Source organism: Flavobacterium sp. PL02 (assembly GCF_035013205.1).
Classification (GTDB): domain Bacteria; phylum Bacteroidota; class Bacteroidia; order Flavobacteriales; family Flavobacteriaceae; genus Flavobacterium.
Genome location: NZ_JAYGJP010000007.1, coordinates 75,815 through 191,157 on the forward strand (window position 1 = coordinate 75,815; position 115,343 = coordinate 191,157).

Here is a 115,343-nt window from a genome sequence, read left to right on the forward strand (position 1 = left end):
GCAGCAGAAAAAGGACATCTAGATATGGTAAAACTTTTAGTAAATACACCAAACTTTCCTATAGACCATATTAATAATTTAAAATGGACAGCATTGTTAGAAGCAGTTTTGCTTAGCGATGGCGGGCCAGTGCATGTAAGTATCGTAAAAACTTTAATAGATGGTGGTTGTAATGTAAATATTGGCGATAAGTACGGCGTAACACCATTAGGACATGCTAAGAAATTAGGTTATACAGAAATGATTAAAATACTACAACAAGCCGGAGCAAAATAAAATATAATTTATGGAAGAGAATATAATAAGCCGAAAAAAATTCTTAGGACTTGGAGCCGCTGTAACAGGAGCTGCATTGTTTTCTGGAATTGGTGCTACAGCAATGACACAAACAGAAGCTGAGGATAAAAAAAATAAGGATTTAAAAGAATATATTTTAGTTAATGTAAGACTAGAAGAAGGTTTTGAATACAACGATAAAAATGAAGTTGTAGCCACCAAAACAAGTTTATATAATTTACATATTGCCGATGGTAAAATAAAAAACATTACCACAGGTAAACCAGATACAAAATTAAAAACGGTCGATGCCAAAGGATTTTTGATGCTTCCCGGATTACGAGATATGCACATTCATATCGATAAAACCTATTACGGAGGAAATTGGAATGCTGCACCAAGAAAAGGATATACCGTAAAAGATATGATAACGCTGGAGCAAAAGATAATACCACAATTGCTTACAGATTCTCAGCATAAAGCAGAAGAAGCAATAAAACTAATGCAAAGCCAAGGGAGTTATTTTGCGCGTTGTCAATGCAATATTGATCCTGTTAGCGGACTTAAAAGTTTAGAACATTTGCTTGCAGCATTAGATAATAACAAAGATAGTTTTGGGTGGGAAATTGTAGCTTTTCCGCAACACGGAATTTTATACTCACAATCAGAACCATTATTGCGAGAAGCTGCTGCAATGGGAGTAGACTTCATAGGCGGATTAGACCCAACAAGTGTAGATGGCAATATGGAAAAATCGCTGAATACCATGTTTCAAATTGCAATAGATACCAATAAAGGCATAGATATTCATTTGCACGAAGGACTTCCATCAGGGCAAGCCGCTATAGAGTATATTATTAAAAGAACCGAAGAAAACAAACAACTACAAGGAAAAACATATATAAGCCATGGTTTTGCTCTTGCAAAAATGGAACCCAAAGATCTGGAAAAAGTAGCTGAACAAATGGGAGCACTTGGTATAGGAGTTGTTTCTACAATTCCTATCGGAAGAACAATTATGCCAATTCCCACTTTAAAAAAGTATGATGTGAAATTAATGACTGGTACAGATAGTATCGTAGATCACTGGATGCCTTTTGGGACTTGCGATATGCTCGAAAAAGCAAAATTATGTGCACAACTCTATGGTTGGACAGACGAATATAGCCTAAGTCGTGCCTTACATATTGCCACAACAAACGAGATATTACCTCTTAACGACGCAGGAGCCAGAGTATGGCCAGCAGTAGGGAATGATGCTAATTTTATTCTGGTAAAAGCAAGCTGCTCAGCCGAAGCAGTTGCCCGTTTGCCAAAAAGAGAAGGCGTGTTTTTTAACGGAAAAATGATTGCTGGGGAGGTTTTTTAAGGTTCAGAGTAATAAAGGTTCAGAGGTTCAAAGGTTTTCTGTAGAGACGCACCGCAGTGCGTCTACGCAATATAGGTTTACACATAAACTAACCCCCAAACTTGTCTTCCTGACGAAGGAAGACACGAGCGATAGCGAACTGGCGAAGCAATCTCCACGAGTAGCTCGACAATCTTTGTTGAGTTTCTTGTGAGTTAAGAAGTAAAGATGTTACACCATAAACTAACCGCATGTCACCCTGAGCGTCCCGAAACTTCGGGAGAAGGGCTTGCGGGGCTTAGACTCCGCTTTCGAAGTAGGTTACTTTTACGTATTAACTCTTATTGCGTAGACGCACTGCGGTGCGTCTCTACAGAGAACCTTTGTGTTCAGTTTTATTAATCTAAACGTCCCAAAACGGTAGGGGGCTTCTCCCAAAGTTTCGGGACGCTCAGCCTGACAAAGATTGATAACAACCATCAACCAATAATTAACAATTAACAATTAACAATTGCTCCTTCTTCATAATAAAAATGTAGCTTTATAATTTTGTAATTAAAATGATTACGTTATGGCTAATAAAACCTCACAACACATATTAAATACATCGGCAAATCTTTTGGGTTTTTGTCTTATTGTTATAACGTCTTTGCATATCACAAATAAATCAGAAACGACTTATATAGATGAGTTCACATCGATCATAGCTATATTTCTTATTTTTTCCTGCTTCTTTTCCTTTTTATCTATTAAGACATTAAAAGAAAAATTAGAGAGAAAATTAGAAACAATAGCCGATTATTTATTCGGAATGGCATTAATGGGAATTCTGATTATTGTAGTTATTAAAACGCTAGACTTAACTAATTAAATAGATTCAATAATCTTTTCGCGATGGTTTAATCCCCATTGTACCAAGGTTTCGGTAACAGGCAAAACTGATTTTCCATATTCCGTAACTGAGTAAACAACAGTAATTGGTCTAGTATCCTGAACGACTCTTGTAATAAGCAAATTAACCTCTAAGTCTTTCAGTTCTTTACTCAACATTTTAGCAGAGATTCCTTCGATTTCGCGTTGCATTTTTTTAAAATGAATAACTTGATGCGTTCTGTTCGTTAAGAATCTTAAAATCATCAGTTTCCATTTTCCTCCCAAAACGTCCAGACTATCTCGCATTGCAAGTAGTTCCTCTGTACAATTTGCTTCACGCAAAACACCATCTCTTTTAATTTTTGCCATAATAGTTTCTTTAAGGTAACTAGTAACCATTAGTTAACGGATAGTAAATATAAATGATATTCAGAATATTTTTGTGTTTTAAATCGATAAATATGAAAGCAATTATAGCAGATAAAGAAGGCAAATTACATTTAGAAAATGTCAATACGCCAACAATAAAAGAAGGCGAATTATTGATAAAGATTATCGCTTCGGGATTTAATCCAATCGATTATCAGATGTTAGAAAATGAACTGGAAAGAAAACTAATGCATTCTCCAATTTTAGGACGAGAACTTTCGGGTATTGTAGTTGAGGTTGGAGAAAATGTCAAAGATTTTAAAGTCGGCGATGCCGTATTTTCAGGTTCAGGAAGTATGGGGTCAAATGGAACTTATGCTGAATATATCGCTATTAGAGAATCTGTTGTGGTACATAAACCAGATTTTTTATCTTTTGCCCAAGCAGCAGGGATTCCTTCGGCAGGATTAACAGCCTTACAATCTTTTAACCGAATGAAATTACAAAATACCGATTCGGTTTTAATAACGGGTGCAGCAGGAGGAGTTGGTGCAATGCTGGTGAAAATTCTCTTAGCAAATAAATTCACAAACTTTATTGTTACAGCCGGAAATGAAGAAAGCATTCAATCATTAAAAGAAATAGGAGTAAAGGAGAGTCAAATTATTAATTATAAAACAGATGATGTAGCAACTTTTGCTTTAGCAAAAAATAACCAGCAAAAGTTTGATTTTGTAGTGGATTTAGTCGGAAATAAAATAGGAGAAATTGCAGCCAAGCTTTTAAAATCAAATGGAACGTTTCTGGATGTCACTGCACTTTCTACCGAAGAATCCAGAGAAACGCTATTTAATAAAGGAGCTATAATCATGAATATTTCTAATTACACCTATTCTGTAGAAAAAGAGTATGGGTATTATAAAAATGGATTATCAGAGCTAGTTCGATTAATAAAAGAGAAATCGATAACTCCGCCAAATATTGAAATTATCGGGGAGTTAAATATTGAAACTGTAACCAAAGCACACGAAATACTTCGCCAGAACAAAACTAAAGGCAAGAAGCTAATCATGCAAGTAAATACGATATAAACCTTATGAAAACAATACCAAGAAGAATTGTAACAGGAACAAAAAACGGGAAATCTATTATTGAGAAAGATGAAGTAGTAAGCAATGTTTCAGAACATTTCCCGGGGCTTATTATATCTGATATTTGGAGTACAGATAGTATGCCAGCCAATCTTTCGGCAGAAAAAATTATTGAGAACACAGCATTTCCTAATACGCCTAAAAACGGAACTTATTTTAGATACGTTCAGATTCCGCCAGATAAGGATTTAGGGATTGTAGTACCAGTTGGACAACCACATCCTTTAATGCATCAAACAGCAACATTAGATTATATAATAATACTTTCGGGCGAAATATATCTTATTGTCGATGAAGAAGAAACACTCTTACAAGCCGGAGATATTGTTATACAAAGAGGAACAAACCACGCTTGGAGCAATCGCTCAGAGAAACCTTGCATACAGTTGGCAGTTTTAATAGATGCAGCGCGGTGAGAAGTTTTTTTTGAAGAAAGATGTTTTTTGGATAGAAGCAAGATGATAGTTGTTGCGTGATGTTTGTAGAGGCGCACCGCAGTGCGTCTCCATAATATAATTCTACAAACAGTAGGTATTATTTGCAAGGCAAAAAGGCAAAAAAAACAAAAGGCTACTGTTTTATCAACAGCAGCCTTTTATTCTATATACAGATTTTAAAGCAACATCTTTCATCTTGCTTCTAACATCTCACATTTCACATCCCAAAAAAAACCTACCAGCCCTTAACAGCACCACCTTTAAATTCTTTTTCAGCAGCTTTTTCTACTTCTTCTGATTGGAATGCTTTAAGGAATTTTTTAACTTTTTCTTCGTTTTTATTATCCTCTCTAGAAACGATTAAGTTTACGTAAGGAGAATCTTTATCTTCTACAAATAAAGCGTCTTTTGATGGTACAAGACCAGCTTGAGAAGAGAATGTATTGTTGATAATCGCAATAGTTACATTAGCATCATCTAGTGCTCTGGCTATTTGTGGTGCTTCTAGTTCCATTATTTTTAGGTTCTTAGGATTTTCTGCAATATCAGTCACCTTTGGCAAAAGCCCAACACCATCTTTAAGTTTTATAAGACCATTTTTTTGCAATAATAATAACGAACGACCACCATTAGTTGGATCATTAGGAATTATAATAGTGCTTTCTGGCTGTAATTCGGCTAGAGTTTTTATTTTTTTAGAATATCCAGCAATAGGATAAACAAAGGTCTTCCCGATAATAGCTAGTTTATAACCTCTTTGTTTAGATTGTTCGTCAAGATAAGGCTTGTGCTGAAAAGCGTTTACATCAATATCACCTTGATTTAATGCTTCGTTCGGAACCACATAATCGTTAAATGTAATAAGCTCTACATCCAGTCCGTATTTTTCTTTTGCCACTTTTTGAGCTGCTTGAGCAACTGCAAATTCTGGTCCTGCAGCAACTCCAACTATGATATGATTAGGATCGTTTTTTTTCTCTTTTCCACAGTTTGCAAATACTAATGTAAGTAATGCTATTCCGGCTAGTATTGAAAATTTATTTCTTGTATTCATGTTCTTATTTTAATATTAAAATTATTTTTTTATCTGTGATCAAAGCGTTTAGAAAGTGCGTCTCCTGCAAATTGTATAATAAATACAAGCGCAACAAGAAGAACTAATACAGTATTCATGATTGTAGCATCATAACCGATATAACCATATTGATACCCAATTTGTCCTAAACCACCAGCACCTACAGCACCGCCCATTGCAGAATAACCTACAAGTGTAATTAAGGTAATCGAAGCAGCATTGATAATAGACGGAAGTGCTTCTGGCAATAATACTTTATAAACAATCTGAAAGGGAGTTGCTCCTAATGCTCTTGCAGCTTCTATTAATCCCGAAGGTAAGCCTAAAAGACTGTTTTCTACTAATCTTGCGATAAAAGGTGCAGCTCCAATACTAAGCGGTACCAATGCAGCACTTACTCCAATAGAAGTTCCTACCAAAGCTCTGGTAAAAGGAATCATCCAAACAATTAAAATGATGAAAGGAATAGATCTGAATATGTTTACAACAACCGATAAAATTCGGTTAAATAAAACATGCTCCATAATTTGCCCTTTGCGTGTTAGGAATAAAAATATACCTGCCGGAAGACCTAAAAGAAAACCGAAGAAACCAGAAAGCAAAGTCATGGTAATGGTTTCTAATGTACCTTTTAATAATAATGTTATAATAGATTCAGACATAGCCTAATATTTCAGTTTTAATATGTTTCTCTTTAAAAAAATTAATTGCTTGGTTTTGCTCACTTTCATCACCTGAAAGTTCTACAATAAGAATTCCAAAATTTACATCGCCAGCAAATGCAGTTTGAGCCGTTATAATATTAGCATTAACATTAAATTTTCTTGCTGCTTGAGTAAGAATAGGTTCGTTTACCGATTTACCGTTTAACTCCAAACGTAATAAAGGATTTAGTCCTTTTTTATACACTGCCGAAAGACGTTCCTGATATAAATCTGGAATATCAATATGCAAGGAAGAGGCAATAAATTCGCTTGTTAGAGCATGCTTAGGATTTGCAAATATTTCGCCAATTGTTCCTTGCTCAATTAATTCACCATTACTAATTACAGCAACTTCATCGCAAATTGCTTTTACAACTTCCATTTGGTGTGTAATAAGTAATATGGTAATATTTAAGCGTTTGTTAATGTCTTTTAATAAGTTTAAAATAGATCTTGTAGTTCCAGGATCCAGTGCACTTGTAGCTTCATCACATAGTAATACTTTAGGATTGTTTGCTAAAGTTCTTGCAATGGCAACACGTTGTTTTTGACCACCAGAAAGACTTGCAGGATAATCATTTATTTTTTCCTCAAGACCTACAAGTTCTAATAACTCCTTTACTCGGTTTTTAATTTCATTTTTAGAAATCCCGGCTAATTCCAGTGGAAAAGCAACATTATCAAAAACAGTTCTGGATGATAGTAAATTAAAATGCTGAAAAATCATTCCGATTTGTCTTCTTTCCTGAGCCAATTCGGCATTAGATAGTTGTAATAACGATTTCCCTCCAACGATTACATCTCCTGAAGTTGGTTTTTCTAATAAGTTAATACAACGTATAAGTGTACTTTTTCCTGCTCCCGAAGTACCAATTACACCAAAAATTTTACCTTCGGGTACATGCAGAGATACACCTTTTAGTGCAGTAATCTCCCTCCCGGTTTTGTAAAATTTCTTGGTTATATTTTTTAATTCTATCATATTCTAGCTATTTGTAATCATTAAATAATGTAAAGGAAGCACTTAATTATTAGAGAATTAAAAATGATTTAGCTCTTCTTATTTATTTGTGACCTTTAAATTATGGTGCAAATGTAAGTCAGATTTAGTTTATATTAAAATCTATGGGTTAAGTAGAATAACAATAAAATGTTAATTTTTAGGGCTAATTGCACTTTATAGCTTGATTTACAGCATGCATTTTTTTTACTATAATAGTTAAATTAGTATTATACATAAAATAAGACTTGTTAAATATATTATTTAAGATTTTTATTTTTGTTAGAATTGTATAATAAATGCTTAATTTTAGATTGATTTAAAATTGCTTGGTATTAAATGTCGCCTCTAAATGATTTATTTAAAATATGCCGAATAACAAAATTATAGAAAACCTAAAACTTCCTAATGTCTACATTCTTTTACTTATAGTATTTTTATCATGTACATTATTAATTTTTATTAACTTTTTTACCATCAAGATTTTATCTGCTAACAGAGCTTATGTTAATGGGGAATCACATTATTCAAAAGGACAGAAAGACGCAGTAAGACATCTTATTACGTACTTGTACACAGGAGATAAAGAGCAATGGAAGCTTTACGAAGAAGAATTAAAGGTTCCGCAAGGTGATGGGATTGCCAGAATCTTACTTTTAGTTAATGGAGATATTAAAATCATTAAAAAAGGATTAAGAGACGGACGCAATCACGAAAAGGATTTAGATGATATGATATGGCTGTTTAGAAACTTTAGATCAGTTTCTTTTTTAGCCAAAGCAATCAAAGAATGGGAGCAAGCAGATCAATTAATTAATCAGTTAGCTGAGATAGGAAAAGAGATTGATAAAAAAATAAAGAGCTCTAGTTTAAAGCCCGAGGATCAAAAAGCTTTTCTAAGCTTAATTAGTATAATAAGTGATAGGTTGACCATAAATGAGCGTAATTTTTCGAATACGTTAGGTGAGGGAACCCGAACAATTAAGGATCGATTAATTTTTACGAATATATTTTTTATTCTAATCATTATAAGTAGTGTTTGCATTTACTATTCGATAATGGTAAAAAGGATAATAGCATCAAAAAGAGAAATTGAAGTTAAGAATGAAAATTTAACGCTTGCAAATAAAGAACTAGATAGGTTTGTTTATAGCGCTTCACATGATTTAAGATCTCCGATTACTTCGCTTAAAGGATTAATCGAGATTACACAAATGGAAGACGACTTAGAGCAGATAAGAGAATATCTGAACCTGATGAGTCAAAGCTTAATTAAGCAAGATCAGTTTATAAATGATATTATTGATTACTCTAAAAATAAAAGAAAAGATGTTGTTTTTGAAACCGTAAGCCTGGTAAGTTTATTTGAAGGAGCAATAATACAGCATACCCATATAAAAAATGCAGATCGTATTATGCTTGATATAGATATTATGGCAGACAAAGTTCAGAGTGATAGTCTTAGGCTAAAAATCATTGTAAATAATTTGCTGTCGAATGCCATAAAGTATGCTGATGAAAGTAAAGATGTAATGCGTATCTCGATTAAGACTTATCTTGAAGGGAATTTTTATAAAATTGAAGTAACTGATAACGGAATTGGGATTAAACCAGAATCAAAGGGGCATATATTCGAAATGTTTTATGTTGTAGATAGTAATAAAGGGTCTGGGTTAGGTCTTTATATAGTACAAGAAGCTATAAAAAGTCTTAATGGAACAATTGAGTTAGAGTCTGAATTTACAATTGGAAGTAAATTTACTGTAACGATTCCTAAATTATAGGAGCTGCGTATGATTTAAAATTATAAACTTGATAACATATTTCTAAAAAAAAAATAGGACCTATATATGGAATTTAAATATGTTTTTTTGCTAATAGAAGATAGTGATATCGATAAACTTGTTATAAAACAATTACTAAAAAAAGTGCTTGACGTAACAAATGTAAATACTGTTAATAATGGTAAAGAGGGAATAGAATGGATTATAAATCATAGGAAGAATTTTAACCAATCTCTAGTTATTCTTTTAGACATACAGATGCCAATCATGAACGGCTTTGAATTTTTGCTGGCTTACGATAAGCTTTCGGATGATCTAAAATATGAAACCCAAATCTTCGTACTTTCATCTTCGTTAGTAAGAGAAGAGATAAAACGTATTAAAAGCAATCAGTATGTAACTGAATTTTTAAGCAAGCCAATCGCGATAAAAGAGTTTGGAGATATATTATATCCAACTTTAAAAAGAAAAATGGGATAGCATAAAAATCATCTATTCTTTAATGCTTGAATTTCGTTTTTTAATTCCAAAAACATCGTTTTGACATCGTCGATTTCTGAAGATTTTTGCTCTTTATCATTTCGACCAATGTTGCATACATATTCCCAAATTTCTAGAATATTTGATGCCTTTACTAAATATGGAGGATAAAAAGTATTATCAGAATGTGCCATTAAATCATTTTTTCCATTTTTGTTAAGACGTTTGTAAACAATACCATCAGTTTTTGTAATAAGTATATAGGTTCTGCCATCCAGGACTTCGCCTAAATTCTCTATATAACGCCCAACTATAAAAGAACCATTTTCGTGAGGAGGCATAGAATCGCCCTCTACAGGAAAAGCCCTGTGTTTTCCGTGTCCTAAAAAAGGAAGCGATATATGTTGTAGATTTTCTATAAACTCAGGGTCGGCATAACCAGTAAGATACCCAGCTTTTGCTTTATGCGGAATAATTTCTATTAAATTATCGCCATTTCGGTCTACCGTAATAGGCAATAGTATTCGATTATCTCCCAGTTTTAGCAATTCTCCCATAGGAATCTTTTTCATTTCTACCGAAAGTAAAATATCAATACTAATATGAAAAAAACGCGATATGGCTACTAATATTTCTGGAGGAGGAGAGTTTTTTCCATCTTCATATTTGGCATAACGATCACGGGATATGAGCAAGCCTTCAGCAACTTCACGTTGTGAAATTTCTTTTCGCGCTCTTAAGTATTTAATATTATCAGAAAATAAAGACATATGTTAATGGGATAATTCGTCACAGTAAATATATGAAATTTGTGACGATATATACTAATTTTGTTTTATATAAAACAAAGAGACTAATTATTAGTTCATTTCACTTAATTCAAGAAGCATGTTACTTTTTAATGATACCGAGATATTTACAAGTGGTAATAGGGAGAAAAAGGTTTTTGATCTTCCAGATACAGAATTGATATTGTGTGATACTCTTTTTACAAAAGAAGAGGCAGATTTATATTATAATGTTTTGCTAAACACAACAGCATGGCGTGAATATGAAATGGAGATTTATGATAAAACGCTTAAAGTGCCTAGAATGATTTCTTGGTATGAAGATAAAAATAATATTGGTGCAGAACCAGATCGCCCAGATTGGACACCCGAATTATTGCTGATTAAGGAACGAGTAGAAGCAGAGACAGGAGTTAAATTTAATAGTGTTCTGCTCAATTTATATCGAAACGGAAAAGATGGAGTAAGTTGGCATAGCGACAGGGAGCAAAATTTTGGAAAAGATGCTATTATTGCCTCAGTAAGTTTTGGTGAAACAAGAATTTTTAAGTTGCGACATAAATTTAAAAAAGAAATTCCACAATTAGAAATTCCGTTACATCATGGTTCATATTTATTGATGGGCGGAACAACACAAAGTTTTTGGCAACATCAGGTTCCTAAAACTACAAAAGATATTCTGCCAAGAATTAATCTTACTTTTAGGATTGTAGACAGAAAGTTATGATTTTTTAGTCTGTGAAGTAAAAAGTTAACCGTAAAGAGCGCAAAGTTTTAAAGCTGTTGCAAAATAAAAATTGAACCATTAAGAAATAAAGTTTCATTAAGAACAAAGCTCAATCTTTCTTAATCTCTTAATGGTAAAATCATTGTTCCTGTAGCAAAGCATTTGTTCTGCGAATAGATTCTTCGTCTTTATAATCCAGCCAGGCTTGTCCTTTGCGTTTTCGCATCCAGTTATCATAATAGCGAATAATGGCTACATTTGTCAATGCCTTTAGTACATTGGTAGGTCTTCCGGATAAAGAACGCAGACTTAAGGAGAATCCCGGAGTGGTATATTTCATGTAATGCCACCAACCTTCGGGCATATAAAGCATTTCGCCATGTTGCAAATTAGTAATATATGGTTTTACTAATTTAAGTGCTGGAAATTTTTCATAATCAGGATTATCAAAATCGATATCTTCATTACAAATCCAGGAATAGGGAAGACGATACATGTATTTTGTTTCTTTAGGATCTACTAAAACACATTGTTTTTTTCCTTGAAAATGAATATGAAATATATTAGGGAAATCAATATCATAATGCATAAATACTTTTGCATTCTGACCGCCAAAAAAAACTAGCGGTAAACTCTTTATTAACCGAAGACCTAACTTAGGCCATCGTATATCGGTTTTCATAGAAGGCACATCTTTCATTAAATTATATAAAAATATGCGTAAATGCGTAGGTCCTTTTTCGAGTATATCAATATACTCGGACATAGTCATTGTAAAATCAGGTTCATTAACTTTTTTAGTATGGTCGGTTTTACGATTGTCGTATAAAGGAACAGTCTTATCGCCTGCAACTTCTCTTAAAAAATCAAAATTCCATTTTGTAAATGCGGGCCAATCTTCTATTTGATTGGTTATAACTACTGGCTTTTGAGGCTTATAATAGTTTTCGATAAATTCTTTTTTTGTAAGTTTTTCTACTCTTTCAATTTCTATATATTCAAATGCCATAATTAAAATTTTAAAATTGTTCGAAAATTATAAAGTCACATATTCTTGGTTTTTATTATATAAGTTAGAGATATTCAGTATTATTTACAACAAGATAAACGTATAAACTGTAAGAAGATTATAGTATTTAACGTGTTTTGAGAGATGAAATTGCATTATTATAGGATTTGTTTATCTACTAACAAGGCATATTCCTTAAGGTTTTTCAGTTTTTTAGGTGGATTATTTGTTAACCTAAAGTTATTGAATTTTTAATTTACATGCTCAAAAAAAGTAAATTTCTATAAAAAAATGCAATTTCATTTTGATTGTTACATTTCTTTAAAAATTTGTGATTATAAATTATTTTTCTATTCATAATTGTTTATGTTTGTTAATAAAACATTAAATATAAGGTTAAAATTAACTTTTATGTTTTAGGATGTTTTGTTTAATAAAAAAGAGCCTATTACTAAAATGTCCCCTGATAGTAAGGGTTATAAAGTGTTGTAAATAAGAGTATTTGCTTGAATTAACGCAATGCTAGTAAGATTGAAATTCATTGAAATGTTAATAAAAATAAAATCATTTGTTAAATTGACTTCTACTTATAAATTAAAAAATACAGTAGAACATCAATTCATCAAAAAAATAAATTGTAGGTTTTTATTTGTTAGCATTAAAATTCTTAAACCAAAAAACTTTAATGAGAATTTCGACTGGCTTGTACGTCAGCATATTCGCATTGAAAATTACCAATTAACCAAAACCAAATTATGAAAAGCCAAACAATAACACAAGTAGATGTTCTTGATGATTCCATACTATGGAATAATCTGAAAGCGGGAGATGAAAAGGCTTTTTCATTACTTTTTGAAAAGCATTATGCTCATTTAGTTCGTTACGGGAATTCACTGTCTCCCTTTGCCGAAAAAGTACAAGACTGCGTGCAGGATGTATTTACGGATGTTTGGATTTACAGAGAATCACTAAATGACTCGGTTGTTGTAAAAGCGTATTTGCTATCAAGCGTACGTAAGCGAATTGCCAGACTTCATGAACGTGATCATATTTTTCGTAAAACAACATCTACAGACTCCATTGAATTTTTATTTGATTTTTCGGTAGAGCATCAACTTATTGCCGATGAAGAAACGTTGGGCAAAGTATCACATCTTAATAAATTATTAAATGCTTTACCAGGAAGGCAAAAAGAAGCTTTGTATCTAAGATATAATGAGGGACTTAGTGTGGAGCAAATTGCCGACATGCTGGATGTTAATTACCAATCGGCAAATAACTTGTTGCATCGCGCTTTATTAAATCTTCGCAAAGAATGGAAAGGCAATCTTTCCCTTTTATTGCTGTTATCATCAAGCCTTTTTTAGTTTTTTTTAATTAAATGTAAAAAAAATCATAATTTGGTGAGTATATAAATAAAAAAGTGTCCTCTATGTTTTTGTAACCTTATTTTTAGATGCAAGAACGTAACAATTATACAGAAGTAGAAGATTTTTTGGCTGACGAATCATTTCGATTGTGGGTACAATCAGAAGATGATTCTGATCGCTGGGAAGAATGGACTCTAGAAAATCATAAACGTGCCAAATTGGTAGAGGAAGCACGATTATGGTTGCTAGCCATGAATGTTCCAGAAACTACTTTATCTCCGGCAGATATTCAATCTGCATTAGAATCTACTTGGAATAAAATCGAAAGAAAAGAAATTGCTGAAAAAGCTACAAATTCTCCAGTACTTAAACTTTGGAAGAATTATTGGTTTAGTGGAGCTGCAGCAGTTTTATTTTTTGGATTAGTTGCTAGTTGGTTTTATACCAGCAACACAAATAGTACTATTAATACTGAAGTTGTTACTTATAAAGAATTGGTAAGTGAGAATAATGAAGGATTAGTAGAACAAACCAATAATACAAACAAATCACAAATTATAACTTTATCTGATGGCAGTTCTGTTTTGTTAAAACCAAACAGTAAGCTTAGTTATCCTAAAATATTTATAGGAAACGAAAGAAAAGTTTATCTATCTGGCGAAGGCTTTTTTGAAATTAGTAAGAATCCCAAAAAACCATTTTTCGTCTTCGCCAATGAGATAGTTACCCGAGTTGTAGGAACAAGTTTCAGGATTAAAGCATATTCTGATCAGCCTAATGTTGAGGTACTTGTACGTACAGGAAAAGTAACGGTAAAATCTAACGAATTAATTACAAATTCAAAATCAAGCTCTAAAGGAGAAGAAGTTGTTTTATTACCTAACCAAGCGCTACGTTTTGTACGTGAGGAATTTACTTTTAATAAAATCACCGATATCACACTAGATGAATCTTTGGCGCACTCGGTAGGTAATATCGAACAATTAAGTTTTGAGTTTAATGATATTCCAGTTACCCAAATATTTAGGACAATAGAACAAGCGTATTTGGTGAAAATTGATTTTCCTTATTCGAAATTAAAAGATTGCCATCTTACTACTTCGTTGAGTGATCAACCATTACCAGAGAAACTAAAAATTATTTGTAAAAGCCTCGGTAATAATACAAGTTATGAAATGAATGGAAATCAGATCATTATTACATCTAATGGATGTGAATAAACCCTAGTGCTTATGTAATAAATATATAAAGAAAAGCGCCGAAGATGCTGTAACATTTTCGACGCTTAGATAATATCAAGTTGCTCTCTGTAAAGGGCAATTTGTAATGTTCCTCAATACCCAGTAAATAGTATTAATTAAACAAACCAAAATTATGAAAAAACATGTTGTTAAACAACGATTACTCTTTCGAATCATGAAAATAACATTATTTCAGTTTGTCTTGGCATTTGTCTTTTCAACTGTCACTATGGCAAATAGTGTGAAAGGACAAAGGAAATTGGATACGAAGGTGACTATTGACGTTGTTAATTTGAGTTTGGATAACGCGTTATCTAAACTTGAAAAATCAGCTAAAGTTAAGTTTTCGTACAACTCAAGAATGACTCAATTGAATCAGAAAGTGAGTATCGAAGCCAATGATGAAACTTTATCTAGTATTCTTAATAGAGTACTAAAACCATTTAATATTACTTACTCTGAGGTAAGTAATCAAATTATCTTGCAAAAAGATAGCTCACAAGCAGCTAATTTTGAAGATATAGACCTCCCAAGCTCATTGTTTGAGAGTTTATTTATTCCAGTTGTAAAAGGAAAAGTTGTAGACCAAAGTGGTGATCCGTTACCAGGAGCGACTGTACTTGCAAAAGGAAGCAAGGTTGCAGTACTTACAGATTTCGATGGTAATTTTACTATCGATATGCCAGCTAACACTACAAAATTGGTTGTTTCTTACGTAGGTATGGAAACAAAAGAAGTAAATATAACAAACTCACCGCTTACAATTACTTTAAGTGAACAAGGACAAAACTTAAAAGAGGTTGTGGTTACTACAGGTTACGAAAAAACATCTAAAAGAACTTTTACAGGAGCGATTAGTAAAATTTCGGGAACTGAATTAAAAGTTGATGGAGTTGTAGATATCAGCAGAATGATTGAAGGAAAAGCTGCGGGTGTTACAGTACAAAACGTTACTGGAACATTTGGTACTGCTCCTAAAATTACTGTGCGTGGATCATCTTCAATTTTTGGAGATACAAAACCTTTATGGGTTATTGATGGTGTTGTACAAGAAGATATTATCAATATTTCATTTGCAGATTTAGCTTCTGGAAACTCAGAAACATTATTAAGTTCATCTGTTGCAGGATTAAACTCTAACGATATTCAGAGTATAGAAATTCTTAAAGATGCTTCGGCTACGTCTATTTATGGATCAAGATCTTTAAATGGAGTTGTAGTTGTAACAACTAAACAAGGACGTAGAGATTCTCCTTTAAAAGTAAGCTACTCTTTAGAGCAAACTGTTAGATCAGTACCAAATTATACTCAATATGATATCTTGAACTCACAAGAATCTATGAGTATTTTTAAAGAAATGGAATCTAAAGGGTATTTAGATTTGCCATCAACTGTACAAGGAAGATACGGTGGTGTATATAATATTTTAGGAAAAGCTATTAATACTTACGTACCAGAAACTGGTGGTTATTTAGTAAACAATGACCCTGTAAGTCGTAATAACTTTTTGAAAAAATATGAATCAGCTAATACAGATTGGTTTAAAGTTTTATTTAGACCATCTATCACACAAAGCCACTCTTTGAGTTTTTCTGGAGGAGGAAAAAACAATACATTTTATGCGTCTTTAGGATATTATACAGATCCGGGATGGACTATTGCTGATCAAGTGAAACAATTATCTACAAATATTAAAGGAACATTTTATATAAATGACAACTTAAATATTACTTTATCTACAATGGCATCTGTTAGAGATCAACAAGCTCCGGGTACATACGAAAGCCAAAAGGATGAGGTTTTTGGAAAAGTTACCAGAGATTTTGATATTAACCCATTTAGCTATGTTTTAAATACAAGCAGAACGTTAAGACCTTATGATGAAAAAGGAAACCTGGAATACTATCGTAATAACTGGGCTCCTATGAACATTATTAATGAGTTAGAAAATAACTATTTGGATATTAATGTAAAAGATATCCGTTTTCAGGTGGATTTAGATTATAAAATAAACAAACATTTAACTTATAACCTTACTGGATCTGCTCGTTATGCAAATACAACTAGAGAGCATAAAATTTTAGAAGATTCAAATGTTGTTGGAGCTTATAACGCAATGGAAACTACAATTGTAAGAGATGCAAATATCTTCTTATACAAAAATCCAAATGATATATCTATACCACCAGTATCAGTTTTACCAAATGGAGGATTCTTGAGAAAGTTTACAAATGATATGACTTCTTATAACATTAGAAATAGTGTGAACTATAGAAATACATTTAATGACAAACATGAAGTAGAAGGATTTTTTGGTACAGAGTTAAGATCATTAGATAGAAACAGCGATAATTTTACAGCTGCAGGTATTCAATATGACAGAGGGCTTACTGCTTTTACAGACCCTAGAATGATCGAAAAAGTAATTAATGAAGGGAACTCTTATTTTGCATTTAATGCAGAAAAAGAAAGAACTGTAGGTTTCTTCGGGAAAGTAGGTTATACTTTTGATCGTCGTTATACTGCTTCTGTTACAGGACGTTATGATGGTTCTAACAGACAAGGAAATAGTGGTTCTTCTAGATGGTTACCAACATACACTTTTAGTGGTAAATGGAATGTTACTGAAGAAAAATTCATGCAAAACTTAAAAGCTATAAATAATTTAGCATTAAGAGGTTCGTATGGTTTAACAGCAACTGCTGGACCAGCAACAAACTCTTTGGCTATTTATAAAAGTATGGTAGCTAATCGTTTAAATTTAAATGATAGAGAAACAGGTATTGAAATCGATCAACTTCAAAATGGTGATTTAACTTGGGAGAAACAATTTGAAACTAACATTGGTTTAGATTTAGGATTGTTTAATAACAGAGTACAATTAGTAACTGATGTTTACAGACGTAAAGCTTTTGACTTAGTTGATTATGTTGTAACATCAGGTATTGGTGGACAAAAAATTAAACAAGGTAATAATGCAAACATGGAAACCAAAGGTTTAGAGATTGGTTTAACAACGCAAAATATTGTAAGTAAAGATTTTAAATGGTCTACAACATTCAATTTTTCAGTATTTAATCAGGAAATAACGAAGTTAGAAAACCAACCAACTGCTTTTGATTTAATTGATGGAAACGGAGGAAACGCTATAGGACGTCCTAGAAACTCTATTTATTCTTACCAATTTACAGGTTTAAATAATCAAGGTCTTCCAACATTTAAAATGCAGGATGGAGCGGCAAATAACATTACAGGAGCTAATTTTCAGGATAATAATAACGTAACAGATTATTTAAAATACGAAGGATCAATAGAGCCAAATAAATCATTTGGACTTGCTAATACTTTTACTTATAAAAACTGGTCATTATATGTATTCTTTGTAGGATCAGCAGGAAATAAAGTTCGTTTAAACCCTATTTATGATAGTGAATATGATGATTTAACAGTATTTACAAAAGATTTTACTAACAGATGGATCAATCCAGGTGATGAAAACATTACAAATGTTCCAGTTATTGCAGATAAGAGATTAAATGCTAATTATGATGGTGCACGTACGCTTGCAAGAGCATATAACACTTACAATTACTCTGATGTTAGAATAGCTGATGGTGATTTTGTACGATTGAAAAATATTTCATTAAGTTGGGAATTTCCTAAAGACTTTAAAAGAAAGATTGGTGTAAACACTTTTACTCTTAAAGGATCTGCAGTTAACCCTTGGTTAATTTATTCTGATAAGAGATTAAACGGTCAGGATCCAGAATTCCGTAATACAGGAGGGGTAGCATTTCCTATAACTTCTCAGTATACATTTACTTTAAATATTTCATTATAATATCATTAATTTATGAAAAATATAAAAATAGCGTTATCACTAGTATTACTATTTAGTATTAGTAGTTGTGATGAGTTTCTTTCAGAAACACCAGATAACAGAACACAAATAGATACTCCGGAAAAAATATCAGAATTATTGGTAAATGCATATCCAGTAGGTGGAACTTATATGGATTTTGCCGAAACAATGTCTGATAATGTTACTGATGGAAGATTAACAGAGACATTACCTAAAAACCTGCAGAATTATAATTGGGAAATGCAGGATGAAACCAATGTAGATACTCAGGCTAACTATTGGGACGCATGTTACAGAGCTATTGCGCATGCCAACAAGGCATTACAAGCTATTGCAGAGCAAGGATATCCTGCTAGTATGAATGCTCAAAGAGGTGAAGCATTATTAGCTAGAGCGTATTCACATTTTATGCTAGTATCATTCTGGTCTAACAGATATAATCCAGCAACAGCTGGGACAGATTTAGGTATTCCGTATGTAACAGAGCCAGAAGAAGTATTAATTAAAAAGTATACTAGAAATACTGTTGCAGAAGTTTATGATCTTCTTCAGAAAGATATAGAAGAAGGTTTGAAATATGTAACAAACGAGTATAAAGAACCAAAATTCCATTTTAATAGAGAAGCAGGAAAAGCATTTGCAAGCCGTTTTTATCTTATAAAAGGGGACTGGGCTAAAGTATTAGAGGTTACAGAAGGATTAGGGTCAAAACCGGCTGGAAAAATCAGAGATTATTTGGCTTATACAAGTTTAGATCCAAACGTACAGTTTATTGATTATGCAAAAGCAGAACATCCTACAAACTTATTAATAGTTTCATCTTATTCTATATATTCTAGAGCGACTCAACAAAATAGATTTTATTTAGGGGCAAATCAATCGATTGAACTTCTTGGGAACGCAACAAATATTTATAATAAAGCTTGGTACTATACAACATACTCTTATAATAGCAAGACAAATTTCCGTCCTAAATATAAAGAATATTTCAAGTATACTAACCTAACGGCTAATATTGGAGAACCATATTTAGGAACAGTACTTTTATCTAATGATGAATTTTATTTAAACAGAATTGAAGCACTTGTAATGTCTAACAGAATTGCTGAAGCAAATACAGAGTTAGAGTTCTTTTTAGGAATGAGAACAAAGGCTTATAATGCAGCAACTGATAAGTTAACAGAGGCAAAAATTGTTGCTAAATATCCAGTTATTACAGATGAGTATACACCATTTTATACTATGACTCCAGTACAGACATCGTATGTAAAAGCTATTGCTGAGGCTAAAAGAAGAGAATTTATTCATGAAGGTATGAGATGGTTTGATGTGAAGCGTTTTAATCTTGTAGTGAAGCATGATATTTTCAATAGTCCGTCAAATACATTAGTTAAAGATGATAAACGCAGAGCGTTACAAATACCGCTAAGTGCATCAAGCAACGGAGTTGAAATAAATCCTAGATAAAAATTTAATATAAAGTATTATGAAAATATTAAACCAATATAAAAAATTAGCATTAATTGCTGGAGTAGTTATGATTTTTTCTGGTTGTGCTCATGAGGATCAACCGGGAGAAAGCCAGTTAGATTTTACTCAACCAGTTCAAACAGATTTAGATAAATGGATTACTACAAATTACCTTATTCCGTACAATATTAATGCACGATATAAATGGAATCAGAACACGGTTGATAATAGTAGGTTTTTATTTCCTCCAACGATCGATAAAGTGCAGCCTGCCTTAGAAATTGTTCAAAAAATATGGTTGTCTAGTTACGCAACCATCGGTGGAGCTGATTTTGTTAAGAAAATTGCACCAAGAGAAGTTGTTTTAGTTGGTGGAGTAAATATGAATGACAATGGTACCAGAACATTAGGTATTGCAGAAGGAGGACAAAGAATAACGCTTTTTGAAGTAGATTATATCAATAAACAAAATCGTGCAATTGTTTCAGAGTTTATTCATACAATTCAGCATGAATATGTTCATATTTTAAATCAGAACAAACCTTTTGATGAGCAAGCTTGGGGCAAAATAACTCCTTCAGGATATACAGCAACCTGGCATTTAGAAACTACTTCGGCATCAAGAGAATTAGGATTTATAACGAGTTATGCAAGAAACAATATTGTTGAAGATTTTGCTGAAACGGCTTCAATAATCTTAATTAGTACTAAAGCAGAATATGCCGCTATTTTGGCAGCTATAAAAAGTCCGAAAGCAAGAGAAGATATCAAAAAGAAAGAAGCTATTGTAGTTAAGTATTTTAAAGATGCTTTTGATATGGATTTCTATGCCTTAAGAGACGAGGCAGAAAAAAATACTACAATTGTAATTAATGGCAATTAGTAATTATACTATTAAGTTCTAAAACATTAACTTAAAATAACATTATGAAAATAAAATATTTATATAAGTTGCTAATTGTTGCTTTTGTAGCAATTCAATTAGTTGCTTGCAGTAACGGTGATACTGAGGAAAAGTTTGATCAAACACCTACTGCAAGAACAAATGCTCAGTCTAAAAAATTAGATGAATTATTGCTCTCCTCAGAGTATGGATGGAAAGCAGTTTATTTTACTGATAATACACAATTAGGAGGTTATACGCATTTGTTTAAATTTTCTCCTGGAGGGAAAGTAACAATGGCATCAGATTTTGACAGTGATACTAAAAAGTATGATAGTCAATATGAGATCCAATTAGGGAGTACTGTAAGTGTAGTTTTTACTACTGCTAACAGAATACACCTTTTATCTGACTCAAACTCATATCCAATTGAAGATTTGAAAGGACAAGGATATCTGGGTGATTTTCAGTTTTTATTTTATGGAGAAGATAATGGAGATATTATCTTTAGAACCAACAGAAAGTCTATAGAATTACGTTTTGTAAAAGCTACTGCTGCCGATTGGGATAACTTACCACAAAATACAATAATGGAGCAGAATGTAATTGGTTCAAGTACACGACCGCTTTTTAGACTTTTAGAAACAAATGATGGAACAACTGTACGTCAGTTTGATTTTAGTTTTGATGATGTCACTCGTTTTGCCACTGCAGATCCTATTGCAGCAGGTTTTTCTGAAAGTTATAATGTAGGAGTTGGGTATTCTCCGACAGGAATAATAGTGAGCCCAGCTATTGAGGTAAAAGGACAAGCTTTATCTGAATTTGTTTATAATGATGCGGATGGTAGTTTTACTGCCACAGGAAAAGATGGAGTATCAGCTACTATTAAATACACTGCGAAACCTTTAGTTTTGACAGATGACTATAAAATACTTTTGAAAGGTCAAGCTTCTAGTCGTTTCGGATATTTTGAAGATGACCTTACGGTTGGAGCATCTACAAATTCAATTTTGTTTAAAGAAGAATTGAAAAAAATAAATGCTGGTTTACCTGCAGGTATCGAAATTGTTGGTGTTGAACTTTATTTTAATACTGCTAATGGTAATTTTATCTATTATTCGCTTAGTAATGGTAGTGCAATCTATCATTTTGTAGATTTAACAGAAGATGCCATTAATAAAACGGTTATTCTTACTCATAAGTCTTGGAATGGGAACGTAGCTAACTCAGCTCCTGCATTCCTTGCTAGCTTTGATAAATATTTATTAGATTCAAAAGGAATTTATGTTAAAAAAGAAAGTTTTAGATTGCAATACACTAATGCAGTTTATACATTCACAAGTGCTTCTAGCTCTTTTAGAATGACTACATGGAAACTTTAGTTTTATAAAATTAAAAATAAATATAAACAAGTCGTCTTTTTAAGACGGCTTGTTTTATTCTGTAAAACTTCCAAAAAAGAGTTTAATAATTTATGGAACCAAGTAAAGAAACCAAAGATAAGTGGCATCAAGATCCATCAAATTGGATATGGGGTATTTTTTATTTTAATAAAGAAGACAAAAGAATACTTCCTCCAAAGAGAATAAAACAATTAGGCTGGACAATAAATTTTGCAAATCCAAATTCAGTTTTCTTTTTGTTAATCTTACTTGTAGTGATTTATATTTTATCAAAATATCATTAAATAATAATTAAAATAGAAAGTGAAATTTTATGAATAATTCAATATTTATTTTATCGATTTTGGTTGTGTTAATAGGATTAGGATATCGGTTCAAGAACAAAAAGAATTAAAAGAGGTACAGTTTAAAACAGCATAAAAAACAAGTTTATTATTATAGATATTATTATATTTTTGTGCCAAATTTAAAACCCCAAAACCAATGAAAAAACTTTTACTTTTATTTTGTGCTGCAAGTTTAGTACTTACTTCTTGCTCTAGTGATACTGATGACAATGCTGCTTCTATCATTTCTGACGTTCCTGTCATTCCTATCCTTCCTACCGTTGAAACAGTTATTTTACCTAAAACAGAGAAGTATACATATGCATCTCATCCAGAAGAAAATTCGACGACTACCTATACTTATAATGAAAATAAAATTGTGAGTCTTGTATCCGATGGAGGTCATAAAACTTTATTTACCTACACAGGGAATTTAATTACCAAAACCGAATATTATGAAGAAAATGTATTAGTTACAACTACGGTTTTTACTTATGAAAACAATAAATTAAAATCGTATCTGGAAACTCCACCTGGTAATTCTTCTAAAAGAAGAAAAGACTATACCTATAATGCAAACGGAACAATTTCGACTGCTACTTTTTTAATTTCGACTGATCAAGTAGAAACATTAGATTCTTCGAGCATATTTACTTTAGATGCTAGTGGTAATATAGTTAAGGTTGAATTTAATGATAGTATCAATTTATTTGAGTATGATACTAAAAATAGTCCGTTTAAAAATATTTTAGGATATGCACAGTTATTAGATTCTGAAGCTTTTGATCAGGAAGCTAATACAGTAAATAATTTTACTAAACTAATAGAAAAAGAAGGAGACGTAATTGTAGGAACTCATACTTATGAGAACACTTATGATACAAACAATTTCTTGACGAAAAAAGTTAGTAATGGAGAAACTTATGAATATACGTACTAGTATAGAATCTCTAAGTTTAGTTCCTAAAAGAAAATACCGAACTAATATAATATAAGTTAATTTTCAAAAAAAGCAGCAAGCGTAAGTTTGCTGCTTTTTTTTGTTTATAGGTATTTCTTGTCGCAAAAAAAGTTAGTTTTTTTAATTGTTTTATTAGATAATTTACATAAAAAAAGTGTTTCAGTTTAAAAGTAATTTCTTATATTTAATTGCTTAAAAGTCTAAAAATCAATGGACTTAAAATGATTGATGAATCTAAAAATTTTATAATTTAAGTTACTATGTTAAAAACAATTTTGAATTTAAATGGAGTAGAATTACTAAGTAAAAATCAACAAAAAAACATTGTCGGCAAAGGACAAAGAGGGTCGGGAAATACTCCTAGATGTTCAGATGGTAATTGGGCACCTCCAGGAGCTAATCCTGCATATTACCCTAATTATCCATGTGCAGATATTGCTGAACCAGTAACAGAACCTTGTTTTCCTACATTTCATGCAGACGGTACCGTAACTGAATGCTAAATAAATAGGATTCTCTATATTAAAAAGTCTAAAAATCAATGGACTCAAAATGATTGATTAATTTAAAAATTTTATAATTTAAGTTACTATGCTAAAAACAATTTTGAATTTAAATGGAGTAGAATTACTAAGTAAAGATCAACAAAAAAACACAATTGGTAAAGGTTATAATGGCCCGATATCTGTACCTAGATGTTCTGATGGTGACTGGGCGCCTTCAGGTCCAGGTGTTAATCCTTATGACTATCCTAATTATCCATGTATTGGTCCTCAAGAAAGACCTTGCCGACCAACACTTTTAGAGGATGGTAGTGTAACTGGATGCTAATAAATATTGAAAAAAGATAAAAAAGCCGTTTCGTAATTTGAAACGGTTTTTTAGTTTTAATGCCATTTCTCATCATAAATTAAAAAAAATATTTACACAATACATTATGATTCCTAACTTTGATAAAGACGTTTTAGGTAAGATAGAAAAGATAATTGGTATCCCTTTTATATCAGATTCTTATGCTATAGGAGCAGTATGTTTTGCAAATAATGATGAAGTTCGACCTGAATTTAGAGAAAGTTTTAATACATTTCATGTGCTGGATTATATAAATGCCGTGATTTGTAAATATGGAGATAAAGCTAATTTTTATAAGATTCCATATCCCGAAGATTCAACTTCTTTTTGGGAATTAGTTGCAATTGGTACCAAGCTTCGTAAAAATGATTCAGTAGATAAAACTAGAAATGAAAACTATTTTAAGGTAAAATGGTACAGCAAGAATAAATAGAAAATTAATGAAAGATAACGAATTTGACCATGAAAATTGTACCGTTCAGGAATGCGATACAGATTATATTAACCTGAATGGAAGTTCACCAATGTACAGTATTTTTCTATTGGAAGGCAATGGAAAAGTTAGCGTAGATTTGGTAGAATACACTTTTGAAGGTAAAATTATACTGTTTACAACACCATACCAAATCATTCATTTTGATACAAAAAAGCCCATTAAAACCAGAAGATTACAATTTCACGGTGATTTTTATTGTATAGAATATCATAAAAAAGAGGTTGCCTGTAACGGACTTTTATTCAATAATATTTATCAGAAACCTTATGTAAATCTTGCGACTGAAGATTATATTGAATTAGATTATATTTTAGGGAAACTAATTATAGAACTTGAAAATACTAGTAGTTATGCTATGGCAGTAGTGCGTTCTTATTTGCAATTGATATTAGCACTATGTAGCAAAATAAAATCGGAAGATAATCTTGTTCAAGAAGAAAAGAGCATACATCACCCATTAATTCAGTTTAAAGATTTATTAGAAAACAACTTTCGTAAAGAAAGGCAGCCCTCTTTTTATGCTACGCAAATTGGAATTTCGCCCAATAATTTTTCGAAATTAAGTAAGCATTATTTTCTAAAAACACCATCTACATTAATTCAGGAAAGAGTTATACTTGAGGCAAAAAAGTTAATTCATCTTAGTTATAAAAGCATGAAACAAATTGCAGCTGAATTAAATTTTGATGATGAAAATTACTTTAGTCGTTATTTTAAAAAGCATACAGGGATTACACCAACTGCATTTCGAGAAAACGTTGGTATATCTATCGTTGCAGATTCGTCTAGGTAATAGCCATATTTGTCCATTGTGAGCAGATCATAGAGTAGTTAATTTTGGCATTTAAATGTAAATATCATTAACAAATAAAAGTATGAACATATTATCGACGTTATCAAATCTACAAAATCAGTTTTTTAATTTAATGCGAATAGCCATTTTTATTGTTATGGTATGGATTGGCGGACTCAAAGCTTTTCAGTATGAAGCAGATGGAATTGTACCTTTTGTTGCAAATAGTCCATTAATGAGTTTCTTTTATAACAATCCGAGTGAGTATAAAGATCACAAAAATAAAGAAGGCGAAGTAGTCGAGGAAAATATCAAATGGCATAACGTGAACGGTACTTATATTTTTTCGTACATATTGGGCACAGTAATTATAATTATAGGATTGTTAACCTTATTTGGAATTTTTAATGCACGTATAGGACTTGTAGGAGGAATTCTTACTGCTGGTATGGCATTGGTTACACTAACTTTTTTAATTACAACACCCGAAACTTGGGTTCCTGATTTGGGTAGTTCTACACATGGATTTCCTTATTTATCAGGAGCAGGACGATTGGTTATTAAAGACATTATTATGATGGCTGGTGGCTTATTATGTGCATCCGATTGTGCCAAAAGAATAATTACCCAAAGAAATTAATTTTCAGTTTTTTTTGCAATTTGATTATCTCAAAAGGTTTTTAAAATCTGTTAGGTATGTTCTATTAATTATGTTGTTCAGTAAAGAAAAATGAATAACTATTGTTTTAGTTCATCGTCATTAAAGTCAAGAAAAACATAATTAATACAGTACGGAATAGATCTCTCGCAAAGTCGCAAAGCCGCCAAGTTAGCATAGATTTTCTCTGCGACTTTGCGGCTTTGCGCGAAAATTTAGTCATAATTTGTTATAAAGCTTTACCTAATGACATTGACTCAAACGATAAACGTTTTACGATGTTAACCAAGTAATAAAAAACCAGATAACCAAGAAGTAATTTTATTCCAATTAAGTTTAAATTTTTGCGGAGAAAAACCATAGAAAGATTTAAAAGCAGCAGAGAAATGCGACACATCTTTATAGCCACATTTGTAAGCTACTTCGCTAACACTTATTGTTTTAGATTTAAATAATTCTTTGGCATGTTTCATCCTAAGCTCGATAATATAACTTTTTACAGTAGTTCCAAAACACGCTTTAAATCCTTTTTTTAGCTTGAATTCATTAAGAGAAATCATTCTCGAGAGTTCAGGAAGAGTAGGGGCATGTACATAATCTTTATCCAGGATTAACTTGGCTTCTAGTAGTTTAGTATAATCCTCTTCGTCTATTAAATCCTTTGGAATTGCCTTCTCAATAAGGGCTTCCAATTGTAAAATTAATAGTTCTTTAATTTTAGTTTCGATATACATTCTTTTTAAAGCACCTTGGCGATTACAATTTTTAATTTCATGAATAACCCATTGTATCGATGATGTAAAAGGAATATATCTTGAAGTTAAATAACTCGATTTCTTTAAGAGAATATTCTTGGAGAATTTTTGATGAAGTTCCCAGTCTTCATTGATAATATTGTAATAAAAATCTTTTGATAAGATGATAGAAAAGTAATTTATTTGCTCAAATGGCGGAATTTTAAATGTGGCTTTATAATTTGAAGTATAGAAAATATTGTGAGTGTTTTCTTTTGAATATTTTTCAGTTTCTAGTTGATCAATATAGGTTTCGACATTATTACAGCATATAAAATTCATCACAATCGATTCACAAGTAATCTCAAATAATGCCGTTTGTGGTTCAGAAAAATACATTTGAGTATCAAGAATCACAAGACCATCAGTTATTAAATGATGACTTTTTATTTCTTCTAAAGTTTCATTTTTTATAAATACATTTTCGTCTGCCAAGTGACTTTTTGGGTCATAGCCATCATAAACCGCAATAGAAATTATTGGGTGTTCGTGACTGAGAAGTTTCGATTTAATTTTCAAAATAATAATCCGTTTTTACAAAATAATAATCCGTTTTTCCCTATATAAAAAGGAGACGTTCGTGGTACTTTTGCTGCAAAGTTATTTATAATTAGTCTAAGTAAACATATGTCAACTCATAAATTTTCAATTTTAAGTATAATTTTTTTAGTATCCTTCTTTTCATTTGCCCAACAAAATAAGGGGATAGCAGTCTCAGGACAGATTTCGGAGAGTTCAGGACAGAGTATTCCATTTGCAACAGTAAGTTTAGAAAAAACAGATTTTATCATTATGTCCGATGAAAACGGAAAATATAATTTTAAAAATGTTGCAGCAGGAAATTATGTTTTAAAAGTTTCCGCAATAGGGTTTTCAACTTCAAAAAAACACATCGAAGTTAAGGGGACAAGCGAAATAATTTTCTCCGTTCGTTTAGAAAGTGAATTAAACGAATTAGAAAATATAACAGTAATGGGACGCACCCAAACGGAGAAAATAAATAAACAATCATATAGCGTAACAGCAATCGATGCAAAAAAACTACACAATTCGACACTAGACTTATCACATGCTTTAGATAGAGTTTCGGGTGTTCGTGTTCGTGAATCAGGAGGAGTAGGTTCTAAATCGCAGCTTTCTATTAATGGGTTTTCAGGGAATCAGATAAAAGTTTTTATTGACGGAGTTCCGATGGATAATTTTGGATCATCGTTCCAACTGAATAATATTCCTGTAAATCTTGCCGATAGAATCGAAGTTTACAAAGGGGTTGTGCCTATTTGGTTAGGTGGTGATGCACTTGGTGGAGCCATTAATATTGTTACCAATTCTAAACCTCGTACATATCTTGATGCTTCATATTCTTTTGGATCATTTAATACACATCGTACAACAATAAATGCAGGATATACTGCCAAGAGTGGCTTTACTACCGAGATAAATGCATTTCAGAATTACTCAGACAATAATTATTGGGTAAATGTAGAAGCCGCAGATTTAAATACGGGTGCCTATTTTCCAAATGCTCGTGTAAGAAGATTTCATGATAAATATCGTAATGAAACCGTAATACTGAATGTAGGTATAACTGGAAAAAAATATGCCGATAAATTATTATTTGGTTTTACAGCTGGTGAGAATAGAGCTGATATACAAACGGGAGCACGTATGACTAGTGTATTTGGACAAGTGTATGGTAAAGGAAATATCTTGATGCCAACTGTAAAATATCAGGTAAAAGATTTCTTTACAAAAGGGTTAGATGTTAGTGTTACTGGTAATTTTAATTTTGGAGAAGAACAAAATGTTGATACTGTTTTTCGAAGATATAACTGGTTTGGAGATTATATAGTAATACCTGGTTTAGGAGGGGAGCGTAGCCGTACGTTACGTAAGTTCAAAAACAATAATGGAATCGCTACAGCAAATTTTACTTACCGTTTAAACGATAGACATTCGTTTATGCTGAACAACACTTTTAACACATTTAATCGTAAAGAAAGTGATGAGTTAGTTCCTGAATCACTACTATATCAGCAACCAAAGAAATCACAAAAAAATATTATCGGAGCAGGTTATAAATTTGATTATAACGAAAAATGGAGTACTTCAGTATTTGTTAAAAATTATTCTTTGAGAAATACCTATTCCGAGAGTTATAACCCTTCGGGGAATTGGGGTGATATTGCATATATAGAGCATGCAGATAATAAAAATTTGGTTGGATATGGTGCTGCAAGCAGTTATTACTTAAAGCAGAATTTACAGATAAAAGGATCCTTCGAAAAAAGTTACAGATTGCCAACTCCTGATGAATTATTCGGAAATGTTAATGATAATGTGGCAGGGAATAGTAGTCTTAAACCAGAAACGAGTAATAATTTTAATGTTGGATTAAGTTATCAAACTAGCTTCAAGAAAGTCAATGCAATGACATTTGATGTGAATTTTTTATATCGTGATGCAACCGATTTTATTCGTTCAGAAATGAATTTAAATCAAACGATGATCACTAACGTTAACCAAAAAGGGGTTACAAATTTTGGTATAGATGGTGAAGTGAGATATTCTTATAAAAATAGATTTACTGCTGGTGTGAACATGACGTATCAAAATATTCGTAATATGACACAATACGAGCCAGGCAAAAATGTTGAATCAGCATATTATAAAGACAGAGTTCCTAATATCCCTTATCTTTTTGGTAATGCCGATGCCTCCGTTTTCTTTTATGACTTCATAAAAAAGGGAAATAATTTATCTATTGGTTATAATTTTTTATACGTACACACTTATTATTTGTCATGGCCAAGCCAAGGTATTAAGGATGGTAAACTAGATATACCGCAACAATTTAATCATGATTTAAATGCAGTATACACTTTTGCAGATGGTAAATATAATATTGCCTTAGAATGTAAAAATGTATTAGACAATAAGCTTTACGATAACTTTTCGCTGCAAAAACCAAGTCGTTCATTCAATATAAAATTCAGGTATTTCTTTACCAAATCAAATAAATAATTCAAATAAATCAAACAATAATCATTATGAAAAAAACTAGCACATTAGCGATATTCGCTGCTTTAATAGCCTTTACGTCATTTTCTTGTAGCAGTGACTCTAGCTCTCCAGATGGAGGAACACCAAGCACAGGAACAGAAAAAACAAAATATATTATTACAGCAACTACAGGGGCAGAAGGAATTGCTGATTATTTATTAACTACAGATGATATTACTAAAGGATCTATTACAACAACTGGTAACGGATTAGAGCAAGATGGTTCGTACCGTTTTTATATTACAAACCAGAATAAATTTTTTAGTTTACTTTACGGACAAGGAAATCCTGGAGCAGTTACTACTTATGCATTGACAGCTGAGGGTAAATTGACTAAAACATCTAACTTTCAAGCTGAAACAGTACAGGTTTTTGCAGCAGTAAACAAAGAAATTTTAACAATAAAAATACCAAGAAGAGGTGCGTCATCTATAGCATCTATGTATAGAATTGATGCAACATCATCACTTATTGTGGGTGGAGCACAACAAGATATCAAAAAACTGGCTAAAAACGGAGAAAGAGCACATTATACATGGGCAACACAGGTAGGAGATAAGGTATATATGCCATACATGAGTATTAAAGGAGACGAGGTAGATACCTTCGGAACTAAATATCCAGATAGTACGTGGGTTGCAGTATATAACTACCCAGAATTAAAATTAGAAAAAGTAATTAAAGATAACCGTACAAGTTATTTAGGAGATTACTTTTCAAATGGATTAATCCAAGATGAAAATGGAGACGCATACGGTTTTTCTAGTGCAGTTGCAACAAGTAATAATGTTATAACTTCGACTAAACCATCTGCGGTATTGAAAATTAAAAAAGGAACTACAGAATTTGATCAGTCTTATTTCTTTAATGTAGAAGAAAAATCTGGTGGACATAAAATTTCTTCAAGCAGTTATATCGGTAAAGGAAAAGTGTTATTACAAATGTATGGTAATGCTGGTAAAAATAACGGAGTGGCTAAATTGGCTGTAGCCGATGTGTACGCTCAAACTTTTAAGTGGGTTACTAATGGACCTGAGGTAATTAAATCAACTACCACAAATTATAATATTACTACAGAAGATAATAACTCACTTATATTAGGTATTAATACACCAGATGGTAACTGGATTTATACAATTAATGGTTCAACAGGAGTTGCTACTAAAGGTATGAAAGTAGAAGGTGGAGAAATTACAGCTATTGCTAAATTAAAATATTAATGTGATTAAAAATGCCGTTTCAATTTTGAAACGGCATTTTATAAATTTAGTAAACAACATAAAACTTGTTTACTAATCCTTAGTAAGCCCTGTAAGCATAGGTGTATAAAGATAATTTAAGTGATAAATTATTGCTATTCTGACATAAAAATTATTTATAATTAGTCTTATTAAATAAAAGTAAATTTATAAATTTGCGTTTTCAGGATGTTATTTTTTGCTAACCTTTTGCCTTTAGAGCTTATGGTTCTTATTACATAATTTTTATAGATTTCAAAAACATGTCTACTTCTACTCAAAAAAAGAAAAAAAGTAAAAAGTCACTTTTCAAACGCACTGCAGCCTGGCTGCATTTGTGGTTAGGATTAGGATCTGGTATCATTGTGGTGATTGTCAGTCTTACTGGCTGCATGTACGTTTTTGAGCATGAAATAAAAGATTTTATAGAAGATTGGCGTTTTGTAACTCCACAAGAAAAAGCCTATTTGTTGCCATCGCAACTTATAAGTATTGCCGATAAGGAAATGAAAGGCAAAAAAGCCACTAGTGTTACTTTTGGAGAAAAAGACGAAGCAGCAATTGTGGGATATTTTGTTGCTAAAAAAGAAAAGAAAGAAGATAATAAAGGAAAGGAAGAAGAAGCACAAAAAGAGAAAAAACAAGCAAAAGCTGGTAATCTGGCTTCAAATGACAAGCCTAAAGATAAAGAACCAAAACGTAAAAAAAGACGAAGCGGTACTACTTTTAATGTGTATATGAATCCTTATACAGGACAAGTTCTTAATGTTAAAGCATTTTCTAGAGAAGATCCAGATTTTTTTAGATTCATGCTTAACGGACACCGTGCTTTATGGTTGCCTTATGATATTGGTCGTCCTATTGTAGGAGTTGCTATTTTAATTTTTGTAGTAATATTAATTACTGGAATAGTTTTATGGTGGCCAACAAAATGGATTAAATCGATCCGTGATAAGAGTTTCAAAATTAAATGGTCGGCTAGTTTTAAACGTGTAAATTATGATATGCATAATGTACTTGGTTTTTACAGCATGTTTTTTCTATTATTTATTTCATTAACAGGTTTAGTTTGGAGTTTTGGCTGGTTTAGCAAATCATTATATTGGGTAACTTCTGGAGGAAAACCATTAGTAGAAAATAGAGAATCACCTAAATCAGATACAACAACCGTTAAAGCATTTCATGTTTCTACAGTAGATAAAGTGATGCTTAAATTAGTAAAAGAAAGTCCTCAGGCAGCTGGGATTTTAATATCAATGCCCGAAAAACCATCAGATCCTATTGGAGCTTTTGTTTACAAAAAAAGCAATACTTTTTACAATATGGATCGCTATAGTTTCGATCAGCAATCACTCAAAGACATTACAATCAAAACCCCTTTTTCTGGAAAGTATGAAGATGCCAGCGTTCCAGATAAAATACGCCGAATGAATTATGATATTCACGTAGGAGCAGTCTTGGGACTTACAGGAAAAATTTTAGCTTTTTTTGCAAGTTTAATTTCTGCCAGTTTACCTATTACAGGATTTTTAATTTGGTGGGGAAAACAAAAATTCAGCAAAAAAGGAAAAGCAACCCCAACGCCCAAAGTAGCTTCTAAAGCTGTTCCAGCACCAAAAGTGCTAGAAGAAGAAATGTCATTTTAGATAAAATATTTTTTTACCATTAAGGGATTAAGAAAATTAGGTTTCATTATGAACAAGTCCCAACGGGACGTTATATTTATAGAAAATCCCCAATATTGTCATTTCGACAAAGGAGAAATCTCCGCAAGAAACTCGACAAAGATTGTGGAGTTTCTTCGTTCCTCAGAAAGACAAGTTTGTGGTAAAAAAAACTAGCCATTAAGCCATTAAGTTCCATTAAGGACAAAACTTAACTTTTCTTAATCCCTTAATGGTAAAAAATCTTTTTAATCCTTTTTAATCTGTGGCAAAAAAATTAACCGCAAAGGTCGCAAGGGTTTACGCAAAGGACGCAAAGATTTTAATCTTTAATATCTATTGAAGACGCACTGCGGTGCGCCTCTACAGAAAACCTATGAACCTTTTTTATTCGCAATACAAGAAACCTTTGTCCCTTTGCCTCTCAGAACCTTAGTACCTCAGAACCTTAGTAACTTAATAAAAACTATATCCTATGGTAACAAAAAAACTTTCATTGTAAATTTTCCATTGTTGTTTTGTGTTAGCATTTTCTATTATTGGCACAAAGCCACGAATAAATCTTCCGCCAAGATTAATTCCATTTTTGAATTCATAATTTAAACCTGCAACAAACCCAGCATCCATTTTCTGACTATAATTACTAGAAGCTTCGCCAGAACCATACATCGATTTATCGGTATATAGGTTTCCATCGGCACCTTTACGTTGTATGGAAGCATTCAATAAAATGCCCAGATATGGTCCTGCATAAACTTGTAATCCTTTGTAATATAAAGTTGGACTAACAGGAAATATATCAATATACTGACGTTTAAATTTACTTGAGAATTCGGGATTTATTCCATCATCAATTTTGATAGACATTATTCGCTGGCTGTAAAATAATTCGTGTTTCAGTCCGAAGTATTTAGATGTTTTATTGTCGAGCGTAATCCCGATTGATTGTCCGATTAAACTTTTCTGAGATCCATCATTAGATAAACTGTCAATATCTCTACCTGTTAATGATGTCCAGTTTATGCTACCACTTATTCCAAAGGTGAGACCACCTTGTTGCGCGCTAATTTTGAGTATAAAAAAAAGCATGATGCAAATTGTATATGTATTTTTCATTGTTATCTGTATTATTTTAAAAATTAATATCCCAAATACCTGCTGCTTTTTCTAGTTCAACCAGTGCTGCAGCATAATTATATAGGGTTTCATAATAATTAAGTTGAGTTTCATTATAGGTTCGTTGCGCGTTTAATACCTCGAGTAAACTGGTTTCTCCACGTTTGTAGCTATAAACCTTTCCATCGAGCAAACGTTGCGCATCGGCTAATAAACCAGTATTAAATTGGCGTACTTGTTTTTGTGTGGTGAGATAATTAAACCATGCTTTTCGTACTTCAATCTGGATTTGTAATTCCGTTTGTTTATACAATACATCGGCTTGCTGTACGCTAAATTCAGCTGCTTTTAATTCTCCACGATTTCGATTAGAAAATTTAAGAGGAATACTAATACCTCCCGAAACGGCTCCCGATGATGGAGTAGGAGCAACACTATTAGTTACCACAGAGGCACTTTCTACTCCCATATTTACTCCAAGGTCGAGAACTCTATTTGCTTTGGCTAATTTTAAAATATCCTGCGATACATTTCTGTTTTTAAGTGCTGCTAATAAATCAGCTCGATTATTTTCGGCAGAAATTATAAGTTCATTTAAATCAAATAAACGATCAAACTTGGCTAAATCACCCGAAGACGAATACAATGTATCGGCTTTTTGATTCCCAACCATAGTACCCAGTTCTAATAAAGCTGTTTTCCAATCGGCTTCACTTTGATAGACCTCATTGAGCATAGCATTGGCTTCGAGTTTACTCTGGCGAGCATCAATTTCGGTTATACTACCCAACTTAAACCGAATACTATCTGCAACAGCTATATTTTTAAGAATAGTATAAGAGTTTAATTGCACCTTGTAAATTTCCTTTTGCTTTAAGCTGGCTAAATAATTTAAAGTAGCATCGGCACGTAGATTACGAAAATAATCTTCTAGTAAAGCTTTCGTGAGTTCATTTGTACTTTTAGATACATTTATGCGCGCTTTCCGTTTTCCGCCAAGTTCTAATGTCCAACTTAATTCTGCCGAAAAACCATAACCCATTTGCATTCTGCGTTGCCCATTATCACTTGCTCCAATAGCGAGTTCAGGATCAGGAAAAACTTTCGATGCTTCTACATTCGCTTCGGCTATATTTACATTAAATTTCTCGGCTGCATAGTCTAAATTGTTTTTATTAACCAAAGACAGAAAATCAGGATAGTTTATTTTTATGCTTGTAAATGTGGTATCGATCTGGGCATTTGAAACTGCCGAAATACTCAGCAGTAACAAAAGAATTACCCATTTATGTTTTATATTTTTAATCATAATATATCGTTTTATTTATTATCGATTTCATGTTGCATTACTTCATTTTCCTGATCAATTTTTTTCTCTATGAGATAATAAAGTGACGGTAAAACAAATAATGTTAAGATTGTAGAGAACAGCAGTCCGTAAACAATTACAGTTGCAAGAGGTCGTTGTACATCGCTACCAATGCCTGTTGCTAATGATGCGGGTAATAATCCTAATACGGCAACAGTTGCAGTCATTAATACAGGACGAAAGCGTTGTTTTGCACCATTTGTTACGGCACTTAGTAAATGCATTCCGCTTTTGCGAAGCTGATTAATGTGCGAAATCATTATGACTCCGTTTTGTATCGCAACCCCAAACAAGGCAATAAAACCTACTGCAGATGATACATTGAGCGTCATGCCACGAACATTTAGCGCTAGCATCCCTCCAAACAATGCCAGCGGAACTATACTCATTAATAATCCTGCCTGACGGAATTTCCCAAATGCACCATATAGTAGTACAAACATTAGTGCTAAGGCTAGAGGAACTATTATTGCCAAATGACTATATGCTCGTTCTTGATTCTCAAATTGTCCGCCCCATTTTATTTTAAACTGTTCGTGGTCATATTTTACTTTTTCTTCAATTTTAGATTGTGCTTCGGTTAGGAAAGAACCCAAATCGGTTCCTCTTAAGTTTAACCGAACAGTAAGATGGCGTTTGTTCATTTCACGGGCAATTGTACTTTCTCCAGTATTAAGTTTGATATCGCATACTTGAGATAATGGAATTTTAATACCTTCGGAATTAGTCAACATTAAGTTTCCTATTTTTTCAGGATTGTTACGACTTTCTTCATTATACCTCGTTATGATATCATAGAATTTATTGCCTACAAAAATTTGCGAAACTGCTTTTCCACCCATTGCAACTTCTATCAATTCTGATACATCATCTACATTAAGTCCATACTGCGCAATTTTCTGACGGTCGGCAATAACCTGTATTTGCGGCAATGGAGGTTCTTGATCTATAGCAAGATCTACAGCACCTTTTACACCTTGTAGCGTTTTAATAATATCTTCGGCAATTCGGCGGGTTTCCTTATAATCCTCTCCATATATTTTTACGACTAATTCGCTGTGTGCTCCAGAGATTTTATCCATTACTCCATCAATCATAGGTTGCGAAAAACCAACATTATATCCTGGCATTGTAGCATATTCCGCAGCAAGTTCTTTGATAAGATCGGCTTTGGTTTTACCCGATTTCCATTGATTATACGGTTTTAAACCGATGCTGCATTCGTAATGCGAAGGAGTCCAAGCATCTGTTCCATCATCATTGCGTCCTGCCTGAACCATCATATAAGTTACTTCATCATGTTTTAAAGTTCGATGGCGAAGTGTATCACTCATTTCTTTCGATTTCTCTAAAGTAATCCCCGGAGGTAATGAAACCTGCAACCAAATCGAACCTTCATCTAATGGTGGTAAAAAATCTTTCCCGACCATTATAGTAAGAATAAAAGCAAGAGATAACACACTAATTAAAGGAGCAAATACCCTTTTTGGAGTCTTCATTATTTTTAAAATCCGATTATGATAAGCATTAGTCAGTTTATCCAACCACTTATTATGATACATTTTTTGAGGTTTGCGATAGATAGAATAAGCCAATCCCGGAATAAGTAACAACGCTACCAATAATGCCCCAAAAAGAGCATAACCAACTGTAAATGCCATTGGTGTAAATAGTTTTTTCTCTACACGTTCAAAAGCAAATAGGGGTAAGTAAGCTGTAATAATAATCAAGGTGGCAAAAAATATAGGACGAGCCACACTTTTTACTCTCTCGGCAATGCTTCTCTCAGTGAGTTCTTCCTCTTCATTATCCTCTCGTTTTTTCAGAATAGTTTCCATCATTACGATTGCTCCATCTGCAATAATTCCAAAATCTATTGCTCCCAACGAAAGTAAATTGGCAGGAATATTGGTTAATTTCATTAAGATAAAAGCAATTAAAAGCGAAATAGGAATTGTAATAGCAACTAATAGTGCACCTCTCCAACTACCCAGAAAAACAATTAATACAATAATAACCAGTGCCATTCCTTCGAGAAGAGTATGCGAAACGGTTGTAAGAGTAGTATCAACCAATTCGGTTCTGTCTAAAAAAGCATGAATCTGAACACCTTCGGGAAGGTAATTTTTGTTTAAATCATCTACAGCTTCGTTTACACCTTTTAATACAACAGATGGATTTTGGTTTTTTAGCAAAAGCACAATTCCTTCAATATTATCGGAATAATCAGCACCACGTTTGTCTGAATAACCTAGTGCACCTTTGCGCTCAAGATTTCCGTATTTTAATGTACCAATATCATTGAGATAAATAGGAACACCATTTACAGATTTCACCACAATGCGTCCAATATCTTCCAGATTTTTCACCAAACCTATTCCGCGTACAACATACGATTGATCTCCGCGATTAATAACACTTCCGCCTACATTGGCATTATTCTTTTCGATAGTTTCGGTTACTTCACTTAGTGATAAACCATATTGTTCTATTTTGCGAGGATCAAGTTCCACTTGATATTGGGTAGTGATTCCGCCAAAATTTGTCACATCGGCAACACCCGAAACCTGTTTTATTCTCGGGATAATAGTGTATTCTTGTAATTCGCTTAATTCTCGTAAATCATGGCTTTTACTCTCAATAATATAACGGTAAATTTCACCCGTAGGAGAGGTAAGTGGATCCAAACCTGGTGTTGCTCCATAAGGTAATTCGACATCGTTTAAACGTTCCTGAATTCTTGTTCGTGCAAAGTAATCTTCGACACCATCATCAAAAACAATAGTCACCATAGATAAGCCAAAAGTGCTTTTGCTTCGCATAACATGCATTCCGGGTAAACCATTTATAGCACGTTCTATCGGAATAGTAATTTGCTGTTCTATTTCTTCGGCTGCCAACCCCGGAACTTGTGTTACCACTTGCGAGGTTACATCGCCAATATCAGGATAAGCTTCTACAGAGAGTTGTGTCCATGAATAATATCCAAATAAGGAGAGGAGTAAAAATAACGCCAGAATCAGCCAGCGTTTTGCTATTGTTGTTTCAAATATATTTTGTTTCATTTTGTTGTAAGTTTCTAAGCTTCTGAGGAACTAAGGTTCTAAGGCTGAGTGCTTTTTTATTATAGATATCTCGTGTCGTTTGTCATTTCGTCTCGTTTGTCATTTCGACGAAGGAGAAATCTTCGCGAGAAACTCCATAATCATTGTCGAGCCACTTATAGAGATTTCTTCTTCGTCGAAATGACAATATTGGGGGCGAACTTTGCGAGCTTTGCGTAAACCTTTGCTCACTTTGCGGTTAATTTTTTCTGCAACTGATTAAAAAAGCTATTGTAAAGTTTAAGATTCTGAGACTGAATACTAGTACTGAATACTTGTACTAAACACTTTTACTTCGCTTCAAGCAGATAAAAAGCTCCTTCGCTTATAATTGACTCATTTGGTTTTAATCCAGATAATATTACTATTTTTCCTTTGTTCGAAATTCCTGTTTCTACATAACGTCTGGTGTATTTTCCTTTGGCAATCTGTACAAGTACAAAACTTTTGTCGTTAAATTGCAGCACCGCTTTAGCAGGAACAAACAAAGTATTTTCGGGAGTATCAATAAATTTCACTGTTACATACATTCCCGGTTTAAGAGCGTGATCATTATTAACACATTCTATTAATACTTGTACGCTTCGGGTGGCTTCGTCGACCATTTCATCGACATGATATATTTTTCCTGTAATTTTTTTATCTGGATAAGAGGCAACCTGAATTTCGGCACCGTCTAATTCATGTATAAACCGAATATCTTTTTCTTTAACCTGTCCTGCAACCCATACCTTTTTTAAATCGGCAACTTTTGCTTTAGGCATATCATCAGCTTTTATGTATTGTCCCATTACGACTTCATTGGTTATAACTTCACCAGCAATCGGAGAGGTGATTATAAGTGGTTGTCCAAAAACTAGTTTATTTACATTTACACCAAATATTTTTAGACTTGCAACCGCATTTTGGTATTCTTTTTCATTGACTTCAAAGTTGGTTTCGGCTTCTTCTAAATCTTTTTGCGAACCCACACCATTTGCCTTTAAATCCTGCTGGCGTTTTAAGGAAAGTTTAGCAACTTGATAAGCTGATTTTGCCTGAAAGAAGTTCTTTTGTGCATCGATAAAATCAGGTGAAACCATCTCAAAAAGCGGTGTACCAGCTTGAGTTTTCATTCCTAGTTTTAAATATACTTTGGTGACTCTTCCAGAAAAGGGAGGTGCGATTTCGGCATAAAAATTCGGAATCGCTTTTACAGTTCCTGCCGTTATTAATTCTAATTGATAAGGTTCATTCTTGACCGTTTCAAGTTTTAATTTGGGAGCAATTGTCGATGTAGCAGGAACTATAATTGTGTCCCCTTTTAGAGAATAATTTTCATTTTCGGTTGCCGTTTTTTTATCATTGCAAGCAGTGAAAATGGTTATCAGTATCAGAAAAAGTATCATATTCGGATATTCTAATTTTCTGTTTAAGCTTTTAAATATCTGGATTCTGCAGTTCAGGTTTCTTTTATGAATCATAGTAGTTTTTATTAATATATTTTACGAATTGAATTAACAAGCGATAAGAGGACTATGTCTCAGAAAAGCCGAGATACAAGTCAGATTAAAAATTGATTTTGGAGTTTTTAATGCTAATTTTTACTCAGCATTTATTTTTTTGGGTGGAATTTTAAAGAAGATTTTTGACATGATTTTTTGATTTTAACTCGCTGCTGCGAAAAAGTCAAAGACATATCTGCAGAAGCGAAATTTATAATTTTTGTTTACTGGGAAGAGGAGGAATGTCCATTTTAGATTGTATAGAATAAATTATTTTCCGTTTATAATGGTGCAAAAATAGAACAACCCCTGAAGAGGGGCTGTTAGAGATGTTTTAGAAAAAAATTAGAATTTTATTAGAGACGGTATCTTATAATGGAACATGGATGATACGGGTTTACACAAAGATGCTAAAAGATTAACGTCAAATAATGGAACGCGGATGAGACGGATTTACAAAAGTAAAGACGCGGAAAAAAACGGATTTTAAAAAAATATTCAAATCTAAATCTTTAATTTTTAGTACGGTATTGGGAGAAAATCTGTTTTTTTTCGCGTTTTCGCGATAGCGAATCTGCGTCATCCGCGCTCCTTAATAGGCTCCAACTTTAATCTGTAGTGTTTTTGATGTCATGGTAAAGCATAACGGTAAATATAGTACCTGATTTTTTATCGGAAGTAACGGAGATAGTTCCTTTATGCAGTAAGATGATTTTTTCGGTTAAAGATAATCCAATACCATTTCCGTCAGCATAAATTTTATTTAAACCTCGGTAGAATGGCTTAAAAATATGTTTTAAATCCTCTTCTAAAATACCAATACCATTATCGATAAATTGCAGAATAATTTTATCATTTTGGAGCGAAATATTCACTTTACTTTGATGATTATCTGAGAACTTACAGCCATTTTCGAATAAGTTTAGAAAAGCTACTTTTAATAAATATTCATTTCCATTAATCGAAATTTGATTGTCATCTTCAAAATCACTTTCAAAATGAATGGAGATATTATAATCAAGATTTGCTTTTTGAACTTGCTGGTAGGCATCTAGTAAAATTTCATCGATACGAACTTGCTTGAATGCTATTTTTGACGGATCATAACTTGCTTTGGCAAGATCAAGAATACTATTAGATAGTTTGGCTAATTTGGTAGCGTCTTGTAATGTATTTAAAATAACAACTTTATATTCCTCGTTATTTCGTTCTTTATTAGTTGAGATTTCTAGCTCTGTAATAATAGCAGAAAGTGGAGTTCGTAGTTCATGAGAGATATTAGATACAAACTGTTTTTGTGAATCAAAAGAGTTTTCTAAACGGTTTAGCATCTTATTAAAAGTAGTTGCCAACTCAGAAATTTCATCTTTACTTTCGTTTGTATCAATGCGTGATTTAAGATTTGTAGCAGAAATATTTTGCGCTTGATTTGTCATTCTAACAATAGGTTCGAATGCTTTTTTTGAAAAGAAACGACCAACCATATAAAGGAGCAAAATGGATATTATAAAAACAATAATACAGGTTTTAAGCAAATTATGTAATTTGATATAGCCAAATCCATCGTAAGCCGCAGCAGTAACAATATATTCCTTTTGCTGAAATTTATACTTAATTCCGATTACTTGCCAATCATTCAGATAAAATTGTATTTCGCTTTTTTTTGCGATTTCATCGATCATTGGTCTTGTCTCTTTTACAACATCAATGTCTACAGCATCATGATATAATAATTGGAAGGAAGTTGTATAAATCGCAACTTCTACCTCGTTTAATGTTTCTCTATTATTCTTGTAAATGTTTTGTAGAGTTTTACTATTTACTTTAGCATTAAAGAACAGGTTTGCTTTTGTAATTGCTTCTTTTTTTAATAAAGCATAAAATTCTTTCTCTCTATTTTCTTTAGCAGAAATCAATATAATAGCAGCAAACACTAATAAGATAGTGGCTGTTATTAAAGTAAATAATATGGTTAATCGGGTTCGGATTTTCATTCTACTTTCAAAATAAATCCCATTCCTGAACGCGTATGGATGAGTTTTTTATCAAAATCTTTATCAATCTTTTTTCTCAGATAGTTTATATACACATCAATAAAATTGGTTCCAGTATCAAAATGCGTGTCCCATACTTTTTCTGCAATTTCTGTTCGGGATAAAACACGTTCAGAGTTTTGCAGCATATATTCTAATAGCTTAAATTCCTTTGGAGTAAGGTTTATTTCAGTTTCATTTCTTTTTATGCTTTTGGTTTGCAGATTCATTTCAAGATCGGCATATTTTAAGATAAATCCAGTATTATTTATGTTGTTATTACTGCGTTTTAATAAAGCTCTTATTCGTACTAAAAGCTCTCTCATTTCAAAAGGTTTAGTCAGATAATCATCTGCTCCGGCATCAAAACCTTCTACTTTATCGTCGGTTGTGCCTAAAGCTGTCAGCATTATTATAGGTAAATCGGGTTTTACTAATCGTATTTCTTTACATAAATCAAGTCCGTCGAGTTTTGGCAAAATAATATCTGTTATAATCAAATCATACTGATTACTAAGGGCTAACTTTTTTCCTGAGCGACCATCGTAAGCGATTGTAGGTATAAATCCATGTTCTTCAAGTCCTCTTAGGATTAGTTCGGCTACTCTTTGGTTGTCTTCTATTACTAAAATATTCATCGTTATAAAGTTACTATTTCCTTTTTTAGATTAGCCTTCAAATATAAAAAATAAGATATTTTTTGTCTATGACGATTCTAGTAATGAAATTATTACAAAAAAAGGCTATCCAAATTATTTTCGGATAACCTTTTTTATTAAGTTGCAAAGATTCTGAGTTTCTGAGATGCAAAGGTTCAAAGGTTCAAAGGTACAGAGGTACAGAGGTACAGAGGAGCAAAGGTCCTGAGACTGTATACTTGTACTGAATACTTCTTTAGCCACAGATTTTAAAACTTCGCGTACTTTGCGTAGCCCTTTGCGAACTCAGCGGTTAATTCTCTGCCACAGATTAAAAGATTTTAATTTTTTAAAAATCCGTTTTTATCCGTGTTTTCGCGATAGCGAATCCGCGTCATCCGCGTTCCATCTTTAGCCACAGATTTTAAAATTTCGTGTACTTTGCGTAACTCTTTGCGAACTTTACGGTTAATATCTTCTAAAAACTATTTTTTAAATCCTTGAATTCCAGATTTCAACCATTGTTCATATTCAGTAATGTCTGGCGTATATCCAGTAGGTTTATTTAAGCTTTGTTCATTAGTATCTAATATAATGTAATACGGCTGGGCATTTGCTTTATAACGGGTAATCTGAAAATCACTCCATTTATTACCTATTGATTTTATCTTTTTGCCTGTTTCTTTCGATACATATTGTTCCTCGATAGGTAATTCTCTTTTGTCATCAACGTATAATGAAATCAATACAACTTCATTATTTAAGATTGATAAAATACGTGGATCAGACCAAACGTAATCTTCCATTTTTCGGCAATTTACACAAGCAAATCCTGTAAAATCTAAGAGAATTGGTTTGTTTACACTTTTGGCGTAGGCCAATCCTTTTTCATAATCGGTAAATGCCATGATATCATGCGGACCTTTATGTGCTCCGTCTGGTAATGCTATTGCCGATGCAGTTTGCTTGTTTGAGCCACCTACACCATAAGGAGATTCGCTATACGTCATAGGAGGAGGGAAGCCACTTATTAGTTTTAAAGGTGCGCCCCATAATCCCGGAATCATATAAATGGTAAATACCAATACAACTAATCCTATAGACAATCTTCCTACCGAAATAGATGTTGTAGGAGAATCATGTGACAAGGTTATTTTTCCGAATAAGTAGAGTGCCAACGTACCGAATATCGCTATCCAAATGGCTAAGAAAATTTCTCTTTCAAACCAATGTAATTGCAGAACCAAATCGGCATTTGATAAAAACTTAAACGCTAAAGCCAGTTCTAGAAAACCTAAAAATACTTTTACAGTATTTAGCCATCCACCAGATTTTGGTAATGTATTTAACCAACCGGGGAACATTGCAAACAACATAAATGGTAATGCTAAAGCAGATGAAAAACCTAGCATCCCAACAATTGGAGCAATACCGCCTTTAGATGCTGCTTCTACAAGTAAAGTTCCGATAATTGGTCCAGTACAAGAAAAAGAAACGATTGCAAGTGCCAATGCCATGAACACGATTCCTAATATTCCTCCTTTATCCGCTTGACGATCCACTTTATTAGCCCATGAATTAGGTAACATGATTTCGAAGGCACCTAAAAAGGATAAAGCAAATACGACCAATAACACAAAGAAAATAACATTAAACCAAACGTTGGTTGACAAAGCATTTAGAGCATCGGCACCAAATAGTAAAGTAATTACGCTTCCTAGAAATACATAAATCAAGATGATAGAAACGCCATATATAATTGCATTCTTGATTCCTTTGGCTTTGGTTTTACTTTGTTTTGTAAAGAAACTTACCGTCATTGGGATCATCGGGAATACGCATGGAGTAAGCAATGCTGCAAAACCAGATAAGAAAGCAATAAAGAAAATCATGTATAAACTAGAGTCAGATTTATCCGATTCTGGTTGCTTTTCTACTACAGTATTTGCATCAACCTTGGTCGTTTTTTCGTTTGCAATATCAGCAGCTTGTATTTCTTTTGCCTCGAGCGTTTTAAGATTAAACTCAAAATATTTCGTTTCGCTAATACAGTTTTCTTTACAAACTTGATAAGCAAGTTCTACTTGTATTGTTTCTTTCTTAGGATTAATTTGTTTGACTAATTGAGTAAAAACTACTTTATCTGAAAAGAAGATTTCATCTACGCCAAAGATTTCATTAAAGGCACGTTTAGTTTCACTTTCGGTTGCTTTTCCAATAAGTTCATAATTGTTTTTGTTATCATGGAAAAGGAATTCGGCAGGCAGCGGACCATCTTCGGGAGTGAATTGAGAATATACATGCCAGCCAGATTCGATAGCTCCTTTAAAAGAAAGAACGAATTCTGAGGTGGATTTTTTCTCCATTGAAGCTTCCCATTTCACAGGGTTTATAATCTGTGCCTGGACTTTGGCAAAAGCAAAAACCAGTAATAATAAATATAAGATTTTCTTCATTTTATAAGTTTAATAAGAACGAGTTGTTCTGGTGATAATTTGATTTTTATATAATGTTATATATTGATATAATTATTGTTTTTTGATTTGAGCAATAATTTGTGCTTCTGTTGGATTGATGGCAATTAATTTCCCTGAAGTACTAAAAAGATAGGTACTTGGTATTCCTTTTACTCCAAATATTGCTACCGATTTAGCATCAAATCCTTTTGGATCTATTAATTGTGGGTGTTTCAGTTTGTCTTTTTCAATGGCTTGTAACCATTTTGCTTTCTCAATATCTACTGATATTCCAACAATTTCAAAATTTTGCCCTTTGTATTTGTCATATAGCTTCACCAAATCTTTGTTGGCTATTCGGCAATACGGACACCAAGATGCCCAAAATTCTACTAAAACTATTTTTCCTGTATAAGAATTTAGTTTGAGTACTTTATTCTTATTATTCTGTAATTGGATATTTGGATAAGCATCACCTTTCTTGATTTGTGCATTAACAGAAGTGACAGATAGTAATAAGGTTATTGCTATCAATATATTTTTTATTGAATTCATTGTTTTTGTAATTTTGAAAGAGTTAATTCCAAAGCACAGCAGAAAACATAACAAATACTGCTATATTCCCTGAATAGGATTGGATTTTTTTAAATGATTTACAGTTTTAATATGGTTTTGGATAAAACGCATTTATGGCTGTCGCAAAAGGAATCTAGCTTATTTTTGGCGGAAGCCAGATAGAACGGAAATCTGAAGAAATAAAGATTTCTGAATAATAATAGTTTTGCTTTCTTTCAGAAAAATTAAAAAATGAATGATTGTCTATTTGAAAAGAAATCATTGGTGAATAATAACTACAGTAAACTACAGGACAATCTGCGGCACTTTCTATACAACCATTAGCACATCTGTGTTCTTTTGTTTTAAAGTCTGTTTCTTTACAAGCGGCTTTTAAGAATGTTTTGTTTTTAAAACATATCTTTTCTGTTTTAATTCCACGGGCAAAATTAAGCGTAGGTCCCAAAAAGAAACCAAGCGTAATAATTAATAGTATGTAGAATTTTTTTGCCATAAGAAATGCGAAAATAAAATTTAATTATCAGACTAGGTGTTAATTTCTATATAATTAAACCTAACAGATTTTTAAAACCTGTTAGGTTTGGAATGAGACCTAATTTATTGTGTAAAACGACCTTCTACACAATCAAAAGTATGTCTCTATCTTTATTTTTTTTCTAACCAAAGAGTAAAAACTTTTTTGTTTCACGCAGGTTTTGCAGATTAATGCAGATTAAATTTAGGTTATAAATAAATCTGCCTGTATCAGCTTAGATCTTTTTAAATCTGCGAGAAATAATTCTAGCCAAAGATTAAAAACTTTTTTGTTTCACGCAGATTTTGCAGATTAGAGCAGATTCAATTTTTTGTTTATAAATAAATCTGCCTGTATCAGCTTAGATCTTTTTAAATCTGCGTGAAATAAAATTCACCATAGATTAAAAATTATTTAGTTACGTTAAAAAAAGTATACTCCAATTTTAAGAAAACACCATCAGATGCGGCACGTTGCATTGAGCTATACAATTCTTTTTTGTAAGCAAGGTCTATTCTCGCCTGGCTGTTGATGATAAACTGAATAGAAGGAACTACATCCATATATGATTTTCCATTTTCAGTAATTGTTTGTCCTGTAAATTCCAACATTGCATTAATATTAGTTTGCTTATAACTCGTATATTTTTTTGGATACATTAATTTACCAACCGAAAACGTATAGTTTACAGCATTTTTTCCCAAAGCATCTGGAAAACTATAATCTGGGTTGTTAAGCGCACGCACATAACTTACAGATGAACTCAAGGCAACTTTATGAATTAACTGAGTTGCTACTAAACCTGCTTCGTAACCAGAATTTCCGTTGGCCAGGTCTATAGCTTCCTGATTAAAAAAGGAGTTATTATAGCTGTATCGCCCAAAGGCAGCCATCCTAAAATGACTCTGTAAATCATCTACAGAAAAGAATCGGTATTTGGCATAAAAACCACCACCTTTAAGACCCAATCCGTTTTCTTGGTTACTTAAAAACGCTGAGGTACGAACCATCAGATTTTTATTAATTCCCCAAGTAACTTCAGGCGTTAAATTGTACATAGAACCACTTTCGTGTTTGTTATCCATAAGTGATTGCCCAACACGAACCCCGATAGAACCCGCCGGAGCGTTACTAGCGGGTTCGGTTACTACAAATAATTCTTGGGCATCTATATTATATGAAATAAAAAATAGGAAGACTAATGATAGATATTTCATTTTTATAATGCTTTTAAGTAATATTCATCCTCATTTTCTGTAGCATAACCAGGATACTTAGAATATGATTTAACTAGTTTTTTGTACTCTTTTTGGGTTACAAAACCTTTATCCAGAACTCTGTATTTTGCTTCAGCATGAGCTACTGGGTTTTTAATATCGATGAAAGTATAAGTAGCATCATCAACTTTTAAGGTTGTATTATCTTCGATTTTATCAGTATGAAATTTAGCTGTTAACACCAATGAACCTACGAAGAAACCAGCTTTTTCAACTGCTTTTTTTAATACTTTAGGTTGTAATGAATTATCTTTTTTAAAGTAAACCGTAAACGTATTTGTGTTTAAGTCTGTAGCGATACTATCTACTTCTGTAAAAGATTTTAATTGTTTGTTTATGGCATTAGAACACATAGAACAAGTTAATCCTGTTGCCATTATTTCGGCTTTAGTGATTTGAGAATAAGAATTTACACTCGTTATTACTGTTAAAAGTGCTGCGGCTATGAATTTTATATGTAAGGCTTTCATTTTATTTTTTGTTTTTTTTGATTTGAGCAATTATTTGCGCTTCAGTTGGGTTTATAGCAATCAGTTTTCCTGATGCATCAAAAAGATAGGTCGATGGCAAAGCATCAACTCCAAAAGTTACAGCCGTTTTAGCATCAAAACCTTTAGGATCGATTAATTGCTGGTGCTTCATTTTATCTTTTTCAATCGCTTTTAACCATTTTGTTTTGTCGATGTCTATTGATATTCCTACGATTTCAAAGTTCTGACCTTTGTATTGGTCATATAGTTTTACCAATTTTTTATTAGCCATTCGGCAAGGAGCACACCAAGAAGCCCAAAAGTCTACTAAAACTGTTTTTCCTTTAAAAGAATTTAGTTTAACGGTAGCATTTTTATTATTTTGAAGCTGAACATCTGGAAAAGAATCCCCTATTTTTATTTGTGCACTTGCTATAGAAACAGTCGCTACAAGGACGAATAATGTGATTATATTTTTTATTTTGAACATGATATTTTTTTTAATGTTTGTGTGTAGGCTAACCATGTAAGTAATGTAAGTTCATTTAAGAGAAGCATCTAAAACTTATATTTTCTTAAATGACTTATATGGTTCAAGCTGCGCTCCATTTAGCATTACAGGCAAACATGGTTATTTAAATGATTAAGATTATTGCACCTTTTTTGGGCTTGCGTCTCTATCATATTGACAACATCCGTGTAGTTCATCATAAACTGTATTTGGTGCAGTAAATTTTTCATTATCATATCCTGCATCAGCAACACGTTTTAGTATAGCATCAAGATTAGTTTTCTTGTTATCGTAAGTAATAGTTGCCGTTTTAGTATTTTCATTCCAGTTTACTTTGGCTTCCTTATTTATGTTTGCTGCAGTTTCGATGGTTTTTTTGCACATACTGCAGTTACCATTGATTTTTACAGTTTCGGTAGATTTGTTTTTTATTTGCGCGCTGGCGTAAGTAACTGATAGTAATAGAGTCATTACCATCAATAATTTTTTTATTGAGTTCATTGTATGTAATTTTTTTTGGATGGATTAATCCTAAAACATAACAGAAACTATAGCAAATACAGCTATTTCTGCGAATAGAATTGGGATTAAAAAATGTTTTTTTTGATTTAAAGCCTTAAAATGACTTTGAATGAGACAGACTTATGGCTGTCGGTAAATTAAATCTAGCTTATTTTAGGTGGAAGCCAGATAGAACGGAAATCTGAAGAAATAAAGATTTCAGAATAAAAGTAATTTTGCTTTCTTTCAGAAAAACTAAAAAGTGAATTGTTTTCTGTTTGAAAAAGTGCCATTGGCGAAAAACCACAGTTTGCAGTTGTAGAACCACAAGAATTACCTGAACAACTGTTATCGCAATTATGCTCTTTTTTATTAGAATGCTTTTTCTTGCAACAGTCTTTTGTTGTAGATTCTTTTTTGCAACATGACATTTCATTTTTTGTTCCATGCGCATAAGTAAGCGTTGGTCCCATAAGGAAACCAAGCGTAACGAGTAGCAATATGTAGAACTTTTTTGTCATAGTTGAGGGCAAAGATACTTTTTCTTGGCTGTCGTAGTTGTTAATTTTTTTATAAACCTTTTAGGTTGATTGATTTTTAGTACTTTTTAATACTTGCTTTTAGGTTTGTAATTATTTACAATTTTTTGAATACTAACTAGATATATTCTCATATTCATGCGAGATTAATTATTTTATAATCATAATTTTTGTATTAAGTATGCAAGTATGACATTTTTTATTATGTTTGCTAAATCGATTTAGCAATTCATATAACTTTCTTAAAATTATGAAAAATATACTTTTTATCTGCTTTTTTACTTTTGTTTCAACTGCATTTGTGAATGCTCAGGAACTTAAATCGCCCGATGGAAATTTGATTTTAGAGTTTCATTTAAATCCTGAAGGAACACCAATTTATTCTTTGAGTTATAAGAAAAAAGAAGTGATTAAAGAAAGTAAATTAGGCTTTATCATAAAATCTGATATCATGCTGAATAAAGGTTTCCAGATTGCTGATACCAAATTTCAGTCAGAAAATAGTACTTGGAAACCTGTTTTAGGGGAGCAAAAAGAAATACAAAATCACTATAATGAATTAAAAGCGGAGCTTGTTCAAGAGAAAAGCAAACGAAAAATATCAATTTATTTCCGCTTGTCTAATGATGGTTTAGGTTTTAGATATGAATTTCCTGTGCAAGATAACTTGCGCCACTTTATTATTCAGGAAGAAACAACCGAGTTTAACTTGACAGGAAATCATAAACTTTTTTGGATTCCGGGAGATTATGATACCAACGAATATAGTTATACAACTTCTAAAATATCCGAGATGCAATCTTTGGTATATAATGCAACTCATGTTTCTTTGGCTGCACAAACAACTATTAAAAATCTGGCAACACAAACACCTTTAATGATAAAGACCGATGCAGGACTTTATATCAATATCCACGAAGCAGCTTTAAAAAATTATCCTGCAATGTGCCTTAATGTCGATGATAAAACCTATTCGCTGAGTTCACATCTTGTTCCTGACGCTTTAGGAAATAAAGGATATATTCAAACAGGAAGTTTTACGCCTTGGCGAACAATTGTTGTAAGTGATGATGCTAGAAATATTTTGGCTTCAAAGATGATATTGAACCTTAACGAGCCATGCAATTTTGAAGATACTTCTTGGATTAAACCAGTGAAATATATTGGTGTTTGGTGGGAATATTTTACAGGCGGCGGATCTACTTGGGCATACTCAGATAATCAAGATGTTGTTATTGGTTCTACCGATTTCTCTAAATTAAAACCTAATAAAACACATGGAGCAAATACGAAACATGTAAAAGAATATATAGATTTTGCTGCTGCAAACGGTTTTGATGCTGTTCTAGTCGAAGGTTGGAATGAAGGTTGGGAAGATAATACGGCTTTTAAGAAAGAACGCATATATAGTTTTACCAAAGCATATCCTGATTTTGATGTAAAAGATTTAAGGGATTATGCAAGTAAAAAGAACGTGAAGATTGTAATGCATCATGAAACCACATCTTCGACTGGCGAATATGAGCGACAATTAAATGACGCATTAAATTTTATGGTCGATAATAATTATAATGCGATTAAGACAGGATATGTTGGACCAATTATTCCGAGAGGAGAGCATCATGACGGACAACAAATGGTGAATCATTATACGTATGTTGCCAAAGAAGCTGCGAAGCATAAGATTATGGTAGATTCTCATGAGGCAGTTCGACCTACAGGTTTGCACCGAACTTATCCTAACTGGTTTGCTCAGGAATCGGCAAGAGGAACAGAGTTTGAAGCCATGGAGGGAATTCATCCAGATCATACAACAATCTTACCTTTTACTAGACTTATGGGAGGTCCAATGGATTATACACCAGGAATTTTTCAGGGAGATTTATCGGTTTATGGATCCAAAAAGAACAAGTTAAGTACAACATTAGTAAAACAATTGGCATTGTATGTTACCATGTACAGTCCGTTGCAAATGGCTGCCGATTTACCAGAAAATTATATGCGTTTTCCAGATGCATTTCAGTTTATAAAAGATGTTGCATTAGATTGGGACGAAACATATATCCTCGAAGCTGAACCTGGAGATTATATTACCATTGCAAGAAAAACCAAAGGGAAACAAGAATGGTTTGTAGGCGGAATCACAGATGAAAACTCACGTACGGCTATGATTGATTTTAGTTTCTTGCCTGCAGGAAAATCATTTACTGCAACGATTTACGAAGACGGAAAAACGGCAGATTACAAAACCAATCCGCAATCGTACAACATCCGAAAAGTAACTGTAAACAGTAAAACTAAATTAAAACAAAAATTAGCAGCAAGTGGTGGCGTGGCAATTTCTATAATGTGAGATGTGAAAAGTGGTAATGTGAGATGTGAGATGTAGAAATGGCACACGGATGACGCGGATTTTACGGATGAACACGGATTTTTTTGTTTTAATCTTTGATAAAAAAATCTGCTTAATCTGCCAAATCTGCGAGAGAAAAAGTTTAGCCACAGATTAAAAGGATTAAAAAGATTTTTGTTTCACGCAGATTGAGCAGATTTAAGTTAGATGAAAAATAATTTGAGAAAATTTTTGCAATTTGTGGTAAAAAGACAAAACAGATATTGTTTTAAAAATCCGCTTTTATCCGTGTCTTCGCGATAGCGAATCTGCGTCATCCGCGTTCCCTTTTAGACAATCCATGGAATTAATAACAAAATAATAAATATTAACCTGAGGATGAGATTGCTTCGTTCCTCGCAATGACACAAAAAATGAGCATAAAAATTTACCCTTTACAATTTGAACCAATCTTAAAAGAGAGAATTTGGGGCGGAGAAAAATTAAAAACAGTCCTTAACAAACCTATCATTTCTAAAATTACAGGAGAGAGTTGGGAATTATCTACAGTAGAAGGAGATATTAGTGTTGTTGCCAATGGCGAATTAAAAGGAAAATCATTAACAGATTTAATTGATGCATTGCCTAACGAAATTCTGGGAACAGCTGTTTATACCCGATTCGGGAATCAATTTCCATTATTGTTTAAATACCTAGATGCTCGCGAAGATTTATCGATACAAGTACATCCTAATGATCAGTTGGCAAAAGAGCGTCATAATTCATTTGGTAAAACCGAAATGTGGTATGTTATGCAAGCTGATACCGATGCAAGGATTATTGTTGGTTTTAAAGAAGATTCAAGTAAAGAAGAATATCTAGAGAATCTAAACAATAAAACGTTGGTTTCTATTCTTGATGATGTAAAAGCCAAAGCGGGTGATGTGTTTTTTCTGGAAACAGGAACTGTTCACGCTATTGGAGCAGGATTGGTTGTTGCCGAAATTCAGCAAACATCAGACATTACGTATCGTTTATATGATTTTGATAGAGTAGATGCTCAGGGAAACAAAAGAGAATTACATGTGGATTTAGCTTTAGACGCCATTAATTATAATAAAGTTGATACGTATAAGAAATATGAAAAGACTGTAAATAAATCTAATGTAGTTGTAGATTGTCCTTATTTCACAACAAATTTTATTCCGCTGGACGGAGAAATTAAAGTGAATAAAAAAGGAGAGACATTTACAGTTTATATGTGTATTGAGGGAACTTTTGAAATTAGATATGAAAATGTAACGTATCAATATAAAAAAGGAGATACGGTTTTAATTCCTGCAGCTATGGATGCTTATGTGCTAAATGGAGAAGCATCAATTTTGGAAGTTTTTATTTAGAGGTTCTGAGATGCTAAGGTTCAAAGGTTCAAAGAGACAAAGGTTCTGAGTGGCAAAGGTACTGAGATTCTAAGGTTCAAAGAGACAAAGGTTTTGAGACTGAACACTGTTACTGAAGACTGTTACTGACCACTGCTACTGAATACTGTAAACTGAATACTGACCACTAAGTAAATATGCTAATTAATCGGTAAACACTTATAATTACTGATGATAATTCTTATAAGTGTCTATAAAGTAATGGTTTATTTAAAAAAAATAATTACAAAATCGTTTTAGTAACTATTTTTATATATATTTGTGATATAATTAATAACAGCTTAATAAAAAATTAACTCGCTAGATGAAAAAGATTACTATTAAGGATATTGCCACTGAGGCGCAAGTGTCTATATCTACTGTATCTTTTGTCATTAATGATAAAGGCGAAAAAATGGGCATTAGTCCTGCGGTAATTAAAAAAGTGCAAGAAGTTGCCGAAAAGCTTAATTATCGACCTAGCATGATTGCGACAAGTCTTAGAACAGGAAAGACTAGATCTATCGGACTTATTGTTGAAGATATTTCGAATCAGTTCTTTGCAGATCTTGCCAGAGTTATAGAGGACGAAGCTAAGAGTATTGATTATAGAGTTTTTTATTGTAGTACAGGTGGTGATGATGAACGTTCTGAAGAATTGATACATAGTCTTTTGCAAGCTAATGTGGATGGTTTTATAATTACACCAACAGAAAAGTTGGAAAAAAGCATAGACCTACTTTTAAAATTGCAAAAACCAGTTGTATTAATAGATAGATATTTTCCTAACCAGAAAGTAAGTCATGTAGTTATGGATAATTACGAAGGCTCGCATTCTGCAACTAAATTTCTATTAAATAAAGGAAGAAAAAATATTGCTGTTGTTAATACTAATTCTGGAATGATTCAGATGAAGCTTAGAGAAGAGGGATATAGAGATGCTTTAAAAGAAGAAGGTATTTATAATGATTCCCTTGTTCTCCATATGGATTACAATAGTAGTGAGGAAAGTAAAATTGCCGATATATTCAGTTTTTTTACAAAGAACCCAAAGATCGATGCTGTATTATTTTTGGCAAATTATATGGGATTAGCAGGGCTTCAGGCTTTTAGAGGAATGAAGTTTAGGATTCCAGAAGATGTTTCGGTTATAAGTTTTGATGATCACGATAGTTTTCGATTACATACACCAACGATATCCGTTATTGCACAACCGATTAAAGAAATCGCCGAAAATGCAATAAAATTATTGATGGATCAAATGACAGGGATTAAACCTTTTGTTATTGAAGGAATACGTAAAAAAGGAAATTTAATAATAAGAGAATCGGTATAATATAATAAAATGCCATTTTCTAAAAAAAAAGAATGAAGGGAACTTTGGTTTTTTTTTATTTTTTTACTAAATCGTTTTAGTAAGTTTTAATTTATCAAAAAAGAAGAATTGTTAAAATTTTTTGATCAGTTTACTATATCGATTTAGCAAAATGGCAGAAGTATCAAGTTGATGCTAATCAATGACATTCATAGTTTAGAGATTACGAATGGCATATTAAAATTGAGTTCATATTTTTTATTAATATTTTAAAAACAAACAAGTCAAACACAAAAACAAATCAAAACAAATAAACCAAAACGAATGCGTATGAAACAAATTTTAGCAGTGTTAGGAATGGTATTGTTGACAAGCTTAGGGGCTGTGGCACAAAATCGATCAATAACAGGCATAGTAGCAGATGCAGATAACAAGGGAATTGTTTCTGCAACAATAAAGGTAAAAGGAAAATCCATTAGTGCTATAACGGATACCGATGGACGTTTTTCAATGACAGTTCCGGAAGGAAGAATTAGTATAACAGTATCATCTATTGGTTATGTTACACGATATATAGAAGTAGGAGAGAAAGAAAATACTATTAATATATTATTACTATCTAGCGTAGAAGAATTAAAAGATGTTGTGATTACTTCATTTGGAGTAAAAAAACAAAAGAAAAGTTTAGGATACGCAGTTGGAGAACTCAAAGGAGATGATTTGACAAAAACCAAAGAAATTAACTTGGGAAATGCACTTCAGGGGAAAATAGCAGGGGTGAATGTTTCTGCACCAGCTTCCGGACCATCAGGTTCAAGTCGTGTGGTAATTCGTGGAGCAACTTCGGCTTCAGGACTTAACCAACCTTTGTATGTAGTAGATGGTATTCCTATTGATAATAGCCAGCAAGGAAATGCAAATATGTGGGGTGGAGCAGATAAAGGTGATGGTATGTCATCATTTAATCCAGATGATATTGCATCTATGTCAGTATTAAAAGGTAGTGCGGCATCTGCACTTTATGGATATAGAGGATCAAATGGAGTAATCTTAATTACAACTAAAAAAGGAAAAGCAGGAAAAGGAATTGGAGTAGATTTTAGCACAAACGCTACATTTAATACTCCTATAAGTTTATTAAAATGGCAAGATCAATACGGAGCGGGGGCACCTGTAAATGGAGTTGCTACAAGATTTAATAACTTGCAGGAACTTAGAGATTCTTACTATTTTGCCTGGGGAGATAAATATGACGGAACTCCTTCACTTTCTCTTGATGGACAAACGAGACCATACCAAGCTTATGGTAAAAATAATGTAGACAATTTTTATAGAACAGGGTTTTCTTTCAGTAATACTTTAGCAGTATCTGGAGGTAACGAGAATACAAATTTTAGATTGTCATTCGGAAATACAAAAGATGAGTCAATCTTACCAGGAACAGATTTTGGAAGAAGTAACGTTGCTTTGAGTTTAAATTCTGCAGTAAATGAAAAAGTAAGTATTGAAACTAATGCACAATATATTTCTGAGAAAAGTCATAACAGACCTTATTTGAATGATTCACCAAGAAATGCATCTTTTCCTACTACATTTTTAACTCCAGGATCAGATATTAGATGGTTAAGTAACGGATATGATGAAAATGGAGGAGAAGCAGATTATTTTGGAGCAAATACGTACCAAACTAACCCATATTTTGCTACACAAGAAACATTAAACGATGACCTTAGAAAACGTTTTATAGGTTCTGCCAAAGTAAACTATAACATTACAAATAAAATTTACGCTAAGGCAGTAATTGGTATTGATGATATTAATTACGAATATACTGAAATAGAACCTACAGGAATTAATTATAATCCAGGAGGATCTTATGAAAACAGGATCGAAAATCGTTCAGAGGTTAATGCATCGGGTTATTTAGGATACAAAGGAGATATTGCAAAAGATATTTCATTAGATGCTTTTATTGGAGCAAACCGTCAGCATAACAGATATAGTGGTATTAAAATGAAAGGGAACAACTTTATCGTTCCGTTTAAATACTTTTATGGAAATACAATGCCAGATAAAACAGAGAAATTATACTCAGAAAGTGAAGTAAACTCTCTTTTTTATTCTGCCGATATAGGATATAAAAATTTCTTATACTTAAATGTTACAGGACGTGAAGATTGGTTCTCTACTTTAAATCCTGCTAATAACAGTACATTTTACCCATCAGTAAGTACAAGTTTTGTTTACTCAGAAGTTATCGATTTCCCAGAGTGGATGTCATACGGTAAGTTTAGAGCAGGTTGGGGTAACGTAGGAGGAGCATTGCCAGAGGCGTACGCTTTGGCTTTAACATATACAGCACCAGACGGACAAACAGAGGCTCAAGGACAACCTATTTTAGGAGTTAACGGAGAAACTGTTCCTAATAAATTTTTAAAACCTTATAACGTAAGTACAATCGAGTTTGGTTTCGAAAATACTTTCTTCAAGAATAGAGTAAGTACAGATTTAACTTTCTATTACAAGAAAACAACAAATGATATTACCGATGCAGATATTTCTCAAAGTTCAGGTTACAGAACAACGAAGATTAACGTAGGAGAGATTTTGAATAAAGGGGTTGAGTTTGCTGTGAATGTAAAAGCGATAAAAACAGAAAACTTTAGTTGGAATGTAGGGTATAATTTTGCTTACAACCATAGTGAAGTATTGAGTTTATCAGACAAAATTACTACCAAAACATTAGAAGGAAACAGAGATTCCAGAGCATCAGTAGTTTTAGAGAAAGGACAACCATTTGGAGTAATCAAAGCGTATGATTATTTAAGAACTGAAAAAGGAAACATTGCATTAGATTCTAATGGTAAATTCATGAGAGGAGATTTAATTATTGCAGGACAAGGAGTAGCTCCAACATCTATGGGATTCTCAAATGATTTTACTTATAAAAACTTAACACTTTCAGTTTTTGTAGATGCTAAGTTTGGAGGAGAAATCTATTCGGCCACAAACCAGTTAGGAACACGTTACGGATTATCAGATAAGACTGTTGAAGGACGTGAAACCGGATTTGATGTAGAGGGAGTAGGTCCTGTTGGAAATAGCGTAAGTGCACACGTTTCGGCATACGATTACTGGAGAAGTTATAGTGATATTACATCAAATTTTGTTTATGATGCTGATTTTGTTAAGCTAAGAGCAGTTTCTTTTAGCTACAACTTTCCAAAGGCATATTTAGCACATTCTCCATTTCAATCTATTAGTTTAGCATTTTCTGCTCATAATTTATGGACAATTTATAGTGCAACGCCAAACATTGACCCAGAGTCAAATTATTCTAATAGCAATGCACAAGGACTTGAAAGAGCTTCTATGCCTTTAACTAGAAATTATGGTGTAACACTTAATGTCAAATTCTAATAATAAAAATAGAAAGATGAAAAATAAATATATAAAAATATTCTGTATCGCTATTGTTAGTGCAATGACATTCACAGCATGCGATGAAGGATTCGAGGATTTAAACAAGAATCCAAATGCATTAATAGATCCAGCACCAAAATCGATGTTCACACTTGCTGAAATATATATCGACGGACAAGATTATTCTAACACAAGAGGAAATAATGGATATGCTGCTCAAATAGTACAACAATTTTCTTCATTAGGAGGCCCAGGTTCTAAATATACCTACTCATCAGAATATTCAGGTTCATTGTTTGGAGAATCATATGGAAAAGGATTGAATCAAATTTTTCAGTTGATGTCTGTTTTGCCAGAAACTGCAGAAAACTCAAATATGATTCAGGCATGTAGAATCATGAAGGTATTCATGTTCCAGAAGCTGACAGATACGTACGGAGAAATTCCATATTTTGAAGCAGGACAAGGATATAACGGAAATATTTTTGCACCTAAATACGACACGCAACAAGCTATTTACAATGATTTATTAAAAGAGTTGGATGAAGCAGGAGACGCATTAGATGCTAATAAACCTTTTGTAGGTAATGCAGATTTATTTTACCAAAGTGATGTAGCAAAATGGAAAAAGTTTGCAAACTCATTAATGTTAAGAGTTGCAATGCGTTTGTCTAAAGTAGATCCGGCAAAATCAAAACAATATGTAGAAAAAGCTTTTACAAAAGGAGTTTTTAATTCTAATATTGATAGTGCAGTATTAAAACATGATGCAGGACCACAAGGAGTTAGAACCAACCCAATAACATCATCTTGGGTTAGAAATGACTTAAACGGAGGAGAATCAAATATAAAATACAGCAAAACTTTTATAGATTTATTAAAGAATACAAACGATCCACGTTTAAGAGTTTATGCAAAATTAGAAGCTTCAGGAAATAATAATCCTGCTGATCAGCAAGGACTTGCAAATGATGCAAAAGAGTTTCCGGGTGGAGACAAAAAACTTTTCTCAGATCCTAATACTTCTACCGTACTACGTTTAGATGCACCTACTTTAATTATGTCTTACGCCGAAGTAGAATTTTTATTGGCAGAAGCAGCAGCAAAAGGTTGGAATGTATCAGGAACAGCTCAGCAACATTACGAAGATGGAGTAAAAGGAGCGATGCAAATCCTGTCAATTTTTGGAGATAAAGTACCAGCAGTTACCATTGCAGAGTATAACGATTATATTACAGCACATCCATTTAAAGCTACTGGAACAGAAGCACAAAAAATAGAGCAAATTATTACTCAAAAATGGATTGTTTTACTATTTAATGGTTTCGAAGCATTCTCAGAGTGGAGAAGAACTGGATATCCTGTTTTAGTACCAGTAAATGATCCTTTAGGAGAAACTGACGGAACAATCCCAAGAAGATTAATTTACGATCAATCGGAGTTAATTACAAACGGAGCAAACTACAAAGCAGCAATACAACGCCAAGGGTTGGATTTAATGACAACTAGAATTTGGTGGGATAAATAATAATTAATTTGGTTGATTAGTTATAATAAGTCGGGTAGGAAATATCCTCCCGGCTTATTTTTAAGTTTCTATTTTGATTTTTATAAAAAAAACATTTGTTATAAAGAGGTTAATATATTGTTTTTTAGTACCTTTTTTTTCGCAATCAGAAAAATTGCTTTTTGCTGAAAAAGATGGAATTACTTTCCAAAGATCTTAAAATAAATAAATGATTTTTTGAGCAATCTAAAATCTAATACGTCCCAGCGTTTCGGGATTGGAACTAAAATCACCAATCTAAAATTAATATAAGTTTGGCAGCCGTAAAAAAGGAAATAATGTCTAGATATTTTTGTTAGTTACTCTTATTCTAGGAAATAAAACCTAAAAAGAGAAGGCGTTAATTGTGTAAACAATTACCCTTCTCCCACTGCCAACGGCTAAATTGCCTTTTGCTATTTGCAAAAAGCATACTTAAAAATTAGACATAAATAATAATTTTATTACTCAGTAAAAATGGAATGTAAAAAAAGCTTTTATTGGTTTGTCGGCATATGTCTTGCAAATTTTTCATTTGCAGTAAATGCTCAAAATATAGATATAAAAAAAGATTGGCAATATCGGGAAACCAAAACCACAAAGTGGTATCCAGCAACAGTTCCTGGAGAAATTCATACCGATTTGTTAAACAACAAATTAATCCCAGACCCATTTTATAGGGACAATGAGAAAAAACTAGAATGGATAGAAAAGAAAGATTGGGAGTATAAAACGACCTTTCAGGTTACGCCAGCAACTTTTAGCAAAAAGAATGCAGAACTAGTTTTTGACGGATTAGATACTTACGCAACAGTTTACCTGAACAATCAATTGGTTTTAAAAGCTGATAATATGTTCCGCCAATGGAGAGTTGATGTAAAAAAAATAATCAAATCGGGTAATAATGATTTGGTAATCGTATTTAAATCGGCGCAAAATGTAGTTGATTCACTTGCTAAGAAAGATTTACCATTTGTGATTCCAGACAATCCTCGTGCTTATGTACGTAAAGCGCAGTACCATTTTGGATGGGATTGGGGACCAAAATTCACTACTTGCGGAATATGGAAAACACCACGATTAGAAGCTTACGATGAAAAAACGCCTGAGAAACCGTATGTGCTTAATCGTAAGATCGAGTTGGTACAACAACCAGACAGTTTAGGTAAATCATTTTACTTTAAAATCGACGGAAAGCCTGTTTATATGAAAGGAGCCAACTATATTCCTTCGGATGCTTTTCTTTCTAGAGTAACCAAAAAAGAATACGAGAAAGTAGTTGGTATGGCAAAAGATGCCAATATGAATATGCTGCGTATTTGGGGCGGAGGAGTTTATGAAGATGATTATTTTTATGACTTATGCGATAAATACGGAATCAATGTTTGGCAAGATTTTATGTTCGCAGGAACTATGGTACCAGGAGATGATGCTTTTTTTGACAATGTAAAAAAAGAAGTGCAATACCAAGTAAAGCGTTTGCGTCACCATCCGAGTATTGTATTGTGGTGCGGAAATAACGAAGCCGACGAAGCATTTAAAAACTGGGGTTGGCAAAAAAGCATGAATATGTCCAAACAAGATTCGACACGTTTATGGAAAGATTATGTTCGTTTGTTTCAGGATAGTATTCCAAAATGGGTAAAAGAAGTCGATAATAAAAGACCATACATTAGTTCATCACCATTATTTCATTGGTCAAAAGAAAAAAGTATTACCGAAGGAGATAGCCATTATTGGGGAACTTGGTGGGGATTAGAAGATATAGAAGCAGTACAGAAAAAAACAGGACGTTTTGTGAGTGAATACGGAATGCAGGCAATGCCAAATTATTCTTCTATCGAGAAATTTACTTTGCCAGAAGACCGATATTTATATTCAGATATTCTGCAAGCACATCAAAAGGCAGGAAAAGGATTTATGAAATTAGATTCTTATTTGAATAGATATTTCATTGATTCGACCAAAATAAAGAAAATGAATGTTGAGGATTATACGTACCTCACACAGTGTTTACAATATTATTCACTTAAAAACATCATCGGAATTCACCGCTCTAAAGCGCCTTACAATATGGGAACATTGGTTTGGCAACTTAATGATTGTTGGCCAGTAGCAAGTTGGAGCGTAACCGATTATTATGATCGACAACCCAAAGCTGCTTGGTACGCTATGAAAGAAGCTTACAGAGATGATATAACTCCAACAATTGATTTGACCCGTCCGATAGATTTAAAACTCGAAGACCCAAAAATCACTTGGAAAGTACAAGGAAACAAACTGACTCTAAAAGCATCAAAATTTGCTAAATATGTAAATGTTTCCATAAAAGGATACACTGGCAAATGGAGCGATAACTACATCGACTTAAAAGCTGGAGAAGAAAGAACAATTACATTTGAAGGGAAAATAACTAAGCCAGAGGTTAGAGTATATTCACTATATGATGTTTTAGGAAGGTACTAAGGCACTAAGGTTCTGAGGTGCTAAGGTTTCTTTTATTGTGAATAAAAAAAGGTTCATAGGTTTTCTGTAGAGACGCACCGCAGTGCGTCTACTTTGCGAACTCTGCGTAAACCCTTGTGCTCTTTGCGGTTAAATTTTTATGTTCAAAGATTAAAAAAATATCCGCGTAAATCTGTTTAATCCGTGTCATCCGCGTGCCATTACACAAGTCAAATAAAAAAATAAAATATGTTTAAAATATATAACAAAATAGCTTTTAGCAGTATTGTAGCTTTAAATCTATTTTTTGCTAATCCAGTAATTTCACAGGAAAAGAAAGCAAAACAAACAAGTATAGATTACACCCAATATGTAAATCCATTAATAGGATCAGCGGGACACGGACACGTATTTGTTGGAGCGAATGTTCCTTTTGGAGCTGTACAACTAGGACCCGTAAATGTTTTTGAAGGTTGGGATTGGTGCAGCGGATACAACTACGCAAGTAATACCATATTAGGATTCACTCACACACATTTAAGCGGAACAGGAATTGGAGATTTAAACGATATTCTGTTGTTGCCAGTATCAGGAAAAGTTCCACTTACAAAAGGAACAAAAGAAGATATGGCAACAGGTTATGGCTCATATTTCTCTCATAAAAACGAAGTAACCAAAGCAGGGTATTACAGCGTTATTCTTGATAAATACAAAATTAAAGCAGAGCTAACAGCAAGCGAAAGAGTAGGTTTTCATAAATACACATTTAATACCACTACAGATAATCACGTTTTATTAGATCTAGCCGATGGTGTGGGATGGGATAAACCCGTAAAAACATTCATAAAAAAAATAAACGAAACAACACTTGTAGGATATAGATATTCTGCGGGTTGGGCTGCAGATCAACGTATTTTCTTTACAATGGAATTCTCTGAGCCAATTTCAAATATAGCTTTATATGATAATACAACTCCAGTTCCAGGAAACGAAGGCGAAGCAGTACGTATGAAAGCGGTTTTAGATTTTAAAGCTTTAAAAAATAAACAAGTTTTAGTAAAAGTTGGGATTTCTCCAGTAAGTTATGAGAACGCTGCTGCGAATATAAAAGCCGAGATTCCGGGTTGGGATTTTAATGCTGTAGCAAAAGAAGCGACTTCAAAATGGAATAAAGAATTAAATAAAATTCAGATAAAAGCAGATGATAAAACGACAAAAGTTTTTTATACAGCCTTATATCATACCATGTTTGCGCCATCAATTTTTAATGATGTAAACGGAGATTACAGAGGAACCGATAAAAAAGTATACGAAAAAGCAGGTTTTACCAATTATACGACTTTTTCACTTTGGGATACCTACCGTGGTTTACATCCATTATATACCATTACGCAACCCGATAAAATTAATGATATCGTTAAGTCATTTCTAGCAATCTACGAGCAACAAGGGCGATTACCAGTTTGGCATTTAATGGGGAATGAAACCAATACAATGAATGGGAATCATTCGATTGCAGTTATTGTTGATGCTTACATGAAAGGGTATAGAGATTACGATACCACATTGGCATATGAAGCTATCAAAAAAACAGCGATGCAAACTCGTGACGGAATGGATTATGTTCAGAAACTAGAATATATTCCAGCCGATAAAGTATTAGAATCAGTTGGAAATGCTCTAGAATATGCTATTGATGATTATTGTGTGGCACTAATGGCAAAATCATTAGACAAAACCGATGACTATAATTATTTCTCAAAAAGAGCCAATTTGTACAAATTGTATTTCGATAAAGAAACTACATTCATGAGAGGGAAATTAACCGATGGAAATTGGAGAACGCCATTCAACCCACTTTCATCAGCACATCGTAAAGATGATTATGTAGAGGGAAATGCATGGCAATACACATGGTTAGTTCCGCAAGACCCTTACGGATTAATAGAATTGTTTGGAAGCGAAGATAAATTTTTAGCCAAATTAGATTCACTTTTTCTGATAACAGATAAAGTAGAAGGCGAAGAGATTTCACCAGATATCAGCGGATTAATTGGTCAATATGCGCAAGGAAACGAGCCAAACCATCATATTCCATATTTGTATGCATACGCAGGACAACCTTGGAAAACCGCAAAACTAATCCGTGAAATCGATGATAAATTTTACTCGACAAAACCAGATGGATTATGCGGGAATGAGGATTTAGGACAAATGTCGGCTTGGTATGTATTCTCATCAATGGGATTCTATTCTGTTAATCCAGCAAACGGAATTTATGTTTTAGGAAGTCCATTAGTAAACACAGCGACAATCCATCATAAAGAAGGAATTTCATTTACATTAAAAGCAATAGACAATAGCAAAACCAATATCTATATCCAAAAAGCCGAGTACAACGGAAAACCATACACAAAATCATACATCACACACGATATGATTGTAAAAGGAGGAGAATTAAAATTGTATATGGGAAGTAAGCCTTCAACGACGTTTGGAGTGAAGAAAGAAGACAGACCTATTTAATTTTAGATTTTAGAATATAGATTTTAGATTTAAGAAGTCAGAAGATTTTAGTCGCAGTTTATAGTCACAGTTTTTAGCCTAAACCCTATAGCTTAAAGCCTAAAGCAAAAAAAATAAAATATGAAAATAAAGAGTTTAATTTTTTTAGGGATAATGCAATGTTGCGTTTTCGTAAATGCCCAAGTTAAAACGTTAGATCCGGTAGAATATGTTAATCCTTTAATGGGAACACAATCTTTGCATAGCCTTTCTAACGGAAATACGTATCCTGCAATTTGCCGACCTTGGGGAATGAATTTCTGGACACCACAAACAGGAAAAATGGGTGACGGATGGGCGTATGTTTACACAGCCGAAAAGATTAGAGGGTTTAAACAAACACATCAACCTTCGCCTTGGATGAATGATTACGGGCAGTTTTCGATCATGCCAGTAACAGGAAAATTAGCTTTTACAGAAGATGAAAGAGGAAGTTGGTTTAGCCACAAAGCCGAGGTTTCAAAGCCCTATTATTACAGCGTATATCTAGCCGATTATGATGTTACAACCGAAATTACAGCAACCGAAAGAGCAGCACATTTTCAGATTACATTCCCAGAAAATGAGCAATCTTCTATTGTAATCGATGCATTCGACAAAGGTTCTTATATCAAAATAATTCCATCAGAAAATAAAATTATAGGATATACAACTCGCAATAGTGGAGGAGTTCCAGAGAATTTCAAAAACTATTTTGTATTACAATTCGATAAACCATTTGCAACAAATTATACATGGCATGATAAAGTTCTGGAAAAAGACAAACTAGAATTAAAAGATAATCATGTAGGCGCAATAGTTGGATTTAAAACCAAAAAAGGCGAGAAAGTAAATGTAAAAGTATCATCATCTTTTATCAGTATAGAGCAAGCCGAATTAAATTTGAATAACGAGTTAGGAAAAGCATCTTTTGATGAAACAGTAGCCGAATCTAAACAAGAATGGAATAAAGTTCTGGGAAAACTAAATGCCGAAGGAGGTAGTGAAGAACAACTTAAAACTTTTTATTCAAGTTTATACCGCACCGTTTGTTTTCCGCAAAAGCAATACGAAATAGATGCTAAGGGAGAAATTGTACATTATAGCCCTTATAATGGCAAAGTATTACCGGGTTATATGTATGCAGGAACAGGATTTTGGGATACATTCCGTGCTTTATATCCTTTGCTTAATTTAGTTTATCCTTCTATAAACAAAGAAATGCAAGAAGGATTAATCAACGATTATAAAGAAGGCGGATTCTTGCCAGAATGGTCAAGTCCAGGGTTTAGAAACGTAATGGTAGGAAACAATTCGGCATCTGTAGTTTCTGATGCTTATATCAAAGGATTGCGTGGTTATGATATCAATAAATTATACGAAGCCTTGTTGCATGGAGCCAATAACGAAGGTCCGTTAGAAGCTGTAGGAAGAAAAGGAGTGGAGTATTACAACACTTTAGGATATGTACCTTATGATGTAAAAATCAACGAAAATGCAGCAAGAACATTAGAATATGCTTATGATGATTTCACGATTTGGAAATTGGCGAAAGCCCTAAACCGTCCGAAAAAAGAAATTAGTTTATTCGAAAAACGAATGATGAATTATAAAAAACTTTATAATCCAGAAATCGGATTAATGAGCGGTAGAAATAAAGACGGAAGTTTCCCTAAAAATTTCAATCCGTTTAAATGGGGAGATGCTTTTACCGAAGGAAATGCTTGGCATTACAGCTGGAGTGTATTTCACGACATAAATGGTTTGATTGATTTAATGGGAGGCGAGAAAAAATTTACAGCCAAATTAGATGCAGTTTTTACCACTCCACCAGTTTTTGATGATAGTTATTATGGAGCAGTTATTCATGAAATCCGCGAAATGCAAATCATGAATATGGGACAATATGCACACGGAAATCAGCCAATTCAGCATATGATTTATTTGTATAATTATGCTGGCGAACCTTGGAAAACACAACATTGGTCAAGAGAAGTAATGAACCGTTTGTATAAACCAACTCCAGATGGATATTGCGGAGACGAGGATAACGGACAAACTTCGGCTTGGTATGTTTTCTCAGCAATGGGATTCTATCCAGTTTGCCCGGGAACAGACGAATATGTTCTGGGAGCACCATTATTTAAAAAAGTAACATTACAGTTAGAAAACGGAAAGGAGCTTATTATAAATGCTCCAAATAATTCTGAAACTAATAAATATGTTCAGGATTTAAAATGGAATAATGCAACTCACACCAAAAATTATATCAATCATTTTGATGTATTAAAAGGTGGTGAATTAAATTTTGACATGACCAGCAAACCTAATTTACAAAGAGGAACTTCAGCAAGTGCCTATCCATATTCTTATTCAACTTCAAAATAATACTATGCAATCACGTAGAAAATTTATAAAAAACACAGGGATTTTTTCAGCAGGATTATTGGCACTTCAATCTGATGTTTTCGGAATGCAATCTGATGCTTTCAATTTTGCATTAAAAGATTTTATTACCAAAAGACCACCTTTAGCAGAAAGAAAATTTACAAGTAAAGCTGTTGAAGCAGCAATTGTAAGAATCAAAAAACAAATTGCAAATCCAGAATTAGCTTGGTTGTTTGAAAATTGTTTCCCAAATACATTAGACACAACTGTCGATTTTGAAATCATCGACGGAAAACCAGATACGTATGTTATCACAGGAGATATAGATGCCATGTGGTTGCGTGATAGTACAGCGCAAATCTGGCCGTATATTCCTTTTGTTAAAGAAGATAAAAAACTGGCAGAATTAGTAAAAGGAGTAATCAACCGTCAGACAAAATGTATTTTGCTTGATCCTTATGCAAATGCTTTTTACAAAGATTTTAATCAGGTAAGTGAGTGGAAAAATGATATGACCAAAATGCAACCTGGAATCCACGAGCGCAAATGGGAGATCGACAGTTTATGTTACCCAATACGATTGGCGCACGGATATTGGAAAGAAACTGGAGATATTAGTTTATTTGACAGTAAGTGGAAAGAAGCCATGCTTTTGGTATTGCAAACTTTTAAAGAGCAACAACGCTGGACAGATAAAGGGCGATATAATTTCCAGAGAGTAACTGCTTGGGCTACCGATGGTGTACCATTAAGTGGTTACGGATATCCTGTAAAACCATGCGGATTAATCGTTTCAACTTTCAGACCAAGTGATGATAGTACCTTGTTTGGATATTTAATTCCGAGTAATATGTTTGCTATCGAAGTGCTTGGATATCTTCAGGAAATTTTCTCTTTGCCAGCATTAAAAGACAATGATTTAGTGGCTAAAGCCAAAGAATTACAAGGACAAGTTCAGAAAGGATTAGAAGAAAACGGAATCATCGAACATCCAAAATTCGGAAAAATTATTGCTTTTGAGGTTAATGGTTACGGAAGTTTCCATATGATGGATGATGCCAATGTACCTTCATTATTATCATTACCATATTTAGGAGCTATTGAGCCAGATAGTCCGTTATATTTGAATACGCGTAAAGTGGTACTTTCAGAAAACAATCCATTTTTCTATAAAGGAAAAGCAGGCGAAGGGGTTGGAGGACCACATACAGGAACAGATACCATCTGGCCTATGAGTATTGTTTTGAGAGCCATTACCAGTGTCGACGAAAAAGAGATAAAAGCGTGTATTAGTAATTTGATAAAAACAAATGCCGATACAGGATTCATGCACGAGTCATTTCATAAAGACGATGTTACTAAGTTTACCCGAAAATGGTTTGCTTGGGCAAATACACTATTTGGAGAAATGATAGTACATACAAGCATTCATTATCCACAAATTTTAAAAGACAAAAACATTTAAAAAACTAAAAAATATATTTACCATTAAGAGATTTAAAAAAACTTATTTTTTTAAATCGAGAGAATATTTACCATTAAGAAATTAAGAAAAATTAAGCAACAATACTTAATAAGCTTAATCTCTTAATGGTAAAAAAATCTTAATCTCTTAATGGTTCAATTCCAAAAAAAAACAAGAATGAATAAAGAATATGCCGTTGGATTAGACATTGGGGGCACACATATTACCGCAGCAATTATAGATATAGTAAGCATGAAAGTGATTGATTTTTCGCTGCATAAAGAATCATTTGACTCTAATTTGCCGGTAGAAGAAGTGATGACTATTTGGGAAAAAGCAATTAGAACTTCTATAGAAACTTCTAAAGTAGAAAAACCGACAGGATTAGCCATTTGTATGCCAGGTCCGTTTGATTATATTAATGGAGTTTGTTGGATAAAAGGACAATCTAAATACGAGCATTTTTACGGATTAAACGTTCGTGATTTATTTCAGGATAAATTAAATCTTTCGACAGATTTTCCGATTCTTTTTGAAAATGATGCGGTATGTTTTGGTAAAGGCGAAGTCTTTAAAGATTCAGATAATCTTTCTAAAAAAGTAATGGCAATCACACTTGGTACAGGACTTGGAGCTTGTTTTATAGATAAAGGAGAATCGATTTGTACAGGGGATTTAGTTCCTAAAGATGGCGAAATATATGACCAACCATATAAAGATGGAATAGCAGAAGATTATGTTTCGGCACGAGGACTTATAGCTGGTTATTTCGCTTTAAGCGGAAAAAAACTCAACAACGGATTAGAGCTTTTTAATTTGGCTAAAGCCGAAGATGAAATGGCGATAAAAGTATTCGAAGAAATGGGAGAAGATTTAGCTGCGATTGTTATTCCGTGGTTAGAAAAATTCTCTGCTGATAGTTTTATCATTGGAGGAAAAATAGCAAATGCAAGTGAGTTTTTCTTGCCTGCTTTCATTAAAAAAATAAAAGAAGCAGGAAGTAAAGTCGATGTTTCTATTTCTATAGATAATGAAATTGCAGCTTTATTAGGAGCGACAAGTTTGCTTTATAAAGCTTAATAAGTTAAACCATATAAGTTATATAAGTTCATGTAAAAGAATTTTTGATAACTTGGTTTAAATTTTTTAGTAGCTATAAATAACTGTAAATGTTCTAAATATTACTTATATGATTTAATTTTGAGTTGCTATAAACAGCCCACTTAAATGATCTTATATAACTTTATATGGTTTAAAAATATTTAATATGACAAACTCAAACCGCAGAAATTTTATAAAAACAGCAGCAATAGCTTCAGTTGCTGTAGCATTGCAATCTTTTAATTCAGATGCATCTGAAGAAGAAAAAGTTGTAGTTTCTAAAAAAGGAAAAAAGCCAATTGTACTTTCTACTTGGAAGTTTGGAATTCCTGCAAACGAAGCTGCTTGGGAAGTTTTAAAAAGCAAAGGAAGTGCTCTGGACGCTGTCGAAGCAGGAGTTAAAATTCCCGAAGGCGACCCCAAAGAGCGAAGCGTAGGTTATGGCGGACGTCCTGATAGAGATGGTCGTGTAACACTCGATGCCTGTATTATGGATGAAAATGCCAACATAGGTTCTGTTGCTTGTTTAGAATATATTAAACATCCCATATCAGTTGCAAGAGCGGTAATGGAAAAAACACCACACGTAATGTTGGTTGGAGATGGAGCTTTGCAATTTGCATTAACACAAGGTTTCAAAAAAGAAAATCTACTAACAGAAGAGTCCGAAAAAGAATGGAAAGAATGGCTGAAAGACAGTAAATACAAACCAATTGCTAATATCGAAAATCACGATACAATCGGGATGATTGCTCTGGATGCCAACGGAAATCTTTCGGGTGCGTGTACTACAAGCGGAATGGCTTTTAAAATGCATGGACGCTTAGGAGATTCTCCAATTATAGGAGCGGGTTTATATGTTGATAACGAAATTGGAGCCGCTACAGCCACAGGTCACGGCGAAGAAGTAATAAGGATTTCGGGTTGTCACCTTGTTGTTGAATTAATGCGTCAAGGAAAATCACCTCAAAAAGCCTGCGAAGAAGCCGTAGCCAGAATCGTAAAACTAACCAAGAACAGAAACAAAGATTTAAAAGATATTCAAGTAGGTTTTATCGCTTTGAATAAAGTGGGAGAATATGGCTCGTATTGTATTCAGGGCGGTTTTAATTATGCTGTTTATGACGATACTGGCAACCGATTAATCGATGCCGATTATTTTTTGAAGTAATTTTTTGAAGTAATTTTTTTGTTTTATCCCCAATCTTGTCTTTTTTATCCCGAGGTTTCGGGAGAAGAATCTCCACAAGAGATTCTGTAATCTTTGTCGAGCTACTAGCGGAGACCCTTCGTTCCTCAGAGAGACAAGTTTGTGGAGTTTCTTTGTGTAATTGTGGTGTCGACAATCTTGTCTTTCTGACGAAGGAAGACATGAACGATAGCGAACTGGCGAAGCAATTTCTAGAAGGAATTCCATAATCTTTGTCGAGCTACTAGCGGAGACCCTTCGTTCCTCAGGGAGACAAGATTGTGGAGTTTCTTTGTGTAATTGTAGTGTCGACAATCTTGTCTTTCTGACGCAGGAAGACATGAACGATAGCGAACTGGCGAAACAATTTCCAGAAGGAATTCCATAATCTTTGTCGAGCTACTAGCGGAGACCCTTCGTTCCTCAGGGTGACAAGATTGCCAGAAGACTGTATCGAAAGAATTGCACAATTGAGTAATTAAAAACTATTCAAATAAGTAATCTAAGAAATTCAAATCAGGATTTATTGATTTTATAAGTTGTATTTTTTTATCTCTTTTCCATCCTTTTATTTCTTTTTCTCTTGCAATTGCTTCCTGAATCCAAGTAAATTTCTCAAAATAAAGTAAAAAATGGACATCATATTTAGACGCAAAAGTTTTATTACCCACTAAAATATTTTCTTTATGTTGTCCTAATCTAATTTTTAAATTATTTGTGACTCCAGTATACAAAACAGTTTTTGCTTTGTTTGTAATTATGTAGATATAATAAGTGTGGTATCCTTCATTTGGTTGCATTAAACGAAATTAATGCTTTTTTAAATAAAGTAAGTTAAAACTTATGTTTTTTATTTTCCCAATCTTGTCTTTCTGACGCAGGAAGACACGAGCGATAGCGAACTGGAGAAGCAATCTCCACAAGAAACTCCATAATGTTTGTCGAGCCACTAGTGGGGACCCTTCGTTCCTCAGGGAGACAAGACTGAGGATAATCGTGCTGTTCCAAATTCAGATTATTATTTACTGTCTTTTAAAGCAGTTATTAATTCTACCATATCGACTATGGCGTATGTCGATGAATAATCGGATACGGCATAGGGCAATATTAAGCTGTTGTTGTGGATGATTGCACCACAGGAATACACAACATTGGGTACATAACCTTCTCGCTCATCTTCGAGTGGCGAAAGTAGTGGTTCTTTAAGTCTTCCGATTTCTTTGGATGGGTCGTCAAGGTCAAATAACGATGCGCCTATACAATAACGTCTCATAGCGCCTACACCGTGGGTTATAACAAGCCAGCCTTCTTGGGTCCAGAGTGGAGATCCGCAGTTTCCTATTTGTGTAAATTCCCAAGTATAACGTGGTTCTTGGAGTAGGATAGGATTGTCCCATTGTGTGGCTCTGTCGGAATACATGATGTAATTGTTTACGCCATCGATACGGGAAAGCATGGCATATTTGCCTTTTATTTTTCGGGGAAATAACGCCAGGTTTTTATTTTGCGCACCAGCGCCATGCAGAGGCATTACCCTAAAGGTATAAAAGTCTTCGGTAGAAATAAGTTTTGGGAGTATGGTATGCCCATTATAAGCTGTATAAGTTGCCATAACCCGATTGGAGCCATCATCATCTACAAAACGTACAAAACGAGCATCTTCGATTCCTTTGCTTTCAGAGTCAGATATCGGGAATATAACGCGTTCGGTAATATCGGAGTCGTGTTTGAATTGCAAATCATAAAAAGAATCGGCTAACCAAATTATTTCTTCGAGCGCTGTTCTCCTTTCCTGACGAATTGATGGATCGCTTAATGCGATATTTACCATACTTTTTAATACAGCATACTCAAATTCATTAGGCAAATCCTGCATGATTTGCGCTATGTATTTGTCATGCGTATGCATTTCGGACAATTTTAAGAGGAATCGTTCTTTATTGTATAGGCTTTTGTGCTCAATCTCGGCTTTATCGATATTATGCCCAATTTTCATTACTTGGAGGTTGTTATCTTTATCGAGAATTCCTCTCCTAAAAACAATTGACGAAATATGTCCTTCGCCTGTGGCACGGAATGAAATAATAACTCGTTTTTCGCCAATTTGAAGATCCGATTGATCTAAATCTTCAACAATAGATGGGTTGAAAATAGCAGCCGATTCAATAGCATATTCCATCGTGCAGTAAGAACCTATAAGCATTTTTCGGTCGAGAGACATGGTTTCATAGTCTATTTTCATCCCTTCGATTATACCTCTTATTTTTCCGGAATGTTTAAGAAAGATGCTTGAAATATTTCGGTGACGTCTTGCAAATTCACGAAGTGTATGTTCTAAGGTTTCTACGACTTGTTTTTCATCGAGTGTCATTATGCGCGCAACCATTTGGATTGTCCGTTCATCACCATTCATAAAATATCGGGCAACAACTCTTTTGGAATCTGGGATAAATCGTATGTTTTTTCGGATGACAGGTACTCGCATAGTTTTATGTTTTAATTAGAATAAAATAGGAACGCTATTTATTTTGGAACAAATCAACTTTAAAAATCTAGGAATCTTAGGAAGTATAAACTTCTGATAAAGGGATTATTCCAAATTTACGAAAAAATAATAAATAAAATTAGGGTAAGTGTTTGGTTTACAAAAGGAATGGTTTAGAGGGTTAATGCTGTTGTAGAAAATAGAATTCTCTTCATTTGTTCCCGAAAAAGATTTTTAAAAAAGTTAAAGCGAAAGATAAAATTTTACCTTGCAGTTCGAAATTAATAAACCTCAAAATTTTATCTTCTGGATTGATTATTTTCTATTGTCTAGAAGTATATAGAATTTTTCAAAAAGCAAGACCATAGTACGTTAGAAAGAGATAAAAAATACTAGATTTTAATTCTGACCAGACGGATATATTGAAAATATCTTTTGATAATCACAAACTAAGTAACTTTTGAACCTTAGTACCTCAGAACCTCTATGCCTAAAAAAAACTAAGCAATATTCTCTAATCCACCAGGAAATGGTCTGTAGGCATAATAATGCAAGACTTCTTCGATGGCCATTTTTAAAGCCTCATTTATTGGGAGCAATGTAATTCCCATTTTGAGGTCTATTTGTGCTAATTGCATATAATAATCTGTAAAAATAGGGACGTACTGTCCTTTGTTAATCAATTCTTCGGCTGTATTAAAGTTATCTTGTTGTTCTTCTTTTATGATTTTGCAGGTTGCCAATCGCAGTTTTCCGTATTTATCGGTATTTGCGGCATAACCAAATAGACGACATATTAAACCTCGATAACGATAATTGCTACATTTTCCTTTATGATGTTCCAGAACAGAAAGTGGGCGGTATAAATGGCAATTTTTGTTGGATGTATTGTTTAATTCTGCTAAAGTTTCTTCAGCCATACCATTCAAAAACAAATGGAAAGCCCAAGGCAAAAATTCTAGTGGTGAAGCTTCTATATTAGGTTTAGAACAACATTTTCCACAACCAGCGTTACAAAATATATGTGTTTCAGATTGAAAAGCAGTAATTTCAATTTCAAGGCGGTCAAACAATGCTTCTACGAGCCGAACTTTATGTTCTATTGCCATTTTTTTGTGTAAGGTAGGCTAATAGAAATGGCTCATGCTACATTAGGTGTTTTTTTTAAATTAAGAAAGGGGCAAAGGGGCAAAGGAGCAGAGTAGCAAAGGAACAAAGGTTTTTTAGGAAAGGTGCTAAGGTGCTAAGATGTAAAGGGACAAAGACAGCTTCGTTTATGAATAAAATAGTTTTTTTTTAGTTATTATATTTGTTTCTAAAAGAAATAGTCTTAGAATCTGTATAAGTAGCTTCTCAAGTTACTCTCAGAGGTTTTTTTTAATTTAGAAAGGGTCAAAGGAGCAGAGTAGCAAAGGTTTTTTAGGAAAGGTTCTGAGGTACTAAGTTGCAAAGGGACAAAGGATGCTTCGTTTATGAATAAAAGAATTGTAATTAATTATATAGTGTATATACTATATTTCAATTTCATTTGTGTTTTTGACATAGGAAATCAGCCTGTAATTTCCATATTAAGGCCTTAGTACCTCAGAGCCTTAGTACCTTTAAAAAATCCTTTGTACCTTTGAACCTTTAAAATAAGCCCCCAAATTTTATATGAACCGAGAACATTATATTCCCTTTAACAAGGAGTTCTTACTCGAGCAACAAATTGCAACTTTTAGTGAAGACCAAAAAAAGGTCGATGATTTTATAAAATTATTCGATATTATAGAGCACTATTATCATTATGAAGCTTTTAATCTTAACCGAAATTTAAAACAAAATTATGCTCTATTCGATCCTGATTTAAGCCCGAAAGAACGTGAAAGTTTTATAGGCAAGAGTGACTTTTCTGTTTTTAAAGAAACGCTTGTTACAGTTTTGGAACATGGTAATTATAGTCGCATTGAGAAGGAAACGTTAGATAAGGCTTTTAAAGATTCAGATTTAATAGGTCTAAATTTAGCAATAGATTTTAATGCTTTTAAAGATTACGAATTATATGTTAGAGGCAATCATAAGGCAAAAGAAAAGGTAACTAAATTTATTTTCTGGAAGAAACAAATTGAGATAGAATATTATGATCGTGTCATGATTTATCTTAATTATAATGATGCCGATTATCTTAGAGAGAAAAAAGTAAAATTAGGAAAAATGCCTATTGAGCCTGGTTCTGTGGTTTTAAAAATCTTTAAGCGCGTTCCTAAAAATGACCTTGAAACGATATTTCCAAATGCAATCCCGCAGATGTCTACTACAGACAAACTCTTGTTGTGGGTTCCTGGTATTTTTGGTGGTGTTTCGTTATTGAGTACTACCGTAATTCCGGCATTGATTCGTATGTATGCTGCATACAAATCGGGAGAAACTCTAGACTTGCTAAATAGTAAAGCTTCGCTAAATCAGGGTTTAATTGCATTAGGAATTTTATCTGCATATTTATTTAGGCAGTATAGCAATTTTGTGAATAAGAAGATAAAATATTCTAAGATGCTTTCTGATAGTCTTTATTTTAAGAATCTAGGAAATAATAGCGGTGCTTTTTACTCTTTATTAAACTCATCAGAGGAGGAAGTACTTAAGGAAACTATCTTGGCTTATGCATTTTTAGAAAGAAGTAAGAATCCTTTAACTGCAGATGAACTCGATTATCAAATTGAATCTTGGTTTATGACAAAGCTAAATACTGATTTAGATTTTGATGTAAATGATGCTTTGTTGAAATTAAAAAACATTGGTCTTGGTATAGAAACAAATGGAAAATGGGAAGTTATCTTGCTTGATAAAGCGCTCATTAAGGTTGATGAATTGTGGAATAGTGTTTTTAGGAAAGGTACAGAGGTTTTTTTTTAAAAGATTCAAAGGTACTGAGGTTCAAAGGTTGCTTAGTTTGCGAGTAAAATGATTGTGATACATAAGTAACTCGACATAGTTTGAGGAACTGCTTATGGAGATTCTTCACTCCGTTCAGAAAGACAAGATTGGAGAATTTGTTTGTCAATCTACTCGTGAATATTATTTTACTAGTTTGCTATCGTTTATTTTATCCGCAAACAAATTAATTTTTGAAACTTAGAACTTCAGAAACTTTTTTGTCTCATTCAAACAACTTTAGGTATAATTGTATTTTTCAGCATTGATTTAAAATTAAAGGATGCCTTTATAATATCGAATAGATTTATTCTTAATTTATTGGTTCTAACTTTTATGTATATTTCGTTTAAGTATTAAATTTAAAAAGATTAGTAATATATCTGATGAATAATCTCAAACCTATTTCTGTTTTTATAATAACATTGTTTTTATCGGGATTTGCTATTCTCAAATTCACACAGCAATTTAGGTTTATTGATGAGTTTAGATGGATTTATCAAACGGGAGGGATTTTATGTTTTTCCTTTGAGTTGCTTTCTTTAGTTTTATCCTTTATTGTTTTGATTTTATTTTTAAAAAGAGATATTAATTTGAAAACGAAATATAAATTCATCTGGATTATTTTTAGCTTAATTCCGCTTTTATTTTGGGTATTTGTTTATATTCAATTTGGTACTAATATTTAAGAATGAGTAAATAATTGTGAAAAAAAAGGAATGATAAATATGAAATCAATCATGACAAAAAAAATTCTATTAATTTTAGCAGGTGTACTTTTTTTGAGTTGTCAAAAAGATAAAAATAATGTATTAATATTTGATGAGGTAGAGTATTATCACAGTAGCTTTTATAAATTGGCTGGTCCACCAGATAATACAGATAGGTTTGATATTTATTATTCTGATTTTGTGCAGGAAAAAAATAAATTCAATTATACAAAATTAGCTCAGTATGGATTTTTAAAAAGAGAAATAAGTAACGATTTTGAGGCCAATATAAAAGACTTTCTGACAGATAAAAATCCTGGAAAATATTTCCCTGACTATAGATGTTTAAACTGTTATCAAGATATTTTGATTTTTTATAACAAGAAAGAGTTAATAGGTGTTGCGAAATTTGACTTTTTATGCAACAAGTATTGTTTTACAAGTTTTCTTTCTGATAAAAATATTTATTTAAAAAAGGATTGTTTAAGGTATAAACACTTTTTTAAAGAATAAAGAAATGCGGTAGTTATCTTGTATAAGTTTAAGAACTTTTATAGGGTGATAGTATCATAATCATTTTATCCGCAAACTAAAAGAAAAGCCTTAGCACCTCAGAACCTTTCTCAAAAAAACCTTTGTACCTCTGAACCTTTCTCCCTTAGTACCTTCTTTAAAAAACCTTTTTTGTATCTTCCATAAATTTTATTAGATTTACGTATACCTAAATCCTGAAATATGAGAACGTTAGAACAATGGTTTGATGAATATGCAGTAAGTCACCAAAACCCAAAGAATAAAGCGATACATTATGTATGTGTTCCTGCAATTTTCTTTTCGATTGTAGGTTTATTAATGAGTATTCCGAGTGGTTTAATTGCTCGCACTCTAAAGTTGAATGCCCCAATAATCGAAAATTGGGCTGTGGTTGTGTTACTTTTTGTACTCGTTTTCTATATTAGATTGTCGGTTGCAATGGCTTTTAAGATTGCAATTTTCTCGGCTATTTGTCTGGTTGTAAATTATTATATCGGACAAGTTTTTCCGTTATGGATATTTTCTATTGGTGTTTTCATTATTGCGTGGATTGGGCAGTTTTATGGACATAATATAGAGGGTAAAAAGCCTTCTTTCTTAAAAGATCTTCAGTTTTTAATGATTGGTCCAGCTTGGGTGGTTGAGAATTTATTCTCGAAGAAAAGGGTTTAAAAAAGGTACTGAGGTTCAAAGGTACAGAGGGGCAAAGGCTACTTAGTTTATGAACAAAATTATTTGAATTTTATAAATACCCATGAACAAAATTTACATACTAATCCTTTTTACTTTTACTTTAATTAGCTGTAAAGAAGAAGAGAAAAAAAGGGTAAACATTCCTGCAACTAAAGTTTCTATAGAAGCTCCTCAAGATTTTAAACTATCCAAAAGTATCATCGGACTTGAAAAAGGTACTAATGCAATAATTCAGATATCAGATTTGGTTGGAGGAAACTTCGATAGTAATTCAAGAGATTTTTCTAAAAAAGGATTTGAAGATAGAGGAGTTAAAGTTTTTGAGTATAAAGAATTTAAACTCGATGGCTATCAGGCTAAATATATTCATATGCAAGGTCAGGATAATCAGGAAGCTATGAATGTAGTTTTTGGAGATTCTACATTTTGTGATATGGTTATGGCAATATTTCCTGCAAATGATAAAACAACAGCTGATCAAATAAAAAAAGCTATTTTTTCTATAAAATATAACAAAGAGCTTAAGGTAGATTACTTGAATTTAGCTTTTTTTAAAGTAAATAATAATAAATCAAAATTTAAATTTGCGCAAGCATCAGGGAATATGTTTACCTATTCTACTGGTGGAGTAGTTAAGAAGTCATATGAAAATGAGCCTATGTTCTTAATTACACCTCTCCCTGGTGATTCGGGTTTGACTAAAAAAGAATTGTCGGAAAGTATATTTAATGGTTTGATACAAAATAGCTTTATAGTTCTTGAAGAAAAGAATATTAAAACGGAACGCGTGAATGGGTATGACGCATATGAAATTGAAGTTTATGGTTTTCTAAAGGGGAAAAAAGTTTTAGTTTATCTACTTGTATTAAGAAATGAAAATAAGGCTTTGGCTTTAGAAGGAGTTGCTTATTCTGATTTTGATAATGAGCTAATTGGTTTTAAAGAAATAGCTCATAATGTAGTATTTAAATAATATTGAGAGTAAATGAAGAAAAAGTTTAAAGAATCTATATTTTAATGATTAAATAATTGTCCTAATTTATTAATTATAAAACTTTTTATAGTTAAAGAGGAAAAAAAATAGAGGCATTTTTGGAGTTAAATTTTTAACTTAAATAAACCTTTATGAATAGAACTTTACACCAAATTTTTAAGCGTTTTTTTTTATTGACAGTTTTGGTATCAATTTCTACAACTGCACAGATTAAAATAAATGAGGTCATGGCGAGTAATACCATGAGTTATGATCCTACACAATACAACTTTTCGGATTGGATAGAATTATATAATCCAGCGAATACTACAGTTAGCTTTCGAAATTATTATTTTTCTGATGATATCAATTTGCCTACTAAATGGCAAATTACAAGCTCTAAGGCTAGTATTTCTAAAGTAGGATATTTGCTAGTTTATTTTGATGAAACTAATACAAGCACAAATGCAAGTTTTAGGTTGGAGCCTAAAGGTGGAACTATCTATATGTTTGATGCCAGTAAAAATCTTGTAGATAAAATAACTTATCCTCCTTTAAATAATGGTAATATATCGTATGGCAGAACTACTGATGGTGGTAGTGAATGGAGTCTTATGAGTTATCCTACCCCTAAAACAACTAATGCTAAAGGTTTTCCTGCAAGTAAACAGGCTGAACAACCTTTGTTTAGTGAAGCGGGTGGATTTATTAGTGGGACGAAACAAATCACGTTAACCAGTAAAACTCCTGGAGCTTTAATTTATTATACATTAAATGGTGACGAACCTTTTGATGCAACAACTCAGGTAACTGATGCATCTAAAATGCTTACTGGAAAAGCGTTGCTTTATAATGGCGCAATCTCTGTTACTAATGCTGTTATTAGAGCAAAAGTTTATGCACCTGGTTATTTACCAAGTACTGTTGTTACTCAATCTTATTTGCTAAATAAACGAAATATTGATTTGCCTGTTTTTTCGGTTTCTATGAATGAAAAATATCGAAATGATGGAACGCTGGGAATATGGAGAAACTATAATAATAAGGTTATGAAAAGACCTTCTAATGTTGAATTTTTTCCAACTCAAAATGGGACGTCTAATTTTAACTATCAAATGAATGTTGAGATATTTGCAGCTAGCCAGCGTGCAAAAGAGCATAAACAATTTAATATTATAGCAGACAAAAGGTTTCAGGGAAATAACCGAATGAAATATGACTTTTTTAATGAGAAGAAAGGTCAAAAAAGAAAGTCGGTTACATTAAGAACTTCGGGACAGGATGGTAAAAAAACGATGCTGCAGGATGCATTGGTTCATGTTTTGATAAAAGACCAAATGGATATAGATCGTAGAGCTTACGAACCTGCTGTTGTATACATTAATGGTAATTATAATGGCTTGATGAATATTAGAGAAAGAACTCAAAAGGATTATCTGGAATCTAATTATGGTTTGGAGACTAACGAATACGATTTGTTAGGTAAACATAACGATTATTCTACTATTCGTGCTTCTCAAGGGAATATGAATCAGTGGAATGAAATGGTAAGTTATCTTAAAGCAAATGACCTTAAAACTGAAGCTAATTATCTTAAATATGTAGAGAAGTATATTGATGAGCCTGAAGTACTAAATTATTTTTTAGTACAAACTTATATTAACAATCGTGATCAGCCTGATAATAACATTAAAGCATGGAGACCTTATACTAATAAAACAAAATGGCGTTATATATTGCATGATGCCGATTTGGCTTTAATAGTTTATTCATCTGCGGATAATAACATAAACCGTACACAAAAGAGTTCTACAAGCTCGATGGGATATGTTTTTTATAGTCTTTGTAAAAATGCAACGTTTAAGCAAAAATTTGCTGGTCAGTATATTGTTCATGCTTATCAAACATTTGATCCTACCAGAACAACACCTATTACTGATAGTCTTGCAAAAAAGATTGAAAATGAAATAGGTTATACACATGATGTTCATTCTTCGGTTCCGACTTTGGCAACTTGGAAAAAAAATATTCAATCGATGAAAGATTATTGGATTAAAAGACAACCCTATGCTACTAAACACGTAAAATCTTCTTTTGGTTTGAGCGGTAATGAGATGGCATTGAATGTAAATAATGATTTTTCTAAAGGGGATGTGTTGTTAAATACTATTAAATTGTTGAATAATTTTAAAGGGAAATATTTACAAAGTCTTTCTTATTCTTTGGAGGCTAAACCTAAAGCAGGTCATACTTTTAGATATTGGGATATTAAAATAGATAATGTAAGTAGTCAAGAATTTGGTGTTACTTATTCTGGAGTAATTCCTGCTAAAGCAACAAATGTTGTTATTACTGCTGTTTATGATAATGATACTGTAAGTTCTGAAACTAAAAAGAATGATGAAGATAGTACTGTAGATGCAAAGGATGAGAATGCAATGAAATCCTCGGATGTGAATTTATCTGAGAACAAAGTTGTTATCGAGGAATTAAATAAACAGTTGGTAGCAAGCGATGTTAGAATATACCCTGTGCCAATTACGGAAGATATCCTTACGATTACTGCTGATGGAAATACGATATTAGCAGTTGAATTTTACGCTATAAATGGTTCTTTAGTAAAAAGAGTTGTACCAGAGGAAATGCCTCTTGATGTTTCTTTTTTAAGCAAAGGTGTTTATTTGTTGCGTATTTACACGGATAATGGAGTAGTTGTTAAAAAGATTATTAAATAAAAACTAATTAATTTTACTAAACAAAAAGGTTTTAAAAATGCGCATTGTCTTTGACTTTGCGCATTTTCTTATTTCAATTGAAAATGTTGTGTTGAATATTTTAGTTCTAGCCCAGATAAAAACGGCATCCTTTTCTTTGTTTCTTTAACAAAGAAAAGATAGAGTGGATAGCTGGAATTAGCTCCTAATAAAAATAATCTGGGTAATGATAAATCTAGATAATTAATAGGTCTAGTGCCGATAATTCTGTTACAAAAGGGCAGAACATACTTATTACCACTTCTTTTATTTTCATAAGTCCTGAACCTATGCAATTATTTTGATTCTTGATTTGACTAGGTGGATACCCAAAGTATTTACGGAATGCTGTACTAAAATGATTAGGGGATTTATAACCTAACGATTCTGCTATTTGGTATATGTTTAGCTCGCTTTTTAGTAATTTTTGTTTGGCTTCAGTCATTTTTAGTTCGTTTAGATAACCAAAAACGGTTGTGCCAAATATTTCTTTAAAGTATTTTTTTAGCTTAAATTCATTAGTTCCTACTTTTCGGGCAAGATCTATTAATGAGCAGGGTGCCATAATGTTTTGAGTAACTATTTCTCTGGCATGGTGCATTCTTTCTACATCAATTTTCGGAATTGAATGTAACACCTTTTGCGCTTGAGTTAATTGCTCTACTTGTAACAATAATAATTCAGAAACTTTTGTTTCCATGTACATTCTACGAAAATGACCAGTTCTTTCGCAAGAGCTTATGTCTCTTACTACAGCCAAAATCTCTGGCGTCATGATCTCGCTATATTTTATTTGTTTTGCTGGATTCTCATTAGAATATGTTGTGATGAATTGAAAATCCAGATCTAAAGAATCTACTAGTGTGTTGTAGGTATCTTGCGGTATTAATATCGAGAGGTATTCTATTGCTGTAGGTGTAGCGGGAAGTTTAGCCAGTTTTGTACCTGCGGGTAAGTAATGTATTTGGTGATGCATCATGTTAGTACACCCTTTCATAAAAAAGAACATTTGCATGACTGGTTCGTCTGTAAAATATTCAATTTTTATGGGCTGTAATAAATCTACCTCGATAAAGTTTATAAAAAACGATCCTGCTAAAGTTTGGCTATCTTTTATGCTGCCATATTTGGAATCACTGAATGTAATAATATCTTCAATAATTTCGTAAGCTTGATCTTTTTCTTCAAAAAAAGTCTGGTCACAGAGCTTGTAATCTATGTCTTTTATCGTGGTTTTAAGTTGCATTCTAATTCTTACTATGTTGGTTACAAAGATACGTTTATATTTAATATCTGTATTGAGTCTAAATAAAAACAATCCTTTTTGTGTATGTTATAATCCCTTATTGACACCCTTGACCCGAGAGACTAGAGGTAATTTTGCAGGCAAATTAACAATGCCAATTTTACTTTTTAATGCGTTTCAAAAACTACATCGATTGTTTTATAGCAATCAAGAATATAATAACTGCTTGTATTACAAATGTATGCGATGAGGTATTTGGGTTAAAAGAAAAACTTTTTTTTGTAACCAATACAAATACTCAGCCTTTAAAAGAGAAAAACTCTTTATTACAATCTCTAAAATATAGTTTGTTATTTGTTGGTATGTTTTTTCTGCCTTCTGGGGCATTTGCTCAAAACGGAACTCTTTCGGGAGTTTTAAAACTAGAAAACGGAACTCCAATTACTTATGCAGCTGTTGCTGTTAAAAACACCAAAAATCAGGTAATTACAGATGATGAAGGTAAATTTGAATTTAGAGGTCTTGCTTTTGGGCAGTATGAGATTGAGGTAAGTTCTATCGAGATTACCAGAAAGAGCATTAATGTAGAATTTAAAGGCAGCAAGGAAAGGATTATTCTGGTTGTTGAACCTTCGGAAAGTTTAGGCTTAAAAGAGGTTGTTATTAATGTAAAGACTGAGAAAAAAGAGGTTGAAACTAAGGGTTTTGCTGTAAATGTTATTGATACTCAAAAGATGGCTTTGCAGTCTATACAAACTAATGAGTTGCTGGATCGTTCGGCAGGGGTTCGTATTAGGCAAGATGGTGGATTGGGTTCTAAGATTGATTATAATATTAATGGTTTATCGGGTAATGCTGTAAAGGTTTTTATTGATGGTGTTCCTGCTTCTAACTTTGGTTCTTCATATTCTTTAAATAGCATTCCTCCAGCATTAATTGACCGTATCGAGGTTTATAAAGGAGTAGTTCCTGCCAATCTTTCTGAAGATGCATTGGGTGGAGCGATTAATATTATTCTTAAAAAGAAAACCAGAAACACACTTGTAACATCTTATTCTTTGGGATCTTTTAATACGCACCAATGGAATATAGCGGGTAATTACCGTAAAGAGAATGGGTTAACAGTTGATGCTTCTGCATTTTATAATTATAGCGATAATAATTATGAAGTTTGGGGAAAAAGTATCGCTTTTAAGGATTACACAGGACAAACGAAGACTGACCAACGTGCAAAACGTTTTCATGATGCTTATAAATCATCTGGAGTAAAGTTTGAAGCTGGTTTTACAGATGTTAAATGGGCAGATAGGTTTATGATTGGTGGTATTTTATCTAAGGATTATAAAGAGGTTCAGCATGGTATTACAATGGATAATGTATATGGTGACCGCCATACCAGACGTAATTCTAGTATTGCGACATTAACTTATAGTAAGAGTGATTTTTTTGCAAAAGGATTGTCGTTTAAAGTTGATGCAAGTTATTCTTATTTAAAAAGACAGGCTATAGATACTGTAGGTGTTATGTATGACTGGACAGGAAAACCAATAATGTATCCTGACGGAACTTATGTAAAATATAGTAGTGGGGCAGAGGTAGCAAGTGCTAAAACTCTAGGTATTAATACCGATAAGACTTTGTTTGTTCGTACGAACTTAGGATATACAATAAATAGCAATAATACGATATATGCCAATTATATGTATAATAATTTTATGCGTGGTATATCGGATGAATTACAACCTTTGGGTCTGCAATTACTAGAGAATACAAGGGATTTACAAAAAAATATCGTTTCGTTTACGTATGAAAATCTGGCTTTTTCTCAAAAATTGAGAACTAATATTTTTTACAAGCATTATTTTCAAAAGGCAACTTCAAATGAACCTTATAGGAAAGATATTGTTACTGGAGTGCCTAATTACGAAATGAGAGTATTTACCAAAAAATCTGATTTTAGCGGATATGGTATTACTTTATCTTATGAATTAAATCCTAATTTGTATTTGTTAGGATCTGCAGAGAAAGCGATGCGATTACCTAGTCCTAACGAATTGTTTGGTAATGTTAATGATAATTTACTTGCTCCGGCAGGAGAGCTTAAACCTGAAACGAGTTACAATGTAAACATTGGAGTAAATTGGTCTGGATTAAAATTTGGCGATCATTCTATTAGACTAAATACCTCTCTTTTTTATAGAGACACTAAAGGAATGATTAGGGAATCTATAAGAGCGGGAAGTTTTACTTATTCGCAATTTGAAAACCTTGAGAATGTTATGTCTCGTGGTATAGATGCTGAGATTATTTATGATTATGCCAAGAAGTTTAATCTCTCTTTTAATGTATCAAAGTTTGAGTCTTTATTTAATACTCAATTTGATGCCAATGGTGCTCCATATTTATTTTATCGTATGCAAATAAGAAACGAGCCTTCGTTTAAATTTAATATTAACGCAGTTTATTATCAGGATGATTTATTTGTAAAAAATTCAAAGGCTTCTATTTATTATAATATCAGCTATGTGGATGAATTTCTTAGGAATTGGGCAAATGTGGGAGGAAAGAACTTAGACTATATTCCAACACAATTTTCTAATAGTTTAGGAATCGCTTATACTTTTCCTTCTAATAGATTTACGATTAGTGTAGATGCAAAAAACATATTTGATCAACAGATATTTGACAATTTTGGTTTGCAAAAACCAGGCAGGGCATTTTTTGCCAAATTAACGTATTCATTAACTTCAAAATAAATAATCGCAATGAAAATTAAATTTAGAAATTTAAAAAGTACATTACTATCAGGTGCTTGTGCAATAGCACTACTAGGCTCATGTAGTAGTAATGATAATAATGGAGACACTCCTACATCGCCAGAGGTAAAAACTGATTTTCAATTGGCTTTTGCTAGTGGTTCTGGTAGTATTTCTGGTACTTATCTTCAGGGGGTTACAGATCTTTCCCAAGGTGAAATTTCATATTCTAAAAAAGGATATTCAATGACTTCATCTCGTACAGCAAGAGTATTTACATCATCGGATGGTTCGCTTGTTTACAGTCTTAATTATACAATTGGTACTATTGATAAGTTAACGTACCATGGTGGAGATAATTATAATAAAATAGTAACTTTTGATGCTTCTATTCCATTAGGGGTTAAGGCAGTACGTTTTACAAAAATGACTGATAAAGTTGGATCTGTTCATAGTATTGCTTCTGTTAAAGTATTTGGAGGAGCTAATAATACAGAGTTTTTAAAACATAAGATAACTGCAAGTATCGGTCTTCTTGATTTAGAAGCCATGAATTTTGGTAGTAACTTTAAGAAAGATATTGATGTAGCTCTTCCAGGAACTTTGGCAAGTGAGGGGTATTATATTGATCGTATTGATTGCCCGGTTATTTCTGGTAATAAATTGTATTACGGTACATCTGTAAGTAAATTTAATGCATCAACTGGTGCTAATGATGCAACTGATAAAACATTTACTCTTGTATTAGACTATCCAAGTTTAGCTAATGCTACTGTAATTAGTACTTCGCAAGTTAAAGGAGCTACAAATGGTTACCGTACACCAACACAACACTTTAATGAAGCTGGTGAAATCATGCAAATGGTAAGTAACGGTAAGGATTTAAATATCGTGAAAATTATAAATGGTAAATATGATGAAACCTATAAATATAGCGTAAGCGGATTGTTAGGCAGAGATGCTTCTAGTAATGGTTGGTTCTATGCTGGTAACGGAATTGGATATATGCCTTACGAAAAGAAAGGTGACACAAAAATTCAGATTGGTGTTGATAAAAATGGTGATCCAAGCTATTCTGCTCCTTGGGGATTGGCTAGAATTGACCTTAAAAACAATAAGATTGTAGACTTAAATGTACCTGCTGGATTATGGTTAACTCAATACCAATTTTCAGTTGTTAAAAATGGTAAATTTTATATTGCATTAACTCCAGTAGGAACTCCGGGTAACATATATATGTTTGATGTAAATTCTACAGATGCTAATGGTACTTTGGGTGCAAGAATAACAGCAGGTGCAGATCAATATTATATAGGGATTTTTTAAGGTTCTGAGATTTTAAGAAAGGTACAGAGGAACTAAGAAGCAAAGGTTCAAAGGTTGTTTGGTTTATGTATAAACTGAGTAACTTTTGGACCTTTGTTTATTTGTAAGGTGCTAAGGTTTTAGGAAGGTACTGAGGTTCTAAGAGGCAAAGGGACAGAGGTGACAAAGTTTGCGTATGAAATATTGCAATCGCAATCTTGTATCCCTGAGCTTGAGAAGGACGCAAAGTAATCTAAAATCTAAAATCTAAAATCTAAAATCTAAAATCTAAAATCTATCCCGAAGTCTCGGGACTAAAATTTCTATTTCTTCGCAGTCATTGTTGCACCAGCAGAAGCTATAACCACCAAGGCAACAGCTAGTATTTGGCTAATAGTAAGGTGTTCTTGCAAAAAGAAAAAGGCACAAATCGAGGCTGCAGCTGGTTCTAAACTCATTAAGATACTAAAGGTGCGCGGAGGTAGTTGTCCTAGTGCTTTCATTTCTAATGTAAACGGAATTGCGCTAGATAAAAGTGCAAGTGCAATACCCATTCCTAATAAACCAGGTGTAAGGTTACTTAATCCGTTTTCCATAATTCCAAAAGGGACGATAAGTATAGAGGCAAATAACATTCCTGTAGATACTGCATCACCATCTTTCATAACTCTGGAAACTTTTCCTCCTAATATGATATATGTTGCCCAGAAAACACCTGCTAATAATGCAAATAAAACACCAACAAGATCGATACCATTGCTAGACCACGGCGCAATAAGAGCAATTCCTATTGCAGCAAGTAATACCCATAAGTAATCGACTAAACGCTTAGAACCAAAAACGGCTACTAATAAAGGTCCTACAAACTCTAATGTAACACCAAGACCAACCGGAATTCGTTCTATAGCTAGATAGAAAATTAAGTTCATTGCTCCCAAAGACAAACCATAAGGAATTACAAGTTTCCACTGAGGAGGAGTAATCATTCGTAGGTTTGGTCTATAAACTAATAATAATATTATTGCAGAAATTCCTATACGTAACGATGCAGTTCCAGCTGCACCAAGAACAGGGAATAGACTTTTTGCAATGGCCGCTCCGCATTGTACACTTAAAATTGCTAAGATAATTGCTGGTAATGGAGGGATATTTATTAGTTTGTTTTTCATGGAAAGATTCAAAATATGAGGGCGCGAAATTACAAAAAAACTAACTTAAAATTTTGTAATAAAAGTTAAATGATTTGTAATCTTTTCTTGAATGTTTTACAGGAAAAATACTACAATATTTTTAAGCGTTTTTCGGTGATTTTTTAACCATATAAGTCATTTAAGAAAACTTAAGTTTCATTTACATGAAAGTTATATTTTTATATGGTTAACTTTTTAGTTTATTGATATAACTCAAAAATTAATCCTCTAGTTTGGCGAAAAAATCATTCCTTGAAATATAATTTTTAAGAGGTAAAACCAAGCAAGTTGCCAAAACAAATGGTAGCGTAAATGCACCACCAGCATTTTGAAGAATTTCAATTTTAGCATTTACTAATCCGATATTGATTATGACACAGATTACTACTGAAATTAAAACCAGAGCACCATCTATTTTTTTATTTCCAGCAAAAACAATGGCACACAGTACAGCGTTAAAACTAAATAATCCCATATGAATTTCATTAATAGGCTCGTGTCCATGAAAAGAAAGTGCCGAACTTATTGCAGAAGCCATTAAACCATATAAAGCAGCAATAGGCGAATTAATATAAACTCCAATAAAGAAAAGAAGCCCTGCCCAAATACTTGCCTGAAAAATTACTTCTCCAAAACCATTAACCTCAGAAGAAAAAGCGTCAATATCTGTTAAATCGGGAACGGTTAGGTATTCTGGTGATGGAGGAATATTCGAAAAGTGGTGAAGTAACGATACTATAATCCAGGTTACAAAAATGAATGGGAAAGTAAAAACAGGAATTTTTCTTTTGATAAAGAAATGCTGAAGCATTGCAGCAGCAATAGATCCCAGAATAACGAGTAGCCAAATAATGACTTCATTTTTGAATAAAAAAACCAATGCAACACCTACTAATGACGGACTGAATCCGTATAATCCCATTTTAATTTCTTCTTTGTCATATTTTAAAGCCTTAGCGGTAAGTGTACCCGTTAAAGATGCAAGAAGTACTGCAATACCCATTGATGTAGATCCTGCAAAAAGCCCAATGGTAAAAAGCAATCCAGTATAGATATTTTCTTGCAGCATTATTTGTCCAACACCTTTTAAAACTTCACTTACAAGGGGAAATTTTTGTTCTATTATTTTGTTCATCTTTTTCTTTTTTAATCTAATTTGTAGATTTTTTGTTTGCTATAATTGTAATTATTTATAAGGAAATTATAACAGTTTACCACCCTAAGAATACCATCCCGAATGCACAAGTTGTAATTACAAAACCACCTATTGCGTTAGAGTAGCGCTCTAGTTTTTCAGTCTTGATAAGGCTGTATCCATAACGACCTAAGATTACCATAAGTAACATGGTTAGAACGGTAGAAATTGTAAAGACACTAATAAGTACCACAATTTCGGTTACTGAACGATGTGTTCCTGAGAAAAAGAGTAGAGGAATCAAGGGTTCGCTTGGACCCATAACAAAAATTGCAAAAAGAACCAGAGGAGTTACTTTTACTCTTTTATCAGGCATTACAATTTCGCCATGTTTGTGTTCAAAAACATAAACATCTTCACCTAGAACATCAAAATGTTTATGAGGTTTGTTTTTATAAGCTTGCCAAACTCCATAGATTAAATAAATGAGTCCAAAAATCAATAAAGCCCAGCCAGAAATGTTTCCGCGTATATCCTGAAACCAGCTTATTTTATTCATTTGCCAGCCTAAAAATACAGCAATCAGACCAAGAACTACAGAACTTAAAACATGACCAAAACCACAAACTATTGTGAGCATATAGGTTTTAAAAGCAGACCATTTTCTTGAACGTGATAATACAATAAAAGGTAAATAATGATCTGGTCCCGACATGGTATGTATGGAACTAATGGATATGGCGGTGAGCGATAATGCCCATAATGTCTCTGTCATAATAAAATATTTTCGGTTTTAAAAGCCCATACTTTTTCCTGTATTTTCTGGAAGCAATTAAACATTTGTTCTCCTCCGTGACCTAATAATCTTAGAACAAAACCATCATTTTGTAAAGATGAAATTCCGAATTCCAACTCCTTTTCAGTTGAAATCATTTCGTAAATCTCTTCTATAAAATCATCAGTTTTAATGTTTTTAGTATTCAGATAAACTAAAGTGCCTTGATGAGTAAATGTTTCTAAGCAGCCTATAGAATCTAATGGGATTATTTGGGGGCGTAATAAAATATTGTCTTTAAAAATTAATTTTTGCTTATGGAAGACTTCAGTTTTATTCTGAAAATGAGAATATTTAAAAATTTCTCCATGGTGTTTTCTTCCGCAAGTAATTATTTCACCCATCATAAGATCACAATCATCTTCGATATAAATTGTATTTGTACTTGTAAATGTTGAATTTTCATGTGGTACAATCGGATGTGGTACATAAAAGAAAGAAGTGTTTGCTTCCATTTTTGCAACAAGATTTTGCGTTGCATGACCATCCATATTAAATAAACGCTGGTAGGATTGTGATAATAGCTGCAAACGGGCATTTTCTTCTACCAGAACATCAATATAATAATTATCACCATTTAAAATCCCTGGTGACGAACTGGTTATCATTAAGTATGCGCCACCATCCTTTTTTAATTGCCCCACAGGAACAACGCGAAAAGGAGGTGTTACATACACATCTTTCATATAAGAGTTTCCGTCTCTACAGCCTGTTACGATGCTTAATTTAGAATCCATTAGCGGTATAACTTTGGTTCTTCGACATCTTCTAAAAGGGCATATTTTTTAATCCATCCTATAATACTGTCAAGACCTTCATCTGTTTTAAGATTACTAAAAACAAATGGTTTTCCCTGACGCATTCTGCGAGCATCATTTTCCATTACTTCTAAGCTTGCACCAACCATAGGAGCAAGGTCAATTTTATTAATTAGTAATAGATCAGAACGTGTAATTCCTGGCCCACCTTTTCTTGGAATTTTTTCACCTCCAGATACATCAATAACAAAAATGGTTACATCGGCTAAATCTGGACTAAAGGTTGCCGAAAGGTTATCACCACCACTTTCGATTAAAATAATTTCGATGTTAGGAAATCGTTTTGCCAGTTCATTTACAGCCTCTAAGTTCATACTTGCGTCTTCGCGAATGGCCGTGTGAGGGCATCCACCAGTTTCTACTCCGATGATTTTCTCTTTTGGTAAAAGACTGTTTTTTGCCATAAATTCGGCATCTTCTTTAGTATAGATATCATTGGTAATTACCCCGATATTATAATCGTCCATTATTTTTCTGGAAAGTCTTTCCAAAAGTGCTGTCTTTCCAGATCCTACAGGACCAGCGACACCTATTTTCACATATTTTCTATCTTCCATTTTTATTCTAAATATTATTGTTTTAAGACATATATAGTCTTGAATATAATCTCTCATGTTGCATGGCTCTTATATCAAAAGCAATACTGCACATTCCGATTAGGTTTTTATCTAAGGAAAGGGTTTCTGCTACCAATTGTTCTATTTTGGGCTGAAAGCGAAACATCATATCTTGTCCGTCTAGTTGACTCAGCGGTACTAATTTTACACTGTTGGTAATCATTCCGATGCAACTGTTGTAAAAAAAAGCAAACAAAGATTCTTCAAGTGGGATTTCCATTAAGCAAGCATACATACCAAAAGCAATAGCATAATGCCCTGTTGTATCGCCTTTATAAATGCTTTGCTCATATTGTAATGCAAGATCAAACTCTTTATGTCGCCTGAAAATTTTAATGAATCGCAGCCCTAATTTTTGGCTAGCATCCCGCATTTCTCTTGGAGATTTTAATGCAGTACATTCCTGATCCAAAAGAATCAGGGCTTGCAAATCATTATTTAGCGTTTTTTCATAAGCCAATCGCATAAAAGATGCATCATTAAATTTGATGTTGTATTTAAGCATGTTTTCAATGAAAACCTCTGCCGAAGGGGTATCTTTTACGATATTATTTTGCACATAAGTTTCCAATCCATTAGAATGCGAAAATCCTCCTATGGGCAATGTGGGGTCGGCTATATGCAGTAAACTGCCTAAAAATTTATTGGTCATTTTTTGAGGCGATATTAATAATTTTGCTGAATAAAGAAGTACTTCCCGCATGACCATGAGGCTCTACGTTTGATTTTAATAAATTCAGTAATTGATGTTCTTCTTTAGTAGGTTGGTAACCTGCAGCTTCTAACCATCTAAACATGGGCATTTCAAAAGGCATCATTACTTTGTCTTCCTGAATAAAAAGAGGCATGTGTTTATTACCAATTTCATAACAAACGGTTCCCATTTGCAACATCGTAGTAGGCTTTATTACAAGAGCTTCACAAGGTTTTATGTACACAACAATAGCTGTATCATTATCTTGATAAAGAATGTCGCCATCACGTAATCGTTGTCCTTCTTTTAAGAATTTAATAGACAATTCTGTACCGCCATTGCTAGTTTTTCGCTGAATGCGTTTGGTAGATTCATACCATTCAATTTCCAGTAAGTCAACCTTTAGTTTGTCTAAAGGTTGCTGGGCAGTATTACCTAATATTTCTTTAATAAGCATGTGATAACTTTTTTAATTTAGTTTGAGCTAAGCTCTTAAAACATAAAATACAATTGAGCCAAAGGCAGTTTAGTAGCTGGTTCACACGTAATATGTACACCATCTACCAATACTTTGTAATTCTCAGGATTTACTTCAATATCTGGAGTTCCATCGTTATGAATCATATTTGCTTTAGAGATGTTACGGCAGTTTCTTACTGGCAAAACCATTTTTTGTAAACCATATTCTTCAACAATTCCTTTTTCGATAGAAATTTGAGATACGAAAGTGGCACAAGTACCGTACTTAGCTTTTCCGTGAGAACCAAACATAGTTCTGTAAACAATAGGTTGTGGAGTAGGGATAGATGCATTTGGATCTCCCATTTTTGCAGCAGCAATAAAACCACCTTTATAAATTATTTCTGGTTTTACACCAAATAATGCTGGTTTCCAAAGTACAAAATCGGCTATTTTACCAATCTCAATAGATCCCACATAATCAGAAATACCGTGAGCAATTGCAGGGTTAATCGTGTATTTAGAGATATATCTTTTTACACGGAAATTATCATTTTCAGTATCAGGGGCTAAATACCCTCTTTGAGAACGCATTTTGCTTGCTGTTTGCCAAGTTCTGGTAACAACTTCACCTACACGACCCATAGCTTGCGAGTCAGAACTCATGATACTAAACACTCCCATATCTTGCAAAATATCTTCGGCAGCAATAGTTTCTGGACGAATTCTTGAATCTGCAAAAGCTACATCTTCAGGGATATTCTTACTTAAGTGGTGACAAACCATTAACATATCCATGTGCTCATCTATAGTATTTACAGTAAATGGTCTTGTAGGATTAGTCGATGCTGGCAATACATTTTTATACATTGCAGCCTTAATAATGTCTGGTGCGTGTCCTCCACCAGCACCTTCAGTATGGAAAGTATGTATAACACGACCATTAATCGCAGTCATAGTATCTTCTAGGAAACCTGCCTCGTTTAAGGTATCAGTATGTATAGCAACTTGCACATCATATTCGTCAGCCACAGTAAGAGAAGCATCAATAACTGCAGGAGTAGCTCCCCAGTCTTCGTGAATTTTTAATCCTAATGCACCCGCTTCAATTTGTTCAATTAATGGTTTAGATGTAGAGCAGTTTCCTTTTCCGAAGAAACCTAAATTCATAGGATACTCATCTGCAGCCTGAAGCATTTTTTCAAGATTCCATTTTCCTGGAGTAATTGTTGTAGCATTGGTTCCGTCATTTGGTCCAGTACCACCACCAATCATTGTAGTAATACCACTGTACAAAGCAGTTTCTATTTGTTGCGGACAAATAAAATGAATGTGTGTATCGATTCCTCCAGCAGTAAGAATATAACCGCTACCACCATGAACTTCGGTAGATGCACTAATGATAAGATTAGAATCTACACCATCCATAATATCTGGATTTCCAGCTTTACCAATACCTACGATTTTACCATCCCGAACACCTACATCGGCTTTTACAATTCCCCAATGATCAATAATAATAACTCCTGTAATACAAAGGTCTAACGAACCTTGCTCACGGATAGAAGTTGTGGATTGTCCCATACCATCACGTACTGTTTTTCCTCCACCAAAAATTACTTCGTCACCATATACTGCATAATCTTTTTCGATTTCTATTATTAAATCGGTATCTCCTAATCTAATTTTGTCTCCAGTTGTTGGTCCTGCTAGATTAGCATATTTATCTCTACTTATTTTAAGACTCATTTGATGTATTTTTAAAATTTAATTGCTCAGCTAATTTTAATGCCATGTCTTTATTATGCGATGAATTGGCATCACCGTTTACAAGATTATTTAGTCCCATAATTCTGCGATTTCCACCTATTTTTACAAGGCTAACTTCTTTTTCTTCGCCTGGTTCAAAACGAACCGCAGTGCCAGATGGAATGTTTAAACGCATACAAAATGCTTTTTCTCTATCAAATTCCATGGCTCTGTTTACTTCAAAAAAATGAAAATGCGAACCTATTTGTATTGGTCTGTCTCCTGTATTAATTACTTTTATACTAGTTGTTTCACGACCTTCATTTAAGATGATATCGCCTTCTTTTATAAATATTTCTCCTGGTATCATTTTTTGTTTTTTTAGATTAACGAATTGGGTTGTGAACAGTTACCAGTTTAGTTCCGTCTGGGAAAGTTGCTTCTACTTGTATGTCATGAATCATCTCTGGGACACCCGGCATTACATCGTCTCGTGTTAGTACTTTGGCACCACTTTGCATAAGTTCGGCAACAGTATTGCCATCTCTGGCACCTTCCATAACAAAAGCTGTTATGATTGCAATAGTTTCGGGATAATTAAGTTTTAATCCTCTTGCTTTTCTTTTTAAAGCGACCTCGGACGCTAAAAAGACCAATAATTTCTCGGTCTCTCTTGGAGTTAAGTGCATATTTTTTGTTTTTAAATTGTTTAAAGAATACGGTGAATTACTTTCGAATTTGAGTACATCGAAAGTGGGGAAAACAGTAAAGTAATTTGTTGTGTGTAATTCGTAAAAATGGTACTTGATACACAAGAAGATAGATTCCGAAATTAAGTTTCAGGCAATTTTAAAACATCAAAAAGTTAGCACATAGAGTTATGCGTTTTTTTGATAGGAATACCTTTTCTACACTTTTGGAAGTTATGTTTCTGTGTATTAAAAATAGTTGACCCGAAGGTTTATGGTATTTTTATTGCGTGGTATTGTAAGAATAACGGTAAATTATACTGCGTACTATTTGGACTCTCTTTTAGAAGTGAGAATCTATTATCAAATGAGTTAATTTGTAAGTAAACCCATATTTCATAAGGAATGAAATATGGGTTTTCTATATCTAAATCTTCATTTGAAATTATTGAATCAATATCATTATTTATTCCTGATAAGGTTTTTTGAATAGACACTTCCTTTTTGTGACTACTCTTTAATAATGGTATTGCTTTGTTATTATCTGCTAACAAATTTTGTCCAAAAAACAAGAAAAATATAAAATAGAAGAATAGGACAAATCTTGTCTTATTCTTAATTTTTAAAATCTCGCTTTTTAGATTATGCATTTATTTTTTTTGTAGAAATTACTTTACAAAATTACTGTTTTTAGTAATTTGAAGGCTGCTCTACCTGCTAAAGATTTGTTAAATATAATACTAAAAAAATGAATTATCTTTGTTTAAAGGATTTATTTTCGCTGTAAGTATCTTATTTGTAGTGTTTTATATTGTTTTTGAATGGGCTTTAGATTATCCGTTTTGATTGAAAAAAGCTTGAGTAAACTATTTTCTATAAAAGATGACTGATATTGATTGACGTTTATAATTGGTATTATGATTTCTTGTTGTTTCTCTTTTTATGATGATAAATCATTGTTTATGTTTTTACAAATAGTATATTTTTTTTAGAATAATTTTGTTTTTATGTATTTAACTACGTAGTTTTGAATTGTAAAATATTTTGGCTATGAAAACAATAATTGTTCCTATCAATAATGACTATTCAGAAGCAGTAGTTGATTTAATATTAAGCATTCAGCAAAAAGAATTTAATGTTCCTATAACTTTACAAGACCAGCCTGATCTTCTTGAAATAAATAGTTTTTATCATGAAAAAGGAGGTTGTTTTTGGGGAGCATTTATAGATGGGGAATTGGTTGGTACTATTGCCTTGGTAAGATATGATGATAGGGAAGGTGCAATAAGAAAGATGTTTGTAAAAAAAGAGTTCAGAGGTAAAGAGTTATTCATTGCCCAACAGCTTTTGGATACTTTAATTGCTTTTAGCAAAGAAAATGACATACTTGATTTATATTTGGGAACAGTTTCGATATTAGAAGCAGCTTTACGTTTTTATGAGAGAAATAATTTTATAAGAATTGAAAAAGAAACACTTCCAGAGGCTTTTCCTGTAATGGGAGCCGATAATGTGTTTTGTCATTTAAAATTAAACTAGATATGATGAATATTATAGACGAATCGGGGATTTTAGCACTATCTACAAGGCTACAACGCCTTAGCGAACAATTGCGTAAAGACGGCGCTTTGCTCTACAAATCATTTGATATTGAGTTTGAACCTAAATGGTTTCCAGTAATTTATACGCTTTACAATAAAGGAGTATTGAGTATTGTAGAAATCGCCAATGAGATTGGTTACACGCATCCATCTACAATTAGCTTGCTAAAAGAATTAGAAAAACAGAAACTTATTCGTTCTAAAAAAGATAAAGAAGATGAGCGTAAACGTTTAATTGTGCTTACGCCAAAAGGACAAGATCTTATTTTAAAAATGAAACCTGTTTGGGATATTATCTCTGAAGTTCTCAATGAAATTACCGATAATGAGAATAATTTATTGAAGGCTATTAATGAAGCCGAAAGCAAAATTGCAAACCAGAGTTTTTTACAAAGAGCATTACAATTAAAAGAGAGTAAATTGTAATCTGTTTTTGCCTATATATTTTTGTGCGATTACAATATAGTAGAGACGCACCGTAGTGCGTCTAACATGAGGTTAAGTTTAAAACAAGTTTAATTTCAGTTATTATAATTGCTCTATAAATGAAATATAATCATGTGCGCTTTTTTCTATTCTTTCTGGAGTAGCATTATTTTCTGCGCCATAAAAAGCGAATAGCGGTTTATAATCGGCTTTTATATAATTAAAAGTAACTTCAAACGGAGCAGTTAGTTGCTCTAATGTGTATTTGTATCTACCCGTTAAACTGTAGTCTTCTTCATTAATTCCTGCGGCGATACTTAAAGCAATTTTTTTATTGCTTAGTTTATATCCACTTTTGGAGCCATATGCCCATCCGTGTGTTAATACTTCATCCAGCCATTTCTTGAATAAAGGCGGTGAATTAAACCAGTAAAAAGGGAATTGAAATATAATTGAATCATGGGTTTCTAAGAGCTGTTTTTCTTTTTCAACATCAATGTTCTCATCAGGGTACACACTATGTAAATCATGTAAGAGATACTTTTCGGGATGTTTTTTTAGTTCCTCAATCCATCGTTTGTTTATAATCGAATTCTTTAAATCGGGATGTATAATAATTACTAAAGTTTTCATGTTATGAATTTTAAAATTTGCTATTGCAAAGGTCAAATACATAGAGGGATTAATCAATAAGGGGCGAATTAATCATGTAGTGATAAATTAATCACCATTGAAAACTGAAGTAAGAACTCTATTTTATCTTTACTTTTGTAAATTAACAAATGAAACTAAAGATATGTATCAACGAAAAATTCCAATAGATTATAATTGTGGTCTTACTGTTGCAATGGAAGTGGTAGGTTCTAAGTGGAAGTTTTGTTTACTAGATGAAATTTCTAAAGGGATAAAGCGCCCTAAAGATTTAGTAAAAGAAATCAGAGGTATTAGTAAGCGCGTATTACAAAACCAATTAAAGGAACTGGAATTTCATGGACTTTTGAGTAAAACAGTTTACACAGAAGTTCCACTACGAGTAGAATATTATCTTACCGAAACTGGTGAATCTCTTTTACCATTAATTGTAGCACTCGATAAGTGGGGACTAGGTTTTGCACCTCAGTTACAAATGATATTAGAAAAAGAAGTTAGCCTTGAGTTGCATTAATGGCACGAATTTTTTTGCCACAGATTAAAGGGATTAAAAGGATTTTGCTACGAATGCACTAATTTTTATTGAGTATAAAAACTATATGTGTAGTATTTATACGTAAGCAAACCACAAACTTGTCACCCTGACGCAGGAAGGGGCACCTCAAGTAGCTCGACAAAAATTATGGAATTTCTAGTGGAGACCCTTCGTTCCTCAGGGTGACAATATTGAGGAACAGCTTTACGTCCTTTGCGGTTAATTTTTTGTCACAGATCTAAACCCAAACTTGTCTTTCTGAGGAACGAAGAATCTCCGTTAGTAGCTCGACAAAGATTATGGAGTTTCTTGCGGAGACCCTTCGTTCCTCAGGGTGACAATATTGAGGTAAAGCTTTGCGCCCTTTGCGTTTAATTTTTTTGCCACAAATTAAAAGAATTTTAACTTTAAAAATCCGTTTTATCCGTGTTTTCGCGATAGCGAATCTGCGTAATCCGCGTTCCTTTTTTCAGCCACAGATTTTAAAGCTTTGCGTTCTTTGCGTAAATCCTTGCGACCTTTGCGGTTAAATAACCGTAACAGCATCAAAATTTAATGTTTCTATTATCGATAAATCTGCATTGAATTGAACAAAGCTTGCAGGGAAACCATTTTTTATTTTTCCAAATTTATCTCCCAAACCAATGGCATTTGCCACGTGTGAAGTTGCCATTTTTATAGCTTCATCTGCAGAAACATCTAAATGATTATAGGTATTTTGTACTGCATCTTGCATTGATATTGCTGCTCCGGCAAGATTGCCATCGTTGTTTCTATAAAAACCATTTTCCAGATGTGCATCAAAATTATCCCATTTAAAATCAGAAACTTTTCTTCCTAAAAATGTAGCGTCACTAATTAAGAAAAATTTATCTTGTTTTAGTTTATAAGCCAATTTTGCTGCAGCATAATCACAATGTGCGCCATCCAGAATCACGGGCGCATATACATTTTCATTTTCGAGAGTTGCTCCAACTAAACCAGGTTCGCGATGACCAAATTGTGTCATGGCATTAAATAAATGGGTTACGAGTTTTATCCCTTTCGAAAAGTAAACCTGTGCTTCTTTGTGGGTAATGGTCGAATGTCCTATCGAAATTGTAATTCCGCTTTCTAATAACATATTCAGTTGTTCATCGGTAAAACATTCTGGAGCAATCGTGATTACTTTTATAACATCTTTCCCATGTCGTATAATTTCTTCAAGTTCAGAATTTGTTGGTTTACGCACTTGGTCAATACTATGAGCTCCACGTTTTAAAGGATTTAAAAAAGGACCTTCCAGATGCATTCCGATTACGCCATTGTTATGCTTTTTTCTGTAACTACGAATCGCTTCAATTCCTTTTAGAATCGTTTCGTTAGATGATGATATTAAACACGGAAGCACATGAGTTGTTCCGTATTTAAGACTTGAATCATATATATCCTGAATTGTTTCTTCGGTTGGTGTCTGACTAAAATAATGCTTTTCGCCACCGTTTATCTGAATATCGATAAATCCTGCCGCAATATGGTTTCCTTGTAAATCAATCGTTTCAATATCATTTGGAATATCTTTTTGAACGGAAAGAATCGTTCCGTTTTCGATAATAATGACCCCATTATTGATTATTTCGTCACCAGTATGTATAGTTGTATTAATAATGGCTTGTTTCATTTTTATAATTTTATTGCTAATGTTTAATTAAGTATTTTACATTAATTGCACTACTTTTTATATTTAATCTTGTAATACAAACTTAGCATATTTCTTAAACAATGATAAGGATTTGATTTTCAATATTAGATTGTTTTTTTATCAAAAATATATTTTCGTAAAGCACCAGAGTAGCAAAATTTCATAGATAATTTGTGAATGCAAAATGGGAAACTTCAATTTTATAAAAGTAAAATATACACATTAGGGTTTGGCTAATAGTTAGTAATTAGGCGATTAGCATTATTAATTTTTAGAGGTAATGATATTTTTTTTATCTTTAATAGGAATTAAGTATCTTATTATTAATAACTTATAAATGTAATAATTATGACTACAGCTACTTCTATTACCATTTTAAAACAGCAAAAAACACTTAAAACGCTAGCATCTATATTCCAGTTTTTGGCTTATGTTGTTGGTTTAGTAACACTAATAGGGACAGTGTACCTTATTGCGACTCCACGAGGAATTGGGGGATGGATTTTGCCAGCATCTACTTTTTTTTCGGGATTCATTCTGTTTTTATTTTTATTCTCTTTTTCAAAAATTATAAATATTCTAATTGAAATCAGTAGCAAATGAAAAAGAATTTCATCTGTTTGTTATGCATTCTAATATTAGGATCATGCGCTGATAAGAAAAGTAGCGAAGGCGAAACAGTAGATGTAGTTTTGGTTGGTGGTGGCATCATGAGTGTAACTTTGGCAAATATGCTAAATGAGCTTGATCCAGACATGACCATGGTTGCCTACGAAAGGCTTGATGCTGTAGGTCAGGAAAGTTCATCGGCATGGAATAATGCCGGAACAGGACATTCTGCACTATGTGAACTCAACTATACACCCGAACTAAAAGATGGTAGTATTGATACTCATAAAGCGGTTGAGATAAATGAATCCTTTGAAATTTCAAAAGAGTTTTGGTCGTATTTGGTAGGAAATAATAAAATTGGTCCACCAAAAAGCTTCATTAATCCAACGCCACATATGAGTTTTGTGATAGGAGAAGACAATGTAAAATACCTTAAGAAAAGATTTTTGGCATTACAGAAAGAACCGCTTTTTACCGGAATGGAATTTTCTGATGATCAAAAACAAATCAATAATTGGATTCCGCTTGTAATGAATGGAAGAGATTCTTCGCAAAAAGTTGCTGCCACAAAAATTGATATTGGAACCGATGTTAATTATGGAGCACTTACTAATGAGCTGACTTCTAATCTTGTGAAATCTGGAAAAATGAAGTTGGAAGTAAATCATGAAGTAACCAATTTTAAAAGGAATGAAGATGGTACTTGGAAAGTGTATATTAAAGACTTAAAAAATAATATAACCAAAACCATTAATGCGAAGTTTGTTTTTATAGGAGCAGGAGGAGCAACGCTACCATTGCTAGAAAAAACACATATTCCTGAAGCAAAAGGATATGGAGGTTTTCCTGTTAGCGGGGAGTGGTTGGTGTGTAATAATCCTAAAATAATAGCGCAGCATCAAGCTAAAGTATATGGAAAAGCTTCGGTAGGTTCGCCACCAATGTCGGTTCCGCATCTTGATACGCGAGTTATCGATGGTAAAAAAGAACTTTTATTTGGACCTTTTGCAGGATTTTCATCCAAATTTCTTAAAAACGGAACTTGGGCAGATTTGCCTGCATCGTTTAATTTCTATAATATAAGACCTATGTTAGAAGCTGGTTTGGACAATGTTCCGCTTACAAAGTATTTGGTAGAACAAGTTGTACTCACACCCGAACAAAGATTGGCGGCATTGCAGGAATATTTTCCTAAAGCCAAGATGGAAGATTGGGATTTAAAAATTGCTGGGCAAAGGGTTCAGGTTATAAAAATTGACAATACAACACAAAGGGGGATTTTACAATTTGGTACCGAAGTCGTAACAGCGTCAGACGGAAGTGTTGCTGCTTTGCTTGGTGCATCGCCAGGAGCATCAACCTCGGTTTCGATTATGCTCAAGGTAATAGAAAAATGTTTTAAAAATGAACTTAAGACACCAAAATGGCAAGAGAAAATAAAAGAGATGATTCCGTCATACGGACTAAAATTATCAGATAATATTCCTCTCGCTAATAAAATAAGAAAAAACAATAGTGAGAAACTCGGAATTGTTTGGAAAGAAATTCATACAGTTGCTCCAAAAACGGAGACTCCATAATTGATTTCTAATTTTTAAAGAATCTATCCATACGTTATAAAAGATGTATGGATTTTTTTTGCAATTTAAATAGCCGTAAAAGAATGTATTACGTTATTATTTAATGTAATAATAGATTACAAAATGAAGGTAAAATGTGTTTCTAAAATAAATTAGAAGGTTTTGGTTCGTAATTATATGTTAAATACGTCAGTTTTATAATAACAAAAAAAGCTGTTTTAAGATTTGCAATGCTTATTTTGTTTTATAATGTAGCCATGAATTTAATTTTAAAAAATATTGAGTTCCTTCGATTATTAATCATAGTAATTAATAATTGAAGGAACTTTTTAGTGTAGGTTAAGGAAAAATATTTATAAATTCGCCACAAGAAATAAAAACGATCCTACTATTATTAATCGTGCTATTTCTTTTTAGATAGACTGTTTTGTTTCAATGCCCTGAAAATATTATAACCTATGAAGAATTTATTTTTTACGCTTACATTTTTAATTTGCTCATTTACGAGTATCAATGCACAAACCGAAGGTCTTGATGTAGGAGACATAATTCCAGATATAGATCTTCCGGATACAAAAGGCAATGTAGTTACTCTTTCCTCTTTAAGAGGTTCTTTGGTATTTGTTGATTTTTGGGCTTCATGGTGTGGACCTTGTGTTAAGGAACAACCTGAATTAATAAAATTGTACCAAAAATATCCTAATAAGTTTTTGATTTATGGTGTTTCTTTAGACTCTAAAAAACAGGCTTGGTTAAGCACAATGGCAAAAATAAAACAGCCATGGATACAAGTAAGTGATTTAAAACTTTGGGATTCTCCTGTTGTACTAAACTATAAAATTCAAGCAATTCCGCTTAATTTTTTAATTGATAAAAACGGAATCATTCTTGCCAAAAATATTCACGGTAGTAAATTAGATGAGCTTATTAAAACGTTAACAACTGCTAACTAGTTTTCTTTTTATTTTCTTCTTTATCAAATTCCCTTTCCTTTATATTGCTCAGGATTAGTATTTCTAGTTCCTAATGTAAAGTAATATTACAGCTTTTTTGTGCCCTTATTTTTTGAGTTTTGCTTATGTTTTAAATCAAAAATGGCTTAACGCAAGACATTATTGCTTTTTAGTGAACAATGTATAAAAGAATACTCTAGACCTTTACTTCCTAATATAATTTTATTTTCTAAGCCTAAAAACGCAACTGTATTTGTTTGTGATACAGTTGTGTATGGTTATTTATTTAAGGTTTGTTATTATATATGCCTTGTTATAAATAATAGAAAGTTCTTAATGTTGATTAAAAATAATGCGTAAACTCCAGATTTATAGTGCTAAAGTTATTGATAGATTATTCCTTTTTGCGAAGTATAAAAATAAGATTATAAAAACATCTATAAAAAATACTTTGCAAACATTAAGTTTATTTGACGAGCAGAAAAGGCAAGAATATCTTTTGGCTTTGAACGAAGTTGTAATAAAAGAAAAGATTTTTTTGAATAGAAATCTTGTTATTCGCGATTTAGCTAAAAAAACGAGTATTCCTGTACATCAACTTTCTATTTTGATTAATACACAATATAACCTTCGTTTTCAGGATTATATTAATAGTAAAAGAGTAAGTTATTTTATAGACAACTTTGATCATAATTTGACTATTGAAGGAATGGCTTGGAATTCGGGATTTAAATCCAGAACAACTTGTTTTAGGGCATTTATAAAACATACAGGAAAATCTCCTTCAGGCTACATTAAATTTATAAAAAAGAGTTGTTATTAAGAAGATTTTATTTCTGGATCATAAATATTCAGAGTATTCTTCATTAGAAAATTATATAATAAAAATCAATTATTTATATTAGATGTTTTAGTTAAGTATTCACTTTTGGTACGATTGTTTCTTTTTGATTTGTTATTTAAATTAAATAGTTGAGGTTAAATTGTTCAGATGAATGAAATTATAAAACGGGTGTTTTTATGAAAACATTTGAACATTTTTGTAGCGCAGATCTAGATTGGGTTGCTCATTTTGCAGCGCAATTTGGAGCTAAAATAGAAGGGAATTTTATAGTTATTCCTAAGAAGTGTCATTATTCCGGAACTTGTTATTTTCTAGAATGTAATGAAGGTATTGTTGCGTTTTATGTAGATGTGGTTCATAATATTGATTTTCAGGTAACGCAGAAAAATGTAAAAGATGATTTCGTTGCGATGTATTATAATCTGACAGAAGGAGAAGTTTCTATTTTAAAAGATGATATTGTATATGACTTAGGGCTTTGGAAATATAATTTACTAATTATGGATGGTGCCTTACAATCAGATTTTTACGCTAAAGCAGGAAGCAAAATTTATATGCTTTGTGTTTTTATAAAAAAAAATATGATACAAGTTTTTGTTCAAAAGAATAATATTCCTTTTGAAAGTATTAAAAAAAAGAGAAATCACGAAGACAGGGAAATTGTAAAATTTGACAGAATGAGCAACGAGAGTTATCATATTCTGAACGATTTACGCAAACTAAAAGTTGGAGGAGCAATATTTGATTTAAATCTAAAAGGAAGTGTTCAGTTATTACTTTCAAACTATTTAAATAAATTATCAAAAAAAAGAATCATTCTCGAAGAAGTTAATAGAAATGATTTTAATGCTATTATTTCTAGCCAAATGTATTTAATGGATAACGTAGAAAGTAATTTTCCCACGATTAAAAAGCTGGCTTTTAATGCAAATATGTCTCTATCAAAATTTAAAGTTCTTTTTAAAGAAATAACAGGAACTACGCCAAATTTGTTCTTTATGAATAATAAATTGCATAGAGCAAAAGAACTCCTTGAAGGTAGACAACTAACGATATTACAAATTTCGGATAGATTGCATTTTGGAAATACGTCCTATTTTGGGGCAAAATTTAAAAAGTTTTTTGGGATATCTCCCAGTACTTTTATCAAGCAATTATGAGATGAAAATCGTATAATCATCTTTGCAAAATACAAGAGGGTTTATTCTTGATTCTTTCGTGAAAACGGACTTCTATTTTTATAAAAATGGATACAATGTGTATAATTTTTACACAAGTTGTATACTAATTATACACAGCTAGTATACGAAAACTATCGTAATCGCCTCAATTTCTATTTAAAAGGACAATGGCACGGGGCTTGCTAAATTGGGATTTGTCCATTCTTTACAAACGAGAACAAGAAACGAAAAAGGATGGCATTTAGATAAAAGCCTTAATATAGAAAACGATAGTAATACAAGCATGAAAACTGAAACAATTTCAAAACAATTATTCTCTACAAGCAGCAATACAGGTAATAGCGGAGATTCATTAACAGGTTCTTTTTTTCGTATTAACGATAAATCATTCGCAAAAGCGATAAAAGAAACATCAAGTCCGTTAGGGATTATGGTACTTATCAGTACTTTTTTATTAATGATTGCTGGAGCTTTCTTAGTATATAAATTTCAATCAGACTTTGACCAATTTCATATAGACAGAATAAATTCTACGTGGGGATATCCATTTTTGGTTATAACAACAGTCTTTTTTCTTTTTAAAACGGGTGTTTTTCTATTTAATTTATTCCTTTATTTTAAATATAAACCAATAGAATCTGTTACAGATGAGTTGTTGCCAACTTGTACCATAATTGTTCCTGCTTACAACGAAGGTAAACTGGTTTGGGATACTTTAGTAAGTTTAGCAGATAGCGATTATCCAGAGCAAAAAATGCAAATACTTGCTATAGATGATGGTAGTAAAGATGATACTTGGTACTGGATGCAACAAGCAAAAGTAAAATTAGGAGATCGTTTATCTATCTATCAGCAGCCTAAAAACCAAGGAAAACGTCATGCATTACACCGTGGATTTAATCTTGGTAACGGAGAAATTTTTGTTACTGTAGACAGTGATTCAGTAGTAAAAAAAGATACAGTAAGAAACTTAGTTAGTCCGTTTATTACAAATAAAAATTGTGGAGCCGTTGCAGGAAATGTACTTGTTTTAAATAATAAAAAAGCAATACTTCCTAAAATGTTAAACGTAAGTTTCGTAATGAGTTTTGAATTCATGCGTTCTGCCGAAAGTGTATTAGGATCTGTACTTTGTACTCCTGGAGCTTTAGCAGCTTATCGTAGTGATGCCGTATTTGCATGTCTTCCGGAATGGATTGATCAAACTTTTATGGGGCAACCATCAGATATTGGCGAAGACCGTGCAATGACAAACATGATCTTAAAACAAGGACATGAAGTATTGTTTCAAAGAAATTCATACGTATTAACAAATGTACCCGAAAATTATACTGGTTTATATAAAATGTTTATCAGATGGGGAAGAAGTAATGTGCGTGAAAACTTAATGATGGCACAATATGTTTTTAAAGATTTTAGAAAAGGATCTAAATTTGGTACAAGATTATTATTTATAGATCAATCACTTAAAATTGTTATGGCATATCCATTCATGTTATTTATGCTGTTTTTTATAGTAGTACATCCATTATTATTTTTGGGATCTACGCTTTTAAGTATATTGATTGTGTCTAGTTTCTCGGCTTTATTTTATGCCAAAAGACATAATGTATCAGAGTCATTCTGGGCATATTCTTATAGCGTGTTTTACACCTTTGGTTTATTCTGGATTACTCCTTATGCAATTATTACAGCAAATAAAAGAGGTTGGTTAACACGTGGTTTATCTGAAGTTAAATAGATAAAAACGGTTGTGATTTTATAAACTCAAACGAGTTAAAATATTTTTATAAATATTTTAACTCGTTTTTTTTATGATGTGTCGTTGGGGTAAAAATGATTCTACAAAACTGATAACAGCTTTGTAGAACATATACTCAATATACTCTCAAACTTGTCACCCTGAGGCATGAAGGGTCACCATTAGTAGCTCGATAATGTAAGACAAGTTTGTGTTAGTTTCTTGCGAAGACCCTTCGTACCTCAGGGTGACAATATTGAGGAAGAACTTTGTGCACCTTGCATAAAACCTTGCGCTCTATGTTTTAACAGTAATTGTATCCGAAAGAGTTGATTTAATCTTTTACCAACTAGTTAACAATTACTTTTTAGAGTGTTTTTTATCTTCGCCAAAAAATATTTTAAATTTTGATTATGAGATATTATTCAATTTCATTGCTTTTTTTCTTTTTCATTACATTGTCAAATGCGCAACATCATAATAGTAGTACAGATAAGCCGTCGACACATGGAATGCTGATTTTTGGTAAAGAAAAAATTTATGCTTCGCACTTACCCATGTTTCGTTCTCCGCATAATTATCAAATTATTTTGGAGCTAGAATTGGATAGTAAAACAAAGCAACTATTTGTAGCAGATCAGGAAAAGAACCCGGATTATAACACTTATATGATTGAGCCCGAAAAGTTTGTTTTGCCGGATATGATTAACAATCCTAAATCATTTAAAGTAAATCTTTACAGAGGTCATTTTGAAAGAGGAGGGAAGAAAATAGCTTCGGATGTTGTGATAACTATCAAACAAGTGATTTTTTATAAAAAGTTTAATCCAGATGAAGTAAAGTCGGCTACAACTAATTTTATAATTTTTGGTAATGCAAAAGAACAATTTATGGTTCATGAGCTTACAAATAAACCTGATTTCGAGCAGATTTTAGAAGTAAAAACAGATTTGACTACACTTATAAAAAATGAAAAATATAGTTTAATCAATGTGAATAAATCTGAAAATAGTCCAATTGGAGTAGCTGGAAATGATATTCAGGTTAATGCAAATGGAACGAATTATTCTATTACTCTTTTAAAACAATTGTATCTGGAATTTGATGATTTAAAGTAATATTTTATAAAAAGAAAATAACTATTTCTCGAACCATATAAGTGATGTAAGTTCATTTAAGTTTTGCCGAAAAGACCAGCTTATATTTACTTACATCACTTATATGGTTAAATTAATTACTTTAATATAATCGAAGGAGTTGTTTCTCGTATAAAAATTAATGCATCAAAATCAATACCTGGTTTCATAGGTAATGCTATTACATTAGTCCAGTTAGAGTATATATTGGTTATGTTGCCATTTGCATTATAAAAAGGACTTTCTTCGGCAGTATCAAAGGCTACAAAGAAAGTAGGGAACTTAGCTTCTGCAAACAATGCCGAATAAGATTTTGGTTGCGCTTCAAAACTGTGTTCTACATAATCATTGCCATCTAGTACAGTCACTTTTCCTTTAAAAGTATCAAAACCTATTGCGTAATATTCATTACCGTATTTCTCTTTTACATGATATCCCATTCCTTTTGCTTTAGGCATATTGGTATCTTTTGCAAAATGGATATTGTGTCCCCAAATAATAGTTTTGGCTTTAGTTTCTTGTTGGAAATCGATAAGGTTTTCGGCCATAAATTGATCTCTGGCCAAAGGATTAGATAATAATGTGCCTTGGTATAAAAGGGATATGTATTTTTTAAATTCGTTAAAACCTTTAATTGTCGATGTGCCTTTAAGTTTTATTTCTGTATTTAAGCGAGAAATGATTCCCGTTTCATCATCAGACAATTCATATAGAGGAAAATCAGGAGTTGTTATCTTTTTTAAAACTGGTATTGCAGCTGATCCATTAGTATAAGGAGACGCATTTTTTGTTAAATAAGCAGAACAAAAGTTGGCAGACGCATCAATATCAGATTTGATATAATTAGTGTCAAAACCAAAAAGATTAACTTTATCCTTAAGAGGTTTAGCGGTATTATATGTCTTTACCCATTCAAACAAATCATATATTTCTTTTGTATTAAACAATCGCAATGGTTTCATGAGTTGTTTTAAATCCCCTTTTCCAGTTAATAAATAAACATTAATTGGTTCTATCGCCGAATATCCAAACTCAAAACCAATCGACTTATATTGGGCATTTGTGATCAGATATTTAATAATGCGATTCTTCTCAGTATAAAATTCATGAGTTCCGTGAGAAGCTTCTCCCAGGCCACAAATTTTGTTATCCTTGAGCAGATTGGTTAACTGCGAGTAATAAGCCTTATTGTCATTCTCATTGTCGGTAATTGGTAATGCATGAGAATTTATCCAGTTTAGGGATTGTCCTTGAGCAAAAGTACAAACAGAAAAAAAGCAACTGAACAAAACGGAGTAAAGGAGGTTTTTGGTCATATAGTAGTTTTTGATTACTAAAATACAAATAATAATTATATGATGTAATGCAATACTCTTTTGTGCTTTAATAATTATTTATGCTATTGACCTGTTAACTTGAAAATTGCAATAAAAACTAACACAACAGTATAAGTGATGAATAGCAAATGGCTTGTGGTCATTTTCATTCTTATTCGAGCCAGTCTCTTTAATTTATTACGATGCAGTAGTCTTTTTTGTTCAGGATAGTTGTTCATAATGATTTAGATTTTCATTATTGAAGCAAACATAATACCTGTAAATTTTGTAATGAATTAAACGATTGTTTGTTAGTGTTTTATGTGTTTTTTTTAATGCTTTTTTATAAAATGAATACTATCAAAATGATATTATGTTTCTCAAAATGGAATAGTTCCTTTTTTAATTTCCTTTTATGCGATTTAAGATTCCTTGCATTAAGGCTTTTCCATCACGTTTTTGCTTAGGAACTTCTTGAGCCTTTAGTTTTCCGTTTTCATCCTTAAAAATATAGCTAAAGGCAAATTGAGGCTGTTTGGGATCTTTAGTAAGCAAGCCAAAGCGCAAATCATTAAAGTAATAATCGTTGTCTTTTTTGGTTACAATAAACCATCCTTCGCTCACTTTTTTTAAGGTTTCAAAATCGGGATTGCCAGTAAGCTGCTGCGATAAGGCATTGTTTTTTTCATAACGTTCAAAAGTTATCGGCTGGCTATCAAATAAGGAATAATCACCTAATAAATACGCCTCTTTTGTAGCCACATTAGCATTCCATAAAATGCAATTAAAGGCAGTAGGTTTTACAATAAGATCACTATAAGATATATGCTGTTCTTGCAATGCATTTTTAAATTGTTGTAAAGCATATAATTTTAAACTACAGGTTACCAAGAGATAAAAGGAACTAATATATATTCCTCGTAAAACATATTTTTTTCGCAAAGCGAAAGTAGGTTTGCGCAATCCTATAATTAAACAAATAAGCAACGGAAACGTATATAAAGGATCAATTACAAATATAGTTTTTAAGGCAATTCGGTCGGGTAGAGGCCAGAAAATTTGTGTGCCCCAAGATGTAAACATATCCAGTAATACATGGGTAAATAAACACCAAAATACTAAAATAGTTGCACTTCGGAAATTAATTTTCTCTTGTTCGATCTTAGAAATAAACCAACCTAAAATGGGCGATAATAAGCCAAAAAATAATAAGGAATGACTTAATCCCCGATGAATAGCTACACCATCTACTGGGTTTAAAAACTGCCCAAACAAAACATCTAAGTCTGGTATAGTTCCTAGAATTGCACCATATAAAATCGTTTTGCGTTGCAATTTTTCACCCGCACATAATTCGGCAGTTGCAATTCCTAACACAATTTGAGTAAAAGAATCCATGAGTTGTAGTTGAACAGCAAATTTAAACAGAAAGATCTAAAGTATTAAAATGTTTTTTAACTGTAGCGGAGTGTTTATAGCGAATATTGTCTATAATGGTACACAGATGATACGGATTTACAAAAGTAAAGACGCGGATCAAAACGGATTTTAAAAAATTAGTCATTAATAAATCTGCGTTCATCGGCTTATATCTTTTAGAATCTGCGAGAGAAGATTAAATATTATTTTTTTGCACGCAGATTTTGCAGATTTAGTTTTATAAGTATTGAAGAAAAAATCTGCGCTTATCGGCTTAAATCTTTTGTAATCTGCGTGGTAAAAAAAAATAGTCAAAGCTTCAGCGGAGTGGAATGTTTATAGCCAATATTGTCTGTAATGGGGCACAGATGATACGGATTTACAAAAGTAAAGACGCGGATCAAAACGGATTTTTAAAAATTAGTCATTAATAAATCTGTGTTCATCGGCTTATATCTTTTAGAATCTGCGAGAGAAGATTAAATATTATTTTTTGCACGCAGATTTTGCAGATTTAGTTTTATAAGTATTGAAGAAAAAATCTGCGCTTATCGGCTTAAATCTTTTGTAGTCTGCGTGGTAAAAAAAATAGTCAAAGCTTCAGCGGAGTGGAATGTTTATAGCCAATATTGTCTATAATGGGACACTGATGATACGGATTTACAAAAGTAAAGACGCGGATCAAAACGGATTTCTTTCTTTTATTTTTAAAAATCCGTTTTTTATCTGTGTTTTCGCTTTAGCGAATCTGTTTTATCCGCGTTCCCTAGACAAAGAAGTAGGTTAAACTTTGTCACAGCAGTTTAATAAACCAATGAAATCGGGAAGCTTTATTAATAAATTAATTAATAACAGTAAGTAGAATTTTTTTACAGGATAATACTTAAATTTGATTACAAAATCTACACTATGAAGCGAATTATATACGCACTTATTGGTTTCTTTACCATTGGTATTTTACTTTATGCAGCAAGTACTTATTCAGAAGAGAAGAAATCTAAACCGCTTCTTCCAGTAAAGAAAGAATCTCAGCCTGGTATCATATTAAGCTTCGATGATAATTATATTGATGATTGGTATAATGCCGAAAAGCGACTGCGCCATTTAGACTGGAAAGCGACTTTTTTTATATGTAAATATGATTCTTTGAATGCTACGCAAAAGAAAAAGTTACACTATTTACAAGATATGGGACACGATATCGCAGCACATGGATATAATCATGAAAATGCACTTAAATATTCGGCTAAATATGGAATCGATAAGTACATAAAAGAGGAGATACTGCCGCTTAAAGTTGCTATGGATAAAGACGGGTTTAATTTGCGCTCATTTGCCTATCCTGATGGAGCACGCAATGCAGATTTGGATAAAGAATTATTAAAATATTTTGATATTATAAGAGGTACAACTTATGGTAAACTTTATCCTGAATCGCAATATTGTTATTATGAGGGAAACAGAGTTATTTATGGTTTGGGTATAGATGATGATTACAAGCAGTTTGACGTTGCGTATTATAAAACCCTTATGGATTATGCCAAGAAGCATAATAAGATTGTTATTTTTTATGGGCATAAAACTGTAGATGTTGCCGATGAAAAAATAGAAACACCGCTTGCAGCTTTACAAGAAATATGCGAGTATGCAAAGGCTAATAAACTTAAGTTTTATACAGTTGACGATTTGAAAAATTTATAAATATAATATATTGAAATAAAACAGCAGATGCTAAAATATTTTAGCATCTGCTGTTATTAATTAATACTATTTAAAATGTTTGATAAATTAATTTAAACACATAGAAACATAGATTTTGTATTCTTAAAATAGGCGTTTCACTTATTTTAAATGCACATAGCTATGTGAAAGAAATATATTTCTCTTTCTTGTTTTTTTCTACACACTTTGACTATGTTTCTATGTGTTTAAATAAGATTTTAGAATAAGATTAGAAAATTAAGATTAATGACTTTTGCTGTTTTCAAAACCAAGAATCGTAATTCTGTATGGAGTATTAGATACTTTTATTTTCTTTGCAATTGTCATATTAGATAAGCTTAGTTGCAATAATTCTCCTGTAGTTGGAGAAGTTATATAAGCAAAATTTTCTGTTAGTTGGATTTGAGGTTTCATAGTCGCATCTTTTGCAATTTCAGCAATTACTTTTCCTTCTTTTTCAACTTGCAACGTAGTTAAATTGTATAATTTAAATTCACCACTATTTAATAAAATTCCTAGTTTACTCATGTTGTAGCTTACTTTACATTGTGCAATAGTAGCACTTTGTATAATTGGCTTAATTGTTCCGTTAATAACATCAATTAAGTAAGCCCCTTTTTCAGCAGTAAAACCTATGAATTTTCCTTGAGCTTTTGTTTCCAAAATACTTCCAAACCATGCTGTTCCAAAACCATCAGGAAGCGCAATAAGTTTTTGTTTTCCTGAACTTTCAACCACAAGAACACCACTTGCTGAACCGAAAACGGCATAAGTTCCGTCAGATGCATTTCCGTGGATTCCTTTTGTAGAAATTGTAGATTCAAAAAGAGTTTTACCTGTATTATCTATAATTTTTACTTTTTCAGGAAGCGTTCCTGCAACCGAATTATCTTTTTGGGTAATAGCATAAGTTCCATTAGTAAAAGTTGCCATAGCACCGTGATGAGCCAGTAAACCAGCATTAATTACTTTAAATTTTGCTCCGGCTGTATTAACATCAGCTTCTTTGGCTACAGACAATGTTCCATCACCATCATTAAAAGTTAATAATTCTCCAATTTTACTTTTAAAATGAGTTGGCATAGGCGATTGACCTGTTAATGCTCCAAACTTTGGAATTCCGTCTACATCAACATGATCGCCATGACCTTCAAATCCGCTGTCAAAAGTTTCTACAGTATTATCAGCTCTATGAATAATTCCTGCATATCTACCTGATTCTGTTGTGTAAATAGTTGATTTTGCAAATTTTGCATTAAAGAAACTCGAAGTACCATCAACTGGATTTACAAGAGTAATTTCTGTTGTTTTTTCATCAGAAAGTAATACTCTTAAATACTTATATTCAGCCAAAGTTTCCTTTGGAGTTTCAGTAGTATTGTCATCATCGTCATTGCTACAAGAGATTGCAAAAGTGGATAAAGCAAATAAGAAAATCAGTTTAAAATTAATGTTTTTCATTGTAAATGGGTGTTTAAGATAATATTTAGATTAGTAATTAATAGTAATAGGCATTGACTTATATACATTGAGATTGTAGGTTGTATTTTTATACAAAACCACCCAGTTATATACACCAGATTCCCATGCTTTTTCGCCAGTTATTGGGTTTGCATTAGGTAGGTTAGCATCAGTTGCAGCACCGATAACAATTTTTTCGCCGCCCCAAACATCATTTATCTTTTGTAAAGTCGAAATTTTTGATGCTGCGGCAAGACCTTTATGCTCGACTTTAGAAATTACGATTACTTTTTTAAAATCTAGATTGTCAATGCTTTCAGGATGGTAATTGGCGCTTTTTTTAATTAGTACAGAGTATAATATTCCATCACCTTTAATCTGACTTATCTGAGCATGAGCAGTTAGTATATCATCCTTTTTAAAGATTAGTTCAGGTTCAACCCAAGTTCCCATATGATAAATTAAAGTTTCGTTGCGAGAAATCATATCTCGACCAATTAATGGATCAGTAGGTAAATTTGCAGCATCGACAATGGTAAAATCTTCTTTAATTTCCAGTTTAGAACCATTGTTGTCTAATACTGTAAAGAAAAAGTCATATTTACCTTCAGGAGCTTCATTAGGAATATTAAAGTGTTTATGTACTGTAGTGTTTTTTGCACCAACATATTCAGCCCAACTCAGTTCTAATTTCCAATCGCTTGCATATTTCTCTCCTTTTTTAGGAAGTATTTTAAGTTGCACTGCTGCAATTTTATCTCCAGCTGTGACATCGGCGTTAAAGTGAAAATCGCGACCAATGACTCCTTGCTTATTATTGGCAGAACCAATTTCAACATTTGTCATTGTAGGTTTTGCCACTTCTGGGGTAGTATCATCGTCATTATTACACGCTGTAAATGTGCTAATAAATAGTAAAAACAAGGGGAATAATTTTGCTTTTTTCATAGGTTTTTTTGTTTGTTTAAAAGGGTTCATATTATTTTTGATTATGTATTAAAAAGGGAATTTTGACCGATAGAATAATGTTTCTGCTTGCTTCAGGGAGTTCTATTAATCGATAAAAACTTGTATGGTTTAA

96 protein-coding genes (2 of these 96 running past the window's edge) are annotated in these 115,343 nt (G+C 32.7%); 53 read left to right on the plus strand and 43 right to left on the minus strand.

Annotated elements, in window-relative coordinates; translation table 11 throughout:
• The 3 genes from SHI72_RS17910 to SHI72_RS17920 all read left to right on the plus strand — a co-directional run.
• Positions 1 to 276 carry the 3' end of an ankyrin repeat domain-containing protein gene (locus SHI72_RS17910; RefSeq protein WP_323490981.1) on the plus strand. Its footprint begins 417 nt before the window's first position, so only the last 276 of its 693 coding nucleotides appear in the window; its start codon lies off the left edge, out of view; the stop codon is at positions 274 to 276.
• A gap of 10 nt (positions 277 to 286) precedes the next feature.
• Positions 287 to 1,645 carry an amidohydrolase gene (locus tag SHI72_RS17915; protein WP_323490900.1) on the plus strand — a complete coding sequence of 453 codons (1,359 nt, stop codon included), beginning with the start codon at positions 287 to 289 and terminating at the stop codon, positions 1,643 to 1,645.
• Between the two features lie 550 nt (positions 1,646 to 2,195).
• On the plus strand, positions 2,196 to 2,495 hold the full coding sequence (locus tag SHI72_RS17920; RefSeq protein WP_039114013.1) for a hypothetical protein: 300 nt from the start codon (positions 2,196 to 2,198) through the stop codon (positions 2,493 to 2,495).
• On the opposite strand, the gene SHI72_RS17925 is transcribed toward SHI72_RS17920, so the two are convergent.
• A complete protein-coding gene (locus tag SHI72_RS17925; protein WP_323490901.1) occupies positions 2,492 to 2,866 on the minus strand; it encodes a helix-turn-helix domain-containing protein in 375 nt (124 codons plus the stop codon). The genes SHI72_RS17920 and SHI72_RS17925 overlap by 4 nt on opposite strands.
• 92 nt (positions 2,867 to 2,958) lie before the next feature.
• Here SHI72_RS17925 and SHI72_RS17930 point away from each other — a divergent pair, with 92 nt between their 5' ends.
• Together SHI72_RS17930 and SHI72_RS17935 are read left to right on the plus strand one after the other, a co-directional pair.
• Positions 2,959 to 3,957 (plus strand): NADP-dependent oxidoreductase, encoded by a 999-nt coding sequence (locus SHI72_RS17930; protein WP_323490902.1) that lies wholly within the window; start codon positions 2,959 to 2,961, stop codon positions 3,955 to 3,957.
• A gap of 5 nt (positions 3,958 to 3,962) precedes the next feature.
• Positions 3,963 to 4,433, plus strand: a complete 471-nt coding sequence (locus SHI72_RS17935) for a cupin domain-containing protein (protein WP_082017814.1) — start codon at positions 3,963 to 3,965, stop codon at positions 4,431 to 4,433.
• A gap of 256 nt (positions 4,434 to 4,689) precedes the next feature.
• Here the strand turns inward: SHI72_RS17935 and metQ are convergent, their stop codons facing one another.
• From metQ to metN, 3 genes are read right to left on the minus strand one after another with little or no spacing between them, the layout of a single operon-like run.
• Positions 4,690 to 5,508, minus strand: coding sequence for a methionine ABC transporter substrate-binding lipoprotein MetQ (gene metQ, locus SHI72_RS17940; protein WP_039114015.1), 819 nt, complete (start codon positions 5,506 to 5,508; stop codon positions 4,690 to 4,692).
• Between the two features lie 29 nt (positions 5,509 to 5,537).
• Complete coding sequence (gene metI / locus SHI72_RS17945; protein WP_039114016.1) at positions 5,538 to 6,191, minus strand: methionine ABC transporter permease MetI; 654 nt, start codon at positions 6,189 to 6,191, stop codon at positions 5,538 to 5,540.
• Complete coding sequence (gene metN, locus SHI72_RS17950; RefSeq protein WP_323490903.1) at positions 6,184 to 7,215, minus strand: methionine ABC transporter ATP-binding protein MetN; 1,032 nt, start codon at positions 7,213 to 7,215, stop codon at positions 6,184 to 6,186. Before metN ends, metI begins: the two co-directional genes overlap by 8 nt.
• 386 nt (positions 7,216 to 7,601) lie before the next feature.
• On the opposite strand from metN, the gene SHI72_RS17955 reads away from it, so the two are divergent.
• Positions 7,602 to 9,017, plus strand: a complete 1,416-nt coding sequence (locus SHI72_RS17955) for a HAMP domain-containing sensor histidine kinase (protein ID WP_323490904.1) — start codon at positions 7,602 to 7,604, stop codon at positions 9,015 to 9,017.
• A gap of 66 nt (positions 9,018 to 9,083) precedes the next feature.
• The gene (locus tag SHI72_RS17960) at positions 9,084 to 9,497 is read left to right on the plus strand and encodes a response regulator (RefSeq protein ID WP_039114019.1); all 414 of its coding nucleotides are present in this window, start codon (positions 9,084 to 9,086) and stop codon (positions 9,495 to 9,497) included.
• Between the two features lie 8 nt (positions 9,498 to 9,505).
• Here SHI72_RS17960 and SHI72_RS17965 read toward each other — a convergent pair whose 3' ends face one another.
• Positions 9,506 to 10,267, minus strand: a complete 762-nt coding sequence (locus tag SHI72_RS17965) for an XRE family transcriptional regulator (protein WP_039114021.1) — start codon at positions 10,265 to 10,267, stop codon at positions 9,506 to 9,508.
• 118 nt (positions 10,268 to 10,385) lie between these two features.
• On the opposite strand from SHI72_RS17965, the gene SHI72_RS17970 reads away from it, so the two are divergent.
• Positions 10,386 to 11,012 (plus strand): alpha-ketoglutarate-dependent dioxygenase AlkB family protein, encoded by a 627-nt coding sequence (locus SHI72_RS17970; protein WP_039119116.1) that lies wholly within the window; start codon positions 10,386 to 10,388, stop codon positions 11,010 to 11,012.
• Between the two features lie 139 nt (positions 11,013 to 11,151).
• On the opposite strand, the gene SHI72_RS17975 is transcribed toward SHI72_RS17970, so the two are convergent.
• The gene (locus tag SHI72_RS17975) at positions 11,152 to 12,021 is read right to left on the minus strand and encodes a cupin-like domain-containing protein (protein WP_039119115.1); all 870 of its coding nucleotides are present in this window, start codon (positions 12,019 to 12,021) and stop codon (positions 11,152 to 11,154) included.
• A gap of 755 nt (positions 12,022 to 12,776) precedes the next feature.
• Here SHI72_RS17975 and SHI72_RS17980 point away from each other — a divergent pair.
• From SHI72_RS17980 to rclC, 13 genes are all read left to right on the plus strand, one after another.
• The gene (locus tag SHI72_RS17980; protein ID WP_323490905.1) at positions 12,777 to 13,388 is read left to right on the plus strand and encodes an RNA polymerase sigma factor; all 612 of its coding nucleotides are present in this window, start codon (positions 12,777 to 12,779) and stop codon (positions 13,386 to 13,388) included.
• Positions 13,389 to 13,477: 89 nt separating this feature from the next.
• Positions 13,478 to 14,611: a FecR family protein gene (locus SHI72_RS17985; protein ID WP_086895867.1), complete on the plus strand. Its 1,134-nt coding sequence runs from the start codon at positions 13,478 to 13,480 to the stop codon at positions 14,609 to 14,611.
• Positions 14,612 to 14,765: 154 nt separating this feature from the next.
• A complete protein-coding gene (locus tag SHI72_RS17990) occupies positions 14,766 to 18,473 on the plus strand; it encodes a SusC/RagA family TonB-linked outer membrane protein (RefSeq protein WP_323490906.1) in 3,708 nt (1,235 codons plus the stop codon).
• Positions 18,474 to 18,485: 12 nt separating this feature from the next.
• Positions 18,486 to 19,961, plus strand: a complete 1,476-nt coding sequence (locus tag SHI72_RS17995) for a RagB/SusD family nutrient uptake outer membrane protein (RefSeq protein WP_323490907.1) — start codon at positions 18,486 to 18,488, stop codon at positions 19,959 to 19,961.
• 19 nt (positions 19,962 to 19,980) lie between these two features.
• Positions 19,981 to 20,847 carry a putative zinc-binding metallopeptidase gene (locus tag SHI72_RS18000; protein WP_323490908.1) on the plus strand — a complete coding sequence of 289 codons (867 nt, stop codon included), beginning with the start codon at positions 19,981 to 19,983 and terminating at the stop codon, positions 20,845 to 20,847.
• Positions 20,848 to 20,891: 44 nt separating this feature from the next.
• Positions 20,892 to 22,232: a DUF4302 domain-containing protein gene (locus SHI72_RS18005; RefSeq protein WP_323490909.1), complete on the plus strand. Its 1,341-nt coding sequence runs from the start codon at positions 20,892 to 20,894 to the stop codon at positions 22,230 to 22,232.
• Between the two features lie 92 nt (positions 22,233 to 22,324).
• Positions 22,325 to 22,537 (plus strand): DUF5808 domain-containing protein, encoded by a 213-nt coding sequence (locus SHI72_RS18010; protein ID WP_039114031.1) that lies wholly within the window; start codon positions 22,325 to 22,327, stop codon positions 22,535 to 22,537.
• A gap of 199 nt (positions 22,538 to 22,736) precedes the next feature.
• Positions 22,737 to 23,519, plus strand: coding sequence for a hypothetical protein (locus tag SHI72_RS18015; protein WP_323490910.1), 783 nt, complete (start codon positions 22,737 to 22,739; stop codon positions 23,517 to 23,519).
• Positions 23,520 to 23,800: 281 nt separating this feature from the next.
• The gene (locus SHI72_RS18020; protein ID WP_039114033.1) at positions 23,801 to 24,043 is read left to right on the plus strand and encodes a hypothetical protein; all 243 of its coding nucleotides are present in this window, start codon (positions 23,801 to 23,803) and stop codon (positions 24,041 to 24,043) included.
• 88 nt (positions 24,044 to 24,131) lie between these two features.
• Complete coding sequence (locus SHI72_RS18025; RefSeq protein WP_323490911.1) at positions 24,132 to 24,371, plus strand: hypothetical protein; 240 nt, start codon at positions 24,132 to 24,134, stop codon at positions 24,369 to 24,371.
• A 106-nt stretch (positions 24,372 to 24,477) separates the two neighbouring features.
• Positions 24,478 to 24,825, plus strand: a complete 348-nt coding sequence (locus SHI72_RS18030; RefSeq protein ID WP_323490912.1) for a hypothetical protein — start codon at positions 24,478 to 24,480, stop codon at positions 24,823 to 24,825.
• Between the two features lie 7 nt (positions 24,826 to 24,832).
• Positions 24,833 to 25,681 (plus strand): helix-turn-helix domain-containing protein, encoded by an 849-nt coding sequence (locus SHI72_RS18035; RefSeq protein WP_323490913.1) that lies wholly within the window; start codon positions 24,833 to 24,835, stop codon positions 25,679 to 25,681.
• Positions 25,682 to 25,763: 82 nt separating this feature from the next.
• Positions 25,764 to 26,321: a reactive chlorine resistance membrane protein RclC gene (gene rclC / locus SHI72_RS18040; RefSeq protein WP_323490914.1), complete on the plus strand. Its 558-nt coding sequence runs from the start codon at positions 25,764 to 25,766 to the stop codon at positions 26,319 to 26,321.
• A gap of 299 nt (positions 26,322 to 26,620) precedes the next feature.
• On the opposite strand, the gene SHI72_RS18045 is transcribed toward rclC, so the two are convergent.
• Positions 26,621 to 27,652 (minus strand): AraC family transcriptional regulator, encoded by a 1,032-nt coding sequence (locus SHI72_RS18045; protein ID WP_323490915.1) that lies wholly within the window; start codon positions 27,650 to 27,652, stop codon positions 26,621 to 26,623.
• Between the two features lie 108 nt (positions 27,653 to 27,760).
• On the opposite strand from SHI72_RS18045, the gene SHI72_RS18050 reads away from it, so the two are divergent.
• The 3 genes from SHI72_RS18050 to SHI72_RS18060 all read left to right on the plus strand — a co-directional run bounded on the left by SHI72_RS18050 (position 27,761) and on the right by SHI72_RS18060 (position 33,080).
• A complete protein-coding gene (locus tag SHI72_RS18050; protein WP_086895607.1) occupies positions 27,761 to 30,157 on the plus strand; it encodes a TonB-dependent receptor in 2,397 nt (798 codons plus the stop codon).
• Positions 30,158 to 30,183: 26 nt separating this feature from the next.
• A complete protein-coding gene (locus SHI72_RS18055) occupies positions 30,184 to 31,416 on the plus strand; it encodes a DUF4374 domain-containing protein (protein ID WP_086895606.1) in 1,233 nt (410 codons plus the stop codon).
• A 281-nt stretch (positions 31,417 to 31,697) separates the two neighbouring features.
• The gene (locus SHI72_RS18060) at positions 31,698 to 33,080 is read left to right on the plus strand and encodes a PepSY-associated TM helix domain-containing protein (RefSeq protein WP_323490916.1); all 1,383 of its coding nucleotides are present in this window, start codon (positions 31,698 to 31,700) and stop codon (positions 33,078 to 33,080) included.
• A 474-nt stretch (positions 33,081 to 33,554) separates the two neighbouring features.
• Here SHI72_RS18060 and SHI72_RS18065 read toward each other — a convergent pair whose 3' ends face one another.
• The 14 genes from SHI72_RS18065 to SHI72_RS18130 form a co-directional block, all read right to left on the minus strand.
• Positions 33,555 to 34,214, minus strand: a complete 660-nt coding sequence (locus SHI72_RS18065; RefSeq protein WP_323490917.1) for an outer membrane beta-barrel protein — start codon at positions 34,212 to 34,214, stop codon at positions 33,555 to 33,557.
• A gap of 16 nt (positions 34,215 to 34,230) precedes the next feature.
• A complete protein-coding gene (locus SHI72_RS18070) occupies positions 34,231 to 35,523 on the minus strand; it encodes a TolC family protein (RefSeq protein ID WP_323490918.1) in 1,293 nt (430 codons plus the stop codon).
• An 11-nt stretch (positions 35,524 to 35,534) separates the two neighbouring features.
• The gene (locus SHI72_RS18075; protein ID WP_323490919.1) at positions 35,535 to 38,648 is read right to left on the minus strand and encodes a CusA/CzcA family heavy metal efflux RND transporter; all 3,114 of its coding nucleotides are present in this window, start codon (positions 38,646 to 38,648) and stop codon (positions 35,535 to 35,537) included.
• 329 nt (positions 38,649 to 38,977) lie between these two features.
• Positions 38,978 to 40,150, minus strand: a complete 1,173-nt coding sequence (locus SHI72_RS18080) for an efflux RND transporter periplasmic adaptor subunit (RefSeq protein WP_323490920.1) — start codon at positions 40,148 to 40,150, stop codon at positions 38,978 to 38,980.
• A gap of 629 nt (positions 40,151 to 40,779) precedes the next feature.
• Complete coding sequence (locus SHI72_RS18085; RefSeq protein ID WP_323490921.1) at positions 40,780 to 42,165, minus strand: HAMP domain-containing sensor histidine kinase; 1,386 nt, start codon at positions 42,163 to 42,165, stop codon at positions 40,780 to 40,782.
• Positions 42,162 to 42,842 (minus strand): response regulator transcription factor, encoded by a 681-nt coding sequence (locus SHI72_RS18090; protein ID WP_323490922.1) that lies wholly within the window; start codon positions 42,840 to 42,842, stop codon positions 42,162 to 42,164. Before SHI72_RS18090 ends, SHI72_RS18085 begins: the two co-directional genes overlap by 4 nt.
• A 485-nt stretch (positions 42,843 to 43,327) precedes the next feature.
• Entirely contained in the window at positions 43,328 to 45,298 is a 1,971-nt protein-coding gene (locus SHI72_RS18095) for a protein-disulfide reductase DsbD family protein (protein WP_323490923.1), read from the minus strand.
• 72 nt (positions 45,299 to 45,370) lie between these two features.
• Entirely contained in the window at positions 45,371 to 45,853 is a 483-nt protein-coding gene (locus tag SHI72_RS18100; protein ID WP_323490924.1) for a TlpA disulfide reductase family protein, read from the minus strand.
• Between the two features lie 154 nt (positions 45,854 to 46,007).
• Positions 46,008 to 46,367: a hypothetical protein gene (locus SHI72_RS18105; RefSeq protein ID WP_323490925.1), complete on the minus strand. Its 360-nt coding sequence runs from the start codon at positions 46,365 to 46,367 to the stop codon at positions 46,008 to 46,010.
• A gap of 431 nt (positions 46,368 to 46,798) precedes the next feature.
• Positions 46,799 to 47,605, minus strand: coding sequence for a hypothetical protein (locus SHI72_RS18110; protein ID WP_039119090.1), 807 nt, complete (start codon positions 47,603 to 47,605; stop codon positions 46,799 to 46,801).
• 2 nt (positions 47,606 to 47,607) lie between these two features.
• Entirely contained in the window at positions 47,608 to 48,135 is a 528-nt protein-coding gene (locus SHI72_RS18115) for a heavy-metal-associated domain-containing protein (protein WP_240474732.1), read from the minus strand.
• 1 nt (position 48,136) lies between these two features.
• Positions 48,137 to 48,625: a TlpA family protein disulfide reductase gene (locus tag SHI72_RS18120; RefSeq protein ID WP_240474733.1), complete on the minus strand. Its 489-nt coding sequence runs from the start codon at positions 48,623 to 48,625 to the stop codon at positions 48,137 to 48,139.
• Positions 48,626 to 48,784: 159 nt separating this feature from the next.
• Entirely contained in the window at positions 48,785 to 49,147 is a 363-nt protein-coding gene (locus tag SHI72_RS18125) for a heavy-metal-associated domain-containing protein (protein WP_039119087.1), read from the minus strand.
• A gap of 164 nt (positions 49,148 to 49,311) precedes the next feature.
• Positions 49,312 to 49,668 (minus strand): DUF6769 family protein, encoded by a 357-nt coding sequence (locus tag SHI72_RS18130; RefSeq protein ID WP_323490926.1) that lies wholly within the window; start codon positions 49,666 to 49,668, stop codon positions 49,312 to 49,314.
• 268 nt (positions 49,669 to 49,936) lie between these two features.
• Between SHI72_RS18130 and SHI72_RS18135 the strand changes: the two genes are divergently transcribed.
• The 11 genes from SHI72_RS18135 to SHI72_RS18185 all read left to right on the plus strand — a co-directional run bounded on the left by SHI72_RS18135 (position 49,937) and on the right by SHI72_RS18185 (position 70,834).
• A complete protein-coding gene (locus SHI72_RS18135; RefSeq protein WP_323490927.1) occupies positions 49,937 to 52,039 on the plus strand; it encodes a glycoside hydrolase family 97 protein in 2,103 nt (700 codons plus the stop codon).
• A 413-nt stretch (positions 52,040 to 52,452) separates the two neighbouring features.
• Positions 52,453 to 53,418: a type I phosphomannose isomerase catalytic subunit gene (locus SHI72_RS18140; RefSeq protein WP_323490928.1), complete on the plus strand. Its 966-nt coding sequence runs from the start codon at positions 52,453 to 52,455 to the stop codon at positions 53,416 to 53,418.
• A 343-nt stretch (positions 53,419 to 53,761) separates the two neighbouring features.
• On the plus strand, positions 53,762 to 54,772 hold the full coding sequence (locus tag SHI72_RS18145; RefSeq protein WP_039114058.1) for a LacI family DNA-binding transcriptional regulator: 1,011 nt from the start codon (positions 53,762 to 53,764) through the stop codon (positions 54,770 to 54,772).
• A gap of 309 nt (positions 54,773 to 55,081) precedes the next feature.
• Complete coding sequence (locus SHI72_RS18150; protein WP_323490929.1) at positions 55,082 to 58,171, plus strand: SusC/RagA family TonB-linked outer membrane protein; 3,090 nt, start codon at positions 55,082 to 55,084, stop codon at positions 58,169 to 58,171.
• 16 nt (positions 58,172 to 58,187) lie between these two features.
• Entirely contained in the window at positions 58,188 to 59,702 is a 1,515-nt protein-coding gene (locus tag SHI72_RS18155; protein ID WP_323490930.1) for a SusD/RagB family nutrient-binding outer membrane lipoprotein, read from the plus strand.
• Positions 59,703 to 60,197: 495 nt separating this feature from the next.
• Complete coding sequence (locus tag SHI72_RS18160) at positions 60,198 to 62,186, plus strand: beta-mannosidase (RefSeq protein WP_323490931.1); 1,989 nt, start codon at positions 60,198 to 60,200, stop codon at positions 62,184 to 62,186.
• Between the two features lie 228 nt (positions 62,187 to 62,414).
• A complete protein-coding gene (locus tag SHI72_RS18165; RefSeq protein WP_323490932.1) occupies positions 62,415 to 64,691 on the plus strand; it encodes a GH92 family glycosyl hydrolase in 2,277 nt (758 codons plus the stop codon).
• 120 nt (positions 64,692 to 64,811) lie between these two features.
• Positions 64,812 to 67,097 carry a GH92 family glycosyl hydrolase gene (locus tag SHI72_RS18170; RefSeq protein ID WP_323490933.1) on the plus strand — a complete coding sequence of 762 codons (2,286 nt, stop codon included), beginning with the start codon at positions 64,812 to 64,814 and terminating at the stop codon, positions 67,095 to 67,097.
• Positions 67,098 to 67,101: 4 nt separating this feature from the next.
• Entirely contained in the window at positions 67,102 to 68,562 is a 1,461-nt protein-coding gene (locus SHI72_RS18175) for a glycoside hydrolase family 125 protein (protein ID WP_323490934.1), read from the plus strand.
• 177 nt (positions 68,563 to 68,739) lie between these two features.
• Positions 68,740 to 69,642, plus strand: coding sequence for an ROK family protein (locus SHI72_RS18180; protein WP_323490935.1), 903 nt, complete (start codon positions 68,740 to 68,742; stop codon positions 69,640 to 69,642).
• A gap of 187 nt (positions 69,643 to 69,829) precedes the next feature.
• Positions 69,830 to 70,834: a N(4)-(beta-N-acetylglucosaminyl)-L-asparaginase gene (locus SHI72_RS18185; RefSeq protein WP_323490936.1), complete on the plus strand. Its 1,005-nt coding sequence runs from the start codon at positions 69,830 to 69,832 to the stop codon at positions 70,832 to 70,834.
• A 503-nt stretch (positions 70,835 to 71,337) separates the two neighbouring features.
• Here SHI72_RS18185 and SHI72_RS18190 read toward each other — a convergent pair.
• The 3 genes from SHI72_RS18190 to SHI72_RS18200 form a co-directional block, all read right to left on the minus strand.
• Entirely contained in the window at positions 71,338 to 71,652 is a 315-nt protein-coding gene (locus tag SHI72_RS18190) for a GIY-YIG nuclease family protein (protein WP_039114063.1), read from the minus strand.
• 218 nt (positions 71,653 to 71,870) lie between these two features.
• Entirely contained in the window at positions 71,871 to 73,337 is a 1,467-nt protein-coding gene (locus SHI72_RS18195; RefSeq protein WP_039114064.1) for a glycoside hydrolase family 130 protein, read from the minus strand.
• Positions 73,338 to 73,837: 500 nt separating this feature from the next.
• On the minus strand, positions 73,838 to 74,446 hold the full coding sequence (locus tag SHI72_RS18200) for a YkgJ family cysteine cluster protein (RefSeq protein WP_086894208.1): 609 nt from the start codon (positions 74,444 to 74,446) through the stop codon (positions 73,838 to 73,840).
• A gap of 544 nt (positions 74,447 to 74,990) precedes the next feature.
• Here SHI72_RS18200 and SHI72_RS18205 point away from each other — a divergent pair.
• The 5 genes from SHI72_RS18205 (at position 74,991) to SHI72_RS18225 (ending at position 81,892) form a co-directional block, all read left to right on the plus strand.
• Positions 74,991 to 76,229, plus strand: a complete 1,239-nt coding sequence (locus tag SHI72_RS18205) for a TMEM143 family protein (RefSeq protein ID WP_323490937.1) — start codon at positions 74,991 to 74,993, stop codon at positions 76,227 to 76,229.
• A gap of 758 nt (positions 76,230 to 76,987) precedes the next feature.
• Positions 76,988 to 77,470, plus strand: a complete 483-nt coding sequence (locus SHI72_RS18210) for a hypothetical protein (protein WP_323490938.1) — start codon at positions 76,988 to 76,990, stop codon at positions 77,468 to 77,470.
• 222 nt (positions 77,471 to 77,692) lie between these two features.
• Entirely contained in the window at positions 77,693 to 78,163 is a 471-nt protein-coding gene (locus SHI72_RS18215) for a DUF962 domain-containing protein (protein WP_323490939.1), read from the plus strand.
• Positions 78,164 to 78,245: 82 nt separating this feature from the next.
• Positions 78,246 to 79,157, plus strand: coding sequence for a hypothetical protein (locus tag SHI72_RS18220; RefSeq protein ID WP_323490940.1), 912 nt, complete (start codon positions 78,246 to 78,248; stop codon positions 79,155 to 79,157).
• A gap of 152 nt (positions 79,158 to 79,309) precedes the next feature.
• On the plus strand, positions 79,310 to 81,892 hold the full coding sequence (locus SHI72_RS18225) for a CotH kinase family protein (protein ID WP_323490941.1): 2,583 nt from the start codon (positions 79,310 to 79,312) through the stop codon (positions 81,890 to 81,892).
• A 214-nt stretch (positions 81,893 to 82,106) separates the two neighbouring features.
• Here the strand turns inward: SHI72_RS18225 and SHI72_RS18230 are convergent, their stop codons facing one another.
• Positions 82,107 to 83,156: an AraC family transcriptional regulator gene (locus SHI72_RS18230; RefSeq protein ID WP_323490942.1), complete on the minus strand. Its 1,050-nt coding sequence runs from the start codon at positions 83,154 to 83,156 to the stop codon at positions 82,107 to 82,109.
• Between the two features lie 170 nt (positions 83,157 to 83,326).
• Between SHI72_RS18230 and SHI72_RS18235 the strand changes: the two genes are divergently transcribed.
• Entirely contained in the window at positions 83,327 to 85,912 is a 2,586-nt protein-coding gene (locus SHI72_RS18235) for a TonB-dependent receptor (RefSeq protein WP_323490943.1), read from the plus strand.
• A 9-nt stretch (positions 85,913 to 85,921) separates the two neighbouring features.
• Positions 85,922 to 87,238, plus strand: coding sequence for a hypothetical protein (locus SHI72_RS18240; RefSeq protein ID WP_323490944.1), 1,317 nt, complete (start codon positions 85,922 to 85,924; stop codon positions 87,236 to 87,238).
• 302 nt (positions 87,239 to 87,540) lie between these two features.
• Here SHI72_RS18240 and SHI72_RS18245 read toward each other — a convergent pair whose 3' ends face one another.
• The 11 genes from SHI72_RS18245 to SHI72_RS18295 form a co-directional block, all read right to left on the minus strand.
• A complete protein-coding gene (locus SHI72_RS18245) occupies positions 87,541 to 88,386 on the minus strand; it encodes an EamA family transporter (RefSeq protein ID WP_039114076.1) in 846 nt (281 codons plus the stop codon).
• A 241-nt stretch (positions 88,387 to 88,627) separates the two neighbouring features.
• Positions 88,628 to 89,542: an urea transporter gene (locus SHI72_RS18250; RefSeq protein WP_323490945.1), complete on the minus strand. Its 915-nt coding sequence runs from the start codon at positions 89,540 to 89,542 to the stop codon at positions 88,628 to 88,630.
• A 76-nt stretch (positions 89,543 to 89,618) separates the two neighbouring features.
• Positions 89,619 to 90,317 carry a sulfite exporter TauE/SafE family protein gene (locus SHI72_RS18255; protein WP_039120287.1) on the minus strand — a complete coding sequence of 233 codons (699 nt, stop codon included), beginning with the start codon at positions 90,315 to 90,317 and terminating at the stop codon, positions 89,619 to 89,621.
• Entirely contained in the window at positions 90,314 to 91,114 is an 801-nt protein-coding gene (locus SHI72_RS18260; RefSeq protein ID WP_323490946.1) for an urease accessory protein UreD, read from the minus strand. The genes SHI72_RS18255 and SHI72_RS18260 overlap by 4 nt, the downstream gene beginning before the upstream one ends.
• Positions 91,114 to 91,752, minus strand: a complete 639-nt coding sequence (gene ureG, locus SHI72_RS18265) for an urease accessory protein UreG (RefSeq protein WP_323490947.1) — start codon at positions 91,750 to 91,752, stop codon at positions 91,114 to 91,116. Before ureG ends, SHI72_RS18260 begins: the two co-directional genes overlap by 1 nt.
• 22 nt (positions 91,753 to 91,774) lie before the next feature.
• Positions 91,775 to 92,464, minus strand: coding sequence for an urease accessory protein UreF (locus SHI72_RS18270; RefSeq protein ID WP_323490948.1), 690 nt, complete (start codon positions 92,462 to 92,464; stop codon positions 91,775 to 91,777).
• Positions 92,454 to 92,963: an urease accessory protein UreE gene (gene ureE / locus SHI72_RS18275; protein WP_323490949.1), complete on the minus strand. Its 510-nt coding sequence runs from the start codon at positions 92,961 to 92,963 to the stop codon at positions 92,454 to 92,456. The genes SHI72_RS18270 and ureE overlap by 11 nt, the downstream gene beginning before the upstream one ends.
• Before the next feature lie 35 nt (positions 92,964 to 92,998).
• Positions 92,999 to 94,714 carry an urease subunit alpha gene (ureC, locus tag SHI72_RS18280; RefSeq protein ID WP_323490950.1) on the minus strand — a complete coding sequence of 572 codons (1,716 nt, stop codon included), beginning with the start codon at positions 94,712 to 94,714 and terminating at the stop codon, positions 92,999 to 93,001.
• Positions 94,704 to 95,084 carry an urease subunit beta gene (gene ureB, locus SHI72_RS18285; RefSeq protein ID WP_039114086.1) on the minus strand — a complete coding sequence of 127 codons (381 nt, stop codon included), beginning with the start codon at positions 95,082 to 95,084 and terminating at the stop codon, positions 94,704 to 94,706. The genes ureC and ureB overlap by 11 nt, the downstream gene beginning before the upstream one ends.
• A gap of 16 nt (positions 95,085 to 95,100) precedes the next feature.
• Positions 95,101 to 95,403, minus strand: a complete 303-nt coding sequence (ureA, locus tag SHI72_RS18290; protein WP_039114087.1) for an urease subunit gamma — start codon at positions 95,401 to 95,403, stop codon at positions 95,101 to 95,103.
• A gap of 272 nt (positions 95,404 to 95,675) precedes the next feature.
• Positions 95,676 to 96,053 (minus strand): hypothetical protein, encoded by a 378-nt coding sequence (locus tag SHI72_RS18295; RefSeq protein ID WP_323490951.1) that lies wholly within the window; start codon positions 96,051 to 96,053, stop codon positions 95,676 to 95,678.
• Between the two features lie 400 nt (positions 96,054 to 96,453).
• On the opposite strand from SHI72_RS18295, the gene SHI72_RS18300 reads away from it, so the two are divergent.
• Together SHI72_RS18300 and SHI72_RS18305 are read left to right on the plus strand one after the other, a co-directional pair.
• On the plus strand, positions 96,454 to 96,942 hold the full coding sequence (locus SHI72_RS18300) for a GNAT family N-acetyltransferase (RefSeq protein ID WP_323490952.1): 489 nt from the start codon (positions 96,454 to 96,456) through the stop codon (positions 96,940 to 96,942).
• Between the two features lie 5 nt (positions 96,943 to 96,947).
• Complete coding sequence (locus tag SHI72_RS18305) at positions 96,948 to 97,430, plus strand: MarR family winged helix-turn-helix transcriptional regulator (protein WP_039114120.1); 483 nt, start codon at positions 96,948 to 96,950, stop codon at positions 97,428 to 97,430.
• A 102-nt stretch (positions 97,431 to 97,532) separates the two neighbouring features.
• Here the strand turns inward: SHI72_RS18305 and SHI72_RS18310 are convergent, their stop codons facing one another.
• A complete protein-coding gene (locus SHI72_RS18310; RefSeq protein WP_323490953.1) occupies positions 97,533 to 98,063 on the minus strand; it encodes an NAD(P)H-dependent oxidoreductase in 531 nt (176 codons plus the stop codon).
• 163 nt (positions 98,064 to 98,226) lie between these two features.
• Here SHI72_RS18310 and SHI72_RS18315 point away from each other — a divergent pair, with 163 nt between their 5' ends.
• Entirely contained in the window at positions 98,227 to 98,595 is a 369-nt protein-coding gene (locus SHI72_RS18315) for a helix-turn-helix domain-containing protein (RefSeq protein WP_323490954.1), read from the plus strand.
• A gap of 547 nt (positions 98,596 to 99,142) precedes the next feature.
• On the opposite strand, the gene nagA is transcribed toward SHI72_RS18315, so the two are convergent.
• Positions 99,143 to 100,276: an N-acetylglucosamine-6-phosphate deacetylase gene (gene nagA / locus SHI72_RS18320; protein ID WP_323490955.1), complete on the minus strand. Its 1,134-nt coding sequence runs from the start codon at positions 100,274 to 100,276 to the stop codon at positions 99,143 to 99,145.
• Positions 100,277 to 100,645: 369 nt separating this feature from the next.
• Here nagA and SHI72_RS18325 point away from each other — a divergent pair, with 369 nt between their 5' ends.
• From SHI72_RS18325 to SHI72_RS18355, 7 genes are all read left to right on the plus strand, one after another.
• Complete coding sequence (locus tag SHI72_RS18325; RefSeq protein ID WP_039114095.1) at positions 100,646 to 100,900, plus strand: hypothetical protein; 255 nt, start codon at positions 100,646 to 100,648, stop codon at positions 100,898 to 100,900.
• Positions 100,897 to 102,489 carry a malate dehydrogenase (quinone) gene (mqo, locus tag SHI72_RS18330; RefSeq protein WP_323490956.1) on the plus strand — a complete coding sequence of 531 codons (1,593 nt, stop codon included), beginning with the start codon at positions 100,897 to 100,899 and terminating at the stop codon, positions 102,487 to 102,489. Before SHI72_RS18325 ends, mqo begins: the two co-directional genes overlap by 4 nt.
• A 458-nt stretch (positions 102,490 to 102,947) precedes the next feature.
• Positions 102,948 to 103,442, plus strand: coding sequence for a TlpA disulfide reductase family protein (locus SHI72_RS18335; RefSeq protein ID WP_323490957.1), 495 nt, complete (start codon positions 102,948 to 102,950; stop codon positions 103,440 to 103,442).
• A gap of 352 nt (positions 103,443 to 103,794) precedes the next feature.
• Positions 103,795 to 104,265 (plus strand): helix-turn-helix domain-containing protein, encoded by a 471-nt coding sequence (locus tag SHI72_RS18340; protein WP_086895627.1) that lies wholly within the window; start codon positions 103,795 to 103,797, stop codon positions 104,263 to 104,265.
• 197 nt (positions 104,266 to 104,462) lie between these two features.
• A complete protein-coding gene (locus tag SHI72_RS18345) occupies positions 104,463 to 105,446 on the plus strand; it encodes an AraC family transcriptional regulator (protein ID WP_323490958.1) in 984 nt (327 codons plus the stop codon).
• Positions 105,447 to 105,750: 304 nt separating this feature from the next.
• Entirely contained in the window at positions 105,751 to 107,208 is a 1,458-nt protein-coding gene (locus SHI72_RS18350) for a glycosyltransferase (RefSeq protein WP_039114121.1), read from the plus strand.
• Positions 107,209 to 107,621: 413 nt separating this feature from the next.
• Positions 107,622 to 108,326: a hypothetical protein gene (locus SHI72_RS18355; protein ID WP_323490959.1), complete on the plus strand. Its 705-nt coding sequence runs from the start codon at positions 107,622 to 107,624 to the stop codon at positions 108,324 to 108,326.
• A gap of 116 nt (positions 108,327 to 108,442) precedes the next feature.
• Here the strand turns inward: SHI72_RS18355 and SHI72_RS18360 are convergent, their stop codons facing one another.
• Both SHI72_RS18360 and SHI72_RS18365 read right to left on the minus strand, forming a co-directional pair.
• Complete coding sequence (locus tag SHI72_RS18360; RefSeq protein WP_323490960.1) at positions 108,443 to 109,660, minus strand: erythromycin esterase family protein; 1,218 nt, start codon at positions 109,658 to 109,660, stop codon at positions 108,443 to 108,445.
• A gap of 402 nt (positions 109,661 to 110,062) precedes the next feature.
• Positions 110,063 to 111,058: a metal-dependent hydrolase gene (locus SHI72_RS18365; RefSeq protein ID WP_323490961.1), complete on the minus strand. Its 996-nt coding sequence runs from the start codon at positions 111,056 to 111,058 to the stop codon at positions 110,063 to 110,065.
• 930 nt (positions 111,059 to 111,988) lie between these two features.
• On the opposite strand from SHI72_RS18365, the gene SHI72_RS18370 reads away from it, so the two are divergent.
• On the plus strand, positions 111,989 to 112,780 hold the full coding sequence (locus tag SHI72_RS18370) for a polysaccharide deacetylase family protein (protein ID WP_323490962.1): 792 nt from the start codon (positions 111,989 to 111,991) through the stop codon (positions 112,778 to 112,780).
• Positions 112,781 to 113,044: 264 nt separating this feature from the next.
• On the opposite strand, the gene SHI72_RS18375 is transcribed toward SHI72_RS18370, so the two are convergent.
• The 3 genes in view from SHI72_RS18375 to SHI72_RS18385 are tightly spaced (at most 31 nt apart) and all read right to left on the minus strand, a layout consistent with a single transcriptional unit that may run on beyond the window.
• Positions 113,045 to 114,262: a hypothetical protein gene (locus tag SHI72_RS18375; RefSeq protein ID WP_323490963.1), complete on the minus strand. Its 1,218-nt coding sequence runs from the start codon at positions 114,260 to 114,262 to the stop codon at positions 113,045 to 113,047.
• Positions 114,263 to 114,292: 30 nt separating this feature from the next.
• The gene (locus SHI72_RS18380; protein WP_323490964.1) at positions 114,293 to 115,210 is read right to left on the minus strand and encodes a DUF4625 domain-containing protein; all 918 of its coding nucleotides are present in this window, start codon (positions 115,208 to 115,210) and stop codon (positions 114,293 to 114,295) included.
• 31 nt (positions 115,211 to 115,241) lie between these two features.
• Positions 115,242 to 115,343 carry the 3' portion of a TonB-dependent receptor gene (locus tag SHI72_RS18385; RefSeq protein ID WP_323490965.1) on the minus strand. 2,334 nt of this gene lie beyond the right edge of the window, so only the last 102 of its 2,436 coding nucleotides appear in the window; its start codon lies beyond the right edge, outside the window — the gene reads right to left on this strand; the stop codon is at positions 115,242 to 115,244.

What these genes read in the sequence shown, in the direction of transcription:
- SHI72_RS17915 (WP_323490900.1), top strand. Translation starts at nt 287, where the DNA reads ATGGAAGAGAATATAATAAGCCGAAAAAAATTCTTAGGACTTGGAGCC.
- SHI72_RS17920 (WP_039114013.1), top strand. Translation starts at nt 2,196, where the DNA reads ATGGCTAATAAAACCTCACAACACATATTAAATACATCGGCAAATCTT.
- SHI72_RS17925 (WP_323490901.1), bottom strand. Translation starts at nt 2,866, where the DNA reads ATGGCAAAAATTAAAAGAGATGGTGTTTTGCGTGAAGCAAATTGTACA.
- SHI72_RS17930 (WP_323490902.1), top strand. Translation starts at nt 2,959, where the DNA reads ATGAAAGCAATTATAGCAGATAAAGAAGGCAAATTACATTTAGAAAAT.
- SHI72_RS17935 (WP_082017814.1), top strand. Translation starts at nt 3,963, where the DNA reads ATGAAAACAATACCAAGAAGAATTGTAACAGGAACAAAAAACGGGAAA.
- metQ (WP_039114015.1), bottom strand. Translation starts at nt 5,508, where the DNA reads ATGAATACAAGAAATAAATTTTCAATACTAGCCGGAATAGCATTACTT.
- metI (WP_039114016.1), bottom strand. Translation starts at nt 6,191, where the DNA reads ATGTCTGAATCTATTATAACATTATTATTAAAAGGTACATTAGAAACC.
- metN (WP_323490903.1), bottom strand. Translation starts at nt 7,215, where the DNA reads ATGATAGAATTAAAAAATATAACCAAGAAATTTTACAAAACCGGGAGG.
- SHI72_RS17955 (WP_323490904.1), top strand. Translation starts at nt 7,602, where the DNA reads ATGCCGAATAACAAAATTATAGAAAACCTAAAACTTCCTAATGTCTAC.
- SHI72_RS17960 (WP_039114019.1), top strand. Translation starts at nt 9,084, where the DNA reads ATGGAATTTAAATATGTTTTTTTGCTAATAGAAGATAGTGATATCGAT.
- SHI72_RS17965 (WP_039114021.1), bottom strand. Translation starts at nt 10,267, where the DNA reads ATGTCTTTATTTTCTGATAATATTAAATACTTAAGAGCGCGAAAAGAA.
- SHI72_RS17970 (WP_039119116.1), top strand. Translation starts at nt 10,386, where the DNA reads ATGTTACTTTTTAATGATACCGAGATATTTACAAGTGGTAATAGGGAG.
- SHI72_RS17975 (WP_039119115.1), bottom strand. Translation starts at nt 12,021, where the DNA reads ATGGCATTTGAATATATAGAAATTGAAAGAGTAGAAAAACTTACAAAA.
- SHI72_RS17980 (WP_323490905.1), top strand. Translation starts at nt 12,777, where the DNA reads ATGAAAAGCCAAACAATAACACAAGTAGATGTTCTTGATGATTCCATA.
- SHI72_RS17985 (WP_086895867.1), top strand. Translation starts at nt 13,478, where the DNA reads ATGCAAGAACGTAACAATTATACAGAAGTAGAAGATTTTTTGGCTGAC.
- SHI72_RS17990 (WP_323490906.1), top strand. Translation starts at nt 14,766, where the DNA reads ATGAAAAAACATGTTGTTAAACAACGATTACTCTTTCGAATCATGAAA.
- SHI72_RS17995 (WP_323490907.1), top strand. Translation starts at nt 18,486, where the DNA reads ATGAAAAATATAAAAATAGCGTTATCACTAGTATTACTATTTAGTATT.
- SHI72_RS18000 (WP_323490908.1), top strand. Translation starts at nt 19,981, where the DNA reads ATGAAAATATTAAACCAATATAAAAAATTAGCATTAATTGCTGGAGTA.
- SHI72_RS18005 (WP_323490909.1), top strand. Translation starts at nt 20,892, where the DNA reads ATGAAAATAAAATATTTATATAAGTTGCTAATTGTTGCTTTTGTAGCA.
- SHI72_RS18010 (WP_039114031.1), top strand. Translation starts at nt 22,325, where the DNA reads ATGGAACCAAGTAAAGAAACCAAAGATAAGTGGCATCAAGATCCATCA.
- SHI72_RS18015 (WP_323490910.1), top strand. Translation starts at nt 22,737, where the DNA reads ATGAAAAAACTTTTACTTTTATTTTGTGCTGCAAGTTTAGTACTTACT.
- SHI72_RS18020 (WP_039114033.1), top strand. Translation starts at nt 23,801, where the DNA reads ATGTTAAAAACAATTTTGAATTTAAATGGAGTAGAATTACTAAGTAAA.
- SHI72_RS18025 (WP_323490911.1), top strand. Translation starts at nt 24,132, where the DNA reads ATGCTAAAAACAATTTTGAATTTAAATGGAGTAGAATTACTAAGTAAA.
- SHI72_RS18030 (WP_323490912.1), top strand. Translation starts at nt 24,478, where the DNA reads ATGATTCCTAACTTTGATAAAGACGTTTTAGGTAAGATAGAAAAGATA.
- SHI72_RS18035 (WP_323490913.1), top strand. Translation starts at nt 24,833, where the DNA reads ATGAAAGATAACGAATTTGACCATGAAAATTGTACCGTTCAGGAATGC.
- rclC (WP_323490914.1), top strand. Translation starts at nt 25,764, where the DNA reads ATGAACATATTATCGACGTTATCAAATCTACAAAATCAGTTTTTTAAT.
- SHI72_RS18050 (WP_086895607.1), top strand. Translation starts at nt 27,761, where the DNA reads ATGTCAACTCATAAATTTTCAATTTTAAGTATAATTTTTTTAGTATCC.
- SHI72_RS18055 (WP_086895606.1), top strand. Translation starts at nt 30,184, where the DNA reads ATGAAAAAAACTAGCACATTAGCGATATTCGCTGCTTTAATAGCCTTT.
- SHI72_RS18060 (WP_323490916.1), top strand. Translation starts at nt 31,698, where the DNA reads ATGTCTACTTCTACTCAAAAAAAGAAAAAAAGTAAAAAGTCACTTTTC.
- SHI72_RS18065 (WP_323490917.1), bottom strand. Translation starts at nt 34,214, where the DNA reads ATGAAAAATACATATACAATTTGCATCATGCTTTTTTTTATACTCAAA.
- SHI72_RS18070 (WP_323490918.1), bottom strand. Translation starts at nt 35,523, where the DNA reads ATGATTAAAAATATAAAACATAAATGGGTAATTCTTTTGTTACTGCTG.
- SHI72_RS18075 (WP_323490919.1), bottom strand. Translation starts at nt 38,648, where the DNA reads ATGAAACAAAATATATTTGAAACAACAATAGCAAAACGCTGGCTGATT.
- SHI72_RS18080 (WP_323490920.1), bottom strand. Translation starts at nt 40,150, where the DNA reads ATGATTCATAAAAGAAACCTGAACTGCAGAATCCAGATATTTAAAAGC.
- SHI72_RS18085 (WP_323490921.1), bottom strand. Translation starts at nt 42,165, where the DNA reads ATGAAAATCCGAACCCGATTAACCATATTATTTACTTTAATAACAGCC.
- SHI72_RS18090 (WP_323490922.1), bottom strand. Translation starts at nt 42,842, where the DNA reads ATGAATATTTTAGTAATAGAAGACAACCAAAGAGTAGCCGAACTAATC.
- SHI72_RS18095 (WP_323490923.1), bottom strand. Translation starts at nt 45,298, where the DNA reads ATGAAGAAAATCTTATATTTATTATTACTGGTTTTTGCTTTTGCCAAA.
- SHI72_RS18100 (WP_323490924.1), bottom strand. Translation starts at nt 45,853, where the DNA reads ATGAATTCAATAAAAAATATATTGATAGCAATAACCTTATTACTATCT.
- SHI72_RS18105 (WP_323490925.1), bottom strand. Translation starts at nt 46,367, where the DNA reads ATGGCAAAAAAATTCTACATACTATTAATTATTACGCTTGGTTTCTTT.
- SHI72_RS18110 (WP_039119090.1), bottom strand. Translation starts at nt 47,605, where the DNA reads ATGAAATATCTATCATTAGTCTTCCTATTTTTTATTTCATATAATATA.
- SHI72_RS18115 (WP_240474732.1), bottom strand. Translation starts at nt 48,135, where the DNA reads ATGAAAGCCTTACATATAAAATTCATAGCCGCAGCACTTTTAACAGTA.
- SHI72_RS18120 (WP_240474733.1), bottom strand. Translation starts at nt 48,625, where the DNA reads ATGTTCAAAATAAAAAATATAATCACATTATTCGTCCTTGTAGCGACT.
- SHI72_RS18125 (WP_039119087.1), bottom strand. Translation starts at nt 49,147, where the DNA reads ATGAACTCAATAAAAAAATTATTGATGGTAATGACTCTATTACTATCA.
- SHI72_RS18130 (WP_323490926.1), bottom strand. Translation starts at nt 49,668, where the DNA reads ATGACAAAAAAGTTCTACATATTGCTACTCGTTACGCTTGGTTTCCTT.
- SHI72_RS18135 (WP_323490927.1), top strand. Translation starts at nt 49,937, where the DNA reads ATGAAAAATATACTTTTTATCTGCTTTTTTACTTTTGTTTCAACTGCA.
- SHI72_RS18140 (WP_323490928.1), top strand. Translation starts at nt 52,453, where the DNA reads ATGAGCATAAAAATTTACCCTTTACAATTTGAACCAATCTTAAAAGAG.
- SHI72_RS18145 (WP_039114058.1), top strand. Translation starts at nt 53,762, where the DNA reads ATGAAAAAGATTACTATTAAGGATATTGCCACTGAGGCGCAAGTGTCT.
- SHI72_RS18150 (WP_323490929.1), top strand. Translation starts at nt 55,082, where the DNA reads ATGAAACAAATTTTAGCAGTGTTAGGAATGGTATTGTTGACAAGCTTA.
- SHI72_RS18155 (WP_323490930.1), top strand. Translation starts at nt 58,188, where the DNA reads ATGAAAAATAAATATATAAAAATATTCTGTATCGCTATTGTTAGTGCA.
- SHI72_RS18160 (WP_323490931.1), top strand. Translation starts at nt 60,198, where the DNA reads ATGGAATGTAAAAAAAGCTTTTATTGGTTTGTCGGCATATGTCTTGCA.
- SHI72_RS18165 (WP_323490932.1), top strand. Translation starts at nt 62,415, where the DNA reads ATGTTTAAAATATATAACAAAATAGCTTTTAGCAGTATTGTAGCTTTA.
- SHI72_RS18170 (WP_323490933.1), top strand. Translation starts at nt 64,812, where the DNA reads ATGAAAATAAAGAGTTTAATTTTTTTAGGGATAATGCAATGTTGCGTT.
- SHI72_RS18175 (WP_323490934.1), top strand. Translation starts at nt 67,102, where the DNA reads ATGCAATCACGTAGAAAATTTATAAAAAACACAGGGATTTTTTCAGCA.
- SHI72_RS18180 (WP_323490935.1), top strand. Translation starts at nt 68,740, where the DNA reads ATGAATAAAGAATATGCCGTTGGATTAGACATTGGGGGCACACATATT.
- SHI72_RS18185 (WP_323490936.1), top strand. Translation starts at nt 69,830, where the DNA reads ATGACAAACTCAAACCGCAGAAATTTTATAAAAACAGCAGCAATAGCT.
- SHI72_RS18190 (WP_039114063.1), bottom strand. Translation starts at nt 71,652, where the DNA reads ATGCAACCAAATGAAGGATACCACACTTATTATATCTACATAATTACA.
- SHI72_RS18195 (WP_039114064.1), bottom strand. Translation starts at nt 73,337, where the DNA reads ATGCGAGTACCTGTCATCCGAAAAAACATACGATTTATCCCAGATTCC.
- SHI72_RS18200 (WP_086894208.1), bottom strand. Translation starts at nt 74,446, where the DNA reads ATGGCAATAGAACATAAAGTTCGGCTCGTAGAAGCATTGTTTGACCGC.
- SHI72_RS18205 (WP_323490937.1), top strand. Translation starts at nt 74,991, where the DNA reads ATGAACCGAGAACATTATATTCCCTTTAACAAGGAGTTCTTACTCGAG.
- SHI72_RS18210 (WP_323490938.1), top strand. Translation starts at nt 76,988, where the DNA reads ATGACAAAAAAAATTCTATTAATTTTAGCAGGTGTACTTTTTTTGAGT.
- SHI72_RS18215 (WP_323490939.1), top strand. Translation starts at nt 77,693, where the DNA reads ATGAGAACGTTAGAACAATGGTTTGATGAATATGCAGTAAGTCACCAA.
- SHI72_RS18220 (WP_323490940.1), top strand. Translation starts at nt 78,246, where the DNA reads ATGAACAAAATTTACATACTAATCCTTTTTACTTTTACTTTAATTAGC.
- SHI72_RS18225 (WP_323490941.1), top strand. Translation starts at nt 79,310, where the DNA reads ATGAATAGAACTTTACACCAAATTTTTAAGCGTTTTTTTTTATTGACA.
- SHI72_RS18230 (WP_323490942.1), bottom strand. Translation starts at nt 83,156, where the DNA reads ATGCAACTTAAAACCACGATAAAAGACATAGATTACAAGCTCTGTGAC.
- SHI72_RS18235 (WP_323490943.1), top strand. Translation starts at nt 83,327, where the DNA reads ATGCGTTTCAAAAACTACATCGATTGTTTTATAGCAATCAAGAATATA.
- SHI72_RS18240 (WP_323490944.1), top strand. Translation starts at nt 85,922, where the DNA reads ATGAAAATTAAATTTAGAAATTTAAAAAGTACATTACTATCAGGTGCT.
- SHI72_RS18245 (WP_039114076.1), bottom strand. Translation starts at nt 88,386, where the DNA reads ATGAAAAACAAACTAATAAATATCCCTCCATTACCAGCAATTATCTTA.
- SHI72_RS18250 (WP_323490945.1), bottom strand. Translation starts at nt 89,542, where the DNA reads ATGAACAAAATAATAGAACAAAAATTTCCCCTTGTAAGTGAAGTTTTA.
- SHI72_RS18255 (WP_039120287.1), bottom strand. Translation starts at nt 90,317, where the DNA reads ATGACAGAGACATTATGGGCATTATCGCTCACCGCCATATCCATTAGT.
- SHI72_RS18260 (WP_323490946.1), bottom strand. Translation starts at nt 91,114, where the DNA reads ATGGATTCTAAATTAAGCATCGTAACAGGCTGTAGAGACGGAAACTCT.
- ureG (WP_323490947.1), bottom strand. Translation starts at nt 91,752, where the DNA reads ATGGAAGATAGAAAATATGTGAAAATAGGTGTCGCTGGTCCTGTAGGA.
- SHI72_RS18270 (WP_323490948.1), bottom strand. Translation starts at nt 92,464, where the DNA reads ATGACCAATAAATTTTTAGGCAGTTTACTGCATATAGCCGACCCCACA.
- ureE (WP_323490949.1), bottom strand. Translation starts at nt 92,963, where the DNA reads ATGCTTATTAAAGAAATATTAGGTAATACTGCCCAGCAACCTTTAGAC.
- ureC (WP_323490950.1), bottom strand. Translation starts at nt 94,714, where the DNA reads ATGAGTCTTAAAATAAGTAGAGATAAATATGCTAATCTAGCAGGACCA.
- ureB (WP_039114086.1), bottom strand. Translation starts at nt 95,084, where the DNA reads ATGATACCAGGAGAAATATTTATAAAAGAAGGCGATATCATCTTAAAT.
- ureA (WP_039114087.1), bottom strand. Translation starts at nt 95,403, where the DNA reads ATGCACTTAACTCCAAGAGAGACCGAGAAATTATTGGTCTTTTTAGCG.
- SHI72_RS18295 (WP_323490951.1), bottom strand. Translation starts at nt 96,053, where the DNA reads ATGCATAATCTAAAAAGCGAGATTTTAAAAATTAAGAATAAGACAAGA.
- SHI72_RS18300 (WP_323490952.1), top strand. Translation starts at nt 96,454, where the DNA reads ATGAAAACAATAATTGTTCCTATCAATAATGACTATTCAGAAGCAGTA.
- SHI72_RS18305 (WP_039114120.1), top strand. Translation starts at nt 96,948, where the DNA reads ATGAATATTATAGACGAATCGGGGATTTTAGCACTATCTACAAGGCTA.
- SHI72_RS18310 (WP_323490953.1), bottom strand. Translation starts at nt 98,063, where the DNA reads ATGAAAACTTTAGTAATTATTATACATCCCGATTTAAAGAATTCGATT.
- SHI72_RS18315 (WP_323490954.1), top strand. Translation starts at nt 98,227, where the DNA reads ATGTATCAACGAAAAATTCCAATAGATTATAATTGTGGTCTTACTGTT.
- nagA (WP_323490955.1), bottom strand. Translation starts at nt 100,276, where the DNA reads ATGAAACAAGCCATTATTAATACAACTATACATACTGGTGACGAAATA.
- SHI72_RS18325 (WP_039114095.1), top strand. Translation starts at nt 100,646, where the DNA reads ATGACTACAGCTACTTCTATTACCATTTTAAAACAGCAAAAAACACTT.
- mqo (WP_323490956.1), top strand. Translation starts at nt 100,897, where the DNA reads ATGAAAAAGAATTTCATCTGTTTGTTATGCATTCTAATATTAGGATCA.
- SHI72_RS18335 (WP_323490957.1), top strand. Translation starts at nt 102,948, where the DNA reads ATGAAGAATTTATTTTTTACGCTTACATTTTTAATTTGCTCATTTACG.
- SHI72_RS18340 (WP_086895627.1), top strand. Translation starts at nt 103,795, where the DNA reads ATGCGTAAACTCCAGATTTATAGTGCTAAAGTTATTGATAGATTATTC.
- SHI72_RS18345 (WP_323490958.1), top strand. Translation starts at nt 104,463, where the DNA reads ATGAAAACATTTGAACATTTTTGTAGCGCAGATCTAGATTGGGTTGCT.
- SHI72_RS18350 (WP_039114121.1), top strand. Translation starts at nt 105,751, where the DNA reads ATGAAAACTGAAACAATTTCAAAACAATTATTCTCTACAAGCAGCAAT.
- SHI72_RS18355 (WP_323490959.1), top strand. Translation starts at nt 107,622, where the DNA reads ATGAGATATTATTCAATTTCATTGCTTTTTTTCTTTTTCATTACATTG.
- SHI72_RS18360 (WP_323490960.1), bottom strand. Translation starts at nt 109,660, where the DNA reads ATGACCAAAAACCTCCTTTACTCCGTTTTGTTCAGTTGCTTTTTTTCT.
- SHI72_RS18365 (WP_323490961.1), bottom strand. Translation starts at nt 111,058, where the DNA reads ATGGATTCTTTTACTCAAATTGTGTTAGGAATTGCAACTGCCGAATTA.
- SHI72_RS18370 (WP_323490962.1), top strand. Translation starts at nt 111,989, where the DNA reads ATGAAGCGAATTATATACGCACTTATTGGTTTCTTTACCATTGGTATT.
- SHI72_RS18375 (WP_323490963.1), bottom strand. Translation starts at nt 114,262, where the DNA reads ATGAAAAACATTAATTTTAAACTGATTTTCTTATTTGCTTTATCCACT.
- SHI72_RS18380 (WP_323490964.1), bottom strand. Translation starts at nt 115,210, where the DNA reads ATGAAAAAAGCAAAATTATTCCCCTTGTTTTTACTATTTATTAGCACA.